This window comes from Erysipelothrix aquatica (genome assembly GCF_009828825.1).
GTDB lineage: Bacteria > Bacillota_I > Bacilli_A > Erysipelotrichales > Erysipelotrichaceae > Erysipelothrix > Erysipelothrix aquatica_A.
This window is the reverse complement of sequence record NZ_WTTA01000003.1, coordinates 1-115,343: the sequence shown is the minus strand read 5'-3', so window position 1 is coordinate 115,343 and position 115,343 is coordinate 1. Positions and strand designations below refer to the sequence as shown.

The 115,343-nt window shown below is 37.2% G+C and carries 109 protein-coding genes, 2 tRNA genes, 2 pseudogenes and 1 riboswitch (1 of these 114 running past the window's edge); of the genes and pseudogenes, 77 read left to right on the top strand and 36 right to left on the bottom strand.

Going from position 1 to position 115,343, the window contains the following annotated elements; translation table 11 throughout:
- Positions 1-14 carry the 3' portion of a DUF916 domain-containing protein gene (locus tag GVV22_RS06480; RefSeq protein ID WP_159649322.1) on the top strand. It extends 1,054 nt beyond the left edge of the window, so 14 of the gene's 1,068 nt are visible here — the last part of the coding sequence; its start codon lies off the left edge, out of view; it ends in the stop codon at positions 12-14.
- Entirely contained in the window at positions 14-2,569 is a 2,556-nt protein-coding gene (locus GVV22_RS06475; RefSeq protein WP_159649321.1) for a hypothetical protein, read from the top strand. The genes GVV22_RS06480 and GVV22_RS06475 overlap by 1 nt, the downstream gene beginning before the upstream one ends.
- 91 nt (positions 2,570-2,660) lie before the next feature.
- On the opposite strand, the gene GVV22_RS06470 is transcribed toward GVV22_RS06475, so the two are convergent.
- The gene (locus tag GVV22_RS06470; protein ID WP_159649320.1) at positions 2,661-3,467 is read right to left on the bottom strand and encodes an HAD family hydrolase; all 807 of its coding nucleotides are present in this window, start codon (positions 3,465-3,467) and stop codon (positions 2,661-2,663) included.
- Between the two features lie 81 nt (positions 3,468-3,548).
- Here GVV22_RS06470 and guaB point away from each other — a divergent pair, with 81 nt between their 5' ends.
- The gene (gene guaB / locus GVV22_RS06465) at positions 3,549-4,682 is read left to right on the top strand and encodes an IMP dehydrogenase (RefSeq protein ID WP_159649319.1); all 1,134 of its coding nucleotides are present in this window, start codon (positions 3,549-3,551) and stop codon (positions 4,680-4,682) included.
- Positions 4,672-6,204: a glutamine-hydrolyzing GMP synthase gene (gene guaA, locus GVV22_RS06460; protein WP_159633367.1), complete on the top strand. Its 1,533-nt coding sequence runs from the start codon at positions 4,672-4,674 to the stop codon at positions 6,202-6,204. The genes guaB and guaA overlap by 11 nt, the downstream gene beginning before the upstream one ends.
- Before the next feature lie 694 nt (positions 6,205-6,898).
- On the opposite strand, the gene GVV22_RS06455 is transcribed toward guaA, so the two are convergent.
- Positions 6,899-7,048, bottom strand: a complete 150-nt coding sequence (locus tag GVV22_RS06455) for a hypothetical protein (RefSeq protein WP_159649318.1) — start codon at positions 7,046-7,048, stop codon at positions 6,899-6,901.
- A gap of 482 nt (positions 7,049-7,530) precedes the next feature.
- Between GVV22_RS06455 and GVV22_RS06450 the strand changes: the two are divergent.
- The 10 genes and pseudogenes from GVV22_RS06450 (at position 7,531) to GVV22_RS06405 (ending at position 20,518) form a co-directional block, all read left to right on the top strand.
- Positions 7,531-8,645: pseudogene (locus GVV22_RS06450) on the top strand (IS3 family transposase).
- A gap of 515 nt (positions 8,646-9,160) precedes the next feature.
- Positions 9,161-10,009 carry a DNA adenine methylase gene (locus GVV22_RS06445; RefSeq protein ID WP_159649317.1) on the top strand — a complete coding sequence of 283 codons (849 nt, stop codon included), beginning with the start codon at positions 9,161-9,163 and terminating at the stop codon, positions 10,007-10,009.
- Between the two features lie 11 nt (positions 10,010-10,020).
- The gene (locus tag GVV22_RS06440; protein ID WP_201290694.1) at positions 10,021-10,941 is read left to right on the top strand and encodes a DpnII family type II restriction endonuclease; all 921 of its coding nucleotides are present in this window, start codon (positions 10,021-10,023) and stop codon (positions 10,939-10,941) included.
- A 708-nt stretch (positions 10,942-11,649) separates the two neighbouring features.
- Positions 11,650-14,430, top strand: a complete 2,781-nt coding sequence (locus tag GVV22_RS06435; protein WP_159649316.1) for a Z1 domain-containing protein — start codon at positions 11,650-11,652, stop codon at positions 14,428-14,430.
- Positions 14,430-16,451: a hypothetical protein gene (locus GVV22_RS06430; protein WP_159649315.1), complete on the top strand. Its 2,022-nt coding sequence runs from the start codon at positions 14,430-14,432 to the stop codon at positions 16,449-16,451. The genes GVV22_RS06435 and GVV22_RS06430 overlap by 1 nt, the downstream gene beginning before the upstream one ends.
- A gap of 1 nt (position 16,452) precedes the next feature.
- Entirely contained in the window at positions 16,453-17,367 is a 915-nt protein-coding gene (locus tag GVV22_RS06425) for a hypothetical protein (protein WP_159649314.1), read from the top strand.
- On the top strand, positions 17,364-18,086 hold the full coding sequence (locus tag GVV22_RS06420) for a hypothetical protein (RefSeq protein WP_159649313.1): 723 nt from the start codon (positions 17,364-17,366) through the stop codon (positions 18,084-18,086). The genes GVV22_RS06425 and GVV22_RS06420 overlap by 4 nt, the downstream gene beginning before the upstream one ends.
- Positions 18,086-18,988, top strand: a complete 903-nt coding sequence (locus tag GVV22_RS06415; protein WP_159649312.1) for a PD-(D/E)XK motif protein — start codon at positions 18,086-18,088, stop codon at positions 18,986-18,988. The genes GVV22_RS06420 and GVV22_RS06415 overlap by 1 nt, the downstream gene beginning before the upstream one ends.
- A gap of 2 nt (positions 18,989-18,990) precedes the next feature.
- Positions 18,991-20,235 (top strand): DNA (cytosine-5-)-methyltransferase, encoded by a 1,245-nt coding sequence (gene dcm, locus GVV22_RS06410; protein ID WP_159649311.1) that lies wholly within the window; start codon positions 18,991-18,993, stop codon positions 20,233-20,235.
- 37 nt (positions 20,236-20,272) lie between these two features.
- Positions 20,273-20,518 (top strand): hypothetical protein, encoded by a 246-nt coding sequence (locus GVV22_RS06405; RefSeq protein WP_159649310.1) that lies wholly within the window; start codon positions 20,273-20,275, stop codon positions 20,516-20,518.
- 286 nt (positions 20,519-20,804) lie between these two features.
- On the opposite strand, the gene GVV22_RS06400 is transcribed toward GVV22_RS06405, so the two are convergent.
- The 3 genes from GVV22_RS06400 to GVV22_RS06390 all read right to left on the bottom strand — a co-directional run bounded on the left by GVV22_RS06400 (position 20,805) and on the right by GVV22_RS06390 (position 22,045).
- Complete coding sequence (locus GVV22_RS06400) at positions 20,805-21,011, bottom strand: hypothetical protein (protein WP_159649309.1); 207 nt, start codon at positions 21,009-21,011, stop codon at positions 20,805-20,807.
- Between the two features lie 130 nt (positions 21,012-21,141).
- Positions 21,142-21,603 (bottom strand): hypothetical protein, encoded by a 462-nt coding sequence (locus GVV22_RS06395; RefSeq protein ID WP_159649308.1) that lies wholly within the window; start codon positions 21,601-21,603, stop codon positions 21,142-21,144.
- Positions 21,584-22,045, bottom strand: coding sequence for a VanZ family protein (locus GVV22_RS06390; protein WP_159649307.1), 462 nt, complete (start codon positions 22,043-22,045; stop codon positions 21,584-21,586). Before GVV22_RS06390 ends, GVV22_RS06395 begins: the two co-directional genes overlap by 20 nt.
- Positions 22,046-22,775: 730 nt before the next feature.
- Here GVV22_RS06390 and glpK point away from each other — a divergent pair.
- The 3 genes from glpK to GVV22_RS06375 all read left to right on the top strand — a co-directional run bounded on the left by glpK (position 22,776) and on the right by GVV22_RS06375 (position 26,669).
- Entirely contained in the window at positions 22,776-24,266 is a 1,491-nt protein-coding gene (glpK, locus tag GVV22_RS06385; protein ID WP_159649306.1) for a glycerol kinase GlpK, read from the top strand.
- Positions 24,267-24,526: 260 nt separating this feature from the next.
- Positions 24,527-26,014 carry a sensor histidine kinase gene (locus GVV22_RS06380; RefSeq protein ID WP_159649305.1) on the top strand — a complete coding sequence of 496 codons (1,488 nt, stop codon included), beginning with the start codon at positions 24,527-24,529 and terminating at the stop codon, positions 26,012-26,014.
- Positions 25,986-26,669 (top strand): response regulator, encoded by a 684-nt coding sequence (locus tag GVV22_RS06375; RefSeq protein WP_159649304.1) that lies wholly within the window; start codon positions 25,986-25,988, stop codon positions 26,667-26,669. The genes GVV22_RS06380 and GVV22_RS06375 overlap by 29 nt, the downstream gene beginning before the upstream one ends.
- Before the next feature lie 11 nt (positions 26,670-26,680).
- On the opposite strand, the gene GVV22_RS06370 is transcribed toward GVV22_RS06375, so the two are convergent.
- Complete coding sequence (locus tag GVV22_RS06370) at positions 26,681-27,070, bottom strand: tetratricopeptide repeat protein (RefSeq protein ID WP_159649303.1); 390 nt, start codon at positions 27,068-27,070, stop codon at positions 26,681-26,683.
- 247 nt (positions 27,071-27,317) lie between these two features.
- Here GVV22_RS06370 and GVV22_RS06365 point away from each other — a divergent pair, with 247 nt between their 5' ends.
- The 7 genes from GVV22_RS06365 (at position 27,318) to GVV22_RS06335 (ending at position 34,121) form a co-directional block, all read left to right on the top strand.
- Positions 27,318-27,566, top strand: a complete 249-nt coding sequence (locus tag GVV22_RS06365) for a type B 50S ribosomal protein L31 (protein ID WP_159649302.1) — start codon at positions 27,318-27,320, stop codon at positions 27,564-27,566.
- A gap of 60 nt (positions 27,567-27,626) precedes the next feature.
- Positions 27,627-27,791, top strand: a complete 165-nt coding sequence (locus tag GVV22_RS06360) for a hypothetical protein (protein WP_159649301.1) — start codon at positions 27,627-27,629, stop codon at positions 27,789-27,791.
- A 48-nt stretch (positions 27,792-27,839) separates the two neighbouring features.
- Positions 27,840-29,597: an ABC transporter ATP-binding protein gene (locus GVV22_RS06355; RefSeq protein ID WP_159649300.1), complete on the top strand. Its 1,758-nt coding sequence runs from the start codon at positions 27,840-27,842 to the stop codon at positions 29,595-29,597.
- Complete coding sequence (locus GVV22_RS06350) at positions 29,590-31,323, top strand: ABC transporter ATP-binding protein (RefSeq protein WP_159649299.1); 1,734 nt, start codon at positions 29,590-29,592, stop codon at positions 31,321-31,323. Before GVV22_RS06355 ends, GVV22_RS06350 begins: the two co-directional genes overlap by 8 nt.
- Positions 31,324-31,335: 12 nt before the next feature.
- Positions 31,336-31,941 (top strand): MptD family putative ECF transporter S component, encoded by a 606-nt coding sequence (locus GVV22_RS06345; RefSeq protein WP_159649298.1) that lies wholly within the window; start codon positions 31,336-31,338, stop codon positions 31,939-31,941.
- Positions 31,942-32,004: 63 nt separating this feature from the next.
- Positions 32,005-32,700: an energy-coupling factor transporter transmembrane component T gene (locus tag GVV22_RS06340; RefSeq protein WP_159649297.1), complete on the top strand. Its 696-nt coding sequence runs from the start codon at positions 32,005-32,007 to the stop codon at positions 32,698-32,700.
- A gap of 8 nt (positions 32,701-32,708) precedes the next feature.
- Positions 32,709-34,121 carry an ABC transporter ATP-binding protein gene (locus tag GVV22_RS06335; RefSeq protein WP_159649296.1) on the top strand — a complete coding sequence of 471 codons (1,413 nt, stop codon included), beginning with the start codon at positions 32,709-32,711 and terminating at the stop codon, positions 34,119-34,121.
- 109 nt (positions 34,122-34,230) lie between these two features.
- Here the strand turns inward: GVV22_RS06335 and GVV22_RS06330 are convergent, their stop codons facing one another.
- Both GVV22_RS06330 and GVV22_RS06325 read right to left on the bottom strand, forming a co-directional pair.
- The gene (locus GVV22_RS06330; protein ID WP_159649295.1) at positions 34,231-34,746 is read right to left on the bottom strand and encodes a hypothetical protein; all 516 of its coding nucleotides are present in this window, start codon (positions 34,744-34,746) and stop codon (positions 34,231-34,233) included.
- Positions 34,747-34,817: 71 nt separating this feature from the next.
- A complete protein-coding gene (locus tag GVV22_RS06325; RefSeq protein WP_159649294.1) occupies positions 34,818-35,249 on the bottom strand; it encodes a GNAT family N-acetyltransferase in 432 nt (143 codons plus the stop codon).
- A 164-nt stretch (positions 35,250-35,413) separates the two neighbouring features.
- Between GVV22_RS06325 and GVV22_RS06320 the strand changes: the two genes are divergently transcribed.
- Genes GVV22_RS06320 through GVV22_RS06310 form a run of 3 tightly spaced genes read left to right on the top strand, consistent with a single transcriptional unit; the run spans position 35,414 to position 38,790 of the window.
- Positions 35,414-35,974: a DUF1697 domain-containing protein gene (locus GVV22_RS06320; RefSeq protein ID WP_159649293.1), complete on the top strand. Its 561-nt coding sequence runs from the start codon at positions 35,414-35,416 to the stop codon at positions 35,972-35,974.
- Positions 35,975-35,985: 11 nt separating this feature from the next.
- Positions 35,986-37,329 carry an FGGY family carbohydrate kinase gene (locus GVV22_RS06315; protein ID WP_159649292.1) on the top strand — a complete coding sequence of 448 codons (1,344 nt, stop codon included), beginning with the start codon at positions 35,986-35,988 and terminating at the stop codon, positions 37,327-37,329.
- A gap of 57 nt (positions 37,330-37,386) precedes the next feature.
- Positions 37,387-38,790, top strand: a complete 1,404-nt coding sequence (locus GVV22_RS06310) for an amidase (RefSeq protein ID WP_159649291.1) — start codon at positions 37,387-37,389, stop codon at positions 38,788-38,790.
- A gap of 17 nt (positions 38,791-38,807) precedes the next feature.
- Here GVV22_RS06310 and GVV22_RS06305 read toward each other — a convergent pair whose 3' ends face one another.
- Positions 38,808-39,227: an Rrf2 family transcriptional regulator gene (locus GVV22_RS06305; RefSeq protein WP_159649290.1), complete on the bottom strand. Its 420-nt coding sequence runs from the start codon at positions 39,225-39,227 to the stop codon at positions 38,808-38,810.
- Positions 39,228-39,367: 140 nt separating this feature from the next.
- Between GVV22_RS06305 and GVV22_RS06300 the strand changes: the two genes are divergently transcribed.
- The 4 genes from GVV22_RS06300 (at position 39,368) to GVV22_RS06285 (ending at position 44,251) form a co-directional block, all read left to right on the top strand.
- Complete coding sequence (locus GVV22_RS06300; RefSeq protein ID WP_159649289.1) at positions 39,368-40,000, top strand: NAD(P)-dependent oxidoreductase; 633 nt, start codon at positions 39,368-39,370, stop codon at positions 39,998-40,000.
- A gap of 130 nt (positions 40,001-40,130) precedes the next feature.
- The gene (locus GVV22_RS06295; protein ID WP_159649288.1) at positions 40,131-42,926 is read left to right on the top strand and encodes a cation-translocating P-type ATPase; all 2,796 of its coding nucleotides are present in this window, start codon (positions 40,131-40,133) and stop codon (positions 42,924-42,926) included.
- 5 nt (positions 42,927-42,931) lie between these two features.
- Entirely contained in the window at positions 42,932-43,576 is a 645-nt protein-coding gene (locus GVV22_RS06290) for a potassium channel family protein (RefSeq protein ID WP_159649287.1), read from the top strand.
- 12 nt (positions 43,577-43,588) lie between these two features.
- The gene (locus tag GVV22_RS06285) at positions 43,589-44,251 is read left to right on the top strand and encodes a potassium channel family protein (RefSeq protein WP_159649286.1); all 663 of its coding nucleotides are present in this window, start codon (positions 43,589-43,591) and stop codon (positions 44,249-44,251) included.
- A gap of 20 nt (positions 44,252-44,271) precedes the next feature.
- Here GVV22_RS06285 and GVV22_RS06280 read toward each other — a convergent pair whose 3' ends face one another.
- Entirely contained in the window at positions 44,272-46,302 is a 2,031-nt protein-coding gene (locus tag GVV22_RS06280; RefSeq protein WP_159649285.1) for an InlB B-repeat-containing protein, read from the bottom strand.
- Between the two features lie 564 nt (positions 46,303-46,866).
- Between GVV22_RS06280 and GVV22_RS06275 the strand changes: the two genes are divergently transcribed.
- The 3 genes from GVV22_RS06275 to GVV22_RS06265 all read left to right on the top strand — a co-directional run bounded on the left by GVV22_RS06275 (position 46,867) and on the right by GVV22_RS06265 (position 50,516).
- Entirely contained in the window at positions 46,867-49,293 is a 2,427-nt protein-coding gene (locus tag GVV22_RS06275) for a hypothetical protein (RefSeq protein WP_159649284.1), read from the top strand.
- A 101-nt stretch (positions 49,294-49,394) separates the two neighbouring features.
- Positions 49,395-49,850, top strand: coding sequence for a nucleoside deaminase (locus GVV22_RS06270; protein WP_159649283.1), 456 nt, complete (start codon positions 49,395-49,397; stop codon positions 49,848-49,850).
- A 15-nt stretch (positions 49,851-49,865) separates the two neighbouring features.
- Entirely contained in the window at positions 49,866-50,516 is a 651-nt protein-coding gene (locus tag GVV22_RS06265) for a Type 1 glutamine amidotransferase-like domain-containing protein (RefSeq protein ID WP_159649282.1), read from the top strand.
- 30 nt (positions 50,517-50,546) lie between these two features.
- On the opposite strand, the gene GVV22_RS06260 is transcribed toward GVV22_RS06265, so the two are convergent.
- Together GVV22_RS06260 and GVV22_RS06255 are read right to left on the bottom strand one after the other, a co-directional pair.
- Positions 50,547-51,266, bottom strand: a complete 720-nt coding sequence (locus tag GVV22_RS06260) for an SIS domain-containing protein (RefSeq protein ID WP_159649281.1) — start codon at positions 51,264-51,266, stop codon at positions 50,547-50,549.
- Positions 51,267-52,448 (bottom strand): hypothetical protein, encoded by a 1,182-nt coding sequence (locus GVV22_RS06255; protein WP_159649280.1) that lies wholly within the window; start codon positions 52,446-52,448, stop codon positions 51,267-51,269.
- Between the two features lie 87 nt (positions 52,449-52,535).
- On the opposite strand from GVV22_RS06255, the gene GVV22_RS06250 reads away from it, so the two are divergent.
- The 12 genes from GVV22_RS06250 to GVV22_RS06195 all read left to right on the top strand — a co-directional run bounded on the left by GVV22_RS06250 (position 52,536) and on the right by GVV22_RS06195 (position 64,499).
- The gene (locus tag GVV22_RS06250; RefSeq protein ID WP_159649279.1) at positions 52,536-53,246 is read left to right on the top strand and encodes a GntR family transcriptional regulator; all 711 of its coding nucleotides are present in this window, start codon (positions 52,536-52,538) and stop codon (positions 53,244-53,246) included.
- Positions 53,247-53,411: 165 nt separating this feature from the next.
- Positions 53,412-53,708, top strand: a complete 297-nt coding sequence (locus GVV22_RS06245) for a hypothetical protein (protein WP_159649278.1) — start codon at positions 53,412-53,414, stop codon at positions 53,706-53,708.
- 36 nt (positions 53,709-53,744) lie between these two features.
- The gene (locus tag GVV22_RS06240) at positions 53,745-55,409 is read left to right on the top strand and encodes an ABC transporter permease (protein ID WP_159649277.1); all 1,665 of its coding nucleotides are present in this window, start codon (positions 53,745-53,747) and stop codon (positions 55,407-55,409) included.
- 99 nt (positions 55,410-55,508) lie between these two features.
- Positions 55,509-56,252 carry a MurR/RpiR family transcriptional regulator gene (locus tag GVV22_RS06235; RefSeq protein ID WP_159649276.1) on the top strand — a complete coding sequence of 248 codons (744 nt, stop codon included), beginning with the start codon at positions 55,509-55,511 and terminating at the stop codon, positions 56,250-56,252.
- Positions 56,253-56,372: 120 nt separating this feature from the next.
- The gene (locus tag GVV22_RS06230; protein WP_159649275.1) at positions 56,373-57,926 is read left to right on the top strand and encodes a PTS transporter subunit EIIC; all 1,554 of its coding nucleotides are present in this window, start codon (positions 56,373-56,375) and stop codon (positions 57,924-57,926) included.
- 8 nt (positions 57,927-57,934) lie between these two features.
- Positions 57,935-59,263, top strand: a complete 1,329-nt coding sequence (locus tag GVV22_RS06225; protein WP_236261933.1) for a 6-phospho-alpha-glucosidase — start codon at positions 57,935-57,937, stop codon at positions 59,261-59,263.
- Positions 59,260-60,426, top strand: a complete 1,167-nt coding sequence (locus GVV22_RS06220; protein ID WP_159649274.1) for an NAD(P)-dependent malic enzyme — start codon at positions 59,260-59,262, stop codon at positions 60,424-60,426. Before GVV22_RS06225 ends, GVV22_RS06220 begins: the two co-directional genes overlap by 4 nt.
- Entirely contained in the window at positions 60,426-60,905 is a 480-nt protein-coding gene (locus GVV22_RS06215) for a PTS sugar transporter subunit IIA (RefSeq protein ID WP_159649273.1), read from the top strand. Before GVV22_RS06220 ends, GVV22_RS06215 begins: the two co-directional genes overlap by 1 nt.
- Before the next feature lie 237 nt (positions 60,906-61,142).
- The gene (locus tag GVV22_RS06210) at positions 61,143-61,532 is read left to right on the top strand and encodes a RidA family protein (protein WP_159649272.1); all 390 of its coding nucleotides are present in this window, start codon (positions 61,143-61,145) and stop codon (positions 61,530-61,532) included.
- A gap of 235 nt (positions 61,533-61,767) precedes the next feature.
- Positions 61,768-62,079 carry a hypothetical protein gene (locus GVV22_RS06205; protein ID WP_159649271.1) on the top strand — a complete coding sequence of 104 codons (312 nt, stop codon included), beginning with the start codon at positions 61,768-61,770 and terminating at the stop codon, positions 62,077-62,079.
- Positions 62,080-62,121: 42 nt separating this feature from the next.
- Positions 62,122-63,807, top strand: coding sequence for a hypothetical protein (locus tag GVV22_RS06200; RefSeq protein ID WP_159649270.1), 1,686 nt, complete (start codon positions 62,122-62,124; stop codon positions 63,805-63,807).
- 20 nt (positions 63,808-63,827) lie between these two features.
- A complete protein-coding gene (locus GVV22_RS06195) occupies positions 63,828-64,499 on the top strand; it encodes an ABC transporter ATP-binding protein (protein ID WP_159649269.1) in 672 nt (223 codons plus the stop codon).
- 54 nt (positions 64,500-64,553) lie between these two features.
- Here the strand turns inward: GVV22_RS06195 and uvsE are convergent, their stop codons facing one another.
- Positions 64,554-65,828: a UV DNA damage repair endonuclease UvsE gene (gene uvsE / locus GVV22_RS06190; protein WP_159649268.1), complete on the bottom strand. Its 1,275-nt coding sequence runs from the start codon at positions 65,826-65,828 to the stop codon at positions 64,554-64,556.
- Between the two features lie 189 nt (positions 65,829-66,017).
- Here uvsE and GVV22_RS06185 point away from each other — a divergent pair, with 189 nt between their 5' ends.
- The 8 genes from GVV22_RS06185 (at position 66,018) to GVV22_RS06150 (ending at position 76,399) form a co-directional block, all read left to right on the top strand.
- Entirely contained in the window at positions 66,018-66,740 is a 723-nt protein-coding gene (locus tag GVV22_RS06185) for a LytR/AlgR family response regulator transcription factor (protein ID WP_159649267.1), read from the top strand.
- Positions 66,737-68,029, top strand: a complete 1,293-nt coding sequence (locus GVV22_RS06180) for a GHKL domain-containing protein (protein WP_159649266.1) — start codon at positions 66,737-66,739, stop codon at positions 68,027-68,029. The genes GVV22_RS06185 and GVV22_RS06180 overlap by 4 nt, the downstream gene beginning before the upstream one ends.
- A gap of 100 nt (positions 68,030-68,129) precedes the next feature.
- Entirely contained in the window at positions 68,130-68,687 is a 558-nt protein-coding gene (locus tag GVV22_RS06175) for an accessory gene regulator B family protein (protein ID WP_159649265.1), read from the top strand.
- 264 nt (positions 68,688-68,951) lie between these two features.
- On the top strand, positions 68,952-69,386 hold the full coding sequence (locus tag GVV22_RS06170; RefSeq protein WP_159649264.1) for a VOC family protein: 435 nt from the start codon (positions 68,952-68,954) through the stop codon (positions 69,384-69,386).
- Positions 69,387-69,654: 268 nt separating this feature from the next.
- Complete coding sequence (abc-f, locus tag GVV22_RS06165; RefSeq protein ID WP_159649263.1) at positions 69,655-71,193, top strand: ribosomal protection-like ABC-F family protein; 1,539 nt, start codon at positions 69,655-69,657, stop codon at positions 71,191-71,193.
- A gap of 172 nt (positions 71,194-71,365) precedes the next feature.
- Positions 71,366-74,626: a glycoside hydrolase domain-containing protein gene (locus GVV22_RS06160; RefSeq protein WP_159649262.1), complete on the top strand. Its 3,261-nt coding sequence runs from the start codon at positions 71,366-71,368 to the stop codon at positions 74,624-74,626.
- A gap of 106 nt (positions 74,627-74,732) precedes the next feature.
- Positions 74,733-75,530 (top strand): GNAT family N-acetyltransferase, encoded by a 798-nt coding sequence (locus GVV22_RS06155; protein ID WP_159649261.1) that lies wholly within the window; start codon positions 74,733-74,735, stop codon positions 75,528-75,530.
- Positions 75,531-75,541: 11 nt separating this feature from the next.
- Positions 75,542-76,399 carry a hypothetical protein gene (locus GVV22_RS06150; RefSeq protein WP_159649260.1) on the top strand — a complete coding sequence of 286 codons (858 nt, stop codon included), beginning with the start codon at positions 75,542-75,544 and terminating at the stop codon, positions 76,397-76,399.
- Between the two features lie 34 nt (positions 76,400-76,433).
- On the opposite strand, the gene GVV22_RS06145 is transcribed toward GVV22_RS06150, so the two are convergent.
- From GVV22_RS06145 to GVV22_RS06135, 3 genes are read right to left on the bottom strand one after another with little or no spacing between them, the layout of a single operon-like run.
- Entirely contained in the window at positions 76,434-77,612 is a 1,179-nt protein-coding gene (locus GVV22_RS06145; protein WP_159649259.1) for a M20 metallopeptidase family protein, read from the bottom strand.
- On the bottom strand, positions 77,612-78,358 hold the full coding sequence (locus GVV22_RS06140) for an amino acid ABC transporter ATP-binding protein (protein WP_159649258.1): 747 nt from the start codon (positions 78,356-78,358) through the stop codon (positions 77,612-77,614). The genes GVV22_RS06145 and GVV22_RS06140 overlap by 1 nt, the downstream gene beginning before the upstream one ends.
- 15 nt (positions 78,359-78,373) lie before the next feature.
- Positions 78,374-79,921, bottom strand: coding sequence for an ABC transporter substrate-binding protein/permease (locus GVV22_RS06135; protein WP_159649257.1), 1,548 nt, complete (start codon positions 79,919-79,921; stop codon positions 78,374-78,376).
- A gap of 68 nt (positions 79,922-79,989) precedes the next feature.
- Positions 79,990-80,156, bottom strand: a riboswitch (Lysine riboswitch).
- A gap of 323 nt (positions 80,157-80,479) precedes the next feature.
- Here GVV22_RS06135 and GVV22_RS06130 point away from each other — a divergent pair.
- On the top strand, positions 80,480-81,673 hold the full coding sequence (locus GVV22_RS06130; RefSeq protein ID WP_159649256.1) for a coenzyme F420-0:L-glutamate ligase: 1,194 nt from the start codon (positions 80,480-80,482) through the stop codon (positions 81,671-81,673).
- A 181-nt stretch (positions 81,674-81,854) separates the two neighbouring features.
- Entirely contained in the window at positions 81,855-82,169 is a 315-nt protein-coding gene (locus GVV22_RS06125) for an antibiotic biosynthesis monooxygenase family protein (RefSeq protein WP_159649255.1), read from the top strand.
- Positions 82,170-82,215: 46 nt separating this feature from the next.
- On the opposite strand, the gene GVV22_RS06120 is transcribed toward GVV22_RS06125, so the two are convergent.
- A complete protein-coding gene (locus tag GVV22_RS06120; protein ID WP_159633074.1) occupies positions 82,216-82,419 on the bottom strand; it encodes a cold-shock protein in 204 nt (67 codons plus the stop codon).
- Positions 82,420-82,675: 256 nt separating this feature from the next.
- Positions 82,676-82,870: a hypothetical protein gene (locus tag GVV22_RS06115; RefSeq protein ID WP_159649254.1), complete on the bottom strand. Its 195-nt coding sequence runs from the start codon at positions 82,868-82,870 to the stop codon at positions 82,676-82,678.
- A 208-nt stretch (positions 82,871-83,078) separates the two neighbouring features.
- Between GVV22_RS06115 and GVV22_RS06110 the strand changes: the two genes are divergently transcribed.
- Complete coding sequence (locus GVV22_RS06110) at positions 83,079-83,600, top strand: hypothetical protein (RefSeq protein WP_159649253.1); 522 nt, start codon at positions 83,079-83,081, stop codon at positions 83,598-83,600.
- Positions 83,601-83,774: 174 nt separating this feature from the next.
- On the opposite strand, the gene GVV22_RS06105 is transcribed toward GVV22_RS06110, so the two are convergent.
- From GVV22_RS06105 to GVV22_RS06085, 5 genes are all read right to left on the bottom strand, one after another.
- Positions 83,775-85,610, bottom strand: coding sequence for an AAA family ATPase (locus GVV22_RS06105; protein WP_159649252.1), 1,836 nt, complete (start codon positions 85,608-85,610; stop codon positions 83,775-83,777).
- Between the two features lie 15 nt (positions 85,611-85,625).
- On the bottom strand, positions 85,626-86,036 hold the full coding sequence (locus GVV22_RS06100) for an ABC-three component system middle component 2 (protein WP_159649251.1): 411 nt from the start codon (positions 86,034-86,036) through the stop codon (positions 85,626-85,628).
- Complete coding sequence (locus tag GVV22_RS06095; protein ID WP_236261932.1) at positions 86,029-87,099, bottom strand: ABC-three component system protein; 1,071 nt, start codon at positions 87,097-87,099, stop codon at positions 86,029-86,031. The genes GVV22_RS06100 and GVV22_RS06095 overlap by 8 nt, the downstream gene beginning before the upstream one ends.
- Positions 87,100-87,208: 109 nt before the next feature.
- Complete coding sequence (locus GVV22_RS06090; RefSeq protein ID WP_159649249.1) at positions 87,209-88,777, bottom strand: recombinase family protein; 1,569 nt, start codon at positions 88,775-88,777, stop codon at positions 87,209-87,211.
- A 65-nt stretch (positions 88,778-88,842) separates the two neighbouring features.
- Positions 88,843-89,451 (bottom strand): recombinase family protein, encoded by a 609-nt coding sequence (locus tag GVV22_RS06085; protein ID WP_159649248.1) that lies wholly within the window; start codon positions 89,449-89,451, stop codon positions 88,843-88,845.
- 255 nt (positions 89,452-89,706) lie between these two features.
- Here GVV22_RS06085 and GVV22_RS06080 point away from each other — a divergent pair, with 255 nt between their 5' ends.
- Positions 89,707-89,934: a hypothetical protein gene (locus GVV22_RS06080; RefSeq protein ID WP_159649247.1), complete on the top strand. Its 228-nt coding sequence runs from the start codon at positions 89,707-89,709 to the stop codon at positions 89,932-89,934.
- 19 nt (positions 89,935-89,953) lie between these two features.
- On the opposite strand, the gene GVV22_RS06075 is transcribed toward GVV22_RS06080, so the two are convergent.
- Together GVV22_RS06075 and GVV22_RS06070 are read right to left on the bottom strand one after the other, a co-directional pair.
- Positions 89,954-90,520: a hypothetical protein gene (locus tag GVV22_RS06075; RefSeq protein WP_159649246.1), complete on the bottom strand. Its 567-nt coding sequence runs from the start codon at positions 90,518-90,520 to the stop codon at positions 89,954-89,956.
- Positions 90,520-91,176 carry a hypothetical protein gene (locus GVV22_RS06070; RefSeq protein WP_159649245.1) on the bottom strand — a complete coding sequence of 219 codons (657 nt, stop codon included), beginning with the start codon at positions 91,174-91,176 and terminating at the stop codon, positions 90,520-90,522. The genes GVV22_RS06075 and GVV22_RS06070 overlap by 1 nt, the downstream gene beginning before the upstream one ends.
- Positions 91,177-91,282: 106 nt before the next feature.
- Between GVV22_RS06070 and GVV22_RS06065 the strand changes: the two genes are divergently transcribed.
- Positions 91,283-91,606: a helix-turn-helix transcriptional regulator gene (locus tag GVV22_RS06065; protein ID WP_159649244.1), complete on the top strand. Its 324-nt coding sequence runs from the start codon at positions 91,283-91,285 to the stop codon at positions 91,604-91,606.
- 328 nt (positions 91,607-91,934) lie between these two features.
- Here GVV22_RS06065 and GVV22_RS06060 read toward each other — a convergent pair whose 3' ends face one another.
- The 7 genes from GVV22_RS06060 to GVV22_RS06030 all read right to left on the bottom strand — a co-directional run bounded on the left by GVV22_RS06060 (position 91,935) and on the right by GVV22_RS06030 (position 95,798).
- Entirely contained in the window at positions 91,935-92,669 is a 735-nt protein-coding gene (locus GVV22_RS06060; RefSeq protein ID WP_159649243.1) for a hypothetical protein, read from the bottom strand.
- Positions 92,662-93,012, bottom strand: a complete 351-nt coding sequence (locus GVV22_RS06055) for a hypothetical protein (protein WP_159649242.1) — start codon at positions 93,010-93,012, stop codon at positions 92,662-92,664. The genes GVV22_RS06060 and GVV22_RS06055 overlap by 8 nt, the downstream gene beginning before the upstream one ends.
- Positions 93,009-93,293 carry a hypothetical protein gene (locus tag GVV22_RS06050; protein WP_159649241.1) on the bottom strand — a complete coding sequence of 95 codons (285 nt, stop codon included), beginning with the start codon at positions 93,291-93,293 and terminating at the stop codon, positions 93,009-93,011. Before GVV22_RS06050 ends, GVV22_RS06055 begins: the two co-directional genes overlap by 4 nt.
- A 90-nt stretch (positions 93,294-93,383) precedes the next feature.
- Positions 93,384-93,467 (bottom strand) — tRNA-Leu (locus GVV22_RS06045).
- Between the two features lie 117 nt (positions 93,468-93,584).
- Positions 93,585-94,436, bottom strand: coding sequence for a LiaF transmembrane domain-containing protein (locus GVV22_RS06040; RefSeq protein WP_159649240.1), 852 nt, complete (start codon positions 94,434-94,436; stop codon positions 93,585-93,587).
- Entirely contained in the window at positions 94,436-94,876 is a 441-nt protein-coding gene (locus GVV22_RS06035; protein ID WP_159649239.1) for a LytTR family DNA-binding domain-containing protein, read from the bottom strand. Before GVV22_RS06035 ends, GVV22_RS06040 begins: the two co-directional genes overlap by 1 nt.
- Positions 94,877-94,964: 88 nt before the next feature.
- Complete coding sequence (locus tag GVV22_RS06030; protein ID WP_159649238.1) at positions 94,965-95,798, bottom strand: deoxyribonuclease IV; 834 nt, start codon at positions 95,796-95,798, stop codon at positions 94,965-94,967.
- Positions 95,799-95,899: 101 nt separating this feature from the next.
- Here GVV22_RS06030 and GVV22_RS06025 point away from each other — a divergent pair, with 101 nt between their 5' ends.
- From GVV22_RS06025 to GVV22_RS06010, 4 genes are all read left to right on the top strand, one after another.
- Complete coding sequence (locus tag GVV22_RS06025; RefSeq protein ID WP_159649237.1) at positions 95,900-96,424, top strand: type 1 glutamine amidotransferase domain-containing protein; 525 nt, start codon at positions 95,900-95,902, stop codon at positions 96,422-96,424.
- Between the two features lie 84 nt (positions 96,425-96,508).
- Complete coding sequence (locus tag GVV22_RS06020; protein WP_159649236.1) at positions 96,509-97,333, top strand: DUF368 domain-containing protein; 825 nt, start codon at positions 96,509-96,511, stop codon at positions 97,331-97,333.
- Positions 97,334-97,417: 84 nt separating this feature from the next.
- A complete protein-coding gene (locus GVV22_RS06015; RefSeq protein WP_159649235.1) occupies positions 97,418-97,699 on the top strand; it encodes a hypothetical protein in 282 nt (93 codons plus the stop codon).
- 198 nt (positions 97,700-97,897) lie between these two features.
- Positions 97,898-98,860 (top strand): hypothetical protein, encoded by a 963-nt coding sequence (locus GVV22_RS06010; protein WP_159649234.1) that lies wholly within the window; start codon positions 97,898-97,900, stop codon positions 98,858-98,860.
- A 33-nt stretch (positions 98,861-98,893) separates the two neighbouring features.
- Here GVV22_RS06010 and GVV22_RS06005 read toward each other — a convergent pair whose 3' ends face one another.
- Both GVV22_RS06005 and GVV22_RS06000 read right to left on the bottom strand, forming a co-directional pair.
- On the bottom strand, positions 98,894-99,763 hold the full coding sequence (locus tag GVV22_RS06005) for an ROK family protein (protein ID WP_159649233.1): 870 nt from the start codon (positions 99,761-99,763) through the stop codon (positions 98,894-98,896).
- Positions 99,760-100,734, bottom strand: a complete 975-nt coding sequence (locus GVV22_RS06000) for a lactonase family protein (protein ID WP_201290693.1) — start codon at positions 100,732-100,734, stop codon at positions 99,760-99,762. Before GVV22_RS06000 ends, GVV22_RS06005 begins: the two co-directional genes overlap by 4 nt.
- A gap of 184 nt (positions 100,735-100,918) precedes the next feature.
- Here GVV22_RS06000 and GVV22_RS05995 point away from each other — a divergent pair, with 184 nt between their 5' ends.
- Both GVV22_RS05995 and GVV22_RS05990 read left to right on the top strand, forming a co-directional pair.
- Entirely contained in the window at positions 100,919-102,304 is a 1,386-nt protein-coding gene (locus GVV22_RS05995) for a 6-phospho-beta-glucosidase (protein ID WP_159649232.1), read from the top strand.
- 64 nt (positions 102,305-102,368) lie between these two features.
- Complete coding sequence (locus GVV22_RS05990; protein ID WP_159649231.1) at positions 102,369-103,160, top strand: Cof-type HAD-IIB family hydrolase; 792 nt, start codon at positions 102,369-102,371, stop codon at positions 103,158-103,160.
- Position 103,161: 1 nt separating this feature from the next.
- Here GVV22_RS05990 and GVV22_RS05985 read toward each other — a convergent pair whose 3' ends face one another.
- Positions 103,162-103,998 carry a MurR/RpiR family transcriptional regulator gene (locus GVV22_RS05985; protein WP_159649230.1) on the bottom strand — a complete coding sequence of 279 codons (837 nt, stop codon included), beginning with the start codon at positions 103,996-103,998 and terminating at the stop codon, positions 103,162-103,164.
- Between the two features lie 69 nt (positions 103,999-104,067).
- On the opposite strand from GVV22_RS05985, the gene GVV22_RS05980 reads away from it, so the two are divergent.
- The 7 genes and pseudogenes from GVV22_RS05980 to GVV22_RS05945 all read left to right on the top strand — a co-directional run bounded on the left by GVV22_RS05980 (position 104,068) and on the right by GVV22_RS05945 (position 107,904).
- Positions 104,068-104,155 (top strand) — tRNA-Ser (locus GVV22_RS05980).
- A gap of 276 nt (positions 104,156-104,431) precedes the next feature.
- A pseudogene (locus tag GVV22_RS11180) lies at positions 104,432-104,838 on the top strand (DUF2185 domain-containing protein).
- Positions 104,839-105,021: 183 nt separating this feature from the next.
- Complete coding sequence (locus tag GVV22_RS05965; RefSeq protein WP_159649227.1) at positions 105,022-105,729, top strand: YveK family protein; 708 nt, start codon at positions 105,022-105,024, stop codon at positions 105,727-105,729.
- An 8-nt stretch (positions 105,730-105,737) separates the two neighbouring features.
- The gene (locus GVV22_RS05960) at positions 105,738-106,460 is read left to right on the top strand and encodes a CpsD/CapB family tyrosine-protein kinase (RefSeq protein ID WP_159649226.1); all 723 of its coding nucleotides are present in this window, start codon (positions 105,738-105,740) and stop codon (positions 106,458-106,460) included.
- A 2-nt stretch (positions 106,461-106,462) separates the two neighbouring features.
- A complete protein-coding gene (locus tag GVV22_RS05955) occupies positions 106,463-107,218 on the top strand; it encodes a tyrosine-protein phosphatase (protein WP_159649225.1) in 756 nt (251 codons plus the stop codon).
- Between the two features lie 63 nt (positions 107,219-107,281).
- Positions 107,282-107,602: a hypothetical protein gene (locus GVV22_RS05950; RefSeq protein ID WP_159649224.1), complete on the top strand. Its 321-nt coding sequence runs from the start codon at positions 107,282-107,284 to the stop codon at positions 107,600-107,602.
- Between the two features lie 53 nt (positions 107,603-107,655).
- The gene (locus GVV22_RS05945; RefSeq protein ID WP_159649223.1) at positions 107,656-107,904 is read left to right on the top strand and encodes a hypothetical protein; all 249 of its coding nucleotides are present in this window, start codon (positions 107,656-107,658) and stop codon (positions 107,902-107,904) included.
- Between the two features lie 24 nt (positions 107,905-107,928).
- Here the strand turns inward: GVV22_RS05945 and GVV22_RS05940 are convergent, their stop codons facing one another.
- Positions 107,929-109,677, bottom strand: a complete 1,749-nt coding sequence (locus tag GVV22_RS05940) for a M3 family oligoendopeptidase (protein WP_159649222.1) — start codon at positions 109,675-109,677, stop codon at positions 107,929-107,931.
- Positions 109,678-109,976: 299 nt separating this feature from the next.
- On the opposite strand from GVV22_RS05940, the gene GVV22_RS05935 reads away from it, so the two are divergent.
- From GVV22_RS05935 to GVV22_RS05915, 5 genes are all read left to right on the top strand, one after another.
- Positions 109,977-110,939, top strand: a complete 963-nt coding sequence (locus GVV22_RS05935) for an ABC transporter substrate-binding protein (RefSeq protein WP_159649221.1) — start codon at positions 109,977-109,979, stop codon at positions 110,937-110,939.
- A 199-nt stretch (positions 110,940-111,138) separates the two neighbouring features.
- The gene (locus GVV22_RS05930; protein WP_159649220.1) at positions 111,139-112,059 is read left to right on the top strand and encodes an ABC transporter substrate-binding protein; all 921 of its coding nucleotides are present in this window, start codon (positions 111,139-111,141) and stop codon (positions 112,057-112,059) included.
- Between the two features lie 309 nt (positions 112,060-112,368).
- Positions 112,369-113,328 (top strand): ABC transporter substrate-binding protein, encoded by a 960-nt coding sequence (locus tag GVV22_RS05925; RefSeq protein ID WP_159649219.1) that lies wholly within the window; start codon positions 112,369-112,371, stop codon positions 113,326-113,328.
- The gene (locus GVV22_RS05920) at positions 113,328-114,233 is read left to right on the top strand and encodes an ABC transporter permease (RefSeq protein WP_159649218.1); all 906 of its coding nucleotides are present in this window, start codon (positions 113,328-113,330) and stop codon (positions 114,231-114,233) included. Before GVV22_RS05925 ends, GVV22_RS05920 begins: the two co-directional genes overlap by 1 nt.
- Positions 114,226-115,005: an ABC transporter ATP-binding protein gene (locus GVV22_RS05915; RefSeq protein ID WP_159649217.1), complete on the top strand. Its 780-nt coding sequence runs from the start codon at positions 114,226-114,228 to the stop codon at positions 115,003-115,005. The genes GVV22_RS05920 and GVV22_RS05915 overlap by 8 nt, the downstream gene beginning before the upstream one ends.
- The last annotated feature ends 338 nt before the right edge of the window (positions 115,006-115,343 follow it).

Below are 115,343 nucleotides of genomic sequence, written 5' to 3'. Positions count from 1 at the left end.
GACGAAACGCATAATGCGCGCGAAAAGACTGCAAAAAATGAGTTTGGTACTTGTGCTAATGATTGCGATGATCATTGGTGGTTTTGTTGTGACTAAACCGTCTACTTCGAATGGTAAGGTTTATGCCGATACCGCCACAACTGCGCTTACAGTTGCGCCAGAGACAACGAATCAAGACATATTGAGTGCCGATGAGGAACCATCTGAAGAATACAAACCAAAAGATGAAACGCACGAATTCACTGACAACGGACCCGAAAGCGAGAGTCCAGTTGAAAACTCAGAACCACAGGTCGAACCCACAACGGTGCCAGAAACCAATCGTCTGCAAGCATCCAATGCGATTGACCCACCAAGTGTCCATCCACGTGAAGATACAGTGCAACAGGTTCGTGCAACACTGCAAGCGCATGAGAAAATCGTTGCCGACTTTAGCGAGTTGAAACGTCTCATTGAGGCACAAGGAATTGAAGGGGTCAACCAATACACCACATATTATCTCAGTGCTGATATGCATGCACTGGTGGGTGGCATTAAGGTTCCAAATAACTATTCATTTATCGTAGATGGAACCAATCCGGAAACGGGAATCCGTCATACATTTAACGAATACAAGTCAGCCTCGTACTCTGATACCATCCATTACACTGGAAATGGAAACGGGAATGAGCGGACCATGACCTTTCGAAATATCGCCATCGCAGGCGAAAACTACTACGGAACGTTATCGAGTATTTACCAAAATGCACTGATTACTTATGATAACGTTGAATATTATGGACCGCAAATCACCCACAACGTTAGAGGAACGGTCAAAATTCACAACTCCAACATCAATATTATTAGAGGACGGGCAAGTGCTGCCCATGAAGTTATGGAAGCAACCCATGCGGTGTTCACTGGTCAAACTTATTTCATTGTGGATTCGGCACTCAATGAATTTCTCAATGTAACAGGGTCAATCACATTTAAAAAAGACAGTACCACCACTATCCGTTCCAATGTATCGATTGTTGATGACATAGGTGTTGATGTCATTATCGAAAAGGATGCTGTGGTCGACTTTAACCAAAATACGAACGCCTCGGGTAATCCTAACTACGGAATTCAAGCCAAGACCCTTGATAATGCCGGAACATTGAATCTAAAAGCGAATACTTTTGCACTGTCAGGATTAAGGACATACGATAAACTCTTGAATAAAGGGGCGATAACCATAGATGCCAGAGATATTGTTTATTATGGGATCAACGTGGTCAACAATGTACCCAATTCATTTGTTAATGACGGTGGCAAGATTCATCTCAAAGCAGATAAGATAACAGGATTTAATGTTTACTCTTATACACTCTACAACTATAATGGCGCAAGTTTTATCATTGATGTTGACAATGCGGTTCCTGGATATACGTTTGAAATATATAGAGAAACGGTCTTTGATAACAGTTCCTTTAAAGCGACGATGGGCGATGCGAGTCTCAAACCAACCAATCGAACGGCATTCCTACATTCACCCATCATCTCGTTCGTAAATTCGAATGTCGATATCAATATTTCTGAAGCCTTATACAGTCATGTCTTTTATGCAACGACGTCATGGGATTATCGAACAACACCTTCGCAGCCCAATTATCTTAATTTTATTGACCGTACACGTAGCACTAACTTTGTCTATTCAGGCAGTACAACGATAGAAACCCAACAAATCAATACTTGGGATACACTTCCAAGCCAAGTGGGATATCCCGATGATACCGTTTTTGGTGCCAATCGTTACATTATGAACACGTATGCACACTATTCTCTTAAAGCTTCGATTAATACATCAGGGAATTGGAGTGGTACCAATATTAGTTCAAGTAGCCCTGGAACATTGCCGAATATAAATGGAATTAGTTTCAGAAATAAGGGAACAATTTCGATGGGGAATATGGTTCTTGATACGCCGGTTCAAAACGAAAGTGCAAGTATCTTAGAAATTACGACCAACCCCAACGCGATTGTCCGGTTGGCAACGACACCGGAAGCAATCTTCGTCGCACCAGCTGATGGACACTTACGAGAAACGTTGTCGACACCCATCGATAATGGGACATATGGAATTGCTTCCTATGGTGATTATCTGTATCGTTCCAGTTGGGTAACCTATGATGCCGAAGGTCCATTAGAAATTCTAACAGTCCCAACGGCTTTATCATTTGGTAATGTCCAACTATCCGAAGGTCCAACAGTCTATCCAAGAACAGACATCGCAACAATTCAAATACGTGATGGTCGCAATGTAAAAACAGGATGGCGTTTGAGTGTGCGTGTGACGAAACCATTACAAACTGAGGGCAATTCGAAGAGCATTTTGAAAGACGCATTCTACCTCAATCAACAACCAATTCCAGAAGCACCCCAACAAGCAACGGTGGTTTACGAAACATCAACCACCACGTATGATAAAGATATAACCATCGAATGGGCTGCCAATCAAGGCGTACAGTTGTTTATCGAGAACTATCAACGAGTCTATGCGAATACGCCTTACCAAGGACAGTTAGAATGGATCCTCGAAGCCAAATAAGCGAAACTTAAAGCAGACAGACGTCTGCTTTTTTTTCTGTGAGGGTAAACTGAAGAAAAAAACGCCCCCGAAGCGGAAGCGTGTGTTATACCTATAAATCAAAAAGTGTTTCAATGGCATGGGCAATGCCATGATTCTCTAAATCTGTTGTAACGAACGTAGCAACGTCTTTAACATGTTCAGGAGCATCACCCATCGCGACCCCAATTTCAGCGGCAGAGAGCATGTCTACGTCGTTGTCCGCGTCACCAAACGCTACGACTTCATGCCAGCTAAGGTTTAGACGTTCTAAAACAACTTCAATCCCTCGCATCTTCCCAGCACGACGGGAATAAATATCAAAGGCATTCGTATATGCTTTCGAGATTCGCGCATCCGTTACAAACGATCGTGCCGATTCGATGCGTGACTCATCCCCCATCATAAAGATACCTTTCGGTAATTCTTGGCCTTCAATTAATAAAGGTGCTTGTGTATAATCCTTTAAAATATAAGCTTTAGGACTCCCTTGTAAATAAACATTCGTAAAAATTTGATAATCACTGTAAATATGCATTTCTTGATTTAGTTTGTATCCAATCCCTAAATGATGTGTACGTGCAAATTCAGTCAGTGCGTTGACCTCCTCAATCAACATAGGGACTTCGTGAATGACGTTGTTATCAATATCATAAACAGTTGAGCCATTGACCGTTACATAAAAATCAGGATGCATTCGTTCATGAATGTCATCTTGAATAAAATAAAAGGCACGACCTGTGGCGATTAAAACTTCAACTCCAGTATCACGGAGTTTACGAATTGCGGTGATGGCACTTTCTTCAATTGTCGTTTTCCCGCGTTTTATCAGCGTTCCATCGATATCAAAGATGGCTAATTTAATGTTTTCATGGTTCATAGGAACATTTTAGCATATTTCACTAGCATATTGGGTAGGGTTTCTGTATAATAAACTACAAGATTTAAGGAGGTAGAGGAAATGAATGGTAAAGTAATTAAAGAAGCATATACGTTTGATGATTTATTGTTGGTGCCAGCAAAATCACAAATTGTACCTGCTCAAGTTAAATTACAAACACGTTTAACTGACAAGATTACATTAAATATTCCGATTGTATCTGCAGCGATGGATACGGTTACGGAAGATGGTATGGCAATCATGTTGGCCAAGCTTGGTGGTATGGGTTTTATTCATAAGAATATGCCTGTCGAAGATCAAGCGGCGATGGTACGTGTGGTAAAAGAAACAACTGTGGAAGAAACATTCGAAGATGCAAATGTCGACGGACAAGGACGTTTGCGTGTTGGTGCTGCAGTTGGCGTTGGTGAATCGTCAATAGAACGTGTTCGTGCATTGGTCGCAGCAGGTGTTGATATTGTTGCTGTTGACAGCGCACATGGCCATTCAGAAGGTGTTATCAATACCGTGAAGGCAATCCGAGCAGAGTTTAAGGACTTGGATATTGTAGGTGGTAACATTGTTACGGCTCAAGGTGCTACTGACTTAATTTATGCGGGAGCCAATGTTATTAAAGTTGGTGTTGGTCCGGGATCAATCTGTACAACCCGTGTTGTTGCAGGTGTTGGTGTTCCCCAACTGACAGCAGTTAATGATGTTTATTCTGTCGCAAAACAATATGGCGTTGGTGTTATTGCTGATGGTGGTATAAAACTATCGGGTGATATTTCCAAAGCCTTAGCAGCTGGCGCAAGTTGTGTCATGCTTGGTGGCCTCTTAGCAGGAACTGAGGAAACTCCTGGTGATGTCATCGAAGTATTTGGTAAGAAAGTTAAATCTTATGTTGGAATGGGATCCTTAAGCGCAATGCAACGCGGTTCAAGTGATCGTTACTTCCAAGGTGGTGTTAAAGAACTTTCAAAACTTGTACCAGAAGGAATTGAAGCAACAGTGCCATTTAAAGGATCCATTACAGACGTCGTGTATCAAATGTTAGGTGGAGTGCGTTCAGGTATGGGCTATTGTGGATGTGAAACAATAGAAGACATGCATTTGAAAGCACAATTTGTTAAAATAACAGGGGCAGGCTTAAAAGAAAGTCACCCACATGACGTAGATAATGTTAAGGAGGCTCCAAACTACAATGGCAAATAAGATTATTGTATTAGATTTTGGATCACAATATAACCAATTAATCGTGCGCCGTATTCGCGATTTAGGTGTATATAGTGAACTTCTTGATAACGAAATTACTGCAGAAGCAATTCGTGCAGATAAAGATATCGCAGGTATCGTGTTATCAGGAGGACCAAACTCTGTTTATGAAGACGATGCATACCACATCGACCAAGAAATCTTTGAATTAGGATTACCAATTCTTGGTGTATGTTATGGGATGCAACTAATGGCGCACCAAAATGGTGGCGTTGTTGAATCTCATGACAAACGTGAATATGGTTTAGCGCCTATTAATGTTAAGAAAGAGAATGCAATTACAAAAGGATTACCAGCTACATACAACGTATGGATGAGCCATGGTGATCAAGTTAAAGCAGTACCTGAAGGTTTTGAAGTGTATGCTTCATCAGACAATACAGAAATCGTCATGATGGGTAACGAAGCCAAGAAACAATATGGAATCCAATTCCACTCAGAAGTTCGTAACACAGAAAACGGTATTGATATGATCCGTAACTTTGTGTTTGACGTCTGTGATGCAGAAGCTACATGGTCAATGGAACATTATGTTGAAGAACAAACAGCATTAATCCGTGAACAAGTCGGGGATGAACAAGTTATTTGTGCATTATCCGGTGGTGTTGACAGTGCTGTCGTTGCAGCGTTATTACACCATGCAATCGGTGATCAACTCGTATGTATCTTTGTAGACCATGGTTTGTTACGTAAAAATGAAGCAGACCAAGTTGTTGAAGTATTCCGTGATCACTTTAAGATTAACTTAATCAAAGTTGATGCACAAAAACGCTTCTTAGACAAACTTGCAGGTGTTGATGATCCTGAAACAAAACGTAAAATTATCGGAAACGAATTCATTTATGTCTTCGATGATGAAACGAAAAAACTTAAAGATGCGAAATGGTTAGCACAAGGTACAATCTATGCTGACGTTATCGAATCTGGAACTAAAACTGCACAAACAATCAAATCACACCACAACGTAGGTGGATTACCAGAAGATATGGACTTCAAACTTATTGAACCACTCCGTTCATTATTCAAAGACGAAGTACGCCAATTAGGATTGGTACTTGGTTTACCAGAACACATCGTTCACCGTCAACCATTCCCAGGACCTGGAATTGCGATCCGTATCATCGGTGATATCACAGAAGAAAAAATCAAAATCGTTCAAGATTCTGACTGGATTCTTCGCGAAGAGATTGCGAAAGCAGGACTAGATCGCGAAATCTGGCAATACTTTACCGTGCTAACAAGCATGCGTTCAGTAGGTGTCATGGGCGATCAAAGAACCTATGATTATACACTTGCACTTCGTGCTGTCACATCTGTTGATGGTATGAGCGCAGACTGGGCACGTATCCCTTATGATATTCTTCAAATCATCTCAGTACGTATCGTAAATGAGATTAAAGGGATTAACCGCGTAGTGTATGATGTAACCTCAAAACCACCAGCAACGATTGAGTGGGAATAGTATCAGAAAGTTTGTATAAATAGTCAAAAACCGCCTATTCAGGCGGTTTTTTTCATGTCGCTATTGAGAATAGTGGGAAAACAGGTGTTAGTGATGTCAAAATGATGTCAATTTTCAAAATTCTTTAGGAAATGCCATAATTAATACATATTTTACAGCAAGATAGGTGGTAATGTTTGAGTATAATTTATGGGATGCTTTTATGTGAATTTTTAACAGATAAATGCATTCAGGTTAGAAGAGAATTGAACCTACATATATCAGGCATATTTTATTGAAGAACAAAAAGAAAAGGAAGCTATGATTTATAGTCTCCCGAATTGATTGTTTATACTTTACTGTTTCAATCATGAGTGGGTTGTTGCTCTCAGTAATTATAGAAGATGAAGTATGTTGAGTAGCGATTTGATTAAGGAAGTCTGCTAGATGGTATTGTTTATTTGGATATAGGTGCGAATAAGTGCAAAGGGTAGTTTCTATTTTTCGTGAGATATATTCTTGATACGGATTATGTAACTTAATATCAAGAAACTTTTTAATAAATTTATTGATCAAATCTGATTGTTTTGTGGTAGATGGTTTATGAGCAAAGGATTGAAGATTTTTAATGACACCCTCTTGTTTTGCAATGTACTCAAAAAACCCAGAACTACTGCTTTTATTTGGTTTCATATAACCAAACTTTACAATGAGTCTAGCCATCGCTATCTTCACTATTTTGGAGTTTAACAATATCTTCAAAATTTATTAAATCAACCGATGATTTAATAAATTGAATACACTTAAAGCGCAGTTTTTTAACGGCGTCCTCGCTCAGTTCAAAGTTTGCATCAATGATATTCATCATCATACTCATTTCAACGGATTGTTTGAACAATAGTTTTGGTAGACGATCTTCAGTGATTTGAATTGAGTTGTGCAGCACAGATTCAATAGATTCAGAAATGATGAGATTATTGTCTTAGTATTGAGATAACTAACATTGAATTTCACAGTCTCTTCAATGAAATCATTTCTTGATTTCACATTAGCAAGTCCTATGTTTTCATCGCAAAGTTTTACATTTTTAGAGAAAATCATAGTTCCAGTTTTAATTCGATTCATATTCATTGTGTTCTACCTTACTAAAAATTCAGTAATTATATATTTTTTCCGTTTTTGCATTATGTACAATCAATTAAGGAGAATTTCCAATAAAAACTATCGGCTCTATCAAAGTGGTTGCTGTTATAATATTCTATTAGTAACGGAGGCATGGATGGGCTACACTTTAGATGACACTTTCTTAATAGACATACTCTAATATAAGAAAGCGAAGAACATAGTATGACTAGAAAAAGATATAGTGGGGATTTCAAGAAACAAATCGTTGAGCTTTATAACAACGGCATGACTGCGCTTGATATTGAGCGAGAGTATGACCTTCATGCATTTGTGATTAATGGATGGATTAAACTTCACAACAAGAGTGGTTCATTCAAAGTATCTGACAATAGAACTCCTGAAGAGAACCGACTTATTGAGCTAGAGAAAGAAAACAGACAGCTCAAGATGGAAAATGATATTTTAAAGCAAGCAGCGCTAATTGTGGCACGAAAGTAAAACTTATCAGATTGAATCGTCATAAGTATCCCATATCAGCAATGTGCAAGATTCTAAACATTAGTAGACAAGGTGTTTATTCTTATGTGGATCAAAGTGAGGAAGTTGATGAATATCCTGAGCACGTTATCCAGGTGTTCTACGACAGTCATGGTATTTATGGAACATGCAAAATAAAGGCAGTATTTTCCCGTGAAGAAATCGTCTAATCACGTAGACGTATTTCACGAATTATGAGCGATAATGACTTAGTGTCAATCTATACAAACAAGAAATATCGTCAATACAAGTCAATCGTTAACGAGAGTATTACTACTAATGCAGTCAATCGGGAATTTGATGATCGTAAGCAGTTTGAAGTAGTAGTCAGTGATTTAACGTATGTAAGAGTTGGACATACTTGGAATTACATATGCACCATCATTGATTTACACAATCGTGAAATCGTCGAGTATAGTTGTGGGCAAAAGAAAAACGTCGAACTGGTTCATAAGGAGTTTGCAAAGATACATTCAAATTTAGGTAACATTTAGTACTTTCACTCAGATAGAGGAAGTGAATTTGACAACTATTTAATTGATGATGTCTTATCAACATTTGGAATTGAACGGTCACTAAGTCGTAAGGGTAATCCTTATGACAATGCCATTGCCGAGACACAATTCAAGACAATCAAAACAGAGTTTGTCAGAAATCATATTTTCTCAACACTTGAGGAATTGAATTATTAGTTTGGTAGATATGTTGAGTGGTTTAACTCCAAACGTCTCCACGCAGCATTGGAGTATAAAACACCATTAGAATACGAGCAACATTCTATTGTTAATTTGTCTTTATAGGTGTTGCCATTCCATTTATAAGGAACCTGATGTAGTCTGTTACTTTATCTATCGATAGACAAGCTGTTCATTCAAGTCGCAATCGCAATAAAAATCATATTAGACCTTCCCCCCCTTTATATAATTTATTTAGGTTCGCCAGAAAGTTTCCCACATGTTCTCTTTGGCATTATAGTATCCACTACTTCTATTCTATACTAACTAACAAATTTGTTTTAAATATTACCTAGTCAAAATGTATACTACTGCTGAATAGTAACAGTAAAATAATAAATTTTTCATCATAATGAAAAAAATGTGATAGTATCAATAAAGAGTAGGACCAAAATTTGTAATCAACAATTTAATCTCAAAATTGAAATATTAGTGGGGAGTTGAACAGTGTTTGGAGATGTTGCCTTGTCTACTCATAGGTTCTAATTTTATTACACGTATATTTTGCCAAATAGCAAAGAATACAAGGGATAATTTCAATATGATGTGGTATACTAATAAATAGACTTGAGGTGGTATTCTTGATAGAAAAAAAAAATGTCAAGCCAGTATTAAAATGGGTTGGTGGAAAGAGACAACTAATAGATAAAATTATCCCGTTAATCGATATTAACAATAAAACATACGTGGAACCCTTTGTTGGTGGAGGAGCAATTCTATTTGAACTTCAACCAAAGAGAGCAATAATTAATGACTATAATGCAGAATTAATGAATGTATATCAAGTAATTAAAGAAAGTCCCAAACAATTATTAGACCTGTTATCTATCCATAAAAACAACAATTCAGAGAGTTACTATTATGAGACAAGATCTATTGATAGGAATGGTGACTACAATAAACTTTCTGATGTAGAGAGAGCGGCAAGAATTATGTATCTTAATAAAACTTGCTACAATGGTTTATATAGAGTGAATTCGTTGGGCCAATTTAATTCGCCGTTTGGAAGGTACAAAAATCCTAACATAGTCAATGAGATAACAATAAAAGCCGTTTCAAAGTATTTTAACGAAAATGATGTGAAAATAGTAACAGGAGATTATCGTAAAGTTTTAGATACTGTCGATTCGAATTGTTTCGTGTATTTAGACCCGCCATATATGCCATTGAGTATTTCTTCATCATTCACAAGTTATACTAACAACGGCTTTGATTTAAAGGATCAAATTATTTTGCGGGATGAATGTATTAGACTTCATAAAAAAGGAGTTAAATTTATACAGTCAAATTCAAGTTCAGAAAAAGTTTACGAATTGTATTCCAACATCGATGGATTCTCTATTCTTACAGTTAATGCCTCACGAGCGATTAACAGTAAGGCAGATAAAAGGGGTGCAATTAAAGAGGTTCTGATTACAAATATATTCTAAAGGAGGTAAACATGCAATATACAGTGTTTGAGTATCTAAATCTATCCGCTGAAGAAAAATTATCCTATTTTATGAAAACAAGAACTGAGTTAAGTCAGCTTGCTTCATATTGGATTAATTTTGATAACGTAAAAAATAACTATTCAAAATATGACTGTCCAAGATTATATATGTTTGATTATCTAATTGGAAAAAATGAAGATGAAATACATAATTTTTTTAAAGAAGAACCAGAATTACTAAAGTTTGTCCCATATCTCTTAGGAATAAGAGACAATAAATTTGATAAAGCGAGCAGTCCTCAAAGAAAAATATTAAAAGTTCAAGATACGCATGGTGAGTATTCTTTAGATTTCGAGAATATTCAAGTGGAAAATTTAAGTTTATATCTTAAGTTTGTGAATGATTCTGGTCTTATTTGGGCAATTTCGGAAGGGTTAAGTAAGTCAATCCGAGACTATTCAATTGGAGTTGAGGCAGGAATGGACAGTAATGGTAGAAAAAATAGAAGTGGTCGTAGAGGAGAAAATTTTCTGTCAGTGGTACTAAATGAGATAGGACTTGACAAAGGATGGATAGTTTTAGGTCAAACTTCAACTGAAGACATAAAAAAACATTATGGAATTGATGTCGGTAAGGAATTCGCGAATAGAAGGTTTGATGGATCACTATACAATCCAAATCGACAAAAACTGTACCTTTTTGAGGTCAACAACTTCAATTCCGCTGGATCAAAATCAAAAGCATCCGCTACGGAGTTTCAAGATTTGCACAGTAGGTTTTCCCGTACTAATCATGAGTTTATATACATAACTGATGGAAAAGGATGGGATAGTGACCAATCTCATTTACTAGAAGCGATGCAATATATTGGCAAAGTGTTTAATTACCAAATGATTGAAGATGGTTACTTAAATGAGTACTTGGGATAGTCAATAATTATAGAAGTGTATTTGCGCATAGCAATGCCCGACTTTAGTGCAAGGTGGAAATAGGGCTTCGATCCTCTATGTGTTCGGAACGATTTAGATTTCTACTAAAGTTAAATTATCGAGCAATTCATCTGCTAAAAGACTTATATATAACCTACTAGGATTTTGTACTGCGTCACCTTAATTAAATTTGAATAGAATTTAACGATAACATTAACAGATGATTAAAAACCTTGGTCTGAAATAATATTGAAATACTGAACTCTGTAATGTGTTAATACTGTTTAGGTATTAACTGTTGAGCGAATCTATAGGGTAATAATCTATATTTTCAAATACCTATAAAGGTCTATGAAATTTACTAAATATGGGTTCGTATTTGCTATTGTTTAATGGTTGAAAACTAACGAGAATTTCCACATTAAGTGTTGTACTTTATCTTCTAATAAAAGTATAGCGCTTTTTTATGTAGCTATTATATGAAAGTAGGCTATTTAGAATCAGTTCAATAGAAAGCTATTTATTGTTAAAAAATTTCTTTATTTTGCCTGCATTTCGTTAATGTATATAGATAAACACGTAAGTTAATACCTTTTACTTTATTAAGATAAAAAAAGACATAAATATGGTACAATTTGAAAGAGGTTTCAATAATAAGCGTGTGTGTAATAAACTGTTATTGGCCTCACGAAAATCATGGAGGGACCAATGCATAAATTATTTATTGAAGCGAGAGAATACATATCGCGAAGAATATCAAAAGGGAAATTACGTCATGAACTAAAAAATATGACTTTTTTAGATAAACATACAAAAGAAGAATTTCTGACAATGCAAGCTTTAGCGTATGATTGGGAAGAAATGAGTGTTTTAGAATGGGAAACTTTAGTCGATGAGGAATATGATGCTGAAGAAGAATCCGTTCCGATTAAAAAGGGTACTATCGTAAGTACTCAAGAGCGGAATGGCTTGAATATCCCCCCCTCGGGAAAATCCCAATGGCACTATTTTAAAAAAGATTTGAGAGAGAATAAAGGGTTTGACGAAAGAACGATAAGGGAGATAGAAGAGGATACAATAAGAATCCTTAGCAGAATAAGTAATGATACGAGGAAACGAGAGCCTGTTAAGGGGCTAGTAGTTGGGAGCGTGCAATCTGGAAAAACTACAAGTATGGCTGCTTTAATGGCGATGGCATCAAGTTATTCTTGGAACTACTTTATTATCTTATCGGGGACTATTGATAATCTTAGAAAACAAACGCAAGATCGGTTAATTATGGATATGACTTCTACAGGACGCGGCGTAAGTTGGACTGTGGTGGATAATCCTTCTTTAAAAATGGAAAGTCATATGTTACCACAAAACCTAGATTTTACTGAAACTATGGGAAGGAAATACATCACAGTATTACTAAAGCAAAAAAATAGATTGCAAGATTTACTAAAATGGATGACATCGGATAGTAATGCGATGAAAGATATGCGCATATTATTAATCGACGATGAAGCCGATCAAGCAAGCGTAAATACTGTCGATTTAGATAGTGGTCGTGATCGAAAGGCAATTAACAATCTCATTGTAAATATTGTGAACGGAAAAGATGCTAAAGGAAATGATTTACAAGCGAAGTTTAATGCGATGAACTATCTAGCATATACTGCAACGCCTTATGCAAATATTTTAAGTGAGGGGCCGAGTGAAGCGTTATATCCGCAAGATTTTATAAGTTTATTAACTACTTCTAGACAACATTTTGGACCCGCAACTATTTTTGGAATCGAAGAAACGGAACATGCCGGGCTAGATATTATCAGAACGATTAGTGAAGAAGATAAAGTTCAAATCGGTTTAGTAGAAAAAGATTTAGATGACACATTACCCAGCAGTCTAAAAAGAGCTGTGGCATATTACTTGTCCTCGTGCGCCGCATTGAGGGTGCAAAATTATAGAAAACCTTTAAGTATGTTGGTGCATACATCAATCAATGTCAAACATCACGATAAGATAGCAAATGCAATTTCGGATTGGATTCGTATTTCTTCGAAGGAATTACTATCGATTGCTGAAGATGTTTGGGAAGAGGAATCGGAGAGATTCACAATTGATGATTTTATGACATCAATGCCTACATATACGATTGACCAAAGTCAGACTTTAAAAAAACTTCCTTTCGATGAAATTATTGGTGAATTGCATGAAATTATACGCCAAATTTCACCAAAAAGTGTAGATGATAGTGCCATTCTCTACCATAATGGTGTTCATCTATGTATTGATAACAGTCAAAACAATAAAATTAATGAAAATAATGAGTATTTTAGACTCATCTATCCAGACAGTAAGCAACTTGATTCAATGGAGAAAGCACCAATTTTCTTAATTATTGGCGGATCCACAATGTCTCGTGGACTTACAATCGAAGGTTTGATCACAACATATTTTAGTCGTAATACTGGTGCAGCAGATACGTTGATGCAAATGGGGCGTTGGTTCGGTTATCGTCCCAAAATTGAATTATTCCCTCGGATTTGGTTAACAAGCAAAGGGATACGCCAATTCCAGTTTTTAGCGACTCTAGACATGGATTTACGTAATGAACTTATTGAAATGGCGAATCAAGATATTGATTATTCAAAAGTTGGTCCCAAACTTCTCGCTACGCCTAAGTATACTTATCTAACTTTGACAGCTCGAAACAAAATGAATGACAGAGTCCCTGTTGAGTACGACTTTAGCGGTCAGAATATTCAAACATATAAATTTCATGATGATACTGAAATTATGAAATCAAACATTGCTTTGACAGAGTCATTTTTGAATAGTTTGGGTGATGCAAAAATTGCTAAAGGTCATCCAGGAGAGAGTTTCTATTGGAACAATGTTCCAACAGAAAATGTGTCTGATTTTTTACGGACTTTTAAAGCAGTTGATAAAATGAGAGCATTTAGAGATATTGAAGCATTTTTAGAGTGGGTGGAGATAGCCAAGAGCAAAGACTTACTACATAATTGGAATGTTATTATTGGAACTATAAAAGGCAAAGACAAGGATATAAATTCAGATAAAATCTGGGGCATAAATAATTTCCGTGCCCATAAAGTTGAACGTAGTCGAAAAATTGAGTTAGATAAGGGAATAATAGATATTGGTGTTTTGAGAAATTCACGAGATCTCTTTAGAGATATCGATTTATCAGAAGTAAGTGATGAAATTCGTGAAAAGATCAAGATAGAAAATAGTAAAAGTTATTCTGAAATTAGAAACGAACTTGGATTAGAAAAAATACCACAATTAATAATTTATCGAATCGATAAGAATTCAGTTGGAAGTTCGGCTAATGGGAAAGTTCCATTAAATCTTGAGGAAGATCTAATTGGTCTTGTAATTTCAATTCCGGGATCGAAAGTAGCCAATGCAACTACAAAATTTACTGTTAACATGAAGGGTGATGACCTATTCGTGGAAGACGAGGAGGATTTAGATTAATGCTAGATATAGAAGTATTCGATAGTGACCGGGTATCAAGTACGGGGAAGTCAATATTAGATGCACTTCAAAACAACAACACTCCAAACATTGATTTATTTGTAAGAGAGTCCATACAAAACTCGTTGGATGCAGCGGATGATTCTAAGAATCCTTTCGTTAGTGTTGAATTCAATAGTGGATCATTTGAAGCAAAACGTTTTAATAGGCTATTAGGTAGGGTAGAAACACGACTTAATGAAAAATATACCGGAGTTCATGAGTACTTAAGCGTGAGCGATATGCATACTACTGGATTGACCGGTCCACTTACACAGAGCGAGGCAAAGTCAGTAGACAAATTAGGTAACTGGATTAGTCTCGTGTACGAAATTAACAAAACAAAGAGCCAAGAAGGTGCCGGTGGAGCATGGGGATATGGTAAAACTATTTACTATCGCTTGGGTAGCGGAACAGTTTTATTCTACAGTCGCATAAAAACAGACAGTGGCTATGAAAATCGGCTTGCAATTTCACATGTTGAAAATGATCCGGAAAATGGAATCTTATCTGGCTTTACTAGAATTTATAAGGGTCTTGCATGGTGGGGAGAAAAAACAGATAGAAATAGAACAAGAGCAGTAACTGATCTCGCGAAAATTGAAGAAATTCTCGATGTTTTTGATATGCAACCATACGAAGGTGATCAAACAGGTACATGCATTATAATGCCCTATGTAAAACAAGATGAGCTTTTGAAGCATAATCGCGATATTGATCTAGAGACAGAGCTCTATGATGATATTGACGAATACCTTAAAACCGCTGTTCAAAGATGGTACGCCCCACGCTTAAATAATGAGCTATACAAGCATGGGAAACATCTAAGAACAACAGTTAATGGCGAAGATGTAGCAATGGATGTAGAACTTTTTAGAACCATTCAGGAGATGTATAATTGTGCCAATGGAACCGCAAAACCGGAGAACGACCTAATTGTCACAAAAATAAACAGTTCTAATTCGAAGCTAACTCATGATCGCTCAGTCGGTACGCTTGTATACAAAATGTTTGATTATTCTGAACTCGGAATGAATCGAGTTGCTGATGCCTGGAATCCATATTATCTAACAAATCAAGAATTGGATGAAGGCAAAGCAACGAGGCAAGGACGTGTCAATCAACCAATGATTACGTATACACGAAAAGCTGGAATGATAGTAAACTATAGCGTGGCCAATAAATGGTTATCAAGCGTTCCAAATACATCCAAGGATAAATATATTCTAGCGATGTTTGTTGTAAACTCGTCTAACGGAATTGATGTAGATGGTAAGATTTTTCTATTGGACGAATATTTCCGCAAAGCTGAAGAGTCTGATCATCTTGAATGGGAAGATCATGATAGACTTGGAACCAAGTTAAAAATAATTACAAATGCAAGAAATCAAGTTGCAAATACTCTCCGTAAAAAATTTTCGCCTGAAGAGGAAGAGGGAGAACGAACTACAGTTTCTGGTAGGTTGTCTAAATTACTTGGGAGTAGACTACTTCCAAGTAATAATTATGGTAAAGCAGCGTCAAAAGGTGAAAAAGTTGGAAACGGAGGCACCGACAAGTTAATAAGAAAATCCCACCAAGATGCCATTAGAGTTGATTATGATAATGTTTCATATGAAAGTGGAAGAATGGTAGTACCATTTGAGATTGAAGTAGTAAATGAACCCTCACAAGTTACATTAGAACTAAGAATTGCTCTTGAAAAGGGTAACGTAACTGTAAAAGGTTTTGAGGAAAAATCTGGAGTCAAATCTCCGGTCTTATTTGACTCGATAAATGTGTTCACTCAGAGCGACGGCAGGACCGCTAAAATTGAGGAAAATGATATCCTAGTATCCAATACTGCTCAGAAAACTAAATATGCTTATAGTTTTGAAACATCAGAACCGTCATCAAGGGTATTTGGGAATCTATATCTAATAATAGAAGACAAGAATATCGTACCAAGAATTGAACGTGAAATTAGGGAGGTAAGAGTCTAAAATGAAAGAATTATTTCCTTATGCAAAATTATCGAACTCATTGAAATATGAAATTGGATACCGAGGGTCATTGTTGGAATTTGAATCGACATACTTCGATGAATTTGAACCAATTGAAATCGAAGGCAGAGATTCTGACGATGTGATAGTTTTAAACCCTTTAGACGATTACTGGAATGTAGATGCACATAATTTAAAGATAAGCAAAGATATCGAAATAAAAAGAGTATCGCCTCTATTTGGTATTACAGGTATTGCCTCAAGTAATTCGCGCATAGGGATTGCTGCAAAATGGATTTGTAAAGATTCGCGTCTTAAAGGGGTAACTCTCGTGGGTGATTTTGGAAGTGATGATAGTGATTTTCTAGGACAAATGAAAATTTACTTTCCAAAAGGAGTGCTAAGAAAGTCAATTGATATTTCGTTATATTTTTATTTAAAAGAATATGTATTTGAAGATCAAAATAACTTCTATGCAACTAGAGTGGGAACTGAAATCGGAGAAATTGAGACCTCTAAAATTATATTGGAAGGTAATGCAAGTGAGTTTCCAATTGAGGATGTGTCAATTCCAGATGGACCTCTATGGAAAATGATTTGGAATTCTCAGGAGTTTGATGACTCATTTACAGAAAATGTAATTCTTCAAATTAACAAAGAACACAAAGACTACAAGTTTTTATCATCAGAGGACAAGAAAAACTATAACCCACAATTAATAGATGAAATGGTAATATCGTACATTACAATGCTAGTCTTTAAAGCTACACAAGGCGGAATTTTAGAAGAAACACAAGATTATCCTCTAGGGAGCATTGGAAGTATTGTCCAGTATTATATTAATGCGTTTGAAATCGAAAACGGAATGTTGGAACATATCCATGAAAAAGTTGGTAAAGGAGTACGTAAAAAATGACTGTTTCTAAGGAACCACGAATGATTAAAGCAAGAACAATGACACGTACGCAATCTGAACAGCATTTTGTGAACTATGAATCATCTCCGACATATGAAGCTTCTGTTCGTGATCAAAACTATCATAAATTACACTATGCAATTCATAAGTCTTATTATGCTTCAACCGAAAAATTTAAAGGATTGGGAAATATGAAGTATTTACGCGATCTAGAGTTAGGATTGAATTTATACGAATTTTATAAGAATAATTCAGAGTTTGAATTTAATATTAGGACGGCATCGAATCCGGAATATTGGATATTTATTCATACATTAGTTTCCTCAAATGTTGTAAGAGATAGATGGCAAGATAACTGGGAGAATAGCCATACACACGTTTACTCTCAGGTAAATAGAATATGGCTCATGTCATTATGGTGGTATATTCATCTATCATGGCAAGGCGATAGAGAGAGCACATACGATGTGCTTAAAGACTTCACGACTGATACAATCTTAAACCTTGTTGAGAGAACTGGGGATGGATACGATGTTGAATTAACAAGAGAAATAATTCTTCAAGTTTCGAAAAAATCGATGAAGAACAAGACCAACTACTTTAGACGAGTTATGGTGTTGAACACTTCGTATCTTAAAACCTTAACACCCCAACTATTCAACGGAGGTGTTGAATCGTATGTACTGTTTTTAATTGAGAAAGTGGAGGAGACGCTATAATGAATCTTAAACAAGAACTTATTAGAAATTTTAGATCTATGGCCGTTGGAATTAGAAGGTTAAATACCGTTGAGGGTAAAGAAACTTGTTATACGATTAAGTCACATGAGTTAACAGGTGTACTTGTACCAAACCCAAATGAAATTGTTATAAATGAATCATTTGCAAGTGTTAATATTACAAATGAAATTTATGAAATTAACGGAGTGCCCATCCATTTTTTTGAGCTAAGTACACCTCATTTAACGCTACTGGAAGAGTTTGCTTTGATTTGCACTCAATTCCTAGAATTTGGGGAAAATGGTAACAAAAGACGAGAACTCCAAGAGAATCCAGTACAATGGTGGGAAAAGTGGCAAGAGTTACTTGGGAATAAAATTTACAATGTTTCCCCTAGAACTCTACTTTCTGAAATGATTGCCCTCATTGATGTCCTAAAATTTGATAAATCTGCAAACTTAGGAAGTTTTATGTCAAATACATTTGATATTGAGTCTGACCGAGCATATTATGAGGTCAAATCAACAACTGTGAAGTATGATGATATGGTTACAATAAATAGCCAGTTTCAACTTAACCCGAATGATAACCGTCCAGTACATTTGATATTTATCAGAATGGAAGCTAGTGAATTTGGAACGAGTTTAGATTCCGCTCTGGAAGAACTTTCGAAATTAGGATATAATACACAGGAGTTAGAAACTCATATGTATGATAGAAAAATGTATAAAGATTCAAAATCTCGAAAAGAGTGTTATTCAATTCTTGAAAAGCGAATCTATACTATTGATAATGATTTTCCAGTGTTAGAATTAAATGAAAAACAACGAGAAAATATAAAGAAAGTCACATATACAGTAGATTTAACCGGAATACCTTTTAGGGATTTATTCAAGGAGTAGTCATGTCATTTAAAGTAGTGGAAGCATTTGCTGGAATTGGAAGTCAAGCAAAAGCGTTGTCAAATTTGGGAATTGATCATGAGGTGGTAAATATAATTGAATGGGATATCAATGCAATTTATGCTTATGATATCATTCATAACGGACCTCAAAACTTAGATAAATATAAGTCGACGCCTAAAGAGGTTCTTATAGAAGAGCTATCCAAATACCAACTAAGTAGTAATGGAAAAGAGCCATTAACGTTAGCATCATTGAGTAGACTTCCGATAAGTACTTTGAAAAGAGTATTGGAAGCGATAAGAAGAACGAGAAATCTAGTTAGCATCACCGACGTGAAAGCAAAAGATCTACCAGATGAGATTGATTTACTAACTTATTCATTCCCATGTCAAGATTTATCAATTTCAGGATTTTGGCACGGTAATAAAGGTGGAATCGACCGTGATGCGAATAATAGATCAGGGATGCTATGGGAAGTGGAACGAATTCTAATGGAACTTGGTGATGAAAATCGTCAGGTTCCGAAGTATCTCGTAATGGAAAATGTCACAAATATTCTTGCTGATAGGCATATTGGTAATTTTGTGGAATGGCAAACATTTCTTGAAAGAATTGGTTACGTAAATAAAGTATATAATTTAAAAGCAACTAATTTTGGTGTTCCTCAAAACAGAACGAGAACTTTTATGTTGAGCGTTTACGTTGGTGATAATCAGGACCTTAGAAGCAACATTGAGACCTTCTTCGTCGAAAACAATCTTGAAAACGTACGAACGAACCTCGATAAAGATATACTTGATGAGTACTTGAAAATAGATTATACCAATGCAATCTATTATGCTGAAGCAATAACTAACACACCCAATGACACACCTTCAAGAAGAAAAATATTTAATGAAAACCCACATCTTGTTGATGAGGACGGACGACCCAATGCCCCGATTGTAAGAACAATTACAACAAAGCAAGACAGACATCCAAATTCTGGTGTGATATTGCATGATTTACACATTGCAGGGAAATCACAATTTAGATATCTCACACCTAGAGAATGTTTCATGCTTATGGGATTCGATGAAAGTGATTATCAACGATTGGTGGATTCGAATTTTAAAAATAGAAAAGATATAAATTTCTTAACAAATGAAAAACTTGTAAAATTTGCTGGAAATAGCATTGTAGTGAATGTGATTCAAGCAGTCTTTGAACAAATCACACAGATTCGTGAACAGTATAATATTTAATGTTTCACTTACTTTATGAATGTACCAGGAGATAGTTATGAAATCAGCCGACCAGGAAGAAATAATTGGATATATACACAATGAAATGATACAAGCTAAAAAAAGAGGATTAACAGAGATAACACTTGTTTCTGGAGAAATTCATAATGACCTAGGATATATGAGAAGAATGACTTCTGTTTGTCAGGCAATGTACAAATGTATGGATAGCAAGGATGTAATCATGCATTCGACTCCAAGCGGTATGAGTTCTACAATTACGATCAAGTATTTTTTAGACTAGTTTAATCTATAAGCTAAGTTGATTGAGTGATGGGGTTGATGTTACTAATAATTTTTAAGCGAGAGCATTGTAAACCTTAGCCTGAATGACAGTAGTGTGTATGGTATCTATAAAGAGTTCGCATATCTGCTGTAGAGTATGATTTTTGTGGTGTTACAGCGAAATGATTTGAAAAAACGATAATAAGTAGGAGTAACAATACTCCATTCTTATTATCGTTTTTTATCGAGTATCAAATCAGATAATACTTTGATTGGGGGACTAATCTAAAGTGTGTGATATCTGACTAAACTATTTCGTCATAAAGTGTTTCATCTCTAAATATTAAACGCTCGCGTTCTCCTGTGATGAGATGTACGTTATTTATCAAAAAATTCCAGAGTAAGCCGTTTGCTTCTGATGGGCAATATCCATTCTCTTTCAAAAGTAACATTAAAGTAACGTAAGTACTATCAGACATTACGCGGATGTGTTCGTTGGGTGTGTTTGTCATAATTTTCTCCTAAGATATTGTCTTGTTGTCAATTTTTTACTGTAAGTGGAGCTGCCCCAAGAAAAACTCAGGACAGTTTTAGTGCGTTTTGTATTGGTTGAAGGTCTATACGTCACCTTTCCATAGAGTTTTAACGTGGGGTGTAGCTAATGGTGCCCATTCCAGTCTTATTTACATGTTTAGATCCAGTAGAAACATGGAGGTAGTAGCGCTTATTGAAGTCACCAACTTGCCATGAGACATCAAAGGGTTTTCCGTTGCTCCAACTATTGTTGTCATATGAGTTCATCGTCCCTAGTGATTTTGTTTCGTATTGTATGGATGCAGGCCAGTTATCGCGCCGAAGTTGCATATACATTGTAGCCTCTCTGTATCCATTAATGGGCATCCAGTGCTTGCCTCGAACTCTTATTGTTCCCGGTCCTGCGTACCACATCTTGTTTTCATCGTAACCATTGGAATAGCCCTGATCAAAACTGACATAGTATGTACGACCGGATTCAGAGGCATGAATGTCGTTGCTTAAGAACGGGAGTGATGTCATTACGCATAAGGCAAAGATAAGACATGTTCTAGTGATTCTTGATTTCATAAATTGAGGCTCCTTTTGTGATTTTTGTGTAGAACGGGGAAAGTACATATTTCAATAAAAGAATTCCAATGACGCCACCAAGCGTATTCATGATGACATCGTAAATATCAGCGATTCCCACCGGTGCATCGAGAATGAATGCGAGAACTATCTGGGAAGTATCCAGAATCATTGCTGTAAGAAATACAATCATAAACAATTTCTTTAAACTTAAGGTGTCTTGGAATAGTGCAATAAGCATGCCAAAGGGGATAAAGAAGTAGAACTGTAAAAGCCAATTGTTGATAACGCGAGCATTCAGGTGCGCAAGTGGAGATACTACATCAAAATGGTACGCGATGTGCAGAAAGTTGAAATAGCGTTCTCCAGACGCAAACATTTGAGTAAAGTTTAGCGGAAAGTACGTTACTTGTAAGATAACGAATCCATAAATTATCGCCATCGTTATAACGATTCGATAAGATACTTTTCGTTTTCTAAGAAAGAACAGTACAACGGGGATGATGAGCAGCGTAAAGGGGTAGATCGATAAAATCTCCCATCCTCTACGATTTGTCAGTAAGGTGCCGATTAAAGTAGTTCTAAGAATGATATTAATCCTTCCTTTCTGTGCAGAATAAATGTGGGTAATTCTGAGTAGGTATGATTCCACAGGATGTATATGTTATACATTGTACGAATCAGACACAGCGATTTTGATACCAATTATTTTGATCCCTGCCTTTCTGGTTATGTAGAAAATTAAATCAATTTATGAATGATTTGTTAAGACTGTAATTTAACTTTTTAATGTGATAAAATCGTTGTTGAAATTACTATGAGAATAATCTTAAAAACACTCTTAGATGGCTTTAAGAGTGGACGATTTTCAGTTTTTTGATAACTTTGATTTTGATGTTTTTTTCCTTTACCTGCTCATGAAACATGTCTAAGTGGTATAATGAATTTTTTCACATTGTTTTGAATTTAATCTTGAACGGAAATATGTGTGAAAGGTAACTCCGGTTTTCAGATTAGGAGGGTTTAACCGACACAGGTTACGGACATTTCATTCGTAGGATTTTTTAAGTATAATTAAGAGAGAACTAACTAGTATAACGCCTATTTTGAAGATGCATCATCCATTACTAGCTGTTTGGCAGTTGGAAGGATGAGTGAGGAGATTGTAACGTATGGAAAAGAAATATATTATTGCTTTGGATCAAGGAACGACAAGTTCGCGTGCGATTATGTTTGATCGCGATCAAAACATTATTGCGGCCGCGCAAACTGAATTTACACAATTCTATCCGAAGGCGGGTTGGGTGGAGCATGATCCGATGGAAATATGGGCTACGCAATCAGCGGTTTTAAATGATGTAGTGGCACGCTCGGGTGTAGCCCTTGAAGATATTGACTCTATTGGCATCACGAATCAGCGTGAAACAACTATTGTTTGGGATAAGCATACGGGTCGTCCGATTTATCATGCGATTGTCTGGCAATGTCGTCGTACATCACAAATTGCTTCTCAACTGGTAAGTGATGGTCATAAAGACTTAATTCAAGATAAGACAGGGCTCGAAGTTGATGCGTATTTCTCTGGCACCAAGATTCAGTGGATACTCGATAATGTGCCCGGGGCTCGGGAAAAAGCAGAACGCGGCGATTTGTATTTTGGTACGGTAGATAGTTGGTTAGTCTACAATCTCAGTAACAAAAAAGTCCATATTACGGATGTCACTAATGCGTCACGGACGATGCTTTTTGATATTCATACATTGCAATGGGACGAAACGCTTTGTCATCTGATGAAGGTTCCGATGGTAATGTTACCGGAAGTGCGGAGCAGTTCGGAGATTTATGCTTATGCGAATATTCAGGGTCATGAGATTCCGATTTCCGGTATTGCGGGTGACCAACAAGCTGCATTGTTTGGACAAACAGCGTTTCATCAAGGAGAAGCGAAAAACACATATGGAACAGGCTGTTTCCTACTCATGAATACGGGAGCGACACCGGTCCGGTCTCAGAATGGTTTGCTTACAACTATCGCCATCGGATTAAAGGGAGAAGTTCAATATGCCTTAGAGGGGTCAATCTTTGTCGGAGGAGCAGTTATTCAATGGTTGCGTGATGAACTTGGTTTGATTCGATCATCCGCAGAATCTGAACTTTGCGCCCAGCGAGTTCAGGATAATAATGGGGTTTATCTGGTTCCAGCTTTCACAGGTCTTGGTGCACCGCACTGGGATATGTATGCGCGGGGAAGTATTTCAGGTCTGACACGTGGATCGAATCGAGATCATATTGTCCGCGCTGCGTTAGAGTCGATTGCCTATCAAACGTATGACGTTATTAAAGCTATGGAAAAAGACAGTGGGGTTGCGCTCAAAGCACTGCAAGTCGATGGTGGCGCATCATCGAATGATTTCCTCATGCAATTTCAAGCGGACATCTTAGGGATTGCAGTCCGTCGACCAACGGTTTCGGAAACAACCGCATTGGGTGCTGCCTACCTTGCCGGACTCGCAACTGGATTCTTTGAAAGTCAAGAAGCAATCCGTGAGATGCATAAATATTCACAAACCTGGAATCCCAACATGGACTCTGCCCAACAATCACAATATTTGAAAGGGTGGCATAAAGCGGTAAGTCGTGCCGTTGAGTGGGAAGAGGCGTAGTGCTGATCATAAAGGCTTCTAAATAAACTATGCGTGGTTGTCCAAATTTCCTGAAAATTCTAAAAACATTCAAACATGAACACCGTCAATGAGGTTGTATCCGATGATACATCAACCAGAGGCGGTGTTTTCTAGTGGGATGGCGTTGAAATATAAAAGGTCATTATTAAGGCGGTATTAAGAATGTTCAAACTGGGTATTCAATGCGATGAAATTTCCATATAATGGGGGCACATAAGCAAATAGAAAGGACAAGCTTTATGAATACACGCCGTTTTCGTAATGTTGTGAGTATGATATATATTCTCGCAGTCGCAACTGGAATTGGGATGATACTAAAGCGTCAAGGGTATCAAGATATTAGTATCATACTTGTTATCTTTGTTGCGATTCAAATCATCGCTTGGCTGAATTCTTCGAAAATATCTGCAATTATAAGTTCAATTTTAGGAACACTGCTATTCAATTATTTCTTCACGAGCCCACATTTCTCCTTACAATTTTATGATCGATCGTATTTTGCAACGTTTGTTGTTATGACCAGTACTGCTGTTTTGATGAGCATCTTATCGATTCATGAACGGACCTTACGTAAGCATGCTCAAGAAAATGAACGTCTCAATTTGAGTTTGTTTGAGTATACACAAGCGCTCTTGAAGGGACATAATCTTGAAAGTATTGCAACACAAGCACAAACAAGTGTTGAAGCGGTGATGGGTGTTTCCGTAGATGTTGTGCTAAAAAATCAAAGTAACAAGCGTTTAATCTCAAGAATACACACAGGCAAGGACGTTGCTATATATTCCGCATTATTAAATGAAGAAGATGTTGCTTATCCATTACTAGACATTCACTATCATATTATGAAATTCACAGGGCAGTCCTATGGGGTAATCGCGATGCAGCGAGTCCAAGGGTCATCCTTGACACCTGCGCAGGTTCGATATCTTCAGGCAATGAGTGGGGCCATGTGTTTGAAAATCAATGAGATTCTTAAACATGAGATGAATGATGTGTTGCAAGTGCAAATGCGACATGAGAAAAATAGAAGTCTTTTGCTTCAATCGATTTCTCACGATCTTCGGACGCCCCTGGCAGCAATCTTGGGAACAAGTGATATGCTCTATAATACGTTGCGAGATCATGATCACAAAATTAAAGTTGGGCAAATCATGGCTGAAATTCAGTTGCTCCAACGAATCGCTGACAATATCCTGAATCTTATCAAATTGCAGGATGGGGCCATGAAAGCTTCGGCGCAATTGGAACCTGTCGATGAATTGATGGAACTTGCATATCAAACGATTAAGAGTCGCCACCCATTGTGTCGCTTGGAGGTTCAGCTTCCTCAAGAAATGGTGCTTGTAATGGTAGACAGTTCACTGATGCTTCAAGTCCTAATCAATCTCATTGAAAATGCTTATGAGAACGATAATCAAGCGCGGATTAAACTTTCGGCAGAACGGGTCGACGGTTCGTTGGTAATTCGTGTTTCCGATTCTGGTACGGGATTGAGTCCAACAAGTTTAGAACACTTTTTTGAGCCGTACCATTCAGATAAACTAGAGTCAAATTCTAAACACTTAAAAACAGGAATTGGCATTGGTCTGGCTATTTGTAAAATGATTGTCGATATGCACCAAGGGGTAATCACAATCGAAAAAAACGATACATTAGGATGTACATTTGCTATCAAACTTAAAGATGCGGAGGTGATGGATGATTATGGAGCACGTACTGATTGTTGAAGATGATATGAAAATTAATGCGTACATTCAATTTTTGCTCAAAAGTCACGGTTATCAATATACCGGTGTTGCATCTGCTAAGGAGGCGTATGAATCCTTAATTACGACAGCAATCGATGTTATCATACTTGATCTTGGACTGCCTGATGAAGATGGTACGCAAGTTATTCGACAAATTCGATCCTGGTCGGATGTTCCAATTCTTGTCGTATCAGCACGCAACCATGAAATGGAGAAAGTAAGTGTACTGGATTTGGGTGCAGACGACTACATGACGAAACCATTCTCTGGTCAAGAACTCTTGGCACGCGTCCGTTTAGCATTACGCCACCGGTACCGAAAGCATCCAACAGATTCTGTTGTGCAGATTAAAGAACTTTTGGTTGATCGGGATAAGAAATTAGTGAAACGTGCTGGAGTTACTTTCCATCTTACCGAGATGGAGTATCGGTTATTGGATACGTTACTTCAAAACCAAGGGAAAGTCTTATCATCGCAATATTTGATTCGCGAATTATGGGGGATAAATTATGGACCAGATACCCAAGCATTACGTCGACTGATGGCAAACCTGCGACGTAAAATAGAAAAAGATCCCGCCATTCCTGAATTTATCATTACAGAAATAGGTCTGGGATATCGGTTTCTAGATTAAGAGTCGTATATCTACCGATTGAATAAAGATGGTGAACGATGTATCGGTACAATAATTGAAACGTTTCCGTGCTTTTCAAGGCGCACAGAGGAAAGGGTATGCTCTACCGCACAGTCAGCTGGGGTTAGAGCATATTTTTTTGTGCGAAAATGGCTATCGAGAAGTGAAAGATTATAGTTCACAACGCGACTTTGCGGTTCAAGAATCCAAGCAATACGAAAGTGTATCAAGGCAAGCTCTGAGTCTCCCATTGCATCCAGTACAACTGCTAACAAATTTTGTGGTATTGCAGCATATGGGTTTTGAACAATGAGTTGACTCACGAAGTGATGCGCTTGATTGTAGGCCCTTGATTCAAGTAATTGTCGAGTTTGCGATATTTCTGTTTCAAAATGGTTCATGATACAACTCCTTCTAAAATAAGTGTACATGTATTGGTGTGACAATGCTGTGCGTATTGAAGTCTTCTTGTGAGTTTTGTGTGAGCTTTCCACATTCAATAAATCAAAATGGCATATACTAACCATTTAATAATTAAAAGGAATGGTGGATAAAAACATTTGTTGCGAAACTTTTGCAATTGGGATTGACAAAAATAAAAAGAGATGGAATAATCTACTTGCAAAACTTTTGCAACTGGAGGTTTTTATGAAAGAAAATATACACCCACACTATGGTGATGTTGCTTTTAGAGACAGTAATACGGGAGATATCTTTATTATTGGCTCAACAATGCAATCCGATACTCAGATAGAAGTCGAAGGAAAAACTTACCCTCTTGTGGTTCTTGACGTTTCATCGTACTCTCACCCTTTCTATACTGGTAAACAAAAAAATACGCTCAATGAGGGTCAAATTGCGAAATTCAACAAACGCTATAATTTAGATGAACAATGATAAGTCATCGGTGATTGTTGCGATGGGAAGGTTATACTATCTCGAAAGGAGTTGAAAATCATGAATTATCAAGTAATACACGGTATCTTATTGGCGGTAATATTGATACTTTATGGTCACATTATTTTGAGTGTGAGAGGGACCGTCGATCATGCTCAACGAATGATGCGTTTAAAAAAGGAAAGTCCTCAATGGAATCTGAAAGATGAGACATCTCATGATTAATGCATGGAAACAAACAACAAACATATTCAAACGCATCGAGGGAGTATTATGAAACAAGATTCCGTTCTAATGCGATATCTAAAAAAGAAAAAAATGCTACTGGTAGTTTCGTCCATATTCTCTATTGGCTCGACCGCAGCCTTGTTTATACCTTATTTCTCGGTCTACAAAATTATTGAATCCCTAATGATCAATGAATTCACGAGAACATCGTTACTGAATTGGAGTTTGCTTTCCATTGGAAGTTTGCTTCTATCAATGGTGTTTCTTTATATCGCGTCAATGTGTTCGCACATCGCTGCTTTTGACATTTTATATGAAATTCGAATGGATGTTGTGCGTCATTTGTCAAAAGTGTCAATGGGTTACTTTACAGAGAATTCTAGTGGTCAAATGATTCAAACTATCGATCAATCTGTTGAAAAAATGGAGTCATTTATCGCACATCAAATTCCAGACATTGTGAGTGCAATTGCATACCCAATTCTATATATCTGCTTTGTTCTCACAATAGATTGGCGATTGGGATTGATGGCCTTAGCCCCGTTAGTCACCGCGATCGTTGTTTATGGTGCATTGGTTTCAAAAACAATCCACCAGTCTAAGGTTAAGGAGTTTCATGATGCACAAGAGGCCATGAGTAACCATGGCGTTGCCTACATAACAGGAATGCCTGCAGTCAAGGTATTTGGATTGTCCGTCAATAATTTTAAGAAATTCAACACGAGTATTCAAAATTATCGAAATCTTGTCATTGAATGGACTCGAAGTTATAGAACGGGATATGTTATATATACATCATTGATTACTGCTGCGGGGTTGTTTGTAATGTTTGGTGGTGTATGGTTTGTGGTCGATGATTTTCAAAGTCGAGAGATTATGCTCAAATTGATGCTGTTCATCATTCTTTCGATGGGTGTTGGTGCACCGTTTATGAAGTTGATGTATGCTGTTGCGACGTTTACGAATGTCATGGAAGGTGTTAACCGAATTGATGACATTCTTGATGTAAAGACCATATCAGATTTTGATACAGAGTTCGTATTTTTAGACAATAGTATCCAATTCGAAGACGTTTCATTTGCATATACGGACAGCAACAATGTCTTGAAGCATGTCAATTTTGAGTTACAGCCGAATTCGTTGAATGCCCTTGTGGGCCCTTCAGGAGGTGGTAAGAGTACAATTGCTCAATTACTATTACGTTTCTATGACGTCGGATCTGGTTGTATAAAAGTGGGAGATACTGATATCCGAGATGTATCGATCACAAGGCTTATGGAATCCATCTCTTTTGTATTTCAGGATGTAGTGGTTTTTAATGATACTGTTTTGGAAAACATCCGAATGGGAAATAAAGAAGCAACGGAAATAGAAATTATCGATGCGGCCAAACGGGCTCGCTGTCATGAATTCATTATGACACTACCGAATGCCTATCAAACGGTATTAGGTGCCAATGGTGTCTATCTGTCCAAAGGAGAAGCTCAACGCCTTTCAATTGCCCGTGCGTTGCTCAAGAATGCACCGATTTTAGTTTTAGATGAAGCAACAGCTTATGCTGATGCAGAAAATGAGCTGTTTATCCAAATGGCCCTTCGCGAACTTGTAAAAGAGAAAACGGTTCTTATAATTGCTCACCACTTATGGACAATACAACATGTCGATCAGATTATCGTTTGCAATGAGGGCGAAATTGAAGCAAAGGGAACTCATGATGAATTACTCGAAAACTGTCAACTATATCAAAAACTTTGGTTAATTAACGATGAAACCAAGGGATGGGAGATGAAGCAACATGCGTAAAAAACTAGAAATTCTAACATCCGGATTTTCCAATATCATAAGAAGTTCTGTTATTTGGGCGACGCTGGATGCAGCATGCCGTATGGTTCCCTCAATTATTGCCTTCTACGGTATTCTAGAGCTCTTTGAGGCATTTCGAAACGAGCGCAGGCTGGATTTAAACCGATTTGCTATCTTAGCTGTATGTAGTGTTATTTGGTTTTTAGTTCAAATGATTGTTTCAGCTTTTGCCTATGATAAAGCATACCTTGCAGCATACGATGTGTCTGCAAAAGGAAGGATTGCCTTAGCAGACCATTTACGAAAATTACCATTAGGTTATCTAGAAAAAAGAAATCCTGGAGATCTCACGACAATGGTGCTGGGGGATTATGCCTATGTCGAGACTGCCATTTCACATATTGTTCCACAAGGAATTGCAGCGTTTATCGTCTTAGTCATAACAGGACTTGGTTTGATGTTTCTTGATTGGAGAATGACGGTAAGTCTTTATGCAATGCTCCCCTTGACAATTCTGTGTGTTAAACTATCCAATCGTCTGATGGTTAAGTTAGGTGGGAATCACGTTGCCGCAAAAGTGGCGAGTACCTCAAGACTTCAAGAATATTTATTTGGAATCAAGGACATAAAAGCATATTCCCTTGGTGGAACAAAATTCTCAAATCTGGACAACGCATTTAATCATCTCAGAAAGGAGTCAATTAAGTTAGAAGGCATATTGGGACCGGTGGTGATGACTGCGATTTCGGTATTGAAAATGGGTTTTTCCTTAGTTGTATTCACAGGCTCGTATTTTTTAATAGGCGGCAAAATGGATGTTGTAATCTTTTTAGTCTTTATCGTCGTTGCGACTAGAGTATATGACCCTTTTACGCTGCTTCTCATGAATTATACAGAAATGAAATATGCAATGATCAGCGCCGAACGGATTATGGAGATTCGACAACAAGATCCCGTTACTGGCTCTTTTCGAGTCGATAACGCAGCGTTCATTGAATTTAAAGACGTTAAGTTTTCATACCAAGATACGCCGACACTCGATGGTATAAATTTGACGATTAAGCCTCAATCTTTAACTGCATTGGTAGGTCCATCAGGCAGTGGTAAATCAACGATCGTTAAACTAATTGCGCGTTTTTATGAGGTAGATGAGGGGCAAATTACACTTAGTGGCCTAAATCTTCAAAACATAGATCCAGAAGATCTTTATGCTCACATTTCGATGGTGTTTCAAGATGTCTATTTATTCAACGATACCATTATCAATAATATTCGCATTGGAAATCAAGGCGCAAGTGATCATGAAATTTATGAAGCTGCGAAGAAAGCCCAATGTCATGATTTTATCATGGCTTTACCAAACGGATATGAAACAAAGGTTGGTGAAGGGGGATCAACTTTATCAGGAGGAGAAAAACAAAGATTAAGCATCGCTCGCGCATTTTTAAAGAATGCTGAAATTATTTTACTGGATGAAGCAACAGCTTCATTGGATCTTGAAAATGAGGCTGCGGTGCAACGCGCCATCGGCATGCTAGTTCAAGAGAAAACTGTAATTGTTATCGCCCACCGCTTGAATACAATCATGCATGCTGATCATATTGCTGTATTGCAAGAAGGCCGTATTGTTTCGCAAGGAACCCATGAATTTTTGTATGAAAGCTGTGAATTATACCATCATTTAGTTGATATGCAAAATGAAGCCAAGCAATGGAAATTTCAATAAAAGGAGAGAATTATGAATCAAAAACGGACATTTCAATTAACATCTAAAGATTATCTGACCATTGGCCTTTATAGCGTCGTGTGTCTCGTGTTATCGGTCATTTTATCAGTTGCTACGTCACCTTTTCTACTCTGGTTTTATCCGTACGCAACCGCATTTGTTTTATTCTTTACCTGTCCCATCTATATTCTGATGGCATTTAAAGTCGGAAAAAAAGGGGTCCTATTAACATTTGGAATTGTTTCAGGAATCTTTTATGCACTTATGGGGGCCGTATTTGTACTTCCTTTCACGCTTGTTGGTGGAATTTTAGGCGAGTATTTACTGTCAACCGTCGGTAATTATCGAAGTTTGCACGGTCAAACGATCGCGTTCACGGTATACAACGTCATTTATGGATTTTGTAATTACATAATTGTAGCTTTTTCAGCCGATTATTACTTTTCGACGATGCATATTGAAGGCACACTTCGTGATGTGTACATACAGTATATGACATCGCCACTTTGGATTAGTGTAGCGGTAATTGCGTTGATAAGCAGCGTGACTTTAGGGTGTTTGTTTGGGTATAAACTTTTGCAAAAACATTTTGTAAAAGCTGGGTTTGTCACACTTTAAACCCATAAAGTATAAAAACAAAGCGCGAACCCATTGGGTGTTCGTGCATGCAAAGGAGAAACCATGAGCGATAAAAACTTAGATCCAAGAATTATAGTAGGCTTATTATTTTTCGTGAGTATTTTTGTGATGATAGTAAATGTGGAAGGCCTCATTTTGATGAATGTAAGTGTGCTCTTTTATACATTATTAATGCATGCTTACCGTCGAGTATTTAAGACAAGTCTAATACTTGTGTGTCTCGTAGTACTCAACTATTATGTTTACTACTCTGAAAATCAGCTTGCTAAGTTTTTGGGTCTTATAGTTTTCCTTTGTCTTAGATTTATGCCGGTTGTGACGCTTGCGTATCTATTACAGAAGGTTTCAACCGGAAAGTTGATTTCAGGGTTTCTGGCACTCAGACTCCCCCAGACTCTCGCCGTAACACTTGTCATTAGCTTGCGATTTTTTCCTCTCATGAGAAAAGAACTCGAAATCATTAGCACTGCCTCATCACTACGAGGGTTATCCTTTACAAAACCTCAAAATTGGCTTCACCCGCTACGAAGTTTTGAAGTCATTTATGTTCCTCTCATGATGCGAACATTACGCATATCCGAAGATTTAGCGGCATCATCAATGACAAAGGGTATCGATTTTCCCTATCCTCGAACATCGATTTATACGTCGCGTTTTAATCTAAAAAACATGATGACAGCTTTACTTTTGGTTGCTTTGTGCATGGTAATAGTAATTCGTAGTACAAAAATGATATAGGAGTTTTTATGACAACAGTGATTGATTTAAAGAATGTATCATTTTCATACACTCAAAAATACAATGAATTGAATTCGGTGTCATTACACGTTAAGGCTGGTGAATGTGTCGTTGTAACAGGACCATCTGGGTGTGGAAAAACAACGTTAACGCGGATTCTCAACGGTTTGATTCCCCATTATTTTGAGGGGAAATTGACGGGAACCGTTAAACTTAATGGCGTTGATGTTACTGAATTAAACGCATGGGAATACGGGAAGATAACGGGCAGTGTGTTCCAAGATGCGAGAACCCAATTTTTTACGTCTCATGTTTTAGATGAGTTGGCATTCACATCTGAAAATTATGGAATTGAACCACATCAGATTTCTGTAAATTTACGAAAGTCGTTGATCAAGAATAACATCACTCATCTATCAAGTAGAGAACTATCGGAGCTATCAAGTGGTGAAAAACAAAAAGTGGCAACTGCTGCAATTGAGGTCCATCAACCTAAAATCTATATCTTAGATGAGCCATCCGCAAATTTAGATCCAAAATCGTGTGTACGTTTATTGAACACAGTGAAGCGTCTAAAAAAAGAGGGTAATACAATTCTAATTGCAGACCATCGGATCGAATATTTAAAGGATGTTTTAGATTTTGTTGTTTATTTGAATCATGGTGAATTACGTCATACATGGACAAATCATGAATACTTCAAGCTAACCAATGAGACCTTGTCAGCCTTTGGACTGCGCCCGCATGGTATCAGCATTGATGAAACAAAGGTTAAATCAGCACACGCTCATAACATGGCTAAAATTTCATTGCTTAAAGTTTCGAATTTGGGCATTTCTGTTTCGCGAAAGAGGCGCATACTTCAAGATAACCTTAACTTTTCTCTTGATAAAGGACAAATACTTGTTTTAACAGGTACCAACGGGGTTGGGAAAACAACATTAGCGAAAACACTTTGTGGTCTTATTAAGGAAAGAAACGGATCCATAAGCGTTAATGGACGTAAGACTACTCGTCGAAAGCGATACAAGCATTTCTGGTTTGTACATCAAGATGCCGATTACCAACTCTTTTCTGACAGTGTTTATAGAGAAATCATGTTGGGCCATCGTAAAAATACGACTAACTTTAAAAACGCAGAAGGTATCTTAACGGATTTGGATCTCTTTGCCTTAAAAGAACGGCATCCAGCGACACTTTCAGGAGGTCAAAAGCAACGTCTCACATTTGCGATAGGACTGATGCGACGCCCCGATATACTTATTCTTGACGAACCGACATCCGGACTGGACGCCAAAAATATGGCTCAAGTTGTAAAGCTAATTCAAACATATGCCCATTTGGGTGTTGCCTTCATTATAATTAGTCACGATGAAGTCTTTATCCGATGTCTTGATGCCGCGATTATCGACTTGAATTAACCATTCTGTCATATCATTTTCAGGTATAGGTAACAAGCCAATAAAAGCATCAATGACAGCTTGTCAGGTAGCTACTAAATGAGTATCTGATGTGCGTCGTATCTTGGGGTCACGATTGCCTGAGTTTGATTGGATAGGGTAGTAATAGTTCAAAGGTGCTGTTTAGCCTTTGAACTTTTTTGTAGTTAAGCTTGGAAATAGAAAACGCATAGTATTCTATGCGTTCGGGATTATTGCTGTTGAATTTTGGTGATCGTAGGTGTAATTTCAAAGAAATAGTGCGTTTGGGATTTCGCAAATTGATGGTAAGGGCGTCATCGTTACTTTCTTTTAATTGTACATTCCATGTCTCATTGTTCTTATCAAAGACGACAGTATGATGCAGTTTCTTCTTTAATAAATCAATGTAGAAGCTAATACCTTGAATCGCACATTGCGCATCGTCAGTATTTTGTAATGTCACATGAACCTGTTGATCTGAGCGTGTTGTATATTTCTTGTGATTGAATGAGGATACAACGCATCTCGCCTGCGGTGCTGGTTGATTCTTATAGTGCCAAAAGACGGCAAAGCAGATAATCATTGTGATTGTCAGTATAATACCAATTATAATGTTTCGTTTCATAAAAACTCCTTAATGGATACAAGTATAGCCATTTAGACATTAAAATTAAAGTTTTTATGTTTAAGCGGTAATTATTTTTTTATTGAGTCGTGGCGAATCATTTTTAGATAGGTGTGGCCATTTTTGTCATGAGGATGACCATAACTCTCAAAGCCGAATTTTTGATAAAACGATACTTTTTCGATGCGTGCGTTTAAAAGCAATGTTCCGCTGTATTGTTCGATAATATAGTTTAATAGTGCTGTCCCTATACCGTGATTTTGATATGACGTGAGTGTCGCAAATTTTCGAATTTGATAGGCTGAATCGGTCTTGAAGACAGAAAGTACACTCACACACTGATTATCCAGAAAATAGCCATAGTGAACGGCTTCATGATCGCCAGGGACAAAGACACGATTGCGGGAGTCGAAGGGATACATTACAGTATGTCGCAGTGTATAAACCGTTTCGAGGTCTACATAATCGATTCGGCCATTCATAGTTGAAACCTTATTATTCATCGTTATCCTCCATCTGTTTTTATCATTATAAATAAGCCATCACGTATACGCAACAGTGATAGATTTTTTACAAAGAAATAGTTTCCAAAAACGGAACAGATTAACGATATAATGTTTGCTTTCCAGAAAGAGCTATGGCACGATTAAAGTACGAGGTGGCACTAATGCCATATTATGTAGCTTTTTTAAGAGGTATTAATATTGGTGGTAAAAACATCATTGCGATGAAGGCATTAAAAGAGGCATTTGAAACGTCGGGATTTCGTGATGTTCAAACGTATATAAATAGTGGTAATGTTATTTTTAAAACGGAAGAAGCCGATGAAATACATTTGATTGAAAAAATTGAAGCCTTAATTCAAGTGTCTTTTTCACGCACCATTCCAGTCACCATTAGAAGCTATGAAAATTTAAAAATGATAGTTCATGAAGCGCCGGAATGGTGGGCAACAAATGATAAAAGCACTTATCACAATGCATTATTTGTTATCGATCCATTGACACCCCAAGATGTTCAAGACATCTTAGGACCGCATAAAGAAGCAATTGAAACAATGGTTATTGGTGATGGTCTTATTTATTGGAGTTGTGTCCTTGCGTCTTTTAATAAGACTGTAGGTTCAAAACTTGCAAGTTCTAAAGCCAATCACGGTGTTACTGTTCGCACGGCAAATACTGTAAAGAAAATTATTGCACTTATTGAACGTGCGGATCAAAATAGGTAAGGGGTTTATAGATGGATTTAAAAATTGTAAGTATCGACATTGGAACCACAAATATCAAAGCCGCATATTTTGAAGGACCCCGATGCCACGAGGTTAGACAGGTAACGATTGAAACCAGGACGTGTGATAGGGAACAAACTCAAGATGCGCCAACAATTCTCAAACATGTTCAAGAACTCATTGATTATGGTGTACGTCATTTTGAAATTGGCCACATTGTTTTAACCACAGCAATGCATTCGCTTATTTATCGTGATGAAAATCAGCGCGATGAACCGATGATTTTGTGGTCCGATAATCGATCAAAACCGAGTATGGAAGCGTTGTGTACGATGGACATTCCATTTTATGAGCGCACTGGAACGCCTTTGCATCCAATGTCGCCCCTCACAAAATTGTATCAGGATCGTGCCAAACCCATAGCGTTTGTCTATGATCTGAAGGCATATCTCATGGAGGCCTTGACGGGACTATTTGTAACTGATATTTCGAGTGCTTCGGCGTCAGGGTGCTTTAACATCCACACACATACATGGGATTTGGAAATTTTAAATCTGATTCACAAAGACATCACACAATTTCCGCGTGTCGTTCCTGTAACCTATCAAGCACCAATGCAACACGGTGATCGTGTTTTAACCGTCACGATAGGAGCCACGGATGGTGTGATGGCATCTGCGTTCTTCATGCAAGATACTTACCGCCATCAGACAAAGTATGTCATGAGTATTGGTACAAGTATTGGTGTTCGGTATTATGCAACGAAACCTGTCCTATCATCGACCCATACTACGTTTTGTTATATTTTTAATAAAAAGGCCTATTTATGTGGGAATGCTTCCAACAATGGTGGCAATCTCTATCAATGGGTAAGTGATACCTATTTCAACGGAACCTTGCCTTTTGAGAAACTCGTTGATTTCCTTGAAATGGCAAATCCCGAGCATATTGAACTGTTGGCAAAACCGTATGTATTTGGGGAGCGCGGTCCTTTTTGGCGAATCAATCAGAACTTGCAATTTAATATGCAAAGCAATAATAATACGGTGACGACTCAAGCAATATTTCTGGGGATGATTGCGAACATTGATCTGATGTTAGAGAGTATTGGATTTGATCATAATCATGCTATCTTTTTGACCGGGGCATTTTTGAAAAATTCGCGCATGGCCCAAAGGGTAGCAGACTTACTAAATGTTACACTTTTGTATCTTGAGGATGAAAACAGTGTATGTGAAGCGGCTGTATCCCTTTTAGGCGTAACATTACCAACCAAACCAATCATAAGGATTACACCGCATTCCAAACGTCAATCACTACATCGGCAAAAACAATACATTCTGCAAAAACGCTAAGAAGGCGTGATGTATGCGTCCATGCCAAAGATAACCCCAACGATTAAAGGAGAAATTATGAATCTAAAACAGACACTTCAAGCTTTAGAACAGGGAGATGTTACCCCTAAACAATTAGTGCAAGCATCCATCCAAGCGATTGAACAAAACAATAAGAACTTCAATGCGGTGGTACATACACGATTCGAAGCGGCGCTTTCTGAATCCGAAAGAGACTTTAGCCAGACGGTGTTTAAAGGGACTCCAATTTTGATCAAAAGCTTGGGTCATAGTCTCAAAGGGGAACCGAGCACGGCAGCATCATGCCTCTTTAAAGACATGAAAGCTCGGCACACGAATAACTTCGTACAAGCCATCTTAGATCTTGGATTTATAGTTGTGGGACAGACCAATAGCCCTGAGTTTGGATTTAAGAATATTACAGATTCTAAACTTTATGGAATCACACGAAACCCACGAAATCGGAAGACAACACCTGGGGGTTCAAGTGGTGGTGCAGCTGCAGCGTTGGTTGCAGGATTTACCCCTGTCGTCGCAGCAAGTGATGGTGGTGGTTCCATTCGAATTCCGGCGAGCTATACCGGGCTAGTAGGCCTTAAACCAACACGTGGAAGTATTCCGACTGGACCCTATTCGCATCGCGGTTGGCAAGGGGCATCAATGAATTTCTTCTTAACACAAACCGTGACAGATACGGAATTATTGTTTGAAGCAATCAAGCAGAATACGGTCGCCTCACCTTTTAATTATGTGGAGGAAAAAGCAATACCGCATCGGCCGTTGCGAGTTGCATATTCTGATGTATCACCTGTGGGGAGTGTAGTCAGTGATGATGCTAAAACTGCATTAATGCAAACGGTCCAACACCTTGAATCATTAGGTCATACACTTGTTTATGAGGCTCCTGACTATAATGGGATGAAGTTGATGGAAACGTATTATAGGGTAAATGGTGTTGAAACGGCAGCGATGTTCAAAGAAGTTGAGTTATCATTGAACCGTTCGATACAAAAAGATGACATTGAACTCATGTCGTGGGTGCTTTATCACTACGGCTTGAAGGTTACGGGGTGGGAAATGGTGGATGCACTCAATTACTGGGATCGTGTCAGTGACATTATGCACCAGTTTCATCAATCGTATGATCTATATTTAACACCAACAACGGCTAAGGCGGCACCGGCTGTGGATTACGTATATCACACCGACGCGTTCATGAAAAAAATGGTAAACATTGAAGATGATGCTAACCCTTATCAAGTGGTTTGGGACATGTTTGAAGCATCTTTAGCCTATACACCATTTACGATGCTTGCGAATATCACTGGGCAACCGGCATTAAGCCTTCCCGTATATAAGAATGAAGCTAATGAGCACTTTGGAGTCCAACTGATGGCGGGCAAAGGGAATGAAGCATTGTTGTTTGCAATTTCTAAGCAACTTATGCATGAAAAGGACTGAGATAAACTCAGTCCTTTTTAAATTTCTACTTTATGAATGACATCTTCGAATGTTGTTTTCTTTAATTCATTGATCATTGCGTTTTGAACATCATCAAGGTATCCATCAAGTACCGTGTGAACTTGTTTTCCGACGGGGCAATTAGGATTCGGATTATCATGAAAGGCAAAGAGATCATCCTGAATACTGTCGACGGCAATGAAGACATCATACAACGTAAAGGACGTAGGATCTTTCGCGATGTGGGCACCACCAGCCCCCCGTTGAATCGCTACAAGATCTGCTTTTTTTAATTGGCCAAGAACATTTCGGATGATGACCGGATTGACGTTGACACTCTCTGCAATAAAATCACTGGTGATTTTATGATTGCCATCAAATGTATAAATACAGATTAATGAATGTAAAGCAATGGTGAAACGACTACTTATTTGCATAATACTACCTCTTGTTATGTATAAGTATAGGTAGAGCAGGTTGTAATGTCAATGGTTGTAACTATTGACATTACAACAAAAGGGGTATAATCTATTGATGTAAGTGTTGTGGTTACAACCGAACGCCAGGAGGAAAATTTATGAAAATAGCAGTAATAGGTGCAAGTGGAAAAGCAGGTAGATTGATTGTTGATGAGGCAATTGCCCGAGGTCATGAAGTCACCGCTTTCGTCCGCGACGCAAATAAAGTAACTAACAAGGATGCATTAGTGTTTGAAAGTGATTTATTTGACTTAAAATCAGAAGATTTAGTAGGTTTTGATAGTGTTGTTGACGCATTTGGATTTTTCGGTGAAGATCAAACCGTCCACGTTACATCTCTTAATCACATCGCAAATCTTGTAGCTGAAACACCCACACGTCTTTTAGTCGTTGGTGGGGCAGGGAGTCTCTATGTTGATGAAGCACTAACAACCCAACTGATGCAAACAGAAGGCTTTCCAGAAGCATATTTGCCAATGGCTTCAAATATGGGGAAAGCACTTGATCAACTTCGCGAAAGAGCGGATGTGAAATGGACGTATGTCTCTCCTGCAGCGGATTTTAGAGCTGATGGGATTCGTACAGGTAGCTATACATTGGCAGGTGAAGTTCTAACACTAAATAGCCAAAACGAAAGCACCATTAGTTATGCAGACTATGCAATTGCAATGGTAGATGAAATCGAACAAGCGCATCATATTCAAAAGAGAATATCAGTCGTCTCAAAATAAAACGCCCCCCTTTAAAAGAGTATCATGGCTACTCTTTTTTTATGTTTTCAAGTCGAAAAATCAATCTTAATACCGTCTTAATACCAGTGGTGTTAGAATACTTTTATCTTTTGAAAAGAAGGGGAATAACATGAAGAAATATGACAATGACTCAGTCTATAAAGTTACGCCACAAGATGTCTACGAACACCTTGATGTAGATCGTAATGGCTTAAGTACTGATGAAGTAAAAAAACGTCAACAAGAATACGGAAAAAATGTGCTTAGAGAAGTGAAAGGTGAACCAATGTGGAAGAAATTTTTACATCACTTTTCCAGCTTGATGGCTATTTTGTTATGGTTTAGTGGGGGAATCGCAATCTTTGCAGATATGCCTCAATTAGGTATTTCAATTTGGCTCGTCAATGTCATCAATGGTGTTTTTGGTTTCTGGCAAGAATTCCAAGCAGGGAAAGCTACTGATGCATTGAAAAAAATGTTGCCGTCCTTTGCACGTGTCGTACGTGATGGTGAAGAACAACAAATTCTTACTGAAGAACTCGTTGTGGGTGATATTTTAATTATTGCGGAAGGCGATCGTATCTCCGTTGATGCCCGTCTTGTCGAATGCAGTGATTTGAATGTGGACCAATCGACCTTAACGGGTGAATCAAATCCAGTCCGTCGGAATGCGGATGCCGTTTTGGGTGATGATTTATCACGGTTTGAAATTCGAAACTTAATTTTCGCTGGAACTTCAGTTTCAAGTGGAACCGGAAAAGCAATCGTTTATGCGACAGGTATGAATACGGAATTTGGAAAAATTGCCAATCTTACCCAAAACATGAAAGAAGAGAAAAGTCCACTCCAACAAGAATTAGATGTTCTTACGAAACAAATCTCGATTATTGCTACATCAATTGGTATTTTGTTCTTTATTATCTCAGTGTTCTTTGTCCAAGAAACACTTGCAAAATCATTCATCTTTGCCTTGGGGATGATTGTTGCCTTTATTCCAGAAGGTTTACTACCGACTGTAACGTTGTCACTTGCGATTGCTGTGAAACGAATGGCTAAAGAAAACGCATTAGTTAAAAAATTATCGGCTGTTGAAACCTTAGGTTCTACTTCCGTTATCTGTTCAGATAAAACGGGAACATTAACCCAAAACGAAATGACCGTTAGCAACGTCTGGACTTTGGATCATGAATATGATGTTAGTGGTCTAGGATATGCCCCAGAAGGTCAAATCACACTCGATGGAGAAGCTATCAAGGTGTACGATCACACCAACCTTCAAACAATTCTTCGTGCTGCTGCATTATGTAGCAATGCGAAAGTGGTCGCTCCGAATGAAGATAATGATCGTTATACAGTCTTAGGCGACCCTACTGAAGCGTGTTTGGGTGTTGTGGCACAAAAGGGTGGAATTAATCTTGATTCCTTAACCACAGAGGCTTTACGTCTTCGCGAACTTCCTTTTGATTCAACGCGTAAACGCATGACAACAATTCATGATTATTCCTACAAAATTCATGGTGACCAACGAATCGCTTTTGTCAAAGGAGCACCTCGTGAAATCCTAGAAATCTCAAGTCACGTAGAACGTAATGGTGAACGCATAGCGATGGAATCAGCGTTCTTTGATGAAGCAATGGAAGCAAACGATATGTACGCTCGTAATGGGTTGCGTGTTTTAGCAGTCGCGTATCGTGCTTTAGATCATGAAACGTCTCTTCCAAACACGATGAGTCAATATACACCTGAAATCATCGAAGACGACCTCACATTCTTAGGTTTAGTTGTTATGTCCGATCCAGCACGTCCAGAAGTCAGTGATGCCGTAAAAATCTGTCATGATGCAAGCATCCGTATTATAATGATTACAGGAGACTATGGTCTAACCGCTGAAAGTATTGCTAAAAAAATTGGAATTGTAAAAACGGAACATCCACGTGTTATTACTGGATCTGAACTTTACAAACTTTCCGATGATGAACTTAAACATGCACTTGAGGATGAGGTAATCTTTGCTCGTGTTGCACCTGAGCAAAAATATCGCGTCGTCGCAACGCTTCAAGAACTTGGACATATTGTTGCGGTTACAGGTGATGGTGTTAACGACGCCCCAGCACTAAAAAAAGCTGATATAGGGGTTGCTATGGGAATCACTGGAACCGATGTTGCGAAAGAAGCAGCCGATGTTATTCTAACGGATGACAACTTTGCATCAATCGTTAAAGCAGTTGAGGAAGGCCGTGCAGTTTATAGCAATATCCGTAAATTCTTAACGTATATCCTCAATAGTAATATGGCAGAAGCCATTCCGTCTGTAGCCTTCCTATTGTCACGTGGTGCAATTCCATTACCACTTACAATTATGCAAATTCTTGCAATTGACCTTGGAACAGACATGTTACCAGCACTTGGACTTGGCACCGAGCAACCTGAAGAAGGAATTATGAACAAACCACCACGGAAACGCGGTGAAGCACTCTTAAACAAAAAAACATTCATTATTGCCTTCTTCTGGTATGGCTTGATACTTTCAGCATTTGCAATGTTTGGTTACTTCTTTATCTACTTTATGCACAGTAACTGCCCACAAACAAGCCTCCTCGAAAATGGCAGTGTCTACCGCCAAGCAACAACAATGGCACTTGCAATGATCGTCTTTGGTCAAATTGGGATGGTACTCAACTGCCGTACAGAAAGCCAATCAATCTTTAAACGCGGAATTTTCACCAATTCAAAAGTATTGATCGGTATCGTTGTAGAAATACTGTTGATTGCGTCACTGATGTATGTTCCAGCTTTACAAAATATCTTTGATACTGCACCATTGGGTTGGATGGAATGGATGATCTTAATCCTAATTCCTATTCCTGCTATCTTATTGGATGAATTACGTAAAAAATATATTCGCAATCATATCGTGAAAGGATAATTAACATGAAAATTATAATAGTTGGATGTGGACGTATGGGAACTGAATTAATCCACACTCTAAGTCAAGACAACAATGACATTATTGCTATTGATACCGATGCATCGGTATTAAAACGGTTACCAGAATATGATAATGTTACCTACATGGTAGGAGTTGGTTTTGATAAAGAGGTCTTAGAAAATGCCGATATTAATCACGCAGATGCAGTCGTATCATGCACAGATAGCGATGAAACCAATGCTTTAATTGGTCGAATTGCCCGCAATCTATATGCGGTTCCTAAAGTAATTGCGCGTCAATACAATACAAAGAATGCTTCAATTTATGCAATGTTGGGTGTTCAAACTGTTTCGACAACAGAATGGGGAACACGCCGCGTTGTGAAACTCTTAACCAAAACAGATATGGATAGTATTGCAACGATTGGTAATAGTGATGTTGAAATTATCAAACTCATGGTTACACCTTTGTTAATTGGGAAGAACATTGAAACAGTTAATAATTTAGGCGTTCAGGTTGTGAGTGTTATGCGTAATAACAACGCATTTATTCCTGAACGAGGTGCAGTACTCGAAGCAAATGATGAACTGTATATTGCGGTACAAAACAATGACCTGGACACATTGAAAAGTGTCCTAGGTCTTTAGGGGGAAATCATAATGAAAGCAATAATTATTGGTGGCGGACAAGTAGGTTCATATGTTGCGAAGCTCCTAATCCAGAATGACTACGATGTTTCGATCATTGAAAATCGTGAAAAACCTTTAGAAAAAATTAAAAATGATTTTCCAGAAAAAATGCTTGTACGTGGAACTGGAAGTGATCCAGATACATTAGAACGTGCTGGAATCGTCTCTGCTGATGTTGTCGTTGCGGTAACAGGAGAAGACCAAGTCAACCTTGTGGTCGCTACCATTGCGAAGTATGAGTATGGCATTAAACGTGTTATTGCCCGTGTGAACAATCCGCGAAACACATGGTTGTTTAATCAATCCATGGGTGTGGATGTCGCTGTCAATCAGGCAGACCTTGTATCTCGGATTGTTATGGATGAAATCGATATGAAGAGTTTATCAACACTCTTGAAAATAAATAAAGGAAAAAATTCTATCGTTCAGATGGGGATTCAAGAGGGTTCTGCTGCAGCAAATAAACAAATTAAAGATCTACAGCTACCCGATGAAACGATTCTAATTACACTGATTCGCGAAGATGATGTGATTGTTCTTAACGGAAGTGTTGAACTCAAAGCCAATGATACAGTGCTTGCACTGACAAATGAAAAAGGGCAATTCGCTTTGAATGCACTTTTCTCAAAATAAAAGGACCAAAGGGTCCTTTTTTATCTATTGTTTTTTCTACGATTTGTAACATATAAGGCAAAGCCACCAAGTATTAAGAAAGCGCCAGTTGCTTGGAATGATTTATTGGCGATTCCAGTGTTAGGAAGCGTTTCACCTTCTTCAGGTTTTACAACCTCAGGTTCGATTGGGGTAATTGGAATAATCGGGTCAACCGGGTCAACCGGATCAACCGGATCAATCGGGTCAACCGGATCAATCGGGTCAACCGGATTAATCGGGTCAACCGGATCAATCGGGTCAATCGGGTCAACCGGGTCAATCGGATCAATTGGATCAATCGGATCAATCGGATCAATTGGATCAATCGGTGCATCTTTTACCCATTTAGCATATAATACAGTGTCTGAATCAAGTAGGGTATCGAAATCAAATGGAGTTTCTAATGCTTCTGTCGTATACCATCCATCAAAAGTATAACCTTCGAAAGTTGGCGCTTCAGGAAGTTCTGCGGTTGTATTCTTATCAATGATTTGATCATCAACCTCAGTTCCTCCCATACTATCAAATGAAACCGTAATTTGCTCCACGACGTCATTCAAGTTAATTAGAAGACGGTATCGTGTATCGATATAGATATTCTCATCAGGTAAAAGCCCCCCACCTGATTGTGTATCTTCATACGGTATTTCAGTACGTGCTGAGAATGAACCAATATATCCAGGATGATTCATAAAGTCAATACCATTTTCATTTTGATCAAATTCTTTTTTCATCATCGAATACTGAAGTTCGGTTAAGTATATATTGATTGATTTAAAAGTGATGTTACTTAGTTGATTATCAGAATCTGCTTCAATAAGAGATCCATCTGGTAAGATATACTCAATTAAAACAGGTGCTTGTAGAAGTTCTAAATCTTCATCACTTATTTCAAAGCTGAAATTAGGGAAGTAGTTAATGGATGAATCTGAAGTTTGATACATGTAGTTTGAATCGAGTGCAAGGTTATTGTTTTGATCCAAGTATACAAACATATTTGGATTATCCATCGTGACCTTGAACATTGGGATCCCATTCTTATCAACCGCTTCAGCATTTGCATAGAAAGTGTTATAGATTTCTCCTGCATTGATTGATACATTAATTGGTAAATTCTCAACATTCCAATCCATTAGGAACGTTTGATCAAAGAAACTTAAACTATAATCAAAATTGAGATATAAGGGATAGTCCTTTTGTCTTGTGGCTTCAAAATCCATGGCATTTAAATAGCGTACGATTTCATGTTGATAGAAAGTGGCATTATCCTTATTGTTTAAATTATCCGCAATATACTGTTCATACTCCATCCAAGACCCAGTATATTCAATTGGTAAAATATCTTTAAATGTAAGGTATTGCACAGTTTTAAGGGCACCAAGATATTCGAGCGATTCATTAGAAACTGAGTGTTCTTTTTCGATTCCGAGTGTTAATGTCTCAATATTCGTAAGATATTGAATTCCTTTATAGTCATAAACAGCGACGTTCTCATAGTCATTGGTGTCTTCATTGAAGAACAATTCTGTAGAATCAAACGAATTGATATCTTGTAACTCCAAATCACTGATTTGACCTGTAATCCCATAACTTAGTTCGAGTTTTCTTAGCATATCATCAGAGAAGGCATCGCGGCTGATCTCACTACCCCAACGAGCATAGAGCGTGATGTCTTCTGTCAACCGTTCCCAATCAAAAAACATGTTCTCAAGTTCAGGGTCGGTATACCACATATAGAAGACGGCATTTTCTTTTGTCGGATCCAATTGGCTTGTATCAATTTTCGAGTTTTTAGGTATCTCGATTTGTGTCTGTGACATTTGTCCACCATTTAGGTCAAATGTTACCGTAATCGTGTCCTCATTTTTGGTTGTTGTGTTTAATTCATTACGTGGTTGCTCAATATTTTTTCGGTCTACTGAGACATCCGGTTGTGTAGTGGTTGATTCTTCTGCTTTAAGTGTTGTAAAGTTTGCAGTACCCAAGATAACCATACAAATCGTGCTAGCAGCAATAATTACTTTTTTCATCGTGTTTCCCTCCGTATTTAGCAACGAAAATATGATAAATATTACACATTGTTTTCGCCGTTACACAAATATTAACGGAAAATGAATTTTGTTTGGTTGTGATGTCATAAAAAATATCTGTAATGTTACAAACAGACCTTTAAAACAATAAAAGTTCTATTCTAAGAGATTTGAATGTTAAGACGCAAATGACAAAACTTTGATATAAATGTGATAAATTTCAAAATGTGATCAAACCTCAATTTAACATAAGGATTAAGCAATAGGGTGATAGCGGTTACAACGGTAGTTCCGATACAATAACTGTGCACATAAGTGTTTAGGAGGAACTGATGAAGTTAAGAAAACTTATAATAGCGATTGTTTTTTCGTTGATGATGGTTGTAAGTGCTGTGCCGGTTGTTGCGCAAGAAACTAGCACTTCACAATCAACAATCTATTACATCGACAACATTTTTGGAAACGACGCCAATAGTGGAACTGCACCAGAACAAGCTTGGCAATCACTTGAACGCGTTAATAACCATGTGTTTGAACCTGGTAATAAGATTTTATTCAAGCGTGGTGGCCTGGCAAGGAGGGCTTGCTCCACAAGGAAGCGGTACTCAAGGGAATCGTATTGTTATTGGAGCATATGGCAATGGGGCATTACCACGACTAGACGGTAGTGGCGTTGAAAATACCATTCTCTTGAAAAATCAAGAACATTGGGAAATAAGTCATTTAGAGATAACCAATGAAGATCGGAGTGGGTTAGCACCGCAAGCACCACGACGTGGTGTTCACCTTTTAAACGTCAATTTTGGAGGTGAGGCGTTGACGGAGCATAATACAAAAACAACCACAACCTTAAATGACTTCTATATTCATGATTTATACATCCACGATGTCAAGGGTGAGGATAAGAAAGACGCAAATGGAAGTTCTGGAATTCAAGTAACTGTTAATATTCCAGATATGGTTGATGGAAAAATTCATAACAAAGACAGTATCAACCAACGGACAACATTTGACAATATTGTGATTGAAAACAATATTATTGATGATGTCCATCGTTCCGGTATTCTTTTCTGGACCGACTGGAAAAATAGAGACTTACTTCGACCAGAGGATCCTGCCTTCAACGAAAACTCTGTAACGCCATGGACGCCAATTACAAATGTTAAGATACGTGGAAACAAACTCTATAATATTGGCGGTGATGGTATTGCGCCGCACATGACCAAAGGAGCTCTTGTAGAATACAACTACTTAGATGGTTATAACTTAAAATCAACAGGTTATAATGCAGGAATGTGGGTATGGAATGCAGATGATACATTGTTCCAGTACAACGAAGTTACAGGCGGTTTCTCAACCCGTGATGGGATGCCATGGGACTTTGATCAAGGCTCCCAAGGTGTAGTGTATCAATACAATTATTCGTATAATAATGATGGAGGTACATTGTTATTGTGTGCTGAAAGCCGCGGTGGTGTTAAGGACGGAACGTTCAGATACAATATTAGTTATAATGATAAGTACCAAACTCTGACGGTTTGCCAAGGAAATAATCTCGAAGGGATTAATATTTACAACAATGTTTTTTACATTGATGAAACGACGAACACTGCACCACTTGTCAACCAAGGAGGGAACGTTCAAGCAAATATTTACAATAATATTTTTGTAAATAATGGACATGGCGGCTATGCAACTAAACCACGTTGGGAGTACTCAAACAATATCTTTGCGGGAAGTAATATTCCAAAACCAAATCAAATTCCGGGCAACAATCTAACGGGTGTCGATCCGATGTTTGCAGACGTAACATTCCCGGGTACAGTTCTTAATAAGGATATGAAAACACGTGATGTTACCGATTGGTCTGCACTCGATGGATTTAAAATTAGGGCAACATCGCCTGCAGTTAATGGAGGCCGATTTGTCAGTCTTGATATTAACAAACATCCTGGAACGGCAGGAACAGACTTCTTTCATAACTCAATTCATGACGGAGATTATGTTTACAATGGTCTTCCCGATATTGGAGCTCATGAATTCTCGGACGTTGAATTTGAGAAAGTAACACCATTTATACCTGCAACAGAGATTGAGCCTTCAATTCCACCTTTCGAGGTAAAACTTGAAAACGGAACATTTGAAGATACAACGAAACACACAAATAATGACCCTTGGAATTTCCAATGGAATGGCGCAATCACTTCAAATAATCCGTTTGAAGGCAAATATGCAGGCGAGATAAAGGCAGTTAATGGTGGCGCATCAATCGAGCATATTATCGCTGTCGCCCCTAATACAGAATATCGCATTGATGCGATGACGATGCGTGGTGATGCGAATCAAAAACTGACACTTGGCGTTAAATGGAACGATAAGCAAGGTAAGGAAGATAAGGAGTTTGTCGAAATTAAGCATACTGAATATCAACCAAGTTCCCTAACATTCACCACACCTGAAGGCGTTAATGCCGTAACTTTGTATTACTACAAAGCTTCTGGACCAGCCGTGGCTTCATATATCGACACTGTGTCCATTGAAAAAGTTATTAAGGTCGATACCAAAGAATTAGTGGCATTAATTCAAGAAATCGATGCAATTGACTCATCATTGTTCACACCAGAAAGCATGGGTGTGCTTAAGACAGTGTCAGATAAAGCAACTAAGCTTTTGCAAAGTGAGTCATTAAGCCAAGAAATGATTGACAATCTAATCTTGGAAATCAGAAATGCGAAAAGTAACTTAGTAAAAATCAATCCAGTTGATCCAGTTGATCCAGTTGATCCAATTGACCCAATCGATCCAGTTGATCCAGTTATGCCGTTTGAGCCAAATGAACCCGCAACACCTATTACGAATGAAACTAACAAAGAGACCGTACAGACATTACCAAACACGGGAATGAATGACTTAATTCCAATTAGCGCACTAGTACTTTCAAGTGTTGGTATTGTAATTGCTCTTGCTGCAAGAAGAAAAAATAAATCATAAATAGTAAAAGGGGCATAATAGCCCCTTTTGGGTCGATTGAAACACCATTGAATTATTAAGGTGATATAAATGTGCTAGAATGGATGAAAAGGAGCCGAAAGATGGATAAACATAGAGTATTTATGATGGAGGCATTAGACCTAGCAAGACAAGCAATGCGTGGTGGTGACGAACCTTTTGGTGCGTTGCTCGTGAAAAATGGAAAATGTGTTGCCACATCTGTGAATCGAATAAAGTCGTTTACTGACCCAACAATGCATGCAGAACTTGCGTTGATTAGTGAATTCTGCCGTAAGAACAAAATTACTGATTTATCTTCGTATACACTTTACACGAGCTGTGAACCGTGTTTCATGTGCTCTGGTGCAATGGTGTGGTCAACGTTAGGAACACTTGTATTCAGTGCAGGAAGCCGTGATTTGAATTACATTTTAGGTGAACCTCAGGTTAATAGTAGCGAAACAGTCTTTGCACATTCGCATTATCAACCCAATGTCATTCAACACGTACTTCATGAAGAAGGGATCGCAATTCTAACATCATACTTTAAAAAGTAAAAGGATATCACTGTAATGAGCATACATTATTACTTGGATTGGTATTATGACACGATGCCATCTAACATTCAAAAATCGTTGCATCAAGCCATTCGTCATCGTGAGACAATTGCTTTGATCTCAGGAGACCCTCTTTATTATGAAGGAGACAATCCACCACTTGTTGAATGTGAATGGCTTCTTCAAGCAGGTATTGAGTTTAGAAACTATGTTTTTGTTGACCATAAATTAAGTGCTAAAGAGGCGCGCACAGTGGTCAGCCAAGCATCAGTTGTGTCTATTCTAGGTGGCTATAATCTCGAACAAAAGAAAATGATCAATGACCTAGAACTTGACGATGTGATTCGCAATCATGAAGGTGTAATTATCGGAACTAGTGCTGGTGCCATAGATATGAGTGATAAATGGATGTGCTCACCGCGAAATAAATATGACGTCAAGACAGCATCACTTCAAGCAGGATTAGGATTAAATAAATTATCATTTGAGCCACACTTTGATTTAGAGAATCATGATTACATTGAAACAGATCTGATGCCGTTTTCGTATGAACTTCCAATTTACGCGCCTACAAAAAATGGCGCGATAAAAGTAGTTGATGAGATTGTGGAAGTGTTTGGAACCGTTTATAAACTGTCGAACGGACAGCTCCAAAGAATCGAGTAAAAAAGGGACGACGGTCCCTTTTTTTATTTTCTAACGAAGGTAAGTATCGAATAGAACATCATTATATGCATCGGCACCGTCTAAATTGGAACTCTTGAATACAGGCGGAACGATATTTCTGTGTACGAGTTCGTCCACGACGTTCACAACAAGTGTCTGAGCGATTGTGAGACCAATAATGTTACTTAAAGCACCGGTTGGGGTTTCGAATCCATCAATGTAGAAAGCTGCATCTCCTGCAGGTGAAAGATTGTCGATCGTTATATCTGCGATTTCAAACATCCGAAGACCACTCTCATGCCGTGATGTCGTATGTGTTGAGTGCTTCAATGATGTAATTGCAATAACATGCATTCCTAGGGCTTTAGCCTCTAAGCACATTTCAACTGGTACGTTATTTCTACCAGAATTGGATGTAACAATAATAACATCTCCAGCCCGAGGATTGTGAAGCTCAAGGATTGGTTTGGCATAACCAGAGATTCGTTCTATTTGAGTACTTTTTCCGACAGTTCCGTGAAGCATAAGTTCTGATGGAAGAATCGCCTCAATCGAAGCAAGTCCTCCAGCGCGGACGTAGAATTCTTCAGCAATCATATGCGAGTGGCCACTCCCAAAAGCTAAAATACGATTCCCTTGGGCAAGAGCCTCCGCCATGCAGGCGCTTGCTGCATCAATTGCAGGTGTTTGAGTTGTTGCAAGTTCAGCGATAGTTTTATTGATATATTCAAGATAAGTAAGTGTTTGCATTTAATGCGCCTCCATAGTATTTTTTAGAAAATGTATCATCCGTTCTGCCTCACCACGATCAATCACACTTGCATAAGATTCATAGGTGTTTTGATCAAAAGATTCGCAGGTTGTGAAATAGGACAAGTAACCGTTAGCAAGTGTCACAAGCTTTGTATTGGCTAAAGTGAATGCGTGTGATAACTCCGCTGGAATCGTGACAATACGTATGTTTTCAAAATTGATGATTTGAAAATGTGCAGAGATTGTTGATGGCGGATTTGATGATAAGAAACTACGTTCAAGTATTAATCCATCCAATTGGGTAAGTAGCTGAGGATTTTTAGTTTGCTCATATGCTAATTGCAGTTGTTCGATTTGACGATTATGCTTCGTTAATGTCGGCTTTGTTTTCAGGTCATAATAGCAGTCAGTAACATCAAGATGCTCCACCATGAAAGGAGTGGCCGTGTCTTTAAGTTTATCTATTTGCTGCCATAATATGTGTCCCATTCGCTCAATCTCAGCATATGAGGATTCTTGTCGCGTGAAACGGGTACTGATATCAGCGGAAGGTCCGTTCATAAACAAGAGAACATCAACGTCTTTCGCAAGATCCAGACCATAAAGTAGGTCTTTGCTATAGTGTTGATTTTGATTATTTAGAACTGTTGGATGACAAGGGAAAGAAAGCATCATTGTTGTCTTCGAAAAGGTTTTAAACTCAATAAACCACAATGTATTATTAATTGTTTTTTGAGGATGGATACGATGTGTCCATAAATTCTCAATAGAACCTTCCGCAAATGATGCCTCAAATGGTTCCATGGAAGATAATGATTCGTTGATGGCATCAAGAACTTGAAGGGCAACAAATTCAAGATAAGTATGATTGATATCCTGAAAGACATTACGCATGCCATGGAGTACGGATGATGTATCTAATGTTCCAACGGGACCTGCATGCGTGTGTGTCGCGAAAATAGAGATTGTGTAGTCATCGGGTAACCGACACTTAATGTAACGATAGAGATAATCATCGATACCAACTAGGTCTAGTGATACAAAAACATGGGTATCGATAATAACTACAGTTGCATTCAAAGAATCGTGGCTGCCAAGTGCAGGACGATGTCCCATGTAACCGGATAAAGGTAAGAGTTCGTGTGGAATAATAGAATTTACTGCGGAACCTATTTTCATAAAGCACCTCCTGAAATCATCATATACAGTTGTTTTCAACTTGTCAATACAAGTTGACTTGAAGTGTCTGTGAGGGATTGTTATAATATGATTATGAAAAACAAATATGAAGTTGTAATAGACTATATTAACCAAAGAATAGATTCGGGTTTCTATAAAGCACATCAAATGATTGATTCAGAGAATGAACTTGCGGAAGCCCTTAATATTTCACGTGTTACAGTTCGACGTGCGATTGACGAACTTGTCAGTGATCGTGTTTTGTATCGACAACATGGCCGTGGAACTTTTGTTCGAAGTATTCCGTCGTATAAAGAATTTCGCAATGGTGTCGGATTCACACGCGAGGTACTACGTCGTGATGAAATACCCAGCTCTAAAGATGTGGAGCTGCGTCGTATTTTTGCGAATGAAGATATTGCGCAGCAATTACAAATTATAGTGGGAGAACCTGTATGGGAGGTTAAGCGAACACGATGTGCCAATAATGTTCCAATTGTCTTTGAACATGTATACTTTCCAGAAAAACTTGTTGGTATTCTTGTTGAAGATGATTTAAGTGGATCGCTCTATGCCTTACTAGAGGCAAGAGGCATTCAATTTGATTATGCGGATCAGTCTTTACAGGCAATCTTGGCCGACGCACAATTATCAAAGCAACTTAACATTTCGGTAGGAGATCCCTTAATTAAAATGGAAGTTATCGCATATATGGAAAATGGGACACCCTTTAATTCAGGAAGTTCATACTATCAAACATCAAGTTTCAAGCTGTACCAAACCGTTTTTAATTCTTAAAGCTCACCAAAGGGTGGGCTTTTTTATGATTGAACAAAGCAATAAACCACTTAGTCACAAAAAGGTTCCTTCGAGACATACTTCGAAAAAAAAGAAATAAAAACATGATACTATACGAGAGGAAAAAGTTTAAAAAGAACCTATTTGATACTAAAGAGGTGAATCATGAAAAACATTATGATAATGATTGCATTACTGTTAACAATGGCCACTGGGAATATTTCAGCAGATAGTGGTTGGTATAACGAAGGGTGGTCGAACATAGACTTTGCTGGGAAAGCGTGTAATTCCAAGACAACCGTCTTTAGCCCAAACTACGAATATATCCGGACATGGGTTAAGATGGGAAATCGACGCCATACCAATACTAAATATTTTCCAAATGAAGGTGATTCGGTTCATACTTGGATTGTTGGACGCTTCGACCAAACATGTGAATATGGTGGCGATGCTGATGATTAGATAATCTAAACGAGTAATTTATTTTGGGGAGAAAATATGAAAAAACATATAGGATTATGGATTAGTAATTTAATAGTTTCAAGTGCAGTTATCACAGCAACGTATGCTCTCCTTCATCTTGGTGTAAAGCACTGTACGAGAGCCTCTATAGCTCGAAGTTCATGTTCAATATTTACATTTATAAATGAACAGAAGCTTCTTTCCTTGTTGATAGTGTTAGTGATAGCATCAGCCGGTTTGTTTTTCTTTAAAGTGTTAGAATACTGGATTTTTATAACGAAGGATATCTATAAGATACAACATATCGTCGGATACAGTCTTTGTGAGCAACGTAGGTACATGGTTCGAAAAACAATCATAAATTATCTATCAAGTTTTGCAGGAGCATTTATGTTGTTTGTCATATTTATTCGACCTACTAATGCTACCGCGGTATTTAGCGGGATTGTCGCAATAGTGATAGAAAGTGTTGCCGTTCTCTGGGGAATAACTAGAATTTTACTTGCAATTGGTAAGCCAGACGATCATGCAAGCCCTCGTTGCATACGTTATGTTTCGAAATCGTTTAGTGTAAGTTTAAATGTTATTCAAGTAACATTAACTTTACTAGTGATTGCTTTCTTTACAACAGTGCTTGGAGATAAATTAAAAGATACTAAAGCATATCAGCAGTACACGAATAATGAAAAGTTACATGCCATACGTTTAATCGAAGATAGTGGTCCTAACAATATGTTCGTTCATAAACTACGTAAGCAGACAGCAGAAGAGAATTTATCGTTTCTTCATAATTTTAGAGCGATGCTTATTGAACACGAACAGGACATGTTCACGTTCTATGAATCAGCTGGAAGTCCAACTTCAACACTCAAAACAAAAGTTGATCATTATTACAGTTCCAGTGAGTACGTAATGAAGGCCAATGAGATTCAAGTTACGTCGGGACGCATGATCAAGAATGGTGATTTTACGAGTGTTAGTGAACCAATTCCAGTTTTAATTGGATCAGAATTGTCGGATACGTTACGTATTGGACAAACGTATAAAATGATGGGAAGTACCTATCAAATTGTTGGGGTTATGAAAGCAGGAGAAACTGTCTTTGCACCAAATGACTTTAAATCAGCAACAGTAGATAAGAGTATTATTGCGCCGTTTAATCCGCGTTTAATTCGCGAAGATACGCTTAAATTTCATGAGGCAATCTACAACAATCTCTATGTTAAAAATATGGATGAATCAAAACTAGAATATAATATCCAAAACATATCAATGAGTTCGCTAAAGCATGAAGCTGTGGATATAAAGGATTCTGTAACGACGACGTATCAAGCTGCACTAAAAATCGCTTATTTTTGGTTGGTGTTAGCATTGGTTTTCTTAGTATTTGTATTTTTCACATTCATAAGCAATGCAATTATGGAAATTGATAAAAAGGCATATAGAAATGCTATCTATCTTAAACTTGGATATCGGGTGAAATACATTATTTACAAAACAATAATACCAACGATACTCTATTGTTTGGTTGGGTATATTGTTGCGGGTGCATTACTTACTGGAATGGGCATTTTTACGTTACCCTATGCACTTCTGGCGATTTATGTATGTTTCTCAATTATTGGTGCAACAGTAATATGCCTACAAATCAAATATAAGAAACAATCGCTGATTCATGATATGGAAGCACTTGAAGACTGAACACAAAACAAATGTAACCGCTATCGAATTTCGTTGCATGACGGAAAGAGACATAGTATGATTGACACAATCAATACGTGAGTTAAGAAAGGATCTACTATGAATCGGATAATAGAAAAATTTGATACCTTAACTGAAAGTGAACGTCGTGTATGTAATTACATTGTGCAAAATATGCATGAGGTTGAAACCATTAATATCAATGAATTGGCGGACAAATCATTAACTTCGAAAACAGTTGTGATTACGATGTCCCAGAAGCTTGGGTTTTCAGGATTCTCGGATTTGAAGTATTACATTAAGACCTACAATGCATCACAACATGAACATATTACAACTGAGGCATTCAACGACTCAGTCATTGCACTTACAAAAATGACGGGCAACTTGGTGAATTACAGTAATCTACAAAAATCTGCAGAAGCGATACTAAACGCTAAAACAGTTTATATAGCTGCTAGAGGAACATCAAAATCCGTTGCTCAGCATCTTAATCATTTACTGTTAACCATCGGGTTAAAATGCATTATTTTAGATGACTATAATTTGCTATCAATTATTACGCCCACGATTGATCCTCGAGAAGTTATTATTCTGATTTCATTATCAGGAGAAACACGAAAAATAGTCGAAGCGGCGAAAATTGTTAAGTCACGAAATGTTCCTATCATTTCCATTACATCGTTCACACATAATGTGCTTGCTCGAATGTCTGATATTAACCTGTACACTGCGTCAGATTCTGTCGCGACAGCAACGAATGATGGTATCTCTCGAGTTGGGATGTTTATGATTGTCGAGATGCTCGCGAATGAAATTGTGTATCAGAAAAATCCGACCTAAGTCGCAAGATACGACCTAGGTTTTTTAATGCGTCCAATTCCGTGAGAATTAAAGAGTAAGCGGTTACGAAGTTTTGTATTATGGTCTTAGAAACGTGATATACGTTACAGGAGGAAGAAGATGTTCAAGAAGTATAGTAAGCAAATCCAGACATTTGGTCGATCTCTGCTTCTTCCAATTGGGGTATTAGCTCCGGTTGGAATGATTCTTGGTATTAGTGGTGCGTTCGTACAACCGTACATGATTGATAAATTACCATTTCTCGGAAATGAAGTAATTCAGACAACACTAAAAAGTACGCGAACGATTATGAGTGTTGTCTTTGACAACATTCCATTACTATTTGCAATGGGGGTTGCCTATGGTATGAGTAAACGCGATAAGGGGATCGCGGTCTTTGCATCCGTTGTTGCCTATTTAGTACTTATCATTACGATGAGCGTATGGCTCACGGTTACTGGAAATTTAGCAGATCCAGAACTTATCTCACAAATGGGACAAATCAAAGTACTCGGTGTTCAAACCATGAACTTAAATACGGCAGGAGGAATCTTTGCTGGGTTGATGGCTGCATGGGCTACTGACAAATTCTATAACTTAGAATTACCGATTGCATTTGCTTTCTTTGGAGGAAAGAAATCTGTTCCAATTATTACATCAGCACTTATGATTGGATTTGGTTTGTTAATTCCATTTGTATGGCAATTCTTTGTTCAAATGTTAACGCATCTATCAGTTGTTATTTTAAGTCCACTTGGACCACTCTTTACAGCAGGTGGAGAACGTTTATTCATTCCGTTTGGTTTACATCACATTTGGAATGCAATGTTCCGCTTTACCGAAGCCGGGGGAACCTATGTCATTAACGGTACAACATTTGTTGGTGTTGTTCCTGCAATGCAAGAAATTCTATTCAATCTTGGACCTAACAGCGAATACTGGTCAATGATGCCAAGCCTTACACGTTTCATGGCTCAGCAACAGATGTTAGTTACGTTGTTCGCTTTCCCAGCAATCTCATTGGCGATGTATCATACTGCAAAACCAGAAAACAAGAAATTTGTAAAACCATTACTGATTACTTTATGGATGACAGCATTGCTTGGAAACGTCACTGAGCCGCTCGAATTCACATTCGTGTTTATAGCACCATTCTTATACGTAATTTATGCACTCATAATTGGTATTAGTGCAGCAATTTTACCACTCTTTAATGTTGCGATTGGCTACATCCGTGGAACTATCTTTGATTTTGCAATCTTTGGGTTAATGTATGAAGATACGCAATGGATTTACTTTGTATTGGTTGGATTAGTGATGGCAGTCGTCATGTACTTTGTTTTCCGTTGGTACATTCTCAAGTTTGATATTAAGACACCTGGACGTGAAGATGAACAAAATCTCGACAATACACTGATCAAAGAAAAAAATTATAAACGAATTGCTGAATTAGTAGTTGAAGGGCTCGGTGGAAGCGAAAATATTGCCCATGTCGATAACTGTATCACCCGACTTCGAATCGATGTTGTGGATACACAATTAATTAATAATGATATCTTGAAGGAATCTGGTACAACTGGTATTTTCCTTCCTTCAAAAAACCATATACATATTGTATTTGGTCCATTAGTAGAGTTTGTGCGTAATGCAGTAGATGATGAAATTAGAAAGTAGTGATAATCGTGAGACAAGCATATTCAATCACAATAGTAGGGGCAGGGAGTTCAAGAACACCCGCTCTTGTAGGATCAATAGTGGACTACAAAGAACGTTTTCCATTAAAACAGGTAGTATTCTTCGACATTAACAATGATCGTATGAGTAAGATGGATGACTATATTCGGTTGGTGTTGGCACAAGAAATGCCAGAAACTGAAGTAATCTTTACTACCGATAAAGCGATTGCCTACCAACAAGCAGATGCAGTACTTGTACAAATGCGTGCTGGCGATACTCACATGCGTAGTTTGGATGAGAAAATACCCTTGCAATTTGGTCTAGTAGGCCAAGAAACATGCGGTCCAGGTGGCTTTGCATATGGAATGAGATCCATTGGTGCTATGGTTGAAATGGTCAATGACATTCGAGCTATTAACGAAGATGCATGGATATTAAACTATACGAATCCAGCAGCGATTGTTGCCCTTGCTCTTCATAAAATTTTTCCGAATGATAAGCGATTGCTTAACCTTTGTGATCAGCCATACTCAATGATGCGCTCATATGCGAAAATTTTAGATGTTCCGCAGGAAACTTTACGGGCCACGTATTTTGGACTGAATCATTTTGGATGGTTTACGGATATATATGATACCGACGGAAATTCACATTTTGATATCCTAAAAACATTCTTAAAAGACAATGAATTCAAACCTTATAATGCTGAACAACGATCGGCATCATGGCTCGAAACCTATAAGCGGGTAAATAAATACCTTCAATTTTTCCCAGAATATCTACCGAATACCTATCTACAGTATTATTTCTTCCCAGAAGAAATCGTTGCGGAAAGTAATCCAACATATACTCGCGCAGATGAAGCAAAAGATAGTCGTGAGAAAGAAGTATTTGAACTGTGTGCTCAAGCAGTTGGTCGAGATACACTGGGCAATCTTGAAATTTTAACTGGATCTGTTTTCGGTAACTTGATGATTGAGATAGCGGAGTCGATTCTGCATAATCTAAATAACGAGTTTGTGATTATGGTTCCGAATGATGGATTAATTCCAAATTTCCCAAAAGAAGCGATTGTAGAGCTTGCGGGAAGATTAGGCTCTAATGGTCCAGTATGTAAACCGTATGGCGAAATTAAGCCCTTCTACAAAGGCCTGATGGAAGGACAATACGCGTACGAATTGTTAACAGTGGAGTCATGGATGGATCGCGATTATACGAAAGCACTTCAGGCACTAACTTTAAATCGTAGTGTTGTTGATCCACAAAAGGCAAAAGCGGTTTTAGATGCACTCATGGAAGTTAATAAACCGTATTGGACGCTTGAAGTGAAATGAGTAGAGCACTAAATTTACATGCTAATCTTCAAGGAAAACTAACGATTGAGGCAAAGTATAATATAGACACTGCCGATGATTTAGCTTTAGTTTACTCACCAGGAGTCGCAGATCCGTGTCTTGAAATTAAAGCAGATGTGACTCAAGCCTATACCTATACATGGAAACAAAATACAGTTGCAGTTATTTCTGATGGTAGTGCGGTTCTCGGGTTAGGAAATATAGGACCCGAAGCAGCGCTACCCGTTATGGAAGGCAAAGCTATACTACTCAAACGGTTTGCGAATATTAATGCAGTCCCAATTGTACTGAATACTCAAGATACGGAAATGATTATTGAAGTATGTAAAGCAATTGCTTCTGGATTTGGAGCTATCAATCTTGAAGATATTGCAGCACCACGCTGTATTGAAATTGAACAAAGGTTAGAAGAAGAACTAACGATTCCCGTTTTTCATGATGATCAACACGGAACCGCGATTGTGACGCTTGCTGCACTCATGAATGCGCTAAAACTCGTCAACAAATCTGTAGAAACAATAAAAGTAGTTGTAAGTGGAACCGGTGCCGCCGGGAGTGCTATTATTAAGCTACTAAAAGAGTACGGTGTAAAATCAATCCATGCTTTTGATCTTCACGGGATAGTCGCATCAAACACTGCAACCACAGAGCATCAAAAGATGATTGCAGCATTAACAGAAAACCAAGATAATGTGTTATCGATGGATGAAGCATTAGTAAATGCGGATGTATTTATTGGTGTGTCAGCTGGAAATATTATAAAATCATCAATGATTAACCGAATGGCGAAGCATGCTATTGTCTTTGCGATGGCAAACCCAATACCAGAGATTTCTTACGAAGATGCACTTGCTGCAGGTGCATCAGTTGTTGGGACAGGACGTAGTGACTATCCCAATCAAATTAATAATGTACTTGTTTTTCCTGGGCTTTTTAAAGGACTTCTCGAAGTTAAGGCAACATCTGTTCCACAATCAGTACACCTCGCAGCCGCTAAGGCAATTGCAGAATGCATCGATGAAATAGACCTGAGTGCAACAAATATTGTGCCGTCAGTATTTGATCCACGTGTTGTAGATAATGTTGCCAATGCCGTTACTACTACGGTCAAGACACTCAGAGCAAAAGGAGCGAAAATATAATGTTTAAGAAATTATTTGGAAAGAGAGAACTTGAATTTTTTGCCCCAGTCACTGGCCGAATTATTCCGTTAACTGAAGTATCCGATCCCGTTTTTGCATCCTTTGCAATGGGTGATGGGTTTGCCGTAATTCCAATGAGTCATGAAATCTATGCACCTGTTTCAGGAACTGTTGTTGCTGTATTCCCAACGAAGCATGCGATTGGCATAAAAACATCGGACGGTACTGAAGTGTTAATCCACATTGGAATTGATACGGTGACACTTCAAGGAAAGGGTTTTAAAAACTTCGTTGATCTTGACGATGAGGTCACAGAGAATTCAATGATTGCAACGGTGGAATTAGCGCTGCTTCAAGATAAGAACATTGAGGCAACGACAATGGTCATTGTAACGAATCAGCCGACCTCACGGTTTAGGGTCACAGAGAATCATCAAGATGTAAATCAAGGTCAATTAATTCACCTTCAAAAAATATAAAAGGACAGGCGCAACACGCCTGTCCTTTTTCTATTATTATTGCTTAAAAAAATCATGGATGGTATGATACAGAAAACGCAGAAGGAGTTGCTGATGAAACGTATCAATAAATTATCTTTATCATTTGGAGTCAGCAATATGACTGCTGTTTTCTTCGAAAAATCCCATTAAGATGGGATAAGTGCGTCCAAACTAAGCCGAAATTGCACTCAGCAGGATTAGAATAGAGGACAAATAATGAAAAAAATAACAAGGAAAACACCACATAATGTAAATCAACCAGTCGGAAAGTACGCGCATATTACACGTATTCCTGCAGGTCTGGATACCATTGTATTCTCAGGACAAATTGGTGTCCAAGAAGATGGAACACTACCACTTGATTTTAAAAAAGAAATAGAACAGATGTTTGATAATATTCGCGATTTACTCGATCATGAAAGCATTACACCCGAAGACATCACAAAAGTTAATATATGGTCTGTTAAGGAAATCGATTGGGACCATTTTGATGCTACATGGGATGCCTTCTTTAGTTACGATTATCCTTCCATGACAATCGCATACATTAGCGCTCTGGGTTTGCCAGAAATCAATATCGAAATCGATATTTGGGCAGCTAAATAGTTTTAAAGGCTTAGTTTAATTGGGTTACCCGCAGGTAACCTTTTTTTGTGCGGATGGTTATCAATTGACCCTTTATACAAAAATATAGGCCGCTCGTTCTAGACTTGAGGTTATTAAAAAATGTGATGATAAAATAACAATACAATCATAGGATTTATACTTGCTTGAGACATACTTGAAATAAAAAATGATTATAGCTGATATCGAAGATAGAGTTATTGAGAGAGGTGATACTATGAAAAAATACTTTGTTGCAATATTAGTTTTTTTGTTTTTAGCGGGAAGCATTAATCAGGTAAAAGCATATCGACATTACCAAGATGTCTCGCATCATGAACGGAGAACGCCATATTTTTTTGGATATGGATGCAATTCGAAAACCACTGCACGTAATTCAGGTCTAAAATGGATGAGAGCATGGGTTAAAGTTGGTCAAAAAAGGCATGTTAATACCAAGTGGTTTCCCCAGGTTGGAGATACAGTTCAAACATGGCTCGTAGCAGAACCAGGGCAATCCTGCACAACTGGTTCAGAATCCAAAAGGTAATTTTAGGCCATGTTAATCCATGTCCCTCTAGGAGATAAATGAATGAATTTTAATAAGTCAATCAAACTAAAGATACTCATGTGGGCAAACCAGTTTATAACCTCGATACTCTTCATTTGCATAATCGAAGTTATAATGTCGAGTTTTGGAGATCACTGCTATCATCAATCGAAATGTACACCACCACAGGTATGTACGGTGCAAAGCTACATTATGGAACAAGGATTTATCATGATAAATGTCATTGCGTTAGTAATTACAGGTGTGATAGCTTTGAACCTCGTCATTAAATACTGGATCTACTATCATGCTGATATTACAAAGGTACTTAGACTTGTTGGATATTCGACTCTAGATCAGGTTAAATATCATTGCGTTGCTCTTAGGAGGATCACCGTAAGTGCGTACTTAGTAAGTACATTGGTAATCAGGTTTCATTACGGAAGTTTGAAAATAAACATTCTTGTTGCATTATTTCTGAGTTTTTTGATTATTCATATTTTAACGTACATCAAAGTACTTTTTTGCGTTAGAAAAGAATACATTGATGTCACTGTAGGTATTAACAAATACAGGAATCGATGCATTAAAGTGCTTGAAGGCGTCATGAGTATAATTCAAATTGCAGTTCCTCTGACATTTAGTATGTTTCTCGTTATAAATATGCAAAACGCATATACTGATTTTCAAATGCAGCAGACGTTTAGTAAGAGTAAATCGTTAACTCATTTCGACCCAATAGAAAACGATGCATTAAGTGAAAGCTTTGAAGGTCGTATTGGAAAACTTAATGACACTCAATTAAATCAGTATAAAACGCGGATAGAACGTTTACTCAATCAATATGAGGAGCAACTAGTTCTACTTTTTGAGCAAGTTTATCAAGAAAAATTTAACTTAAGAGTGTCCATAGAAAAATATCGATCGATAAGCAAACTGGTTGGCGAGTTCAATAACTTAGAAGTAGTAGCTGGAAGGGGTTTGATAGAAAAAGACTATGAATTTGAAGATGGAAGCATTCCAGTATTAGTTGGATATAATTTGAGGAAAAATATTTCCATAAATCAGACATTTGAGAAGGATACAATGCAGTTTGTCGTCGTAGGGATTATGAAGCAACATCAAACAATCACATCACCTCAGTATTTTCTACCAGAATCTATCGATAACGATATTGTGATCCCGTTTCATCCAAAACACATACAAACCATGAATTTTGAAATAAATCATCACATTTTAAAAAATATAATCATCAATGATTTATCTGACAATCAAATTAAGGAAGTGCTCCAAACGTTGAATCTTTCGCCAATTTCATTTAAAACGATTGATGGGCAAAAAGAACTTGCAGAGTCTTTAAAATCGAAGCTTTCCTATGCAATGATTTGGGTATATATCGGTCTATTCACAATGTTTTATGCGCTGCTTTGCTACTTTATTTCTATTTTTCTCGATTTGGAAATAAGCAAATACAAGTATGCGGTTATGCAAACCGTTGGTTACTCAAAAACACAGATTACGATTCACCTAATCATGAATAAACTCATACAACTTATGATGGGTTTGTTTCTTGCACAATTCATAACGACAGGGATGGGCGCTGCAACGAAAATAGGGATCCTCACAAATAGCATTCTTGCGCTAACAATAATTGTTGGTATTTGGTATCTTGCATGGAGGAAAATCGAGAATTTAGAGATTACTAAAGTCATTGCCGGAAAGCGATAGCAAGATAGGAAAGGAAGTTTATGAAAATATACGAAGTGAGGCGCTTGGAAAAAGTGTATGGTAAAAATGCTGCAACAGAAACAGCATTAGATGGCATTAACCTAACAATAAATAAAGGTGAGATGGTTGCAATCATAGGAAAATCAGGTTCCGGAAAGAGTACACTTTTGAACCTGCTTGCAGGGCTTATTCCATTGACGCAGGGAACTATTTTATTTAAACAAGAAAATCTGGGTGCGTTCAAAGATAAACAAATGGCATCATATCGAAATAAAAACATTGGATACATCGTGCAAAATTTTGGACTTATATCAACGATGACTGTACTCAAAAATGTACTATTACCGATGAAACATAAGAAAGATGCATCGAAAGCGCTCGGTATTTTGAAACAACTAGGAATGGAAGAGAAAGCTAGCAAATATCCATACGAACTCTCAGGCGGTGAACGGCAACGTGTCGCGATTGCCCGGGCTCTCATCAATGATCCGGATGTCATCTTGGCTGATGAGCCTACAGGTGCCTTGGATAGTGAGAATGGCGCTAATTTAATGGAAATATTTAAGGCTCTAAATCAAGAAGGATTAACACTTGTTATTGTGACCCATGATGAAGGAATAGCATCACAATGTAATCATCGCATTAAGCTAAAAGATGGTAAAGTCATCGAGGATATACTGGTAAACCAATAAAAAAACTCAACAGAGCCGGACCTTAAGGTAGATTTGGCTCTGTTGAGTTTTTCATTAGGTATTCGATGAGACTAAGAAGTAAGATTCGAGTAAGTATGAACTTTGATACTTCATGGCAAGCTTATACAGGAATTTTGTGATAGGTTGAATCGTAACCGTTTCCGCTCTTAGTGCCTCCAAGTAGGAGAAGAAGCGCTTTTGTTCTGCAGAGGATGCATGATGTTTAAAATATCCCCACGCGTGTTCCAAAGCATTGATTTGAGTCCCAATTGTAGTAGGACCTGCAAGTGTTTGATCAACAACATGATAAAATGCTACAGGATTAACGATTTTATTTTCTCTGAACAGTAGACGAAGTTCGTTGTATGCATGTGTTGAATAAGACATGATTAAATACTTATACCGAGCCCACTCTTGTTCCAGTACTAATTGAGAGGGGTTAAAGTATTGATTTACTTTTATAAATGAACGATTCTTATCTTTGACTTCCAACATAATATCAAGGTCAAATTGTGAATATAAAAGCTCATAGTCATCAATGAATTGATCGAGATTGATGGTGTCCGTATGCGCTCCAGGACGTTTGTTGTAGGCTTGTTGACTGTAATGAACTTTGGGTCTTCCATCGTCTTCTTTCCACGTACCAATTACTTGAGCAACAATCTCTTGAGGCGCAAGCGTTTCTAAAGAAGGGTTAACAAGGTGATGGAGGTTATCATAGATTAAAGGTACTTCCGTTTTTTCAGAGAGATATAATATGTCAGCCACTGTATAAAGACGATCATCATTTTCAATCACAAGATATTTTTTTATAATTTCGGGCAAACGATGATTGTAAACATTGATGAAACGACGCATCGCAGCTTCTTTATCGCCATAAACGCCACCAACATGTAGAATTATCTTATGATTAGCATCCCCTGATAATAGTTCCATAAGTTGTGCGTGATATCTCAAATCGTCAATGGAAGCAGCAACTACCGCTTCATTTTGAGCGTTTAGTACGGTGTATTGTCCAGGGTGGCAGGAGATACGTATCTGGTGTGTTTGTATTTTGGTTCGAAGTTTGGTGAAATACTCTGAAAACTCATGCGACCAATTGAGCGTATTCAAAGGTGATGAACCAAAGGGGATGAGGGACGAAGAAATTCTAAAAAAGTAATTGTTGTGCTTAATGTTATAATCAAGCATCGCATCCAAAGTAGCCAAATTATCACGAATTAAATCACGGAGTAGCGTTTCCGTGAGATCGTCTTTACGACAGGTTCGAAACCGTGCATGTGTATCAATATTTAAACTCGCATATCCAATTCTTGGAGTAATAGACATTATCAAAACCTCGCATCTCTATTAATTCAATAATATCGTAAAGATTCGGTCCGTGCAATGACAAATGATTCTTGAAAATGCACAGTTTATATACAGTCAGCACCCTGACAAAATATGGTACAATAAAATAAACTGTGAAATAAAATTCACAATAATAGAACTTAACCAGAATTGATGAAGGAGCGCTCAATGTTTAAAATTGCGATTGTTGATGATAACCCACTATTTAAAGAGCAAGTATACCAGTTAATTTCAGAATCAGCGGATACTCTTAATATTGCTACAATTGACACATATGAGTCATCAGAAGCCTATATTAATCGATCACCTTTCATTATTTATAACCTAGTAATTTTAGATATAGAGATGCCTGGTATGGATGGCGTATCGCTTGCTAAGCAAATCCAGCAGGCAGAACAAGCAACAAAAATAATCTTTCTAACGTCCTATGTTCATTATATGAAAGATGCTTTTGGCCTGAATGTTCATAAATACATCATGAAAGAAGATGTTGCTCATGAGTTGATTCAAGCTATTGAAGAAATACGCGATGTGTTTGTTAAATCTAAAAGTAAGAAAATATCACTTAAAACAAACAATAAAGAAATCCAAGTAGATGTCAACGACATTATAATTATCGAATATACTGATCGTCACCCGTATGTCTATACGGAATCACACAAAATTAAAGTTATCAATGCATCCTTGACGGATATCTACAAGCGTTTGGATTCGCGCTTTTTTGTTCGACCTAATAGCGGAACAATTATCAATTTACTCCATGTTGATTCTGTTTCATCCAAGAGCCTAGAAATGCGCTCATTTGACAAAGAAATTAGCATATCACGTGGGCGATATAAAGAGATTATACGTGTCTATACTGAATATCTCATGTTGGGGGACACACTATGACACTCGACATCATCCTACGCACTGGTATCGAAGTCATGTTGTGTTTCGTAGATATTATTTTGTTAGATTTTTATTGTGGTAAGCTTGCAACTAAAAAAGATATTCCGACACCTTTCAAAGTAGTTGTAGCGATTTTGACGGCGGGTTTATTATATTTTGCAACGAATACTCTTTATTCGAATGAAGGAACAATTTTTTCACTGTTATTGATGCTCAGTTACGCATTTGTGCTATTCGACGAAAGCAATACCAAAAGAGTTTTCGCAGTCTTTGGTTACTATGTATTGAGCGGAATCGTAACTTTGTTAGTAACGTCCCTTGTATCATGGATTTTCGGCATATCCTATGTCGATCTGTTACAACAATTTAGTGTTTGGGTTGTCGTAGCACTAATGATTAAGCTTGTGATGTTAATGATTGGTATTGTGCTGAGTACAACGCTGTTACCAACGCAAACCCGACGTGAAAATCTAATTGGCATTGCGCAATATCTAGGTGTATCATTTATCGTTCTTGTACTTTTGTATGATTATTTGTTTATCAATGCGCTAACACACATTGAAAATATTATTGTCCTGATGACCCTGACTTATGTTGTAAGCTTTGTACTCATCCTCGCATTAATTACGCGATACTTTAAAGAAAAAAATGAGCGAATGCTCATGGAATCAGCCTTATTTGAGGCTAACCAAAAAAATGAAGCGTATATTCAAAGTGTCCAAGATAAAATAGAAACTGCAAAGCTCAAACACGATCTGAAGAACCACTTAATTACACTTCAAAGCTTCATTGAAAATGGCATGAATGATGAATCCATTCGATATATTCAGACACTCCATGCATTGCCAGAACTTAAGTCGTATGTTAACACCAACAATCTAACGATAAATGCAATCTTAAATTCAAAAATATCGACATACCCGAACATTCGTTTTAAGGTGCGTCATGATGAAGGTCGTTTTGCGATTCCGCACGATAAACTGACAATTATACTTGGAAATGCGATGGATAATGCAATTAATGAAACACTGCTATACGCACACGATCCAAAAGAAATTAAAATTGTAATTAGTGAAAATCATCAGTTTATAAAAATTTATATTGCGAACAAAATCTCGCACCCAGTCACAATGGTAGATGGAAAGCCAATTAACAAATCCGGAAAACGTGTTGGTCTTGGGGTAGATAATATCTTGGATGCCGTGAAAATTTTGAACGGTAGGGCTATGTTTATGAGTGAAAGGGATACCTTTCAATTTAAAGCACTCATTCCACATTCGGACAAATAAAAGCTAAAATTACAACTTAAACCTTAAAAACGACGATATAAACAAAAAAACTTTAAACAATGTACGATTAAACGTATTATAAGTTCGGTGGGGGTATGCCATGGAATACATTTCACGAATGATAAGCAAATCGTTTTGTAAATTAGGCTATATAGAAGCAAACCAAATTGAGGACTTGCGGTACGGATTAGAGGTCGTAATCTCTAATGCGATTACCCTTCTTTCAATTTTAGGATTTGGGATTGTCATCCATAGATTTACCGAAACAATGATTTTCTTCTCGATATTCATTGTTTCACGGAGTCTTCGTGATCGCTATCACGCAAAAACATTTATGTCCTGCTTCATCATGACATTCGGTACGTACTTACTTGCTCTGGTACTGTCGTATGTGATTGCAGCAGAAGTCCAAATGTATTGGGGAATATATTTGGTACTCTTAAATTGTTTAATTGTATACTATACCAATGTATTGGGAAATGACGACCCGAAGAAACACAGTGATAAATTTGATTATTTCTTCTATGTGTTAAACTGTGTACTCTTATTAACTAGCATTCTCGCGCCATCTCAACTAACTGTTTTCTCGAGTGTCGTTACCCTAGTCATTGCTTCTACATCCTATTTCAATGTTGAAATGATAAACGAAAACGTATAATGTTTCGTTATCCGCGGTATTTACATCGCGTTTATTTGGCACTGTTTTAAAACCAAAGGAGGAGAGCAATGAAGTTCTTCATTAATGCGTTGTTGGGTCTCGCAGAGCGATCCACAACTCTTTCTATCTGGGCGTTCTACAGACCAAAAAAGTAGAAACTCTATAATAGTAATTCAAAAGGATGGTGTGATTGCCATCCTTTTGCGTGCATATAGATGAAACAAAGAAACTACCATGTTATAATTTTGAAAAAGGAGGCAGACAATGACACGAGATATCGAAGTTAATTTTGTTGTACCGGATAGTCTACTCGCATTGGAAACATATCGCAAGATTTTTGAGATAGATGTCCTCGAAGTAACTCAGTTCCCTCAGGGCAGTAATGAAGCAATCTTCACAATCTATGGTATGAAGTTTCATATGCTTGATGAAAATGCTGAGTATGGTCTGATAGCACCGTCTGGAGAAATTCAAGCGACAATTTGGTTTAATGTAACAGTACCAAATATCATGCAAATCCATCATAATGCGCTTAGGAATGGGTGTGTGGAATTGCAAGCTGTAACACCGATGTTGGATTATGGTGTAAGCAATTCGTTGTTCAAAGACCCATTTGGGTATCTCTGGATGCTTCACGAACAACACGAGCACGTTGCCGATGCTATGCGAGATGATATTCTCACAGAGGTTTTTGAGTAATATTTACATTAATCAGATTTCGTGGTAAACTGTAAAAAAATAAGGAGGTGATGACTGTGTCCATCTGTATGATTAAAAATATTAATAACAATAATGATACCATCAAGTACTTTGATGCTTTTAGTCGTACAGTAACTTTCACAACTCTTTCAATAACAAAGGGACGAGTGCGTCCAATTTAATTGAAAGAAGTGTAAGAACAGTCATTATCATGGCCTAGTTTACGCTAGGCTTTTTTCTTACCCTTCTTTAAGAAAGAAGGATAAATATGAAAATAAACTTAAATAATATAACAAAAATCTATGCTGATGAAGCAATTCTTGAGGCATGCGACCTCGAAGTAAAATTAGGCGATCATATCGCGATTGTTGGTGAAAATGGAAGTGGAAAATCCACACTCCTTAAAATAATTGCAGGCCTTGAGAACTATCAAGAAGGTCAACGTATCGTACCAAAAGATATCAAAGTGGGGTATATGAATCAACAATTCCCTGTCTTTGAGGGTACAGCCCATGCATATGTTATGCAGCAATTTGGGGAACTTCAAGAACTCGAACGAAAAATGCAAGTTCTGGAACAAGGATTCGCAACCAGTGATGATCTTGAGTCAGATCTCGAAAAATACGAAAAAGTAACGCACCAATTTGAAGTGCACGGTGGTTATCAAGTCGGAAATGATATTCAACGAATCGCGACGGGACTTGCTATTAGCAATGCTTTGGAACAAGACTATAATGAGCTTAGTGGCGGCCAAAAAACACGAATAGAACTCGTTAAACTATTGGTCTCAAATGTAGAGGTGCTTTGTTTGGATGAACCAACAAACCATCTTGATTACGATGGTATCCAATGGCTTGAAAACTATTGCAAATCTTTACGCAAGACACTAATAATTGTGTCCCATGATCGAGAATTTCTGAATCAAGTTGTGGATGTGATTCATGATATTGAAGATGGAAGTATCGTAACCTATCATGGTAATTATGATCAGTTCCAAATTCAAAAGAAAGAACGCTTTGCTCGGTTGGTCTTAGACTATGAGGCACAACAAAAAATTATTCAAAAACTCAAACTTGCAATACGCCGTTATCGCCAATGGGGACATGAAAGTGATAATGAGGATTTCTTTAAACGTGCGAAAGCAATTGAGAAACGCCTCGAAAAAATGGAAAAATTGCCAAAGCCAGAAGAACTGGAACGGAAATTGAACTTGAGCTTTGATCTGAATAATCGTAGTGGTAAACAAGTTCTAACTGCATGTGAACTTGAAGTCGGGTACACACATCCTCTGGGTAATCCGAAGAATCTGAATATTTTTTGGCAAGAGCGAGTTGCACTTTTAGGTGCGAACGGTACCGGAAAGAGCACACTTTTAAAAACGATAATGGGTGAAATTCCGGCATTGGGAGGAACTCTGAAAATTGGCGAAAGTGTATCAATCGGATACTTACCGCAACAACATGTATTTGAAGACGAAAATGAGCGGATATTAAGCTATACGCAGCAATCACTAAATATGAGTGAATTTGACGCACGCAGGATGCTGGCACAGTTTGGGTTTTACCAAAGTGATGTATATAAACCAATTCGTTACCTCAGCGGTGGTGAAAAGGTTCGAATTAAACTGATGGAAATAATGTATCGTAAGCATAACTTAATTATTCTTGATGAGCCTACGAATCACCTTGATATTCAAAGCTGTGAAATCCTTGAAGATGTGCTCATGCAATACCAAGGGACACTCATTGTTGTCAGCCATGACCGCTATTTCTTACGCCGTCTTAATGTCAAAAATATTGAAATCTAAAAGAGAGTTATACTCTCTTTTTCTTGTGATATAAATAACGTTGTACAAATCAACGCGTTGCTTATAAAAAATAAGAAAGCACTTACATTTGGGAATTGCTCCGTTATACTAAGATTTAGAGGAGCAAAAACTGAGTACTGTTTATTCAATAAAGTGTTAATAGGGAGGACATATGTTGATAAAAAGAATTCAAAAGTTTTTAGTAATTTTACTATGCTTAGTAATTTTTCCGTTTGTAACAAATGATCTGCATGCAGAAGTCGTTACTGATTTTGAAACTAATATAGAAGACTCATCAATTGGTGAGGGACAATTTCAAGTGAAATATACTGGTGGTTGGTCAAAGAGTACAGGTTATCCTGATCGTTTTAGTAATGGTGATGAGCATTGGGTAAACCTCAAGCCAGGCGACAAACCTTATTTAGAAGTAAATTTTATTGGAAATAAAATTGATGTAGTTGCAACCAAAGCACCGAATCATGGAATCTACGAAGTACAAGTTGATGGTTCAGATCCTGTCCGTTTTGATGCTTACGCATCAACAAAAAAGGATCAACAAGTACTAGGGACTATCTCGGGTTTAGATGAAGGCCCTCATACATTAAAACTTACAGTAACAGGGGATAAAAATCCACAAGCGAGTGCAAATAGTGGTGAGATTGACTTTTTTAGAGTTTATCATAAAGCCATTAAACCAGAATCACTTGATTTAATTCAAAGCAACGAAGTTCTTGATAAAGGCCAAACTGAAATTATAGATGCTACTGTAAAGCCATTCTATGCTACTAATAAGACAATCGAGTGGGAAAGTTCAAATCCTGAAATTGCATCGGTCGATGCACAAGGGAAAGTGACAGGAGTCGCACCGGGAACAGTAACAATTACAGCAACTATTCCTAACACGGATTTGACCAAATCGGTTACATACGAAATTATTCATGACACACGTACATTCAATGCTTTCGTAGGAGACAGTAACCGTCATTATTTACAAAGTGATTACAATGCAATAAAAAATGGAACGAGTAAGTCATATCACGACACAGCATGGCGTAATGATGTTCTATCATCATCCATCGTTGTAACTACCCGTAACAGTGCGATTGAAGGTCTTGATGCGATAGTTTCTGACTTTTCAAATGGAACAGATACATTTTCAAACGAGAATATATCAATAAAAGGACTGAAAGAAACAAATGCGTATATTGGACGTGGTTTTAATTGGGGAAGTGTACCAACAGAACCCAAAGAAATGGTACCTGATGTGATTCATACATCATTACCAATGAATATAGCAGCAGAGCGAGTTCAGCCGCTTTGGGTTTCAATTGAAATTCCGGAATCTACGAAACCAGGCATCTATACGGGAACCATTCAACTCAATGATGATTCAATGACAGATAGCATTGAACTAGAATATTCATTTGAAGTTCTGGATTTAGTTGTCCCAGATTTGAATAGTACTGAAGCATACGATTTTGGAATGGATATCTGGCAATATCCTTATACATCAGCTCGTTACTACGGAATTGAAGAAGCGGATTTATTTGGTCCATATCATTTGGAAATACTCACCAATCAATTGAAGTCATACAAAGAAAGTGGTGGCGATACCATCACTGTTACGATTGTTGAGGATCCATGGAACCAACAGACAACCGATAAATACCCATCCATGATTAAATGGACGAAATCTGTAGACGGAACCATGACTTTTGATTATGAGCACTTCGATAAGTATGTCGAATTGGCAATGAGTCTTGGTATCGATAGGCATATTAAGAGTTTTTCAATGATTCCTTGGGAAAATAGAATATTCTATTTTGATGAGTCACAAGGTAAAGAAGTTCAAGTTAAACCTGCACCTGGCTCAGAACTTTGGAATAAACTTTGGGACGAATTTTTGGTCAGTTATGTCAATCATTTAGATTCTAAAGGTTGGTTTGAAAAAACGTATATTGCAATGGACGAACGTCCATTGTCGACAATGCAACCAGTCATCGATATTATCCAAAATCATCCAAACAAAGATGGTAAAACACTCAAAATTCATGGAGCGATGAACTATAACTCCGTCTCAGCAGATATTCTAGATAAGATTGATGATATTTCAATTAATCTTGGGCATACGAATCACGATAGTAACGAACTTCGAGAACTCTCTGAACACCGTCGCAGTCTAGGTCTAACAACTACTATCTATACCTGTGTTGGGGACTACCCAAGTAGCTTTGCATTCAGTAATCCTGGCGAGAGTGCTTGGACAATGTGGTATGCAGAGTCTCAGAGTGTGGATGGATTTATGCGATGGGCATTTGATGCTTGGGTCGCAAATCCACTGGAAGATATTAGCCACTGGTATTGGGAGAGTGGTGACCCATTCTTTGTATATCCAAGAGAAAAAGGTCAAGATTCAACCGTACCATATACAACACCTCGTTATGAAAAGCTTAAAGAAGGGACACGAGATGTCACGAAAGCGCGTTACTTAAAGAGTCTTGATCCAGCGTTGTCCGAAGAAATTGATACATTAATTCAATCTATTGGTCGTCGTTATGGAAAAGGAAACGGTTATGGTGCAACAGTAGCATCAAGTCAAGCTGATAAAGATTTCATTGATGCTGAAGTGCAACGCATGCGTGCAGGTATCAATGACATATCTCGAAAGTATATTGAACAAGAAAATACAGTTCGAGAAATTATCATTACCGATCTTAAACATTCCGTTGATTTGAAAGATCGTGAACAAGTTGTTCCAAGTGATTTTGTAAAAGCAGAATATCGCGAAATATTACCAAATGGCACAGTCACAGTTAACGAAGATATTACGGATCGTGTCGTCATGAATTTAGATAGTATCAAGAATGCTGTACAAGAAGGAAGTGTTGAAGTTGTTGCAACCGTTGACTATGGTGCATCAAATTCAACAAAGACAATTCCAGTCATGATTTACGACAGTACGCGCACATATGCTATTAAAATGAATGATCGTAAAATATCACTTTCAAAAGCGAAACTTCAGGAACTTATTAAAGACGGTAGTCTTGAGTCATATCTTGCGACAACTCTTACGATTGAAGGTGTCGTAACAAGTGAAGTTACCGCACCACAGACGATGCCTGTGGTGCTTGATGTCAAGAACCTGTTGTTGGATAATGTGAAGGGAGACGTCGTTGTTACAGCGTCTATCCTCTCGCACGACCTGCAAGTGCTGGCAACAAAAGAATTCACTGTAACAGTTATTAATCCAACGAATCCAGTTGATCCAGTCGATCCGGTGGATCCTGTAACCCCAGTCGAACCTACGAACCCAGGTGAGGGAGCAGAACTACCAAAAACAGGAATTAGTAACACGGTTATGATGTATGGTAGCATCATACTTCTTGCTGGAATTGGAATCGTCATGATTTCAAAACGTCGAAGAAAATCATAGTGTTCAAAGAATCTCGTAAGAGATTCTTTTCTTACAGTATCGAAGCGTTATAAATTATGAAAAAATGGACCGGTATGGTAAAATAAGTAAAATGTGAGGTAGAAGAATGATTGCAGTAAAACAGTTAAGTGATGTGAATTTTGAATCACTTGTAAAAACCATCAATGAAGCGTTTCAAGATTACCCAGTACCAATGGAATTCACCCAAGAGACTCTAAAAACGAAACTTGAAGGTGTGAATACCAACTTAGATTATTCATTCGGAGTCTATGATGAAGAAGAACTTGTAGGCTTTGTAATCCATGCCTTGAACGGTGCAGTAGCTTACAATGTGATGACCGGAATCGTTCCTCGTTTTCGAAAGCAAGGATTGTACACGATGATGTTTGAAGCGGCATTGAGTTATTTCAATATGTTTGGCATTGATACCTATCAATTAGAAGTTCTCAAGGATAACGCCAATGCCATTAAAACATATAAGAACAATGGATTTGAAGTCACAGCGACCTACAACTGCTATAAAGGGAGTGTAAAGACAAAACCTACGACTCCGTATGAAGTGAATTTGGACTTTGGGTCGGATGTATCGTCGTTGCGTCATCTTGAGAATCATCATCCATCATTTGCTAATTATATTGGAACACCGCAAAATCAAAATATTTATACGATTCAAGACAATGGTGAAATCGTTGCTTTTATTGCGGTGCTCAACAATGGATCCGTTCGTCATTTTGGTTATACCCATCCGGATCAATTGCAAGCATTACTATTTAACGCATCAAACATGTATGAAACACTAACCATTAATAATATTGAAACGTATGCCGAAGATGTTATCGAGTTGTTAGAAACACTAGGATTTTGTGCCTATACGTATCAATATCAAATGGAATTAACAATCTAAAGGAGTATCCTATGAAAAAAGCACTGAGTATATTTATTGTTATTATCATGGTCATTACGACAGTTGCACTTGTAAATCTTGTAGCGGCTCAGAGTCTTGTTCAGAATCCAGAAACGATGTTTCCGACAACTGAAATTGTCGAAAAGCTTGAACCAACCAAGCTCATCGAACCAATCTTTCAAAATGTCCCTGTTGAATACCGGGACACAGTCACACAGGTTGTTGAACAAATTTCCAAAGACCCTGAAATTGAGGCTGCCATTAACCAACAAATCGGTGGGGCGTACCAAGATATTCTAAATGGAACGTCTTCTTTTAATGAAAAAGAACTTCTGGATGATATGAGTGCGATTATTGGGAATTATTCGAAAGAAATTGAAGCAATTACTGGTCAAACCATTACGACTGAAACGATTCGAACTGAAATGGAATCCGTGCTTGTCGGGTATGATGTGCAAACGGTATATGAGACGGTTCTGACTGAAGTAACCAAAAATCTATCGCCGCGCCAACAGCAAGTGCTTGAATTAACCCGTTGGTTTAATTCAAATAGTCCCCTTCTTATTGGTGTTGCTACGGGTGTTCTGATAGCATTGATGGTGTTACTCTTTTTGTTAGAACGTCATTATTTCTGGATACCATACATCGTGGGTGCATCAATCGCTTCAGCGATTCTGTTGTATCCGACATATATTGTTGCAACCATGATCACAAAATCAATGATTTCCCGACTGGGTGTTCAAGTGTCATCTTCAATTGTTTCTAACACCCCTTACTTGATTACTATTGCCGTGTTGGTGATTGTTGCAATCGCAGGAATCATTTTTACCAAAACATCAATATATCAAGATGTTGTATACGAAAATTAAAAGGGAAGGCGAATAAATCGCTTTCCCTTTTTACTTACTGATTTAAGAAATCTAATGCTACAGTTGCTAAAGAAGCACTTGTGACTTCCAAGACTTCATCATCCCAAGCAAATTTTGGATGGTGATGCACAGGTTCATCATAGCCTTCGCGGTTGATCCCAACATTATAATAAGATGCGGGTACTGCGAGTGTTAAGAAAGCGAAGTCCTCGGCACCCAAAGTTGGGAACTCTTTTTCAATAACCTGATCAGCACCAAAGTACCCACTCAAGCTATCCTGAACTAAAGCAGTCATTTCTGGATCGTTAATTAAAGGTGGATAAGAAGGTAAGAAACTAAATTCATATGTTGCTCCGTGTAGCTCACAAGATGCATTTAAAGTTTGTTCCAACATTTCTGACACAATTGCCCGTGTATCTGGATATAATGTTCGAATTGTTCCGCCAATGTGACATACTTCTGGAATAACATTTAGACCATCACCAGCATGTATTTTTGTGAAGGAGATGACGGCAGGCTTAACCGGATCAATACGGCGTGTAAGGATATGCTGTGCGTTTTGAATAAACTGCACCGCAATACTGATTGGATCAATCGTTTGTTCTGGACTCGCGGCATGACCACCACGTCCACGAATTACGATTTCAAATTCATCAGGAGCTCCATACATAGCACCATAACGGACTTGAAGTTTACCATGTTCCACATCACCTGCAAGATGTAAACCAAATGCAGCATCAACGTTTGGATTTAGAAGTATTCCTTCATCAATCATCGGTTGCGCACCACCATCTGTTTCCTCAGCAGGTTGAAACATCAGTTTAACATTACCGTGAATCGAATCTTTCATTTCATTTAGAATCATAGCTGCTCCTAAAAGACCGGCCGTATGACCATCGTGACCACAGGCATGCATTTTTCCATCAATACCTGAACGGTAGGGAACGTCTGCTTCTTCATGGATTGGTAAAGCATCCATATCTGCGCGAAGTAGGACTGTTTTTCCTGGGTGTGCACCTTGAATAAGTCCAACGACACCAGTACCAAATAATTGATGATTTTCGATTCCTAAAGCATCAAGTGTTTGTTGTACATATTTTTGAGTTTCATATTCTTCGTGTGCAAGTTCGGGATTTTGGTGGAAGAAGCGACGTGCCTCTTGCATTGCTGGTAAAAATTGATGTGCATATTTTTTGATATTTGAGTGTGTCATTATTGAGCTCCTTGGTTTCTATATCTTGCTAAAAATGCTTGTGTTCGTACTTCTTGAGGGTTATTGAAAATTGCTTCAGGGGTACCGGATTCAAGTACAACGCCATTGTCCATAAAGACGACGTGTGACGAAACGTCGCGTGCAAACCCCATTTCATGGGTGACAACGATCATGGTTAGTGATTCATTGGCAAGGTCTTTCATGACTTGTAATACTTCACCAACCATCTCTGGATCAAGAGCACTTGTCGGTTCATCAAACAATAATACTTTTGGATTCATTGCTAGAGCACGGGCAATCGCAACCCGTTGTTTCTGTCCACCCGATAATTGAATGGCGTTCTTATTGGCAAACTGTTCCATACCAACTTTACGAAGTAAGTCTAACGCCGTTGCCTCAGCAGCTTCACGTGTGCGGTTTAAGACAACCATTTGTGGCTTAACACAGTTCTCAAGAACTGTTAAATTGTTGAAAAGATTGAAGTTTTGAAACACAATCCCGACGCTTGTATTGAGTTCACGTCCTTTTAACTGACGAATTGAAATTCCATCAATGGCGACATCACCATCATCAAAGGATTCTAAATCGTTAATGCATCGTAACAACGTTGATTTTCCTGAACCTGATGAACCAATAATGGATACGACATCACCCCGATTTACATCGAGCGTGACACCTTTTAATACCTCAAGGGATCCAAAACTTTTATGTAAATTTTGAATGGATACCAATGGTGTTTCTGTCATAAGATTTCCTGCTTTCTATATATTTTGTCCATCAGTAATTGATGATGGATAGCTACTTGCTTCAGTTTTTGTTTTATCAAGTTTTAATTCGATGAAGCGAAGCAATAACGTTAAGAATGTAGTTAGAACTAAGTAAATTACAGTCGTGATCGTGAATGTTTGGAATACTTGATACGTCGTTGATGCAATTCCATTTGAAACAAAGAAGAGTTCGGTAACGGCAATAACGTTAAGAACGGATGTATCTTTAACATTAACGATTAATTCGTTACCCAATGCTGGAATTGCATTTCGAATTGCTTGTGGTAAGATAATGTGTCGCATTGTTTCCCAGCGCGTAAAGCCAAGACTCTTAGCTGCTTCAAACTGTCCGTCATCAATAGCCTGAATACCACTTCGCATTGTTTCAGCCATATAAGCACCGGTATTGATACTTACAATGATAATCCCCGCAAGGATGTTCCCCATTGGTAGGTTGGACCAACGGAATCCTGTAAACATCATTGAAATTCCATAGTAGAAGACTAATGCTTGTACCATCATTGGAGTTCCGCGGAAGACGGTAATATAAACTGAGGCAATTGCATTTGTAATTTTCGTATTTCGTGAAATTGCAACGAGAAGTCCAATAATAAATCCAATCAATGTTGCTGTAAATGAAATCCCGATAGTGGTAAGTGTTCCTCGTATTAAGGCTGGATAATTATGCGATAAAATTGTCATTACTTGTTCAAAGAAATTTCCAGTAGAGAAATCACCAGCATTAACCGCTGTATTCATCAACTCTTTTTGTGTGTCACGGGAAATAAGGGCGAGTGCGTCATTGACTTCGCTAAGAAGTTGGGTATCATCTTTACGAAGCCCAATAGCAACCCCAGCCATTGATTCAGTGACCGTATATCCCTCAGGTCCATCTAATTGGATATACATTAAGTCTTTATTGGTTGCATTGATACGGTCGCCAGTACCACTATCAGCAACAAATCCATCTAATTCTCCAGATTGTAAGGCAACTGTCATTGTTGGGAAATCTTTCATGGCTTGTGCTGCATCAATATTCTCAAGTTGTTCCAATAATTCAGTGTGGAATGTACCGACTTGTGCAGACACACGCGCATTTTCAAAGTCTTTTAAAGTTTTTCCTTGACTAAATGGTCCATCCCGTTTGACGACGATTCCAAATGCAGTTTCATCATCGAGATAATACACATTGCTAAACGCAACTTCTTTTTTACGCTCATCGGTTGGCGACATTCCGGCAATGATTGCATCAATCTCACCAGTTTGAAGGGAAAGAATTAATCCATCCCAACTTGTCTTACGAATCACCAATTCTTTATCCATTGATGCTGCGACACGTTTTGCGATTTGGACATCATATCCTTCACAAAACTGGTTGCCATCAATCGCAACTGCAGAATTATTTGATTCTGATTGAGTCCAGTTATACGGTGCATAACCACACTCCATACCAACTGTAAATGTTTCCCGATCCGTTGGTTTTACACCACAACCAACTAATACTAGAAGCATTACAGCAAATACTGTTACTATCCTTCTCATAGTAATCCTCCTATCAAATTGAATGATGGTTGGGGGAATAAAAAAACTCTAGCGGTTGGCTAGAGTTTTAGTTTCATAGTGCCAATCCGAATGGATCGAGTGATAGTGATATTTTCACTAACCCCATAGGTTAATTATGTCTAATTAAGCTATTCGGCGATGGTTACCTTTCTGAAGCGTCAACGTATACCTACTCGACTTCATACTCTGATGCACCGCTACCTCTATATTCAATTTCATTAACCATATCGCTTAATGTAAAGATAGTCAAGCGAAATGATAGTTTTTCATTGTAAAGTTGATTGTTTCATAGTGGTTCATCGATAGAACACTTCTTAATAGACACATTTGTAACCCGAATATAAACAAGAAATATAAAAAAGTCATCTTGAAGCAAAAATAGAGATAAGAAAGCGTATCCAAATTATGAAATTTGTTACATCGACAAGTCGTTCTTTCATATCAATCCCACACATGATAGAATAGTACAGGAACAAGAACATCTGTTCTCAGTATAAATACTGTTTCTATGAAAAAAGAAAAGGAAGGTATACTAACATGGGAAGAAAAGTTGGTACAGTCTCACGTGGAATTCGTGGTCCAATTATTCGAGAAGGAGATGACTTAGCGTCGATCGTAACACAAAGCATCCTCGAAGCAAGCAAGAGTGATAATTTTGAGGTTCGTGATCGTGATATTATAGCGATGACCGAATCAATTGTAGCGCGTGCTCAAGGTAACTACGCTAATGTAGATGCGATTGCAAAGGATATCCGAACCAAGTTTGGAACAGATACAATTGGAGTGATTTTTCCAATCTTATCACGAAACCGTTTTTCAATGTTACTCAAAGGGGTTGCACAAGGGGTTAAAAAAGTTGTGCTTATGCTCAGTTTTCCATCTGATGAAGTCGGTAATGAATTAGTTACGTTAGATCAATTGGATGAAGCAGGTGTAAACCCTTATAGTGACGTTTTAACATTGGAGCAATACCGCGCATTATTTGGCGAGAATAAACACTCATTCACAGGTGTAGATTATGTAGCCTATTACGGTGAAATAATTGAATCAGAAGGTGCCGAAGTTGAAATTATCTTTTCAAACCGCTGTGAAACCATCTTAAATTATACAAAGCATGTTTTGGCTTGTGATATTCACTCACGGGCACGTACTAAACGTATCTTAAAACGTGAAGGAGCAGAGCTTGTACTTGGTTTGGACGATATCTTAACCAAGAGTGTTGACGGAAGTGGTTATAATGCTGAGTTTGGTCTTTTAGGATCAAACAAATCAACAGAAGATTCTGTCAAGTTATTTCCACACAATAGTTTTGGACTCGTTGAAGACATCCAAAAACGGATGCTTGAAGCAACTGGCAAACATGTAGAAGTTATGGTTTATGGGGATGGCGCATTTAAAGACCCTATGGGAAAAATTTGGGAACTAGCCGATCCAACTGTTGCTCCTGCATATACAAAAGGCCTTGAGGGAACACCCAATGAATTGAAACTCAAGTATTTAGCAGACAATGATTTTAAAGACTTAACAGGTGAGGCTCTTAAAGAAGCTATCGAAGCTTCTATCAAAGAAAAAGGCGATGACCTTATTGGCCAAATGGCTGCACAGGGAACGACACCACGTCGTATCGTAGACCTCGTTGGGTCACTCTGTGATCTCACAAGTGGTTCGGGTGACAAAGGAACCCCAATCGTGTTTGTTCAAGGTTATTTCGATAATCTTTCCGACGAATAATATATAGAAAGCCCTGGATGGGGATCCAGGGCTTTCTAGCATGTGTGTGTAATAAACTGTGCACGTTGAGTGCATTGATATAATATCTCACATAGGTGAAAAGGTCAAGCGATTTACCTAGGCGTTTACAGATTAAAAGATGAAATAATAATTCTATGATCAAATAATTGGAGGATCAACGATGCAACATAAATACAAAGAGATTAAACGCTTTGAAGTTACTAAGGATTATAGCCAAACCCATATGACAAATTTTATGGAAAACTCAATTGTTAAAGGATTACCTGGATTTGAATCAATTGAAATGGGGTTAAATTCAAGTAATCCAGATTATGATTTGGTAGTCATCTCGTTCACTTGGGAAAATAAGGAAGCATTTATGAATTTTAAGAAGAGTGATGCTCACTTACAGTCTCATAAAAAAAGAACACCAAACCCCAAGATTTTGAAGTACAGTGCCATGCATTTCGAAGTTACGGATGAATGGAATCAATAACCAAGATTTAAAAAGCTCTCACAATGAATTGTGAGAGCTTTTGTTATTATAACGGTCTTACGTTACTTGCTTGAGGACCACGTTGTCCTTCAACGATGTCAAAGCTAACTGCTTGTCCTTCGTTTAAAGTTTTGTAGCCTGTTGATTCGATAGCTGAGAAGTGTACGAACACGTCTTGGTTATCTGTATCATTTGTAATGAAACCGAAACCTTTTTCAGCATTAAAGAATTTAACTTTACCTGTTTCCATATATAGTGCCTCCTGTCTAGAATAAGGTTTAAACAGTTTAATAATAGACATTATATAAACGTTGAGTTCTTATTTCTATTATAATCATAGGATAATACCTATGGTTTGTCAAATGATTTCCCGGTAGGTGACAAGACATAATTTACGATTTCATCGTATGTTCGAAATGAGGCAAGGAAACGTTCAAAATAAATCAATCTTCACAACTAAAATGTAGAATATCGACAAATCTTTGGGCTGCAATAGAAGTTGGAACTTACTTTTCAAAGCGTTTGTAGTGTTTCAATTTCATTTGTAGACGAATTGCTGAAACAATGTAGTGGATTGCGAAGATAAGACAACTCCAATAGACGAATGTTGTAAATACAGTATAAAAGTCTGGGAATAGGTGACCGAGTAAATAAAGGCCACCAATTAACAATAATAGTGTAAATTTAGAGTGTTTATTCATATAAAGTACCTTCCTACTATAATGGTATCATCATTTATCGGAGTTTTTTCTACAACCTAACCACCAAAAGGGACAGGTTAGCCATTTAGTGCCTAGAGATAGCAAATTAGTCTATAAAATCGTCAACCTAACCGCATATATCAAAATAGACGAAGGATACTGCTATAATGCGGACAGATGGGTTTACCAAAGTACGAGAGGGAATAGCATGGTAAAAAAAATAATATCAAACTATCGTGACAGTATTATCATTGCTCTTGATATTTCATTCTTTTATATAGTTTTGAGCAGTATTAAGTATGGGGGCTCTGTTTCGGTATTTATAATGCTTGTCTTACGATCCGGATTTATCATTTTAAGAAACTATACATTACATAATGAACGCAACACAAACGCGTCAAGAAAGTCCTTTGTTATTGCACTTGCAATCGCACTTGATCACGTCTTGTTTTATTTCATCTTGATCGCAGTTTTTAACTTTGAAATTAAGATGGTAACCTTTTTTATGTTCTTAAGGGCATGTACTGAAATGCTTTTGTTTTCGAAGGAAACGACAAAATACAAGGATTTTAGAGGAAACGTCTGGTTTCGAAATATCGTATTAATACTTCTGGATAGTATTTTATTTTTTATGATACTGTATCAGGTTTATGATGGGAATATACTTCCTGTGATTGGATTTCTCATAATTCGCGAAATGACCACCTTTTTCGTGGTCTTTGCTACATGAAAAACAGAGAACTCTGTGTGGGTTCTCTGTTTTTGCGATTGAATTATTTAGGATTTATTGAAGATCTTACAAAACTACCTTCGTGAACAAAATAAAAAAGAACCATTAATTGGTTCTTTGTTTAAAATTTTTGGTGCGGATACAGTAGGAATTACACAAAAACACTAACACTAATCATTCTATAAAGCCAGCTCTACCAATCAAAGGGTCTCCAGTAAATACAATTCGATTAACTGAATTTTGTAGATTTGTTGGGATATCCTTATTTTCAAAAACAATACATTGAACCTCACTTTGAGTTGCCAATAAATCTAAAAATCTATTTTGAAGTAGAAGAGGCAGTTTATCATCATCATTAATTGCTTCATTTCTCTTTTCTTCAAAAGAAGTTAGCGGCGAATCGAGAACAATAAAATTTAGTGTTCTGGGCGAAGAATAGCTTGATAATGCGTATGTAAACAAACTCAAATACACAGCCCTATACCCTTTACCGTTTGAAAATCTTTCCTTACCATTAATGGCAATATCAGAAAATGAGTCATTAAAATTAACAGAAGTAATATTCGGATCAAATTTCTTAAAAATAGCGAGTAAACTTTCTTCAAACTTTTTGATTTCATCAATGTTAGTTATTTCTGAAAAATCAATTTCAATCTTATCTTGTTTTTTTGGCTTTGTTGTACTGGATATTTTAGACCTAAGGCTTTTTATACTGGAACTTACATTTGATAATTCAGCTGTCAGTGTGGTTTTTGATATATAATCATCTAAAACCTTACGGAAATTAGTTGAAGATTCAAACTCGAATTTTAAATCTGAAGATAATTCATCAATTTTTGCAGTAAGCTCTCTATGCAAAGTTTCTAGTTCATTATTAATTTCTGTATTAATTTCTCGACAAATTTCTTCTAAATCTAAAATTGTATTATTAATGTTTCTTTTTTCTCCATCAACGCCCACGAGTAGTTCATCATTAATTGAAAAATCATGATTCAAGTTTGAATTGCAAATGGGACATATAGGCTTAGTTTTGTCAACAATTCCTTTGTGGTCAAGTATAAAATTCAATCTTTCTAGGTCATTCTTATACTGATCAAGCAATTGTTCAAATTTGTAAATTTGAGATTTTTTTCTATCAATTTTATCTTTGAGTTCGCTTGAACTTTTTATTAATTGTAGTCTTGTTCTTTGAAGAAATTTTATTTTTTCAGTTGTTTTATCATACTCTTCTTGTATTTCTTTAAATGTACTTGGACTATCAATATGAGAGTTAAATTCATGAAGTTTCTTTGATAGTAATTCCTGCTGGAACATCAAGGTGTCAAGATCTTTGGTAAAAATATTTATTTCTGTATCATATTTGATTTTAAGTGTTTCATAGTTCTGTATATCCTTCTTTTTTTCATCTGTGCGTCCGATGATAATATATAAAAGGAACATCTTTCTTGATAACTCGTTTTGTTCTTTGAGCCTGCCTCTAAGAGACATTGCGTCTTTTGAAATTATTGATTGTTCGTCCAAAGCAAAAAATTCGAGGTATTTTGTCAGTGTGATACTATCAACACCACCTTTTTGATTTTTTAATATAGTTTTATTGTCAGATTGTCCTAATAGCCTAAGCAAAAATCGCGAGAGACTATTTGTATTTTTGGGTGTGTGGCTTGATGAATATTTTTTTGTATTTGAATCATCCAAACTGAAATCTTCAATCTTTGACTCGCTAACATAAATATCTTTTCCCTCATTTTCTAGAGAGGGAAAATCTCTGTAAATAGTATATGTCTGGTTAGAATTTGAATGTATTTCAAGCATTAGAGATGTATAATTTCCATCACCGATTTCGTCGATTCTTGGTGAATTTGAACGTCCTAAAATATATTGAATGCATTCAAATGCAAAACTTTTCCCTGTGTTAGACGGACCAGTTATTAAATTTAATCCCTTTTCAAAATGTAATGAAGACTGCTTATTATTACCGACTAGTCTCAGTTCGTTTAAAATAAATCCCATAATTTTCTCCTTAAATTAGATTGCATCAATAACTTCTGACGGGGTTCTAAACTTGTTATTTACATCAATACTCTTTAGATAGTGAATACGGCTCTTTAACAATTTTGAATAATTACTTTCAATATAAGAGAATTCTTTACTTGTACGACCATATAAAATGCCCTTAGAAGTATATTTTACTGTGATGTACCCTAATGAAGTAAAATATACCAATCCGGTTTTGATGATATTTTGATGTGCGCCGTATTCTGTAATAACAAGATTATGCTTAGGGTGTAGAAATTTTAAACCATCGATTTTATAGTATAACGTAAGGTAATCTATTTTAGACAATTCTTCAGGTGATAAGTAATCATCACTAAAAATTTCCAAAATATACATGGAACGTAGTCCGAATTCAAAATAGGAATTAAAATAGTTATTCATGAGCAGACCAACGCATTATATTTTCGTTTACTAAATGGTGGCAAATCCCTTCACGATCAGTATTTCTAACAAAATTTAATGTGGTAAAAATAAAAGATGAAGATAAGTCGCACCTCATTGCTTCTTCTAATATTGTAATCATTCGACTATACTCACTGATGTGATTACGTCTTATAACGTTGCGTATTCCAATATGTATTTCTGATTTAATATCTTCAAATTCTTCTATCATATTTATTTCTCTCAAATCTCTTTTTAATGAATTTGCATTATGAAAAGAAATTCTATGTTCTAGAAGTTCTTGTTTGTATTTTTTGTATTTATCAATATTTCTAAAATCTATGATTTCTTTTTCTTCTGCTGAATATACTGATAAAATTTGTTCAATATACTCTTCTTTAGAATCTTTCTGTTCTGAGTCGCTGGTTAGTGATGTAATTTTGGGTGAACGAACTGGCTTATTCTGACCACCGAACCGGAAATAGAATAATGAAGTTTCGCTATATTCTGCAAGTACGGTGAATATATCAATAGTTTGTACAATTGAAAAATCGAAATTTTTTATATAATCAGTTAATTTGCGATCCAAAACTATCTCATGTTTCTTTGTAATTGAACTTGAAAACTTAGGAGTCCAGTTGTCTATTAGTTCTTGATTGATACTGTCTGGATTAGATAAATAGTCAATAAAATTATCATCGGCGCCTTTCGCAGAAATTATATAATAATTTTGGGGTATTGGAATCTCATTAGTATATGTATAATAGATCAATTTTCCAAATTCGATTAAGAACGAACTAAAAGTTAGTTTTGCGTTGTATCGCTTGCACTGATAATAGTCACAGGTTTTACTATCACTGTAACCAATTGCATCTCTACCTTTATCGCCAGCTGATCCAACATGGTTAACGAACGAGTACTTTTTTGTTAACGCCAACCATTCACAGATAAAAATCTCGAAGTCTGTTGGGTCAAATTTCATAATTACATCAATTGGATTCATGAATTGTTTATTCAAATCAATAGTTTTGTCTGGTCCTCTTAGCTCAAATCTCTCAGACATTAGGAGCATAGTATCACCTCGCGTTATAGTATTATTTTAGTATAAAGCGCATACATAAGCAAGACAGTAATGCTTTGCGATAATATTAATAAAAATAGCTAACAATGTATTAACAACATGATGACTCATTCAAGTATAGATATGCATACTTACACTTGAATATTTTCTTTTGTGGTAGTATCTTAACAACTTTCAATAATTTGGCATCATTTAGAAGTGATTCTTCATAATCTTTCAACTCAATAACATCAATACCTGCAAAATTTTCAACTATATCTGTTAATTCATTCAAGTAACCTTCAAATTCTAATGGTTTCATTTCTGATATACTCACACTGTGATTATATTGCCCTTTAACTTCATCTATTTTGTGAGTTTCGGTTAACTTGTGCAGTAGATTGATTTGATGATTTTTAAATTCAACGTGATCAATTTGGAACTCAGAATCTATTTGTTTTAAATAGACTTTTTCTATTAGTGAATCGATATATTGTCGTTGTTCATCACCATTTAAGTGTTCGAATGACGAAGTAAAATTGGCATTGTAAGATTTTAATTTTCGTCTAAAAATAGAGCCGTCTTGGATAAATCTTAAATCATGGGTATTAGGAATTGAAGTATCATCAATATCAAGTAGAAATCCGTAATTCTCATAGATATCATCTAAATCTAAGCGAACTCTATCAATTAGCTTTGTTTCGCTAATATATCCATCGCAATTTGGACATTTATAGTATAAATATAACGATGATCCTTTATTGTATGACGAATGTCCAGCCATGATATGTTCGTTATCAGTGCAGTGAGGGCATACTATTTTTTTCAAAAATAAGTATTCATGCTTTCTATGATAATTCTTGCCATGAAGTCTGATTTGATTTTGACATTGATTGAACAGCTCTTCATCAATAATTGGTGGGATAACGTCCCTTATTTCTTCAATCGTACCATTATTCAAACTCTTACCATACTCCAAAATTCCAATGTACCATTTGTTATTTAGTATTCGTTGTACTGCGCTATCTTTCCAAGATAATGCATCTGGATATTTTTCTTTCATTTTATTTGCGATATGATGATAAGATAGTCCATTTGCACAAAGATTAAAGACTTCTCTAACAATATCAGCATTTTCTTCATGGATGATTACCTTTTTACGCAACTCGGGAATAGGATTGTTCTTATCTTTTACATAGCCAAATGCTGGTCTTCCACTGATGTTCCCATTTAGTGTTGCTTGTCGAACACCCATTATCGTACGCTCTTGTATTTCCTCTCGTACTAGTTCACCGTGTGCAGCGCTGATACGCGCATGAAACCGTCCAGAGGGTGTGTTAATGTCGGCAGTTTCTAATACAAGCTCTAGTGCGGTTGCATTCGCTTTTAATACATCATATAATTCTTCAGAGTTTTTGGTGCTTCGATTTAACCGATCTAGCTTAATTGCGACAACATAGTCGACTATACCAGTTTGAATCATTTTTAACATTCTTAGATATTCTGGTCTATTTGAATCACTACCACTTCTTCCAGGCTCGATAAAAGTGTCAAGTATTTCAAAGTCCTTAGCATCACAAAGCTTTTGACACTTTTCTAGCTGTGTTTCAATACTATGTCCTTCGCGTGCTTGATCATCTGTACTAACTCGCACATAAATTACTGCTTTTTTCTTATTCATAAGATTTCCTCCATATTGTGTAACAACATAGTAGGTGTTACATACTATTATACTCAAATTTCACATTACTTGGTCGCGTTTTGGAATTCCTTGGCAAATTTATAGAATGTATTAGGCTTAAGATTTAGTTCAATCATCGCTTGTTTAGCGGTTATTTCACCATTTTTCCATGTATCATAAATTTGTTCAAAATTTTCTGGTTGTTGCACTTTTGGTCTACCAAATGCAACCCCTTTTTGCTTAGCGTTCGCAATTCCTTGTTTTTGTCGCGTTTTAATTTGAGTACGTTCTTGCTCAGCAACAAACGATAATATCTGTAAAACTAAATCGCTCATAAATGAACCGAGAGTATCCTTGTTTTTGGTAGTATCGAGTAGTGGCATATCAAGAACAACGATATCAACACCAATATCCTTGGTTAGTGATTTCCATTCGTCAGTAATTAACTCATAGTTTCTACCCAATCTATCAATACTCATAATTACTAATAAATCGCCTTTACGTAAAAAGTGCTTTAATTTTTGATATTCTTGCCTTTCAAAAGTAGCGCCACTTTCTTTGTCAATAAAAATTGAACGTTCGTCAACCCCATAATCAATCATTGCTTTAACTTGTCGTTCTTCGTTTTGATCACGTGAACTAACACGTACATAACCATATGTTCTTTTTTCCATGAAATAACCTCCTACATAAATTATACGAGAGTAGGTGAGCTAGGTAGAGTGTTGGGGAGAAAACTCTTTGTAAAAGTGGGTGAACTTTTCACATGTTTTAATAATAGCGTTCGCAGGTTTATAAACACTAAAATATGGTTATTTCACCAAGAAATTTAATGTTTGAAAATGTACACTTAAATCAACACTTGTTACATCTACTCTACAAAAACTGAAAACTCTCTTATACTGAAGATACAATTTGGAGGAGTTTATATGACTGATATTGAACAAGAATTGATCAATACTATATTTGAACAAATTAAGAGTACAGTATTAAATGCGATTGGAGAGGAACCAACTGAATTTCCATATCTAACTAATACACTTGCATTCATGAAAAACATGAGTGAATTGGGAATAGAACTGGACTTGAATATTTTCACTGATATTTATATAAGTAATCTATATAAAGAAATTCACCATTACCTATCAAGAAAATAAAAACACACCTTGCGGTGTGCTAATCAAAATAATTAAGATTGTAAATAACTTTAATCCATTCAAATGTTTTGTTATCGGTATCTATAAACTGAATATCGACTTTACCAATTTTTTCATTCACTGGCGAGTAGATCAATGCAAATCCAGTGTCTGTTTTTTTCTTTCCATTACTACCAAGTTCAATGTTAAATTGTTGTAGGATATCTTTTTTGTTTTTCTGAGTGTAATGGAAAACATCACCCTCTAAATCATAATATTTTGGTGGCTCTACAATTAGACTTACAACAGAGTCTTCATAAATGTTAAACGAATAATGATTTCCGTTAACATTATATTCGAAAGAAGTAAAATTAAAGTTTCCTTTTTGTGTTGTGTTGGTCCATTCTTCTACAAGCTCTGGTTCTCCCAATATACTTTTTAGTTCTTCAGTTGTAATTCTACTAAATTGAGTCGTATCAACTATCACGTTGACTTTATCAATTGTATTTTTATCATTACTCATAAGTTTACTGCTGATTGCAACAACCAGTCCTAACAGTATTGGTACAACAAACACTATCAACAATATCTTTTTGCTTTTATTCATCAACGTATAACCTCATTCTTTCTAATTATGTATTTTAGTTTAGCCTCTAACAAACTAGCGATTTCATACGATTTTTCGTACTCGCTACTATCTTTCTTAATCGGTTTCTTTTGATTATTTATTAAATATAATTCCTTGTAATGGGTTGTTTGGCTATCAAGATATATCTTTACGGATAACTTTGCACAAGTACCAATTGATTTCTTCTTTCCTACATTTGAACCGACGATAGCACCTACTCCACCTAAAAGAACATCTCCAACTATTGCACCCTTAAGTCCACCAGATGATATTGTTTGATTGTCTTCTTTAATTTCAACGCCATAAACTTGATCAAATCTAAATAACGAAGTATCCTTCTGTATTTCGTTTTGGTCATTACCAAGGTACAAAACTTTATTGTTATCATCAAACTTTACATCACCGATTGATTCAGTGAGCGTATAGCCACTATCTTTAAATGCAACTCGAGATGGGTCAATACTATCCCTTACATTCTCTACAGTCATTTTCCCTAAATTGAACAATTCTGATATTTTCAAAGCTTGTGTATTTTGTTTGAGACAATTTTGACAAATAAAACCGTCTTTCAATTTTCGTTTACCACCACCAAACTGTATTTGGTTATTACAAAATGAACAGTATTTCTTAGTCATATATACTCCTCCTCATTAGATATTGTATACCTAACAATATACACCATATATCTGAAATTGTATAGATACTACTTCTATACTAAGATAAAGGAATTATGGTGATAACATGAATAATATCAAAAAGTTGCGCGAGAAAAAGAATGTTTCCCAATGGACATTGTCTGCCTATTTGGAAGTCTCACAAGAAACAGTTAGTGCATATGAAAATAATAAAGCACTACCTAGTGCAAAAACTCTGCTGAAACTTGCAGAGTACTTTAATACATCAATTGATTACATTCTTGCTAGAACCGATATTGATTTTTCAATTAGAGATATGTCGAAGGATGGACTAGATGAGGAAGATGTAAAACTATTGTTAAAATTCCGCAACCTAAGCCGAGACAATAAAAATAAAGTTATTGGCTATATTGATGCAATTGAAGAGTAGGTTATTACTTTCTTATTAGAATATATGTTCTCAACACATGATAATAAGCTAAAATGACAACTTAGATGTATAAGTTAGTAAAACTCTTTAGTATTAATTGATTTTGTTATGCATGTAATTATGAGGGAATGTATGAGCTTTTGTCTATCCTTTTTATTACTGTACCCGTGTTTATGGTTATGACTAGGTTATTAGCATTTTATTACACTTTCTTAATCTCTTTACTACTAGTATATTAATACTTATATATATTAGTATTATATGTAGATTTTAAATTGTGATTCAAATCCAAGTTGAATCAGTAACTAATTGACTAATTGCAGTGGTGTTACTCACTATTTTTCTGGACTTTAATCACTGTTTTTGAAAATTCATCATAAAAACTCTTAATTTCAAGGTATTTAAGTTCAGACTTTTTTAGCTTTTTATCGTCAAATTTATCAATTGATTTATGCCATAAGTCTTGATAGTTTCTATAAGCATTGTATAAATTTCTAAAATTATACTTGTCTATGGGAAAATCAGCAAAATGCTTCGAATGATTTTCATTAATAAATTTGATATTTGTTGACTGATTGAAAATGTACTCACAATATCCAATGTTAATATTATCAATCTTACGGAAAGCTACTCCATCAGCGTAATCATCGATTATATTATTAGCTCTCCAATTCTGATCAATATATTCTTTGATTTTTAATGATAAAGTTGAACTAGGATACATGATAAATATCATATGAATGTGAGGAGTCGTGTTTGTAGGTTGTCCTTCTCTGTCAGATAATTTAAGAACAATCGGGTTTTTACCAATGTCATCAAATTCATTGAATGTAACTGGTATAGTTTTTGGGCGTCCCTTTTTACCTGTTTCAACTTTCTTAATACCTATCAAATTCCATGAACTGATATTACTTGCAGCTATCATTCCTTGGCAAAAATATCCGTGTTTTCTTGTATGATAGCGAATAAATTCAATTAACGATTTAATCATTTTATTACATTCGTTAATGCTCTCGAATTTAAAGGGGACATCTATTGCATAAAATCTGATCTTTTTAGACATTGTTATTTTCCTTTTCTATGATTATATCTAGTGTTTTGCTTAGAATATCCAATTGAGTTGCGACAAAGCCAGCCGTAAATCGTTCACGTCGCACCATAAACGTTACGTCTGCGAGCAAAGTAGGCAAGTCCGTGTCTTTACTCATTGTAAAATTACGCTCGCTGTGAACGCTTGTATAACCTTCTGTGAAATAACGAGACATACACCAGAAAGAAAAGAACTCCAACATTTCTTTAGCATACACATAAGGATAGAATGGATTCTTATGATCAAACAAGTATTTGTCTGTTGGGCTTTTAAGAAATGTATTGAATTCAACTAATGTTGCAAGTTCGTTTTTCATAATTTACCTCTAACTTTATCAAGTAGCTTTGCTAAAAGAGTAATGGTGATTGGATGGTTATAATCATATAAATACAAGTTCATATCTAATCCAATAACTACTATCATTTTAACATTCTTCACTGATATAAGAAACTTATGGGGAACAACTACTTTTATATTGCTCTTTGGTACATAATATTCGAAGCCATGTAATAATTCTGGCTTGCCTCCATGAAACTTACAGCAGTTTACTATTTTCTTTTCAAGTTCGGTATTTCTATCAAGTGGTTTTATACTCATAACGACGCTCCTATACAAAAAAAACACAGAAACCGTACTGTTTCCGTGTCATATGTTTATTCAAACAAGAGTGTTTGAGTTATAACCTATTGGTGCGGATGAAGGGACTCGAACCCCCATGCACAAGGCGCTAGATCCTAAGTCTAGTGTGTCTGCCAATTTCACCACATCCGCATATTTGCTATGTTTAATTCCTTAGTGCCTATAGATAATAACATTCATTTTACAAAAGCGCAATAGCTTTTTACATAAAAGTTAAAATAATTAAAGGCGGATTTTTTCCGCCTTTAATTAGATATAATAGATCTTCAAATTACCGAATGAAACGTCTCCATTGAGTGTTAATGTTGGACCCGATTGTGGCATATGATGTGTTGAATCTGATATACCACCAAGGGTTGTGGTGACATTGTTAATTACATTCACAGTATGAGGAATGTAGAGGACAATTTGTCCGAAATTACAATCGATATTTAGGTGTGATCCATTAGGATTAAATTTTGCTTGATCAAAGTATACGCGTAATGATGCAAAGTTACACTCGACTGATCCGTCTGTAAAGTTCTCTGAACGAACATAACGTGTGCGGTCGGTAAATGTTGCTTCCATTCTTATAAAGTCCTGACGTGCGTCATATTGATGCTCACGATTACTATCTTTATTAAAGTTAGTGCCTTCTTTGGTTCCGTCAGAACTAAAGGTGAAATTTTGTTTGCTACCATCTCCGTTTTCAACGTTCACCTCAACATCAATGATGTCATCATCGTTGAAGTCATGTCGATTAAAGTCGGATTTTGGTGAATCATACGTTTCGCTGAAGAACTCAAAACTATGCTTTTTTCGTGGGAATAGGGAATGCAATCCGATACTTAGGAAGATACCACCCCAAATGAGCCACCAGATGTTGCCTCTAAAGTAGAAGAGATCATCATTCAGTGCAAAGGCAATGATGAGTGGCATAATAATTCCACCATAATTTAAATCCTTCAAATTGCTAATTGCAAATGCAACCAACATTGCTGTTACAATAATTCTAAAAATACTGTTTCCTACTTCAAAAAGGTTAAATGCGGATCCAAAAATTACAACCGAAATAACTATGAAGAAGAAACCCCAGTAAAGACTGCCGCTTTTTCTTTTCATTATAAGCTCCTTTCGTCCAAATGTTTTTTCACATTTGGGAAGTACATACGTGATACGTACACCACTTTATGAGAGTCAAAAAACTGGATGGATCGTGCTGAGGTAATGTTTCGCTCAATTGCTGCTACATGGTTAATGTTCACAATTGCTGATTTCGAAATTCTTACAAATGAATTGGGTAATTTATCCTCCAATTCATACAAACGATATCGTGTTCGGTAAGAATCTTTACTTGTATGAGCAAAGACACTCTCTGCCTCAGTTTCAAAGAATAGAATGTCATCTGTGTTGAGTGATACATCACGATCATCACGAGATACGACGATTGCCTCTGTATGAAACTTTTGAATCCAACTTTGAATCTCAGAAGTCAGCGCATGACATTCGACAATCACGTCATCATCTGCTAATTCTGGATTTTCAATGATTCGAATTTTCATGTCTGCCTCCTCTATGTGTATCGTATCAAAAAAATGTTAAATAATGTGTTAAATCCGGTAAGATGAAAGATACATGCGTTAAGTTGCATTATTTTCGGTTTTTACGAAGTAATTCAATTTCTTGACGATAGCCATCGTTATCATCTTGTGGTGTTTCTAAGTAAAATGGCAAATGGCGTAATTTAGGATGATTTATAATATTTACAAAAGCATCTAAACCAAGTGATCCTTGTCCAATTTTCTCGTGACGGTCTTTATGGGACTTAAATGGATTTTTACTGTCGTTGATATGAATTGCATGAAGTTTATTCAAACCAATGATGCGGTCAAATTCTGAGATAACGCCATCTAAATCATTGACAAGATCATAACCTGCATCATAAAGGTGACATGTATCCCAGCAAACACCCAGTTTTTCTTTAACATGAACGCGATCAATGATTTCTTTGAGCTCTTCAAATGTCCGGCCGACTTCTGAACCTTTACCTGCCATTGTTTCAAGAAGAACAATTGTTTCCTGGTTTGGATCAAGTACTCGATTGAGCATGTCTGAAATCATAACAACTGCGGGTTCAACCCCTTGACCAACATGACTTCCAGGGTGGAAGTTATAAAGACTTCCTTTGATAAAACTCATGCGATAAATATCATCACGCATAACTTCCTCGGCATATTCACGTGTATACGGTTTGTCACTGCACGCATTCAATGTATAGGGTGCATGTGCCAAAATATGTTTGAAATCGTTTGCTTCAATAATGGCATTGAGTTTCGCAACATCTTCCAAGTCGAGCGGTTTTGCTTTACCACCACGGGGACTGCGAGTAAAGAACTGAAATGTATTCGCTCCAATATTCAAGGCTTCTTTTCCTAAACTTTCATAACCTTTTGAAAATGATAAATGACTTCCTATATAAAACATAAGAACCTCCTAATGATGTATTTATTCTATCATATTCGTCATACGAGAGTATGTAAGAATACTATGATATAATAACAACTGAATACAGAAAGAGGTGTCGCATGGAATTAAATGGAAAACGTGTTCTAACAATCGTAAGCCCAGACTACGACGATTTGGAACTTTGGTATCCGATTATTCGGCTCCGTGAAGCAGGTGCTCATGTAGATATAGCAGGTGAGCATGCAGATACAACGTATAAAGGGAAGTATGGATTATCGGTAGTATCAAACCTAGCATTCGATGAAGTAAATATTACTCAGTATGATGGTATTTTGGTGCCTGGAGGTTGGGCTCCAGACTACTTAAGACGTTTAGACGCTGTTCTTGAGTTTATTCGTTACATGGATAAAGAAAAACGCGTTATTGGTCAAATTTGTCATGCAGGATGGGTTTTATCATCAGCCGGAATTCTTGAAGGGAAAACTGTAACGAGTACTCCTGGAATTAAACATGATTTAATGTATGCTGGGGCAACATGGGTGGATGAACCTGCAGTTGCGGATGGTCATGTTATATCAGGACGTCGCCCCCCAGATTTACACATTTATTTACCACTTGTTATTGAAGCACTAAAAAACCAGTAAACTCTCGAAAGAGAGTTTTCTTACGATAATGATAGTATTCACTATTGTAATCCACCTTATAATGAATAAGAAATGAGGTGGATTATGACATTTGCGATTACAATAATAAAAGGCGTTCTTATAGGGGTCTCGTTTCTAATACCAGGACTGAGTGGGGGAACAATGATGTTGATATTGAATGTTTTTGATGATGCTGTACACGCTCTTAATGAACTTTTGCACTTTCGGGCATACCGCCTCCAATATTATCTTGTAATGACATGTGGGATTGGTCTGGGGATTCTCGCGTTCGCAGGTATTATTGATTACTTGCTAATCAATTTTAATGCACTAACAATGTCTTTCTTCTTAGGGGTAATTTTAAGTGGCCTCATGGAAATTGATAAACAGATAACAAACAAAGTGAGATCTATCAAAAGTATCGTTCCATATTTCATAGGAATCCTGTTGACGGTAGGTGTATATTTTTTTCCGTCACTTACGATCCAAGTCGAAGCTAATCTATCAATTCAAAATTGGATACAGCTCATAATAATTGGCGTTCCAATTTCTGTTGCCTTAATCCTTCCAGGACTTTCAACATCATATTTGCTGTTGGTGTTTGGGTTATATGAACGCACGTTACGTGCTATTTCATCACTTGATTTTATGTTTTTGCTGCCACTTGTCATTGGTATTCTTGTCGGGATTGTCTTATTTACCACACTCATTGACTCGGCACTGCGAAACTATCCTAATCTAATCTATAAGATTATTTACGGGCTCGTTTTAGGATCAATCTACGGAATGGTTAAGGAACTTGGAGTTCAATCCTTGCCAGAAGGGATAATTGCAATTCTAGTAGGTATTACCGGTTTTGTATGCGTTACGCGTTTCAAAAAAACTGCATTGAAACTCGAACAACCTTAAGATAGGTAAGCAATTGTAGCAAGCAATTGCTTTTTTCATGTGAACTCATGTGAGTAAGCGCTAACGCCATTGAAAGATGGTAGTATGAAACTTACTATAAATAATATAACTGTAAATATGGAGGTGGTATGGATGCAAGACAACAAAACAGATAGTCACGAAATTATCGATGATAACACAAAAGATAGCGAACTGAGAAAAGATTCCCAAAGGAATGCGAATGAGATGAACGCCGAAATGATGGAGAATTTGTACTTTGAGCAGGAAGTCGATGCATTTAATGAATCGTTAAAAAAATCAGGAGAAAATAAATCTGAAAGAGCATCGTCGCGTCATTCAAATGGCAAGTCCAAAAAACGCAAATAGAAACATCAATCAAAACGAAAGTCGAAGTCAGAATCTCAATCTAAAGAGAAGAATAACTATGAGGATCGTGTTGAAAAAACACCTAAGAATCGTAAGCGAGAGCAACGTACAGAAAAACGGAATATTATTCCGGTTATCCTGAGTTTAATTATAATGGTGGTCATCGCGGGGGGTGGCTACATTTTTTGGAATCAATACATGAATGAAAAACAATTAGATTTCTTATCACTACGGACAATTTCATTGACGGGTTCAAATGGTACAGGTCACTATGTTGATAATCGCGAGACAATGATTTTTGATGGACCCGATCCGGTAAAAGAAGTTTTAAAGGCAGTGAGTGTTGAAATTACACCAAATGCAAACTTGAAAAATGGTGATGTCGTTTCAATAAAAATTACACCTGATGATTCTCAAATCCAAATATTGAAGGAACATCGCTACAATCTTAAGTTAGGAACACAAACGCTAACTGTCACAGGCTTGATGGACGATGATACCATTGATTTCTTCGCAAATGTCAGTGTTGCTTATATTACAGAAGGGGATTTAATTGCGGTAAATACAACAGTCGATCCGATATTTGATAATGTTGATGACACGCAAAATACAATTCTAAAACAGATTAAGGTTAAACCAATTGAGACAAAGAAATATCGAAACGGGGATACGATACTTTTAGAGTTGGACATTCCAAGTCAAACTCGAAAAGCACTCCAACAGCAAGATATGACCTTGTTATCAGAAACTAAAACGATAACGGTTCAAGGCTTAGTTGAAACGCCGCAAACAGTTGCCGATATCGATACGCTTGATGTCATGAAGCAACAGGCACAACAGGGAATTGAATCAGATTATAAACAAGGACAAGAAGACGCTCGAAACTTCAAAATTGTGAATACTTGCTATACCAACACAGTTACTGCAAATGAAAATTTCAAGAATTATACAAATGGGTCATTAGTGTTTGTATTCGAATTTGATCAAGATGCTGAGTCTGGCACAATAAAAAAATATACAAGTTACCACTTTACAAACATCACTTCTTTGAATGGCAAGGTTCAACAAGATTCTGTAGTTGTTAAAGGTACGCAAGCAACGCAAGAGAAAAAAGAGTTAGTCGTAGATTCATTACGTAACGTCGGATTCTCATGCAAATAAAAACAACGCCAAATTTTTTGACGTTGTTTTTTACTAATTTGCCAAATAAGCAACACCAAGAAGGTGTGCGTGTGCAGGATTTTGAAAGCATACAACTTTTGTGGTGAGTGGTGGAGTATGTAAATACTGTTGCACTATTTCAAGATATGCGTGTTCAATGCGTTGGACAAGATGAGGATTATTCGATACACCGCCACCAATTGCGATACGGTGCGGATTAAAGGCGACGCTCACTTGAAATAAGGAACGTGCAATGTCATTAATCCATTGGTCAACAACGACAGCTGCATCGTTGTTCATTTCTGCAGCTTCGATGATTGCCTTAGCGGAAGGTAGTGACCGTTTTGAATATGCATGATACTGATAAAAAAGTGCATTTGCAGAACAGCGCGTATAGGTCCAAATTGGTTTGTTTGCTTCAAAAGATAAGGGCATCATAGAAATGCTGGCAGCATAATTATCACTACCTTTTTGAATCGAGTCGCCAATCATATAACAACCACCAACTGCTGTTCCAATGACGTACGTAAACGAACTGATGGCATCTTTAAGAGAACCAAACTGATATTCGCCAACTGCGGCTGCATGGGCATCATTGCAAGCAAAGACCTCGAGGCCGGTTCGCCGGCTGATTTCATGTGCGATATTTGTGCCATACATTGATTTTACTCGAGGGGATGCCTTGGAAAGGACATCATAGTTATCAGAAACGATGCCAGGTAGACAAATCGCGATGCGTTTGACATCTTGCATATTCCCCATATTGGCAACAAGGGAATCATAAAAGGCTTCGGAATTTGTCATCGCGAATGTCTCTATGCTCCAAGCCGCTTGAATTGCGTAGTTTTCACTAACACGCGCAAATTTTATAAATGTTCCTCCAATGTCAATACTAAGTATCATAACTTGGTGTTGATAAATAAAACACTAACTGGTTCAGGTGCATGGATATCTTTTTGAACTAATGAAAGCAGTCCTGTTTCTGGGTTGCGTTCAAAAAGTGTGAGATTATCTGTGTGTAAGTTTGCGACAACTAAGAAATGGTCGTCCAAACTTAAGTTGAAATCACGTGGATGTTTACCCTCTGTCGAAATAGTGCTCAAGAAAGTCAATGTGAAATCATCATTAACTTTGAAAATAGCGATTGAATCATGACCACGATTTGATGCATAAACATAGCTTCCATCTTTTGAAATTCGAATTGCAGCACCGAAGCTTTCAACAGTTGTTTCTGGGAGGGTAGAGACTGTTTGTAAATGGATAAGGTCAAAATCATCATCTTTTACAACATCAATCGTACTGTTCAATTCCCCAAAGATATAAAGTACAGGTTGTGTTGGATGGAAAGCAATATGACGTGGACCCATGCCAGAAGCCGTTTTATAGGTCGCAATTTCATTCATCAGACGGTACTTGTGAACTGTATCATTTCCAAGATCACAAACAAAGACATCATCAGTCTTGGGGTCGTAGTCAATGTAATGAGCATGAGCTCCATCCTGATAGCGAATGACTTTATCTTCAATCTTGTTGTGAGTAACAGTTACTGAACCAGCATGATAATTGGCTTCATAAATTGATTTTTCAGTGTCATGGTAGCGAACATAACACGGTTGAACGCCTTCAGTCATTCGTGTGTAGTCTAGCGTTGCATGCGTACCGTCAAAATCCCAAACTGCAATGCCACCCAATGAATCTTCCTGATGTACACTATAGAGTTTTCCGGTATTAGCATCAAAATCAAGATATGTTGGATTTTGTGCTGGAGCAACCAGATTCAAATTTTCTAATTTCTTTGTATCTTCATTGAAGTCAATGCTATAGATACCTTCGCTAATGCGTCGTGTATATGTACCGATTAGTATTTTTTGCATGATTATAATCAATCTCCTTTTTTATCATGATACCATAGAATGCTCAAAAGCGAATCATGGTAATTATTTTCACATACGATGAAAAAAAACAATGATATGTGAAAACCTGTGACCATTTATCACAATAAATTGAAAAGTGAAAAATTTGTAGGTACAATAACAGTAAATACAGGAGGACAATTGTATGAGTAAGAAACTTAAAATTGTTACAATCGGTGGTGGCTCAAGTTATACCCCAGAACTTATGGAAGGGTTTATCAACCGTAAAGATAAATTAGATATCAGTGAATTGTGGTTAGTAGACGTTGAAGCAGGACGTGAAAAATTGGAAATCGTCGGTGCAATGGCACAACGAATGGTTAAAGCTGCAGGTCTTGATTGGAAAGTTTTCTTAACAACAGACCGTCGTGAAGCATTAAAAGATGCTGATTTTGTTACAACACAATTCCGGGTTGGTCAATTAGAAGCTCGTGTTAAAGATGAACGTATCCCAGGTAAATATGGACTCCTTGGTCAAGAAACAAATGGTGCAGGTGAAATCTTTAAAGCATTCCGTACGATTCCCGTTATTCTTGATATTATCAAAGATATGCGAGAATTAGCTCCTAAAGCATGGTTAATTGATTTTACGAACCCAGCAGGGATTGTTACTGAAGCGGCAATTAAAGTTGGTGGATGGGAACGTACCATTGGATTGTGCAACATTCCAGTCGGTGCAACAAAAATGAACCATGAAGCAATGGGATATGATAAAGATGCAAGTATTCTCTTTGAAAAATTTGCAGGTCTAAACCATTTCCACTGGCACCGTGTTTGGGATAAGGACGGAAGTGAAGTTACATCCGAACTTATCAACGCATTTTATAACCCAGAAAGTGACTATGCAAAGAGCAAACAAGCAGAAGTCGCTAACATTGCAAACATTAACTATAGCTACGAACAACTAGCAGACTTAGGGTTATTGCCATGTCCTTACCACCGCTACTACTATGTAGAACGCGAAATGCTTGCAGAAAACCAACAAAATTATAAAGATCATAAAACACGTGCGGAAACTGTAAAGGCAACTGAAGAAGAACTCTTTGAACTTTACAAAGATCCAAACTTGGATTATAAACCAGAACAGCTTACAAAACGTGGTGGTGCCCACTATTCAGACGCTGCATGTGAAATCATTTCATCAATTCATAATGATTCCCGTACCGTTATGACAGTAAGTACACAAAATAATGGTACAGTAACTGATTTACCATATGACTGCGTTGTTGAAGTTACATCAGTGATTACATCACACGGTGCAGAGCCATTTAACTGGGGTTCATTCCCACCAGCAGCACGTGGTCAACTTCAATTAATGAAAGCTATGGAAGAAGTTGTAATTGAAGCAGCTGTTTCAGGCGATTACAATAAAGCACTCCAAGCATTCAATATTAATCCACTTGTACAAAGCGGAATTTATACAAAAGATTTATTGAATGAAATGTTAGTGGCGCATAAAGATTACCTTCCACAATTTGCAGATGTTATTGCAAAATTAGAAGCTGAAGGCGTTACATATATTCCTCAATAAGGAAAATTATTACTCGAACAGTAGGAATCTTCCTACTGTTCTTTTTTTATTAGAAAGGGATATTATGATTAAAGTATTTGTATCAGATCTCGATGGAACACTTTTTGATGAAGACCATCAACTACCAAGTAAAACGAGAAGTCTTATAACAATGTTGAGGAAGAATGGTTATCGATTTGGAATCGCTACAGGTAGACCAAGAATGTCAGCAGAAACTGTTATTGAAGATCTAGAAGATCTCGTTGATTTTGCCGTGTTTGAAAATGGTGCTGAGGCGTATGATTTTACCGATGGAACGCAGATATTCCAATATCCGTTGGATAGAGTAGCGGCCCTTGAAGTCATTGCTAATGCACGAAAGTTTAACTTAAACCCGACATTAACGGTCAATAACAAAATGTATACCGATGATGGTTCACGATTTGAAGGATACGATTCGAAAATTCGAAATATTCTTGTAGTCGGTGACGTTACCTTGGCAGTCCAAGAAGCACAGGCGAAAATTCTTGTTAATGGGTCACCAGAAGCACTGAAACCGTTGATTGAATATACGAAAGCAGTAGGGAATCCTGCTTACAAAGCTGTCAAAACAGCAACAGATCTTCTCGAGTTCATGGATCCACGTGTGAATAAGACTTTAGGAATTCAGTGGTATTTAGAGAATCATGGTTTGACAATGGAAAATGTCGTCGCTTTCGGCGATAACGATAATGATGTAGAAATGATTGAAGCGGCTCAAATTGGCGTAGCTGTAAAAAACGCAACAGATTCCGTTAAGGCTGTTGCGCGTATGCATTGTGATTCTAATATAGAAAACGGTGTTTACAAATTTATTACACAGTTTTTGGAACAATAGTCTATCGAATTATTGAGCTGTCTTCGATGCGTGTTTGGTTCATTTCATAGTCAAACGAAAAGACAAGCGCATAAATCATGTCTAAGACTAATTGGATTGCTGTTCGGGAAGAAAAAGATGCCATCTTTGTCATGAGTTCTTCTTGCGGTGCAACATGAATGACTTCGTTAGCGAGTGGAACTAAGGGGTTGTCATTTGGCCCGGTTATCAAAACAATCGGAACATTACGATCTTTGAGTGACGTCATGATACGAAGGTTATTGATACTGGTACCGTAGTATGAAATAACAATTGCAAGACTGTCTTTGGGTTGGGTGTGGGTTTTCATAAACTGAAAGCCGACAGCTGACTCGAGGTTACAGTCTTTTTCGATGCGAAATAATTTATATTGAAAATCCTGACAAAGAATTAAAGATTGACCTGTTCCATATAGATAGATATGCGGCGATTGGTGAATTGCCCTCGCAACACGATTTAGTTGCTGTTGATCAATCGAGTTATATGTATCCTGCATCGATTGGTAATTCAGGTTCAAGATACTTTCTAGGATTTGGTTTGTAGACTCATTTTTATCAAACGGTAAATCATCACGAACTCGTTGCCCACGCGGTGATGTGCTTAATTCCCTAGTTAAACGCACTTTAAAATCAGTGAATCCATCTGTTTGCATCTTCTTACAATAACGAGTAATTGTTGCAGTAGATGTGAAGGTTCGCTGTGCTAATTGTTGAATGCTTAAGGAAATAACTTCGTTGGGGTGAGCGAGTATATACTCTGAAATCTTGATTTCAGTTTCAGATAATTTGTCAAAGTCACGGATTCGGTTTATTAATAACATAATATCCTCCAATTTATTATATTATACATTGTTTTTGCGAGAATATTTATGTATAATGAGAAAGCAGTTGGAGAATTGGCCGAGTGGCTTAAGGCACCATCTTGGAAAGGTGGCGAAGCGCAAGCTTCCGTGAGTTCGAATCTCATGTTCTCCGCCATATGAAATTATACCCACTTAACAGTGGGTTTTTTATTTATCTGGATAATAAAATACCATAATAGTTCGACACATTTCGATGATAAATGAGTTAAGATTCAATTGAGAGGACTAAATAATAAATCGTGACATCAAACTCACGAATCATAATTTCAACATATTCACATTATAAACTATGGTTATTAAATAAAATGGTGTGAAAACCGGCAATTTACATTGGCCCCAAAATGGATGTGTTAAAGTAAATATAGAAAGACACAATATAGGAGGGGAAATCATGTTCAAACGAAATACGCGAAAAAAGTTAAATTATACTCGCGATGGTTTCATCAAGCTTCATGTACGAAACCTCATTGAGTGGGATGAGTCTACAGATGATGGATGCATTGTATCCGACATGATTACCAAAGAAGGATGGAAAGTTGGTTATATGTTTCGAGATGAACCTAACCCTGATTATCCGGACAGTGGGTGGCGTTTTTTAAAGGTGACGAAAGTAATGAGTACATGAGTCATGCGAACAATCACCATGTATTCAAATTGAATACAGTTTGTAATTACGATCAAGATATAATCCCGTACCTAAATGCACCAATTGGTACGCATTTAATCCGTACCAAAAATGATATGTTTATTGTCGATGACGAACAGTCAGGAATTATTATAAGCATGCAAGAGAGATGATAAGCCACTTTGACTAAAAGTGGTTTTCTTTATATTTCCCCAACCCTTAACAAACATAACAAATGCTTTAAATAATCTTAAAATAAAACCGCTTTCCCATTGTTAATGAGACGAAGTGAGTTATAATAGATACGTTAAACGATGCCTTATGGCATCAAAATGCGATAGATGATGGAGAGAAGCATGAATGAATTTGAGAAACAACAAACCCAAGATGTAGAGATTTCAGAACTGGTAAATGCAGTGAAGCCGTACAGTTTACTCATAATAGTGGTAATGGTGAGCGCTGCAATCCTCAGTTTTCTTTATACTAAAATCGCGATTACGCCGATTTACGAAAGTAGTGCGACAATGATCGTCAATAATCGTCAAAGTGAAGGCAACCGTGGCATTACCAATGATGATATTAACTCTGCGAAAGGCCTTGCGAATGTGTATGGAGTTATCATTAAAAGTGACTCTGTGATGGCTCCTGTAAATGATAAACTAAACCTCGGGGTAATGACGAAGGCACTCAGTGACAGCGTTAAGGTAACGTCGGTAGACAATACTCAAGTTATGAAAGTTTCGGTTCGCCATAATAATGCAAAGATAGCACATGCGATTGCATCTGCCATTGTGGAGATTGCTCCAAATAAAATTGTTGAAATGGTAGAGGCTGGTTCTGTAAAAGTAATTTCTAATCCAATAGAGCCATCGAACCCCGTTTCTCCAAACACTATGCGTAATGTTATGCTCGCATCTGTTGGCGCAGCAATACTAACTGTTGCTGGAATCATTATTCGACATCTTATGGATAAAACATTTAAGCGTGTTGATGACCTAGAAAATGCATTAGATTTACCTGTTCTTGGAGTGATTCCAGATGTATCAATTTTGGCACGGAAGTAGGAGACATTATGTTCAAAAAAACGAAACAACCATTAAAGATCAAAAATAGGACTGAAATTATCAATGATAAATCGCCATTCTCATTTGTTGAGTCGTACAAAACGCTACGTTCTGGGTTAAGTTTTATGGGGTTTCAAGATGATGTTAAAACGATCATGATAACCAGTTCAATTCCAGATGAAGGAAAAAGTACAGTAGCAATCAATCTAGCCAAGGTATTAGTAGATGCTGGAAAAAAAGTATTACTGATTGATGCAGATTTACGGAAACCGGCACTTCGGGAATACTTGCGCGTTAAGAAGACAGGTAATCACGGATTGTCTGCGGTTTTAGCAGGGAACGTCAAAGCAGAAAACGCAATCTATCTGCACACAACATACCAATTTGATGTTATGCTTGCAGGAATTATACCACCTAACCCTTCAGAACTTCTGGGTGGGACTAACCTTGCACCAATGTTAGAAACTTTAAAAGAGATTTATGATTACATTATTATTGATACTCCACCCGTCAATGTAGTAACGGATGCAAGTGTCATAGCTCCTCATATTGATGGTACATTGTTAGTGGTACGACAAAATTTCGCAGAAAGAGATGTCGTGTTAGCTGCAAAGCGTAAACTCGAACAAACACATGCAACACTATTGGGATCTGTTATGAATTATTATGATGATTCGAAAGTTAAAAGCGGAGCAACGCCATACTCGTATAGTTATGAATATGGTGAGTAAGCATGATTACAGATATCCATACACACATTCTTCATGATATTGATGATGGCCCTGAAAATCTTGATGCGGTTGATGGATTGCTAGGACGCCATCTCGCACAAGCTACGCATCAGCTGGTTGCAACCCCCCACTTTAATCTTGAGAAAGAGGACATGAATCGTTTTTTGAAGGTGCGCGAAGCACGTTGTGACGAAGTCCGATCTTTAATTAAAACGAAATCTTATCCAATAACCTTAAAATTAGGTGCGGAGCTCTATTTCTCACCCCAACTCGCAAATGTACAACTGGATGAATTGGTTATGGAAGGGACAGATTATTTACTCATTGAACTTCCAACCCATATATATCCATCCCGTCTAAAGGACACGTTAAAAGACATCATTTCGAACGGTTATACGCCAATTTTGGCGCATATTGAGCGCTATCCATATTTACTAGCGTCCTCTGATACCTTGATAGAATTAATCGAAATGGGAGTTCTCATTCAGATGAATGCCGCAACGTTGATAGATTCACGACAACAACGACTTGGTAAAATGATGATAAGAAAAGACCTTGTCCACTTAATCGCGTCAGATGCTCATAACTGTGGTCGAAGAGCTCCGAACCTTTCCGATTTGCAGAAGCAATACGTTGGTACAAAACTCTTTGAGAATTTGGAACGTTGTTACGAAAATGCACAGCTGGTTTTTAAAGGAGAAAACATTGTTGTTCATCAACCACGACCATTTCGAAAAATGTTTGGACGATATATATAAAAAAGAGCTTAAGTAAAATCTTAAGTTCTTTTTTATGGCATAATACTTCTAAGAGGTGATGAAATGGAACACATTGAGCAGCACTTAGTACACATAATTTCAGAAATAGTTGGCAGTCCTGGGCGGGAATATCATTTGGGAAAATTTGAAGGTCTCGCATGGTTTTTGAATAATGCTGAAACACCGGTAGTAAGTTTGAAAAAATACGATAAAACGGTCAATGTCTATGCCATGACATGGTCACAAAATCATGAATTAGCAAAAGCCGTCGAAACTACATTTGGTAAGTCAGCCATTGGGAAGTCATGTATCCGAATTCGCAAACTTACACCTGACCGTGAACAAGTTCTTAAAAACGTAATTCAATTTGAAATCAGTCGCTAATTTCACACTAATTTCTATGTTATGGTGCTACAATAGAGGTAAGAGGTGATACAATGGATAAAGAAATTCAAATAGAGATTTTAGATAGAGTAAAGTATATTGCTGAACATTTCGAGACGTTAACACTCATCGAAATTGCAACCCTATTTGTTGCTGCGGCAACCCTATTTACAGATACAAAGAATCAATTTTACTATTCGTATCTCAAGGTAATGCAACAAACACTCGCTGCTAAACAGACGAATCGCCAAATGGGTGACGAAGTTAAACAGCTTGAATATCACATGCGTTTAGACGTATAAAAAAATCTGTGGAAATCCACAGATTTATTTTTTTGTGAGTGCAATGAATGTTTCAATACGCTCAGCAACGACGTTTAAGCTTGATTCCCAGAAAGCAACGCTCGTAACGTCAATTCCAGCTAATGCTGCAACATCTTCACATGAAGCTGTAGTTGTTGCTTTTAATAGTTCTTGATAGTGAGGTACAAACACTGCTCCTTCGTTTTGGTATTTACCGAACAATCCAAGTGCGAATAAACCGCCAAAGGCATATGGGAAGTTATAGAAGCTAAGACCGCCGCTATAGTAATGCCCTTTATTGATCCACATATACGGATGCATGTAGTTTTGATCTAGGCCATCCCCATACGTATCCTTTTGCGCCTGAATCATGATTTCTTTCAGATCATTGGCAAACAAGAACTCAGTCTTACGACGTTCGAAAACCTCACTCTCAAATTTATAGCGCGATAGAATATCAACAGTTATCTGCGCTAAGTCTGAAATGGAGTTCTCAATCAAGATTAGTTTCTCCTCGTCACTTGATGCGGCAAGAGCAGCATTGAGAACGATGTTTTCACAGAATGTTGACGCTGTTTCTGCGACAGGCATTGTATAATCTGTATTTAAAATCGAAAGATCTTCAATTAACATTCCATGATATGCATGGCCTAATTCATGAGCGAGTGTAATAATATCAGACATACTACCATCAAAATTAGTGAGGATACGACTTTGCTTAATCTGAGGTTGATTCGAACAAAATGCACCGCCTCGTTTCCCTTCGCGAGGTAAGAAATCAATCCATTTTTCATCATATGCGCGCATTGCCATGTTATGTAAATCAGTCGAGAAAGTTCCAAAGCTATCAAGAATCATCGTACGTGAATCTTCAATGGTATACGTTTTAGGATTTTCTGTTTCGAATGGAGCAAAGAGATCATACCAAGGCAAACCATTATCGTGACCAAATAATGTCGCTTTATGGTTAAAATATTTTCTAAATACAGGTAAGTACGATTCGATTGCTTGAAGAAGTGCATCAAGGGTTTCTTTAGATAAACGAGAATCTGCAAGTGTTTTTTCTAATGCTGATTCATAACCACGCATCTCAGAAAGAGTATTGACCTCACCCTTAATGCTATTCAATGCGAATGCAACCGCATCTTCGATACCTTGATACATTTCAAGTTCCTTCTCATATGCAATTTTACGAGTTGCAGCGTCGGGACTGTATGCCAGATTTCGAATTGATGATAGTGTATATGTTTTTCCATCAATTTCAGTTGTTATTTGTGAGGTGAGATGTCCCTGGAGTTTGCTCCAGTTTGAGGATGCGTTCATTTTCATTTTTGCAATGACTTCTTCGACGTCATCATTCAGTAAATGATTACTCTCTCTTGCAATTTCACGAAGCATAAACGCGTGTTCTGCGATGAGCGGGCTCGATGCAATCCACGATTCAAGGACCTCAGCATGATGCGCAATGAATGCTTTAAACTGTGCGTAAGGTTTTGACATTTCAGTAACGAGTGGTTGTAACTTACCATATGCGTTATTACTTTCTATATCTGTTGTATTTGTAGACAAGCGTAGAGAAATATAGCTAAACAACGACTGTGCATTTGCACTGGTTTCAATATCTAGTTTAAGCCAACCCTCCAAATCTTCCATTGTTTCTAAAGATGCAGCACTTTCTTGCATCGCTTGAATCTGGGATTTAAGACGGTTTACGTCGTTATCGAAAGATTCATTAAAACCTGAATATAATGCGTCTAATGACCAAGTATACATAATTAAGAGTCTCCTTTTACTGAGTAATTATACCACTACAATGAAACAATTATCACCCATTTATGAAAATAGTATTGAAACAAATGTAAAATCATGGTAGTCTTTCACTAGAAAGGTTGGGATCTTATGGTCAACAATCACAATATAACAAACATTAGCTTTTTCTTTTTCTTTAGATAATCGGTTAATTTCGCCAACGAGATTAACCATTTTCTAATGGAAATCGACTTGGCTAACTCACAACGTGTATTTCAAAGCCATGTCGAACGATATGGCTTTTTGTTTGAGAAGGAGGACGTATGAAAAAATACACTGTGATTCTATTAACTATGGTGATGCTCTTATTTACGACAGCATGTAGCCAAAACACTGCAAAGTACAAAATTGGAGTTATTCAATTGGCAGATCATCCTTCACTGGATGCTGCGTATGAAGGAATGAAACAAGAACTTGAAACACAACTTGGAAGTGAAACAGTATCGATTGATTATCAAAATGCACAAGGTGATTTACTCAATGCCGATTTAATTGTAAATAAATTTGTATCTGATAAAGTTGATTTAATCTATGCTATTGGCACAAATGCCGCACAAGCAGCAATGAACGCGACATCAGGAACAGATATTAAAGTCATCTTCAATGCAGTAACAGATCCTGTTGCAGGCGCTTTAGTCGAAACACTGGACGTTCCAGGAGGAAACGTAAGCGGCGTAAGCGATATGAGTCCACTTGAAAAACAATTGGGAATCATTAATGAGATTACACCCAACGCCAAAAAAGTAGGTGTCCTTTATAACATTGGAGAGATAAACTCACAAGTTCAAGTCGACTTATTAAAACAGACAGCACCTAAATTGGGTCTAGAAATTGTTGCTAAGGGGATTTCAAATACGATGGATGTTTCAACTGCGGCAACCCAATTAGCGACTGATATTGATGTATTCTTTAATATCACTGACAATATGGTTGTGGCAGCGACTGCAACGCTAATCGATATTGCAAATAGGGCAAACAAACCAGTATTTGCCAGTGAAGATGGGCAGTTTGATCAAGGAATTCTTGCAACAGCCTCGTTAAGCTACATGACATTAGGGAAGCAAGCAGGTCTCATGATTTATGATATTTTAGAAAATGGTACAGATATCGCAGCACTTCCGGTATATCAATCTAAAGAAACAGTCTTGTACGTCAATCAAGATGTTGCGCGCCAACTTGGTATTACCCTATCCGAAGCTGTGCTCGCAAATATTTCTGAAAGATAGCACTTGTTTTCTGAAATACGATGTGGTAAGGTTACATTAACAAAAGAGGTGTCTTATGTACATGAAACGATGGAGCAACAAGCGAATTGAATATTAGGGCTAAGCAGTAGCCCTTTTCGCTTGGGCACACCGATTCTTAGTAAGATCTAAAGACTACGTGGTTTACGCGTAGTCTTTTTTTTGTATAAGGAGGAAGTTTATGAAAAGATTCATGATAGTTTTAATGGTTTTGACGCTCTTATCAGGGTGTAGCAGCAGTCCGGAACAGAAGGACAGGCCAACAATTGCTGTACTGCAATTTGGAGACTTTGCTTCACTCAATGATACGTACCAGGGGATTGAAGAAATATTCGAAGAGCAAGGTGTCAACGTTGTATATAAAAATGCCAACGCAGATACTTCAGTCTTGATGATGAATGCCCAAAGTATACAGCAAGAGCAAGTAGATGCAGTCATTGGGATTACAACGCAATCCGCGCAAACAGCAATTAATGTGTTTGAACATGATAATGTACCTATTATTTTCAGTGCTGTCAGTAATCCTGAGGCTATCGGTATTACTGACGCAATGGACTTTGTAACAGGTGTAACCGATACAGCACCTTACCTTCAACAACTGCAACTAATCGAAAAACTAACACCTGATGTAAAAAAAGTTGGCATCGTTAATCGTATTGGAGATGTGAATGGAATATATCAAGTGGAACAAATTAAAGCTGCTGCAGCAAGTACACAATTAGAAATTGTAAATAAAGGTGTTAATGACGTTCAAGAACTCGGTGTTGCATTACCAATGCTTATGCAAGAAGTTGATGCTATGTTTGTGATAACAGATGACCTGAATGTTTCTGGAACATCCTTGATCGTTGATCATGCCAATAAAAAATCAATTCCTGTCTATGCTTCCGAAGATGGTCAGTTAGAAGAAGGGGTTCTTGCAAGTGTATCGATTAATTATATTGAAATTGGAAGACAGACGGCAAAGCTGGCACTTCGCGCTCTTAACGAAAAAAATCTAAAGATTGAAACACCAGAACATACGGTTACTAAAATAAACAAAAAAGTCGCTTCAGAATTGGGGATAACGATTCCTGATAAGTTTTCAGAATTTACATTCTAATGAATATATTTTCATAATATTGAGTAAGAGGGTTGTCAACCGAAAAAAAATCTGTTAATGTGTGAACAGAAGAAAGGTTGGGAACAACAATATGAAAACTCAAAATATCAATAACGTTACACGTGCCCAACAAATGAGCAACTATTATTATTTTAGATAACCAGTTAATAGCCTTTAGGATATTAACTATTTTGTGTTACTAAAATATCTACGAGGCTCATTGAATCAATAACGGTTATTAAACCCTAACTTTTGAAACACTAAGCCACGTAGCGTGGCTTTTTTGTTATAACGTTAGGAGAAAAGAAAATGAAAAAAATTATAACAGCAGGAATTATTGTCTTACTTGTATTAACAGGATGTGCTTCAAAGGCGACATCGCAATTCAAAGTTGGAGTCATCCAATGGGGTGAACACCCGGCACTCAATGAATCATTAGAAGGAATGAAAGAAGGCTTAATCGAAGCTGGCGTTGCCGATACGATTACAGTCGAAGTTAAAAATGCAAATGAAGATGCGAGCAATGCATCAATGATTGCAAGTCAATTTGTAAATGATAAGGTCGATTTAATCTTTGCGATTGCAACACCATCAGCACAAGTTGCGATGAATGCCGTCGAAGGGACAGATATTCCGGTTGTGTTTAGTGCTGTTTCTGACGCTAAAGCTGCAGGATTAGTAGAAAATCCAACGGCTCCAGAAGGTGCTATTACAGGCGTTAGTGATTTACCTCCACTTGCACAACAAGTTGCATTGATGCAAGAAATGTTACCATCAATGACAAATATCGGAATCCTCTTCAACACCAGTGAGGTAAATGGTCAAAACCAAATTAAAGAAATCAAAGAAATTGCGAAACCGCTTAGTCTTGAAGTTGTAGAAAAAGGCGTTAGCAGTCCGAATGAAATAGCTCAAGCATCAACTCAAGTTGCACTTGATAGTGATGCACTCTTCATTGTTAATGACAATATGATTGCAACAGCAACAGGGCTTGTTGTCCAACAAGCCCTAAAAGAAAACAAACCAGTCTTCATGGCTGAATCAGGACAGTTTGATCAAGGAATCTTTGCAAGCGACTCAGTAAGCTACAAAAAACTAGGAATTCAAGCAGGTCATATGATTAAAGAAATCTTAGTAGATAACAAACCAATCAAAGAGATTCCCGTACAAACTGCTTCAAGTACAGAATTATTTGTAAGTGAAAAAATGGCAGATCAGTTGGGACTTACGATTCCAACGAGTGTCTTAGAAAGAGCGATAGTTCGATAATGTTAGGATTTGTAATAGATGTATTAATACAGGGGTTACTTTACGGCATCATGTCGATGGGGGTCATGTTGTCGTATAAAATTTTAGATATACCAGATCTAAGTGTTGATGGTACCTACCCATTGGGTGTTGCCATCAGCGCAATCTTAATTATTAATGGTGTAAACCCATGGGTTGCACTCTTGGCATCAATGGCCGGTGGATTCTTGGCTGGTATTGTAACAGGAGTCTTCCATGTAAAATTTGGAATTTCGGCACTTTTAAGTGGAATATTGGTAATGACAGGACTGTACTCAATTAACATGATGGTAGCAGGTGGGAAATCAAACCTTCCATTATTCAAATATGACAATATTTTTTCAACCACCTGGTTAGAAAAAATGGGAGCACCTTCATTCATCATTGATAACTTTCAACTAATCGTCATGATTATTCTCGTGGTCCTTATTAAAATAATGATTGATACGTTACTCACGACACGCGTCGGATACTTATTGAAAGTCACGGGTGATAACGAGGGCCTTGTGACATCACTTGGACATAATGTTGGTACGGTAAAAATACTTGGACTTGCACTTGCAAATAGTATTGTAGCTTTAAGTGGAGGGGTCGCAGCTTCAGTAGGTCGTTACTTTGATGTTTCACTCGGTACAGGGATGGTTGTGCTTGGACTTTCCTCCGTAATTCTTGGAACCACACTTTTTGGTAAGTTGAAATTCAAACAAACGACTAAAGTCATCTTAGGGGCTATCGTGTACCGATTCATCATCGCAATTGCACTACGATTCAATATGGATCCTCAGCATCTAAAATTAGCGACTGTAGTAATCTTCGTGGGTGCGATTTTACTCAATCAAAGTAAGATATCAAAATACTTAGGGAAAGGAAGCGAAGTAAATGCTTAAACTCAACAATATTAAGAAAAAATTCAATGTTAATAGTATCGCAGAAACAACGCTTTATGAAGACCTTAATGTTGAAATTGAAGATGGTGAATTTGTCACGATTATCGGTTCAAACGGTAGTGGAAAATCGACATTGTTAAATCTTGTAACCGGTCAAGTGACACCAGATTCAGGTGAAATTTCATTCAATGAAGGAGACCTTTTAAAAGTCACTGATTTCAAGCGGTTTAAAAAAATATCACGCGTATATCAAGATCCGATGTCAGGAACGGCACCATCTTTGACTGTTCTCGAAAATCTTTCGTTAGCTGTGGATAAGGGGAACTTGTTCAACCTAAAAAAAGCAATCAGACGCGACAAGGAAGCGGAATTTATCGCACAATTAAAGACATTAAATATGGGTTTAGAAGATAAACTTCATGTCCAAGTTGGACAACTGTCAGGTGGTCAACGCCAGGCACTCTCACTACTGATGGCATTGATGAATAATCCAGAAGTACTGTTGCTTGATGAACATACGGCGGCACTTGATCCGAAGAGCTCTGAAGCGATAATGATGCTCACGGATAAAATGATTGCAGCACGTAAAATAACCTCGATTATGGTAACACATAATCTTCAACATGCACTTGATTACGGAGACAGACTCTTGATGTTCCATGGTGGTAAGATTATTTTCGATGCCAAAGGCGAAGCAAAACAAAAATTAACACGTGATTCACTTATTAAATTGTTCGTAGAACACGAAAATGCGTTTGAGGAGACAATTTAGGAAAATATACGACGACTAACTATGGTCGTCCTTTTTATTTTGAAATAAAAATTTCAATCTTAATAATCTGCAAATAAATAAATATTTACATATAATAAGGATAGAAAAAGACACTAAAATTTTGTTGCAAAAAATGTGCGAAATATGTGTTGATTCGGTTGACAGGTAGGTATGCCAGTGGTATTATGTACAAGCGTTCAAGGGAACTTGGGTGCAAAATGGTCTTTGAAAACTAAACAGGAAACGTCAATTTCAAAAGAAATACAAGAAATAAACAAAACTCGTCAGAGTATAAAAATGAGAAAGAATCAAATGGAGAGTTTGATCCTGGCTCAGGA

Bases quoted from the DNA above. Each gene is read 5' to 3' on its own strand.
- GVV22_RS05990 (WP_159649231.1), top strand. From the start codon at position 102,369: ATGATTAAAGTATTTGTATCAGATCTCGATGGAACACTTTTTGATGAA.
- GVV22_RS06005 (WP_159649233.1), bottom strand. From the start codon at position 99,763: ATGATACTTAGTATTGACATTGGAGGAACATTTATAAAATTTGCGCGT.
- GVV22_RS05925 (WP_159649219.1), top strand. From the start codon at position 112,369: ATGAAAAAAATTATAACAGCAGGAATTATTGTCTTACTTGTATTAACA.
- GVV22_RS06050 (WP_159649241.1), bottom strand. From the start codon at position 93,293: ATGAGTATAAAACCACTTGATAGAAATACCGAACTTGAAAAGAAAATA.
- GVV22_RS06125 (WP_159649255.1), top strand. From the start codon at position 81,855: ATGCAACATAAATACAAAGAGATTAAACGCTTTGAAGTTACTAAGGAT.
- GVV22_RS06245 (WP_159649278.1), top strand. From the start codon at position 53,412: ATGAAAAACATTATGATAATGATTGCATTACTGTTAACAATGGCCACT.
- GVV22_RS06060 (WP_159649243.1), bottom strand. From the start codon at position 92,669: ATGTCTAAAAAGATCAGATTTTATGCAATAGATGTCCCCTTTAAATTC.
- GVV22_RS06080 (WP_159649247.1), top strand. From the start codon at position 89,707: ATGACTGATATTGAACAAGAATTGATCAATACTATATTTGAACAAATT.
- GVV22_RS06255 (WP_159649280.1), bottom strand. From the start codon at position 52,448: ATGAAAATAGGTTCCGCAGTAAATTCTATTATTCCACACGAACTCTTA.
- GVV22_RS06425 (WP_159649314.1), top strand. From the start codon at position 16,453: ATGAAAGAATTATTTCCTTATGCAAAATTATCGAACTCATTGAAATAT.
- GVV22_RS06395 (WP_159649308.1), bottom strand. From the start codon at position 21,603: ATGAAATCAAGAATCACTAGAACATGTCTTATCTTTGCCTTATGCGTA.
- GVV22_RS06360 (WP_159649301.1), top strand. From the start codon at position 27,627: ATGAATTATCAAGTAATACACGGTATCTTATTGGCGGTAATATTGATA.
- GVV22_RS06020 (WP_159649236.1), top strand. From the start codon at position 96,509: ATGACATTTGCGATTACAATAATAAAAGGCGTTCTTATAGGGGTCTCG.
- GVV22_RS06170 (WP_159649264.1), top strand. From the start codon at position 68,952: ATGACACGAGATATCGAAGTTAATTTTGTTGTACCGGATAGTCTACTC.
- GVV22_RS06415 (WP_159649312.1), top strand. From the start codon at position 18,086: ATGAATCTTAAACAAGAACTTATTAGAAATTTTAGATCTATGGCCGTT.
- GVV22_RS05960 (WP_159649226.1), top strand. From the start codon at position 105,738: ATGTTCAAAAAAACGAAACAACCATTAAAGATCAAAAATAGGACTGAA.
- GVV22_RS06210 (WP_159649272.1), top strand. From the start codon at position 61,143: ATGAAAAAAATAACAAGGAAAACACCACATAATGTAAATCAACCAGTC.
- guaB (WP_159649319.1), top strand. From the start codon at position 3,549: ATGAATGGTAAAGTAATTAAAGAAGCATATACGTTTGATGATTTATTG.
- GVV22_RS06140 (WP_159649258.1), bottom strand. From the start codon at position 78,358: ATGACAGAAACACCATTGGTATCCATTCAAAATTTACATAAAAGTTTT.
- GVV22_RS06155 (WP_159649261.1), top strand. From the start codon at position 74,733: ATGATTGCAGTAAAACAGTTAAGTGATGTGAATTTTGAATCACTTGTA.
- GVV22_RS06475 (WP_159649321.1), top strand. From the start codon at position 14: ATGCGCGCGAAAAGACTGCAAAAAATGAGTTTGGTACTTGTGCTAATG.
- GVV22_RS06270 (WP_159649283.1), top strand. From the start codon at position 49,395: ATGGATAAACATAGAGTATTTATGATGGAGGCATTAGACCTAGCAAGA.
- GVV22_RS06175 (WP_159649265.1), top strand. From the start codon at position 68,130: ATGGAATACATTTCACGAATGATAAGCAAATCGTTTTGTAAATTAGGC.
- GVV22_RS06290 (WP_159649287.1), top strand. From the start codon at position 42,932: ATGAAAATTATAATAGTTGGATGTGGACGTATGGGAACTGAATTAATC.
- GVV22_RS06090 (WP_159649249.1), bottom strand. From the start codon at position 88,777: ATGAATAAGAAAAAAGCAGTAATTTATGTGCGAGTTAGTACAGATGAT.
- GVV22_RS05935 (WP_159649221.1), top strand. From the start codon at position 109,977: ATGAAAAAATACACTGTGATTCTATTAACTATGGTGATGCTCTTATTT.
- guaA (WP_159633367.1), top strand. From the start codon at position 4,672: ATGGCAAATAAGATTATTGTATTAGATTTTGGATCACAATATAACCAA.
- GVV22_RS06355 (WP_159649300.1), top strand. From the start codon at position 27,840: ATGAAACAAGATTCCGTTCTAATGCGATATCTAAAAAAGAAAAAAATG.
- GVV22_RS06000 (WP_201290693.1), bottom strand. From the start codon at position 100,734: ATGCAAAAAATACTAATCGGTACATATACACGACGCATTAGCGAAGGT.
- GVV22_RS06200 (WP_159649270.1), top strand. From the start codon at position 62,122: ATGAATTTTAATAAGTCAATCAAACTAAAGATACTCATGTGGGCAAAC.
- GVV22_RS06335 (WP_159649296.1), top strand. From the start codon at position 32,709: ATGACAACAGTGATTGATTTAAAGAATGTATCATTTTCATACACTCAA.
- GVV22_RS06435 (WP_159649316.1), top strand. From the start codon at position 11,650: ATGCATAAATTATTTATTGAAGCGAGAGAATACATATCGCGAAGAATA.
- GVV22_RS06230 (WP_159649275.1), top strand. From the start codon at position 56,373: ATGTTCAAGAAGTATAGTAAGCAAATCCAGACATTTGGTCGATCTCTG.
- GVV22_RS05920 (WP_159649218.1), top strand. From the start codon at position 113,328: ATGTTAGGATTTGTAATAGATGTATTAATACAGGGGTTACTTTACGGC.
- GVV22_RS06285 (WP_159649286.1), top strand. From the start codon at position 43,589: ATGAAAGCAATAATTATTGGTGGCGGACAAGTAGGTTCATATGTTGCG.
- GVV22_RS06455 (WP_159649318.1), bottom strand. From the start codon at position 7,048: ATGAATATCATTGATGCAAACTTTGAACTGAGCGAGGACGCCGTTAAA.
- GVV22_RS06340 (WP_159649297.1), top strand. From the start codon at position 32,005: ATGAGCGATAAAAACTTAGATCCAAGAATTATAGTAGGCTTATTATTT.
- GVV22_RS06160 (WP_159649262.1), top strand. From the start codon at position 71,366: ATGTTGATAAAAAGAATTCAAAAGTTTTTAGTAATTTTACTATGCTTA.
- GVV22_RS06345 (WP_159649298.1), top strand. From the start codon at position 31,336: ATGAATCAAAAACGGACATTTCAATTAACATCTAAAGATTATCTGACC.
- GVV22_RS06145 (WP_159649259.1), bottom strand. From the start codon at position 77,612: ATGACACACTCAAATATCAAAAAATATGCACATCAATTTTTACCAGCA.
- GVV22_RS06085 (WP_159649248.1), bottom strand. From the start codon at position 89,451: ATGGAAAAAAGAACATATGGTTATGTACGTGTTAGTTCACGTGATCAA.
- GVV22_RS06115 (WP_159649254.1), bottom strand. From the start codon at position 82,870: ATGAATAAACACTCTAAATTTACACTATTATTGTTAATTGGTGGCCTT.
- GVV22_RS06035 (WP_159649239.1), bottom strand. From the start codon at position 94,876: ATGAAAATTCGAATCATTGAAAATCCAGAATTAGCAGATGATGACGTG.
- GVV22_RS06350 (WP_159649299.1), top strand. From the start codon at position 29,590: ATGCGTAAAAAACTAGAAATTCTAACATCCGGATTTTCCAATATCATA.
- GVV22_RS05930 (WP_159649220.1), top strand. From the start codon at position 111,139: ATGAAAAGATTCATGATAGTTTTAATGGTTTTGACGCTCTTATCAGGG.
- abc-f (WP_159649263.1), top strand. From the start codon at position 69,655: ATGAAAATAAACTTAAATAATATAACAAAAATCTATGCTGATGAAGCA.
- GVV22_RS06150 (WP_159649260.1), top strand. From the start codon at position 75,542: ATGAAAAAAGCACTGAGTATATTTATTGTTATTATCATGGTCATTACG.
- GVV22_RS06065 (WP_159649244.1), top strand. From the start codon at position 91,283: ATGAATAATATCAAAAAGTTGCGCGAGAAAAAGAATGTTTCCCAATGG.
- dcm (WP_159649311.1), top strand. From the start codon at position 18,991: ATGTCATTTAAAGTAGTGGAAGCATTTGCTGGAATTGGAAGTCAAGCA.
- GVV22_RS06015 (WP_159649235.1), top strand. From the start codon at position 97,418: ATGAAACTTACTATAAATAATATAACTGTAAATATGGAGGTGGTATGG.
- GVV22_RS06120 (WP_159633074.1), bottom strand. From the start codon at position 82,419: ATGGAAACAGGTAAAGTTAAATTCTTTAATGCTGAAAAAGGTTTCGGT.
- GVV22_RS06430 (WP_159649315.1), top strand. From the start codon at position 14,430: ATGCTAGATATAGAAGTATTCGATAGTGACCGGGTATCAAGTACGGGG.
- GVV22_RS06040 (WP_159649240.1), bottom strand. From the start codon at position 94,436: ATGAAAAGAAAAAGCGGCAGTCTTTACTGGGGTTTCTTCTTCATAGTT.
- GVV22_RS06130 (WP_159649256.1), top strand. From the start codon at position 80,480: ATGGGAAGAAAAGTTGGTACAGTCTCACGTGGAATTCGTGGTCCAATT.
- GVV22_RS06330 (WP_159649295.1), bottom strand. From the start codon at position 34,746: ATGAAACGAAACATTATAATTGGTATTATACTGACAATCACAATGATT.
- GVV22_RS06365 (WP_159649302.1), top strand. From the start codon at position 27,318: ATGAAAGAAAATATACACCCACACTATGGTGATGTTGCTTTTAGAGAC.
- GVV22_RS06075 (WP_159649246.1), bottom strand. From the start codon at position 90,520: ATGAATAAAAGCAAAAAGATATTGTTGATAGTGTTTGTTGTACCAATA.
- GVV22_RS06010 (WP_159649234.1), top strand. From the start codon at position 97,898: ATGAATGAAAAACAATTAGATTTCTTATCACTACGGACAATTTCATTG.
- GVV22_RS05940 (WP_159649222.1), bottom strand. From the start codon at position 109,677: ATGTATACTTGGTCATTAGACGCATTATATTCAGGTTTTAATGAATCT.
- GVV22_RS06380 (WP_159649305.1), top strand. From the start codon at position 24,527: ATGAATACACGCCGTTTTCGTAATGTTGTGAGTATGATATATATTCTC.
- GVV22_RS06310 (WP_159649291.1), top strand. From the start codon at position 37,387: ATGAATCTAAAACAGACACTTCAAGCTTTAGAACAGGGAGATGTTACC.
- uvsE (WP_159649268.1), bottom strand. From the start codon at position 65,828: ATGTCTATTACTCCAAGAATTGGATATGCGAGTTTAAATATTGATACA.
- GVV22_RS06185 (WP_159649267.1), top strand. From the start codon at position 66,018: ATGTTTAAAATTGCGATTGTTGATGATAACCCACTATTTAAAGAGCAA.
- GVV22_RS06370 (WP_159649303.1), bottom strand. From the start codon at position 27,070: ATGAACCATTTTGAAACAGAAATATCGCAAACTCGACAATTACTTGAA.
- GVV22_RS06325 (WP_159649294.1), bottom strand. From the start codon at position 35,249: ATGAATAATAAGGTTTCAACTATGAATGGCCGAATCGATTATGTAGAC.
- GVV22_RS06205 (WP_159649271.1), top strand. From the start codon at position 61,768: ATGAAAAAATACTTTGTTGCAATATTAGTTTTTTTGTTTTTAGCGGGA.
- GVV22_RS06135 (WP_159649257.1), bottom strand. From the start codon at position 79,921: ATGAGAAGGATAGTAACAGTATTTGCTGTAATGCTTCTAGTATTAGTT.
- GVV22_RS06100 (WP_159649251.1), bottom strand. From the start codon at position 86,036: ATGAATAACTATTTTAATTCCTATTTTGAATTCGGACTACGTTCCATG.
- GVV22_RS06070 (WP_159649245.1), bottom strand. From the start codon at position 91,176: ATGACTAAGAAATACTGTTCATTTTGTAATAACCAAATACAGTTTGGT.
- GVV22_RS06305 (WP_159649290.1), bottom strand. From the start codon at position 39,227: ATGCAAATAAGTAGTCGTTTCACCATTGCTTTACATTCATTAATCTGT.
- GVV22_RS06390 (WP_159649307.1), bottom strand. From the start codon at position 22,045: ATGGCGATAATTTATGGATTCGTTATCTTACAAGTAACGTACTTTCCG.
- GVV22_RS06180 (WP_159649266.1), top strand. From the start codon at position 66,737: ATGACACTCGACATCATCCTACGCACTGGTATCGAAGTCATGTTGTGT.
- GVV22_RS05995 (WP_159649232.1), top strand. From the start codon at position 100,919: ATGAGTAAGAAACTTAAAATTGTTACAATCGGTGGTGGCTCAAGTTAT.
- GVV22_RS06405 (WP_159649310.1), top strand. From the start codon at position 20,273: ATGAAATCAGCCGACCAGGAAGAAATAATTGGATATATACACAATGAA.
- GVV22_RS05950 (WP_159649224.1), top strand. From the start codon at position 107,282: ATGGAACACATTGAGCAGCACTTAGTACACATAATTTCAGAAATAGTT.
- GVV22_RS06095 (WP_236261932.1), bottom strand. From the start codon at position 87,099: ATGTCTGAGAGATTTGAGCTAAGAGGACCAGACAAAACTATTGATTTG.
- GVV22_RS06250 (WP_159649279.1), top strand. From the start codon at position 52,536: ATGATTATGAAAAACAAATATGAAGTTGTAATAGACTATATTAACCAA.
- GVV22_RS05985 (WP_159649230.1), bottom strand. From the start codon at position 103,998: ATGTTATTAATAAACCGAATCCGTGACTTTGACAAATTATCTGAAACT.
- GVV22_RS06110 (WP_159649253.1), top strand. From the start codon at position 83,079: ATGGTAAAAAAAATAATATCAAACTATCGTGACAGTATTATCATTGCT.
- GVV22_RS06215 (WP_159649273.1), top strand. From the start codon at position 60,426: ATGTTTAAGAAATTATTTGGAAAGAGAGAACTTGAATTTTTTGCCCCA.
- GVV22_RS05945 (WP_159649223.1), top strand. From the start codon at position 107,656: ATGGATAAAGAAATTCAAATAGAGATTTTAGATAGAGTAAAGTATATT.
- GVV22_RS06235 (WP_159649276.1), top strand. From the start codon at position 55,509: ATGAATCGGATAATAGAAAAATTTGATACCTTAACTGAAAGTGAACGT.
- GVV22_RS06195 (WP_159649269.1), top strand. From the start codon at position 63,828: ATGAAAATATACGAAGTGAGGCGCTTGGAAAAAGTGTATGGTAAAAAT.
- GVV22_RS06280 (WP_159649285.1), bottom strand. From the start codon at position 46,302: ATGAAAAAAGTAATTATTGCTGCTAGCACGATTTGTATGGTTATCTTG.
- GVV22_RS06295 (WP_159649288.1), top strand. From the start codon at position 40,131: ATGAAGAAATATGACAATGACTCAGTCTATAAAGTTACGCCACAAGAT.
- GVV22_RS06240 (WP_159649277.1), top strand. From the start codon at position 53,745: ATGAAAAAACATATAGGATTATGGATTAGTAATTTAATAGTTTCAAGT.
- GVV22_RS06300 (WP_159649289.1), top strand. From the start codon at position 39,368: ATGAAAATAGCAGTAATAGGTGCAAGTGGAAAAGCAGGTAGATTGATT.
- GVV22_RS06420 (WP_159649313.1), top strand. From the start codon at position 17,364: ATGACTGTTTCTAAGGAACCACGAATGATTAAAGCAAGAACAATGACA.
- GVV22_RS06025 (WP_159649237.1), top strand. From the start codon at position 95,900: ATGGAATTAAATGGAAAACGTGTTCTAACAATCGTAAGCCCAGACTAC.
- GVV22_RS05965 (WP_159649227.1), top strand. From the start codon at position 105,022: ATGAATGAATTTGAGAAACAACAAACCCAAGATGTAGAGATTTCAGAA.
- GVV22_RS06375 (WP_159649304.1), top strand. From the start codon at position 25,986: ATGATTATGGAGCACGTACTGATTGTTGAAGATGATATGAAAATTAAT.
- GVV22_RS06400 (WP_159649309.1), bottom strand. From the start codon at position 21,011: ATGACAAACACACCCAACGAACACATCCGCGTAATGTCTGATAGTACT.
- GVV22_RS06470 (WP_159649320.1), bottom strand. From the start codon at position 3,467: ATGAACCATGAAAACATTAAATTAGCCATCTTTGATATCGATGGAACG.
- GVV22_RS06260 (WP_159649281.1), bottom strand. From the start codon at position 51,266: ATGCAAACACTTACTTATCTTGAATATATCAATAAAACTATCGCTGAA.
- GVV22_RS06030 (WP_159649238.1), bottom strand. From the start codon at position 95,798: ATGTTTTATATAGGAAGTCATTTATCATTTTCAAAAGGTTATGAAAGT.
- GVV22_RS05955 (WP_159649225.1), top strand. From the start codon at position 106,463: ATGATTACAGATATCCATACACACATTCTTCATGATATTGATGATGGC.
- GVV22_RS06320 (WP_159649293.1), top strand. From the start codon at position 35,414: ATGCCATATTATGTAGCTTTTTTAAGAGGTATTAATATTGGTGGTAAA.
- GVV22_RS06105 (WP_159649252.1), bottom strand. From the start codon at position 85,610: ATGGGATTTATTTTAAACGAACTGAGACTAGTCGGTAATAATAAGCAG.
- GVV22_RS06055 (WP_159649242.1), bottom strand. From the start codon at position 93,012: ATGAAAAACGAACTTGCAACATTAGTTGAATTCAATACATTTCTTAAA.
- GVV22_RS06265 (WP_159649282.1), top strand. From the start codon at position 49,866: ATGAGCATACATTATTACTTGGATTGGTATTATGACACGATGCCATCT.
- GVV22_RS06315 (WP_159649292.1), top strand. From the start codon at position 35,986: ATGGATTTAAAAATTGTAAGTATCGACATTGGAACCACAAATATCAAA.
- glpK (WP_159649306.1), top strand. From the start codon at position 22,776: ATGGAAAAGAAATATATTATTGCTTTGGATCAAGGAACGACAAGTTCG.
- GVV22_RS06220 (WP_159649274.1), top strand. From the start codon at position 59,260: ATGAGTAGAGCACTAAATTTACATGCTAATCTTCAAGGAAAACTAACG.
- GVV22_RS05915 (WP_159649217.1), top strand. From the start codon at position 114,226: ATGCTTAAACTCAACAATATTAAGAAAAAATTCAATGTTAATAGTATC.
- GVV22_RS06440 (WP_201290694.1), top strand. From the start codon at position 10,021: ATGCAATATACAGTGTTTGAGTATCTAAATCTATCCGCTGAAGAAAAA.